The following is a 113224-nucleotide window of genomic DNA, read 5'->3' as shown; positions in this document are numbered from 1 at the left end:
CAACCCCGGTCCGGACCCGGAGCCCCCACATCCGCATCCGGACCCGGCCTCGCCGCCCGCGCCGGGCCCTGGGCCGGAGCCGACCCCTCCGCCCCCGCCTCCGGGCCCCGGTCCGGAACCCACACCCCAGCCCCCGGGCCCCGGCCCGCAGCCGACGCCTGAGCCTCCGGGGCCTCCCGGGCCCTCGCCGTCACCGATCCCGCCGGGGCCCGAGCCCGTGCCCAACCCCGAGCCGGGGCCGCCGCTCACCTGAGCGAGGGGCGGCAGGGGCCGGGGAGGGCATGAGGCAAGGGGAAGGGGTTACGCGGTGACCTCCGACCGGTCCCCGCCCCACAGCGTGTGGAAGGCGCCGTCCCGGTCCGTCCTGCGGTACGTGTGCGCCCCGAAGAAGTCCCGCTGCCCCTGGGTGAGTGCGGCGGGCAGCCGCTCGGCGCGCAGGGCGTCGTAGTAGGCGAGGGCGGCGGAGAATCCCGGCGTCGGTACGCCCTGCCGGGTCGCGGCGACCAGGACCTCGCGCCAGTCGTCCTGCGCGGCGGCGATCTCCTGGGCGAAGGTCTCGTCCGACAGCAGACTCGGCAGGTCCGGCCGGGCGTCGTACGCCGCGCGGATCCGGTCCAGGAAGGCCGCCCGGATGATGCAGCCGCCGCGCCAGATCGCGGAGACCGCGCCCAGGTCGATGTCCCAGCCGTACTCCTCGCTGCCGGCGGCGATCTCGTGGAAGCCCTGCGTGTACGACACGATCTTCGAGGCGTACAGGGCCTGCTCGACGCGGTCGGCGAAGGCGGCCGCCTCCGACTCGCCGAGCGGCGACGCCTTCGGGCCCGCCAAGCCGCGCGAGGCCTCGCGCAGCGCCGCGTGACCGGACAGGGAGCGGGCGAAGACCGCCTCCGCGATGCCGGACACCGGCACTCCCAGGTCCAGGGCGATCTGTACGGTCCAGCGGCCCGTCCCCTTCTGCTCCGCCTGGTCGACGACCACGTCCACGAACGGCTTGCCCGTCGCCGCGTCCACGTGCGACAGCACCTCCGCCGTGATCTCGATCAGGTACGAGTCCAGGCGGCCGGTGTTCCAGGTGCGGAAGATCTCCGCGATCTGCGCGGGGGAGTATCCGGCGACGTCCCGCAGCAGTTGGTACGCCTCGCCGATCAGCTGCATGTCGGCGTACTCGATGCCGTTGTGCACCATCTTGACGAAGTGCCCGGCACCGTCGGGGCCGACGTGGGTCACGCAGGGGGCCTCGTCCGCGGCCTTCGCCGAGATCTTCTCCAGCATCGGGCCCAGCGACTCGTACGACTCCTTCGAGCCGCCCGGCATGATGCTCGGGCCGTGCAGCGCGCCCTCCTCGCCGCCGGAGATGCCGGTGCCCACGAAGTGGATGCCCTGCTCGCGCAGTTCCCGCTCCCGGCGCCGGGTGTCCGCGAAGTGCGCGTTGCCGCCGTCGATGATCATGTCCCCGGGTTCGAGGAGCGGGGCGAACTCCCGGATCACCGCGTCGGTCGGGTCACCGGCCTTCACCATGATCACCAGGCGTCGCGGGCGCTCGAGGGCCGCCACGAACTCCTTGGCGGTCTCGGTCGCGACGAAGTCGCCCTCGTTCCCGAACTCCTCCACCAGCGCGTGCGTGCGCGCCGCGGTGCGGTTGTGGACCGCGACCGTGTAACCGTTGCGGGCGAAGTTTCGGGCGAGGTTGCGGCCCATGACCGCGAGACCCGTGACGCCGATCTGCGCTGTACTGCTCATTGCGTTGGCTCCTAGTGACCTTGGTGTCTGTGGTGCCCGTGTCCGCCAGTATCGCCATTCTCGCCGCTCGACCATGCTGACGTGCCGGTACGCCGGCCGCACTTCGTGCTTCCAGGGGTCCAGTACGGCGGGGAGGGGCCCGGTTCCTCAGCGGGCGGACCCCTCAGCCGGTCAACGGCCGCCCGATCCCGGCCACTCGGGGTGACCAACCGGCCGGTTGCCGTCTTGTCATGGCCGGTTCGCGGCGCTTACTTTTGCCCCTCCTGACGCAATGTCGAGGGGGACCTCCATGGCCGTACGCGGCCGGCACCGCCGGTATCAGCCGAACAGGATCAACCGCGCCTCACTGACCGTCACCGCGGGGGGCGCGGGGCTGGCCCTCCCCCTCGTCGGCACCGGCACGGCCCACGCGGCCGACGTGGAGACCTGGGACAAGGTCGCCGCCTGCGAGTCCACCGACGACTGGGACATCAACACCGGAAACGGCTACTACGGCGGGTTGCAGTTCACCCAGTCCACCTGGGAGGCGTTCGGCGGCACCCGGTACGCCCCGCGCGCCGACCTGGCAACCAAGGAAGAGCAGATCGCCGTCGCCGAGAAGGTGCTCGACGTACAGGGCCCCGGCGCCTGGCCGGTGTGCTCGGAGCGGGCCGGGCTGACCCAGGGTGGTGACACGCCCGACTTCCGGCCGGCCGGGGGAGCGGCGTCGGCGAAGAAGTCGGGTTCGGTCAAGGACGTCCAGCCGCAGACCACCCCGCAGTCCCGCGCGGGCAAGGCCCGGATGTACACGGTGATCACGGGCGACACCCTCTCCGGCATCGCCGACACCCACGAGGTCCGGGGCGGCTGGCAGCGCCTCTACGAGGCCAACCGCGGCGCGATCGGTTCCGACCCCGATCTGATCCTGCCCGGCCAGCGGCTGTCACTGCGCGGCGAGGCAGCCGCCGCGGCATCCGGCACCGAGACGCGGAAACAGGACAAGCAGCGGACGCCGCAGCCGAAGCAGAAGCAGCAGCAGACGCCGCAGAAGAAGGAAGAGAAACGGGAGCCGAAGTCCGAGCCGAAGGAACAGAAGCGGCAGGAGCAGCAGAAGGCGCCGCAGAAGTCCTCCTCCGACAGCGGCAAGGCCAAGACCGGCAAGGCCACCACCCACCGGGCCGTCGTGGCCCCCGTCGACGCCGCCACCGGCACGCCCTACCACCAGGCGGGTTCCTCCTGGTCCAAGGGCTACCACACCGGCGTCGACTTCCCCGTCCCCACCGGGACCTCCGTCAAGTCGGTGGCGGCGGGCCGGGTGGTCAGCGCCGGGTGGGGCGGTTCGTACGGCTACCAGGTGGTGGTCCGGCACGCGGACGGCCGCTACTCCCAGTACGCGCACCTGTCGGCGATCTCCGTGAAGAACGGCCAGTCGGTGGGCGTCGGCCAGCGTCTGGGACGCTCCGGGTCCACGGGCAACGTCACGGGCCCGCATCTGCACTTCGAGGTGCGGACCGGGCCCGGCTTCGGTTCGGACGTCGACCCGGTGGCGTACCTGCGGGCCGGCGGCGTCAGGATCTGATCCGGACCCGTCGGCGGCCGAGCATGGGCGGCGGGACGAACGGACCGCCGTAGAAGGGGCCGTAGGAAAACGTCCCGTCGTCGCTCTCCACGGGCGTCCGGACCTCGTACGCCTCCTCGGCGGGGGCGGTGTCGGGGACCGGCGGCGCCACCGGGGACGGCACGACGAGCTTGTCGGAGAGCCGGGCCGCCGGAGCGACCGCAGCCATTCGGTCCACCGGCGCTTCCCGCTCCACCGGCGCCGCCCGCTCAGCCGGAGCCGCCGCGATCGCCGCGGCCACCGGCTCCCGGACCGGGGCCCGCTCGACCGCCGCGGCCGTCGCGGCCACCGGCAGCGGCCCGAGCGCCACGGCCGCCCCGGCTCCTGCCGCCACGAGCCCTGCCGCCTCCGCCCCGGCCCTTGCCGCCACGAGCCCTGCCGCCTCCGCCTCCGGAAGCGCCACGGCGTCCTCGGCCCGGGCCGAGACCTCACCGGAACCGGTGTCGGTGTCGGTGCCGGAACCGGCGCCCTCCCGCGCGATCCGCTCCGTCGTCAGCATGATCAGGCCACCGGCCGCCACCACACCGCAGCTCAGCGCGAGCACGGTCCCGGTCGTGCCGTACCGGAACGTCTCGCCGAACATCGTGATGCCGACGACGGCGGCCACCACCGGGTTCACGACGGTCAGCGTGGCCAGCGGGGCCGCGAGGCCGGCGCCCCGGTAGGACGCCTGGGACAGCACCATGCCCGCCGTGGCCAGTACGCCGATCACGGCCAGCGACGGCAGGTCGCCGGCGGACACCCCGCCCGTCCAGTCGACCGCGACGGTCTTGGTGAAGACCGAGGACATCCCGAAGGCTATGCCGGACGCCGTCGCCAGCAGGATGCTGCGGACCGCCGGGTGCCGGTGCGCGGCCCGGCCGGCGATCATCAGCGCCACGACCGCACCGCCGGTGACCAGGGCCGCCCCGATCCGCTGCGCCGTGTCCAGCGACTGCGCGTCGGAGGCGCCGACCAGGGACAGCAGACCGGCGAGACCGACCGTGGCCATCAGCGCGCCGCGCCAGGCCGTCGCACCGGCCCTGCGACCCACGAAGAGCGCCGCCATGGGCAGCGCGAACACGATGGTGAGCGCTCCCAGCGGCTGCACCAGGCTCAGCGGACCCAGCGCCAGGGCGACCACGTGCAGCAGACCGCCCAGACCGTTGAGCGACACGGCACCCCACCAGGCGGGCCGGCGCAGCGGGGCGTACTGGGCATCGGGGGACGACGCCGCGACCTGCTCTTGCACGATCGCTCCGCCCGCGTAGGCCACGGCGGAGACGAGCGACAGCAGCACGGACAACGCGAGGGCGCTCATCGGCTGCTCCTCTGCGTGAGGCGGGGGCGCTGGGCCCGGCGCGGCGAACGGTCGTCATCCATGGACAACACGATGCCGTCTCAGGGTCTTCCCGTCGTCGTCCCTGAGCATTCTTTGGGTCCTACTACCGATGGAGTACGACGGCGGCGCCGTCCTCCCCAGGGTGGGCGACTTGGGTCCCCCACCCCTGGCCCAGCCCCTTAGGGGCCCTGATACTACTGCTCTCCGTGGACCTCGACCCCGCCCTCCGCGCCCTCCGCCCGCTCGGCGGCTTCTTCGCCCTGCACGCCTCGCGCCCGGTGCCGTCGGGGCGAGCCGCCGACGTCGCGCCCCTCGTGCAGGCCTACGCACCCGGATACGGGAACGCGGCGGCGGACGTTCAAGTTCCGGGGCGGCGCGCCGATCCGCTGGGCCGCCGGGTCCGCACGGTCGCCGCCGCGCTCGGCGCCCCCGAGACCCGGGTCGCCGCCTCCGTGGCCCAGCAGGGGCTCGCGGCCCGCCTGTGGTCGGTGGCCCTGGCCTGCGCCGCCCGGTACGGCCACGTCCCGGACCTCGATCCGCGCCTGCTGCACTGGGATCCCGAGGCCGGCGCCCCCGACGACCTGTGGCTCACCGAGGTGCACGCCCTGCCCGCGGACGCCGGCACCGTCGCGGACGTCGTCCTGACCGCCCACCTGGCCCCCCTCACCGAGGCCGTGCACGCCCGCTACGGCGTCGCGAGGGGACTGCTGCGCGGCAACGCTGCCTCCGCCCTGGCCGGCGCCGGACGCGAACTGGACCGCTGGGCCCGCCGCCAGGGCCATGCGGACACCGCCGCCCGCGCCCGGTCCCTCACCGCAGGCCTGCTGGCCCACCCCCTGCTCGCCGGAACGGGGACGCTCACCGGTACCTCCTTCCGGCGCCGCAGCTGCTGCCTGTACTACCGGGTGCCGGGCGGCGGCGTCTGCGGCGACTGCTGCTTCCCGAGCCCGCCGGGACCCGCCCGCTCCCCGCGCGCATCCGGACCTGGCCGCCTCCCGCACCCTCCGCGCTCTTCCCCGGGCGCCCGCTCTGGGTGACCATGAGGGAACCAGTCGCCGAGACGGGAGGTTCCGGGTGCGCGTGGGACTGCTGACCCGTGAGTTCCCGCCGGACGTGTACGGCGGCGCCGGAGTCCACGTCGAGTTCCTCGCGCGGGAGCTCGCCCGCCTCGTCGACCTGGACGTGCACAGCTGGGGCGAGGGCCGCGGCGACGGCGTGCTGCGCCACCGCCCCTGGTCCGCGCTCGACGGCGCCAACGACGCGCTGCGCACCTTCTCGGTGGACCTCGCCATGACCGCCGCCCTCGAAGGGCGCGAACTGGTCCACTCCCACACCTGGTACGCCAACCTCGGCGGCCATCTCGCCAAGCTCCTGCACGGCGTCCCGCACGTGATGACCGCCCATTCCCTGGAGCCCCTGCGTCCCTGGAAGGCTGAGCAGCTCGGCGGCGGCTACACCCTGTCCGGCTGGGCCGAGCGCACCGCGATCGAGGCGGCCGACGCGGTGATCGCCGTCTCCGGCGCGATGCGCGCGGACATCCTCGGCTGCTACCCGGCGCTCGACCCCTCCCGGGTGCACGTCGTGCACAACGGCATCGACACCAGGCTCTACCGGCCCGACCACGGCACGGACGCGCTGGACCGGATCGGTCTGGACCGCTCCCGCCCCTACGTCCTGTTCGTCGGCCGCATCACCCGGCAGAAGGGCGTGCCCCATCTGCTGCGCGCGGTACGGGACATCGACCCGGCCGCACAGGTCGTACTGTGCGCGGGTGCCCCGGACACCCCCGAGATCGACCAGGAGTTCCGCGACCTCTTCGCCGAACTGAGCCGGGCCCGCGAAGGCGTGCACTGGATCCCGCGCATGCTGCCGCGCCCGGATGTGATCCAGCTCCTGACCCACGCCGCCGTCTTCGTCTGCCCCTCCGTGTACGAGCCCCTCGGCATCGTCAACCTGGAGGCGATGGCCTGCGCCACCCCGGTGGTGGCCTCCCGGGTGGGCGGCATTCCCGAGGTCGTGGCCGACGGCGAAACGGGGGTACTCGTCACCAAGGACGGTGACGGGGACGCGACGGCGGACGACGACTTCGAGGCCGGTCTCGCGCGCGCACTGGACTCCGTGCTCGGAGATCCGGACGCCGCCCGGCGGATGGGCGAGGCGGGCCGGGCGCGGGCGGTGGAGGAGTTCGGCTGGGACACGGTCGCGCGCCGCACGGTCCGGCTCTACGAGGAGATCCTCAAGCGGGCTTAGGCCGCCCCGCTCCGGGGCGGCCGAGGGTGAACGAGGGTGAGGGGAGCGGCCATGCGTCGTGGAGGTCCTTCGGTGCTCGGCATCGTGCTGGCGGGCGGAGAGGGCAAACGCCTGATGCCCCTGACCGCGGACCGCGCCAAACCCGCGGTCACCTTCGGCGGCACCTACCGCCTGGTCGACTTCGTGCTGTCCAACCTGGTCAACGGCGACATCCTGCGGATCTGCGTGCTCACGCAGTACAAGTCGCACTCGCTGGACCGGCACATCACCACCACCTGGCGGATGTCCAGCCTGCTCGGCAACTACGTCACCCCGGTCCCCGCCCAGCAGCGCCTCGGCCCGCGCTGGTTCCTCGGCAGCGCCGACGCCATCCTCCAGTCCCTGAACCTGGTCCACGACGAACAGCCGGAGTACGTCGCGGTGTTCGGCGCCGACCACGTGTACCGGATGGACCCGCGCCAGATGCTCGCCCAGCACATCGAGTCCGGCGCGGGCGTCACCGTGGCCGGGATACGCGTGCCGCGCGCCGAGTCGCCGTCCTTCGGCGTGATCACCCCGGGCTCCGACGGGCAGACCGTCACCGGGTTCCTGGAGAAGCCGGCCGACCCGCCCGGTCTCGCCGACGACCCCGGGTGCGTCTTCGCCTCGATGGGCAACTACGTCTTCACCACCAAGGCCCTCGTCGAGGCGCTGCACCGGGACGCCGAGGACGAGGACTCGGTGCACGACATGGGCGGTTCGATCCTGCCCCAGCTCACCGACCGGGGCGAGGCCGCGCTGTACGACTTCAGCGCCAACCACGTCCCCGGGGAGACCTCCCGGGACCAGGGCTACTGGCGGGACGTGGGCACGCTGGACGCCTACTACGACGCCCACATGGACCTGATCGCCGAGCGGCCCGCCTTCAACCTCTACAACCGGGACTGGCCGGTCTACACCCACTCGACGCAGCTGTCGCCCGCCCGCTTCAACGCCGGCGGCATCGCCGGCGAGTCGATCATCAGCGCCGGGTGCCTGATCCGGGGCCAGGTCACCCGGTCCGTGCTCTCCCCGGGCGTGGTGGTCGACCCGGGTGCGGTCGTGCAGGGCTCGGTGCTGCACGACAACGTGCACATCGGCCGCGGTGCGGTGGTGCGCGGGGCGGTCCTCGACAAGAACGTGGAGGTGCCGCCGGGCGCGACGATCGGCGTCAACCCGGAGCGGGACGGCGAGTTGTACACCGTCTCCAAGGGCGGCGTGATCGCGCTGGGCAAGGGGCAGCGGGTGCCGTGACGGACACCCGCCCGGACGGGCGAGGGGACGGACGACGGCTCCGGGCCGCGTGATACGCGCGTTGATCCCGGGGCCGTTGTCATGTCCCTGGACGTCAAGCGGAATCCGTGTTGTCATGCCTCTGCACCGCTGCTGTTACATCGATGTATGACATCGATGTCCTGAGCCATCAGCCACCACCCGTTCTCGAGGAGAGGGTCAGTGCGCACCAAACGACTCAGAGACAAACTCGCCCTGTTGCTGGCAGCCGCGCTCGGCGTCGCGGGACTCGCCGCCGTACCGGCGGCCAACGCGGCCGACGACGACGGCACCGCGGAGGTCCACGGCCTGAAGGGCGAGTACTACACCCAGTCCGCCCCCGGCGCCTTCGACTTCCATGAGCTGAAGGCCACCGGCTTCGACCAGCAGGTCGACTTCAACACCCTGGAGCCGCGACTCGCCTTCGCCACCGGGCAGTCGGACGACGTGAGCGTCCGCTGGACCGGCAAGCTCGTCCCGGAGAAGACCGGCGCCCACACCTTCTCGATCATCGGCGACAACGGCTTCCGCCTCTGGATCGGCGGACAGCTCGCCATCGACCACTGGGTCGACGACTGGGACCGCGAACAGACCGCCCAGCCCATCGAGCTGACGGCCGGCCAGTCCTACGACATCAAGCTGGAGTACTTCGAGCACTACGGCGGCTCCAACCTCCACCTGCGGTGGACCGAGCCCGGTGGCAGCAAGGAGGCGATCCCGCAGTCGGCGTTCCGGCTGCCCGACGGCTTTGACTACAACGGCGCGACGGCGACCACCGTCCAGTCCACCGGCCGCACCCTCAAGCTGGACTTCGCGAGCCCGCTGGCCGCGCCCCCGGCCGGTCTCACCGACCACCTCGAAGCGGTGATCGGCGGCGCCACGTGGCCGCTCGGCGAGACCAAGCTGGACCCCGCCGACCCCAGTGCCCTGCTCGTCGCCCTCGACCAGCCCGTCGTCGGCAACAAGAACGGCGACGCCCCCGGCACCGCCGACGTCCGCTACGACGGCGAAGGCGGCCTCACCGACACCGAAGGCAACGTTGTCAACGCCTTCTGGAGCAGCGGCGGCAACGAGTCCACCTACGAGCTGCGCACCGACTGGGCCGACGAGGTGGGGCCGGACAACGCCCTCCCGGAGTACCCGCGCCCGCAGCTGACCCGCGACGACTGGCAGAACCTCAACGGCCGCTGGCAGTTCGCCGCCGCCGAGGCGGGCGAGCAGCCTCCGGTCGGCAAGAACCTCAAGGAGCGCATTCTCGTCCCGTACCCGGTGGAGTCCCAGCTCTCCGGCGTCCAGCGGCACGAGGACCGCATGTGGTACCGCCGCACCTTCACCGTGCCCCGCGACTGGCACATCGGCTCCGCCCAGCGGCTGAAGCTGAACTTCGGCGCCGTCGACTGGCAGTCCGAGGTGTACATCAACGGCACCAAGGTCGCCGACCACAAGGGCGGTTACGACAAGTTCAGCGCCGACGTCACCGACGCCCTCAAGCCCGGTCGCACGCAGGAGCTGATCGTCGGCGTCTACGACCCGACCGACGCGGCGAACGGCGAGAACCCGCCGCTCGGCAAGCAGCGCCTGGACCCGAGCGGCATCTGGTACACGCCCAGCTCCGGCATCTGGCAGACCGTCTGGATGGAGCCGGTCGCCCGGGACCACGTGGACTCCCTGAAGCTCACCCCGAACGTCAGCACGAGCACCCTGACCGTCGAGCCGAAGGGCGTGCGCGACGGCGTGCGCGTCAAGGCCACGGCGTACGCCGGGCACCGCAAGGTCGCCACGGTCAGCGGCCGCACCGGCGAACCGCTGACCCTGAAGATCCGCGACCCGCGCCTGTGGTCGCCCGACGACCCGTTCCTCTACGACCTGAAGGTCACCGTCGGACGCGACCACGTCGAGAGCTACTTCGGCATGCGCTCCATCGCCGTCGAGAAGGTCGACGGCGTCCCGCGCACCATGCTCAACGGGAAGCCCACCTTCCTGATGGCCACCCTCGACCAGGGCTTCTGGCCGGACGGACTGCACACCGCGCCCACCGACGAGGCCCTCGCGTACGACCTCAAGCTGCACAAGCAGCTCGGCTTCAACTCGGTGCGCAAGCACATCAAGGTCGAGCCCGACCGGTGGTTCTACTGGGCCGACAAGCTCGGCCTGATGGTGTGGCAGGACATGCCCGCGATGACCGCCGGGAAGAACCCGTCCACCGCCGCCCGCGCCGAGTACGAGCGGGAGATGAAGGAGATGATCGACGAGCACATCAGCCACCCGTCGATCATCATGTGGGTCACCTTCAACGAGGGCTGGGGCCAGTACGACATCGGCCGCGTCGCCGCGCAGGCCAAGGCCTGGGACCCGACCCGGCTCGTCAACAACCAGTCGGGCCTGAACCTCGGGGCCGACGGCGGCGCCGGCGACATCATGGACGAGCACGGCTACCCGAGCCCCGCCCTGCCGCCGTCCCCGGACGGCGAACGCGCCCTGGTCACCGGCGAGTACGGCGGCCTCGGCCTCGCGGTGCCCGGCCACGCCTGGTCCGTGCAGCAGTCGTACGTCGACGTCGACCCGCAGACGTACACGGACGACTACCTCACCAAGCTCGACGAGGTGCGCGCCCTGGTCTGCCGGGGCAGCAACGGCGCCGTCTACACCCAGATCTCGGACGTCGAGGGCGAGCTGAACGGCCTGACGACGTACGACCGCAAGGTGCTCAAGCCGGACGTCGAGCGGGTGAAGGCCGCCCATGAGGCGCTCATCCACGACGCGTCCCAGCCCACCCCGGCGGGCTGCACCGCCTGATCACCGGCACTCGAGGAACCACCGCACGACGAGGAACAACCGCACGACACAGCAGACCTTCCGGAGGTCACCGCACATGAGAGGCACCCGGCGTCTGCGGCTGTGCGTGGCCGGGGTGGTGGCAGCGTCCGCGCTGCTCACCGCCCCGGCGGCGCAGGCCGCCCCGACGACCGACCAGAACCTGACCGACCTCGTGAACCCGTTCATCGGAACCGAGAACGAGGGCAACACCTACCCCGGCGCGGCCGTGCCCTTCGGCATGGTGCAGTTCTCGCCGGACACCGGCCACAACGTCGGCTACGACTACTCCAACGACCACATCCGGGGCTTCTCCCTCGTCCACCTCTCCGGCGTCGGCTGCGGACTCGGCGGCGACCTGCCGGTGCTGCCGACCACCGGTGACGTCACCGAGACGGACTACGCGAAGTACGCCGCCGGCTTCAGCCACGACGACGAGGAGGCGGGCCCCGGCTACTACCGCGTCGGCCTCGACTCCGGTATCGACGCGGAGCTGACCGCCACCGCACGCACCGGGGTGCAGCGCTACACCTTCCCGGCCACCGGCAAGGCCAACGTCCTGCTCAACGCCGGCCAGTCGCTGCACAAGAACATCAGCACCACGGTCGAGGTGCTCGACAGCCGCACCGTGCGCACCGCGATCACCGGCAGCGGCTTCTGCCAGGACACCAAGCCCTACACCGTCTACACCATCACCCGCTTCGACCGGCCCTTCACCTCCTACGGCACCTGGGACGACGGCAGCGTGACCGCGGGCGCGAAGACCGGCGGCGACGGCGCCTACGTCCGCTTCGACACCACGAAGGACCGCACCGTCGAGGCCACCACCGCCCTGTCCTACGTGGACGCCCGCGGTGCCGCGCTCAACCTGCGCGCCGAGGGCGGGCACTCCTTCGACGCCGTGCGCCGCGGTGCCGAGCGCACCTGGGAGAAGCGGCTGGACGACGTCAAGGTCCGGGGCGGCGACGACACCCTGCGCCGCACCTTCTACTCGTCCCTGTACCGGTCCTTCCTCGCGCCGAACATCGGCAGCGACGTCGACGGCCGCTACACCGGCTGGGACCAGGAGATCCACCGCGCCAAGGGCTTCACGTACTACCAGAACTGGTCGCTGTGGGACACCTACCGCACCCAGTCCCAGCTCCTCGCCCTGCTCGCGCCCCGCGAGGCCCGGGACATGGCGATCTCCGTCATCAAGATCGACGAGGAGAGCGGCTGGCTGCCCAAGTGGGGCTACGGCACCGTCGAGACCAACATCATGACGGGCGACCCGGTGACCCCCTTCCTCACCAACGCCTACCAGCAGGGCCTGCTGCACGGCTGGGAGGAGAAGGCCTACCGCGCGCTGCGGAAGAACGCCGACGGCGTCCCGCCCGCCGACTCGCCGGCCGTCGGCCGGGAGGCCAACCGCGAGTACCTCGCCGACGGCTTCGCGCCGTACGTCAAGGGCCGCCAGCACGCCAAGCCCGGCGACTCGGACTACGACCACGGCGCCTCCGCCACCCTGGAGTACGCCCTGTCCGACGCCATGCTCTCCCGCATGGCCCGCGACCTCGGCCACGACGCGGACGCGAAGCGGTACGCCGAGCGCGCCCAGAGCTACCGCCACGTCTTCGACCCCTCGACCGGCTTCTTCCGCGCCCGCGACGCCGAGGGCGCCTTCACCGGCCCTGCCGACCCGGCGCAGAGCGAGGGCTTCCACGAGGGCACGTCCTGGCAGTACCAGTGGCTGGTGCCGCAGGACCTGCCCGGCATGATCGACCTCATCGGCGGAACCGACGCGGCGAACGCGCGGCTCGACTCCTTCTTCGCCTACGACCAGCTCCTCGCCGACCCGGCGAAGACCGCCCGCGAGGTGTGGGTGAACGGGCCGTACGACTACTACAACGCCGACAAGTACAACCCGCAGAACGAGCCCGACCTGATCGCCCCGTACACCTACCTGTCGACCGGGCAGCCCTGGAAGACCACCGACGTGGTGCACGCGGCGCTCACCCTGTTCACGGACACGCCGACCGGCATGACCGGAAACGACGACCTCGGGACCATGTCCGCCTGGAACGTCCTGTCCTCGATCGGGATCTTCCCGATCCAGCCCGGATACGACACCTGGGGCCTGTCCACCCCGGTCTTCGACCGCGTCGACCTCACCCTCGACCGCCGCTACTACCCGCGCGGCGCCCTGACGATCACCGCGCCCGGGACCTCGGACACCGACCGGTACGTCCAGTCGGCCCGCACCGACGGCTCGGCCTACGCCCGCACCTGGATGACGACGGACGCCCTGCGCTCCGTGCGGTCGCTGGCGTTCACGGTCGGCCCGCAGCCGTCCGGGTGGGGAACCTCGGCCCAGGCGGTGCCGCCGCCCCTGACATGAGGTGACGTGAGCACAGACGCCCCATGAGTCACAGCAGTCCCGCCCCTACCGAAAGGGGCGGGACTTTAATCTGTTGTTAACTGTGCGTAGCTTGATCGTACTTGACCGTAATCGGCGGAGAGCGATTGACTGCTTGTCCACCCGTAGTCCATCCGCCGCTCCCGCGTCGTCCTTGCGAGGCAAGCCCTTGACTGCCGATCCGCTCGCTCCCCTCGACCTGGCGTTCTGGAACATCGAGTCCGCCGAGCACCCCATGCACCTGGGCGCACTCGGCGTCTTCGAGGCCGACTCGCCCACCGCGGGCGCCCACGCGGCGGACCTGCTCGCGGCCCGCGCCCCCGCGGTCCCCGGACTGCGGATGAGGATCCGGGACACCTGGCAGCCGCCCCTGGCCCTGCGCCGGCCGTTCGCCTTCGGCGGCGCGACGCGCGAGCCGGACCCCCGCTTCGACCCGCTCGACCACGTGCGCCTGCACGCCCCCACCACCGACTTCCACGCCCGGGCCGGACGTCTCATGGAGCGCCCCCTGGAGCGCGGGCGGCCGCCGTGGGAGGCGCACGTCCTGCCGGGCGCGGACGGCGGCTCCTTCGCCGTGCTGTTCAAGTTCCACCATGCCCTGGCCGACGGCCTGCGCGCCCTGACCCTCGCCGCCGGGGTCCTCGACCCGATGGACCTGCCGGCCCCCCGGCCCCGCCCCGAGCCGCCGTCGCGCGGGCTCCTGCCGGACGTGCGCGCCCTGCCGGACCGGCTGCGCGGCGCCCTGTCGGACGCCGGACGCGCCCTGGACATCGGCGCCGCCGCGGCTCTGTCCACCCTCGACGTGCGCTCCTCGCCCGCGCTCACCGCCGAGTCCTCCGGCACCCGCCGGATCGCGGGGGTGGCCGTGGACCTCGACGACGTGCACCACGTCCGCAAGACCACCGGCGGCACCGTCAACGACGTACTGATCGCGGTCGTCGCCGGCGCCCTGCGCCGCTGGCTGGACGAGCGCGGCGACGGCAGCGAGGGCGTCGCGCCCCGGGCCCTGATCCCCGTCTCCAAGCGCCGCCCGCGCACCGCACACCCCCAGGGCAACCGGCTCTCCGGGTACCTGATGCGGCTTCCGGTCGGCGACCCGGACCCCCTCTCCCGCCTCGGCACGGTCCGCGCCGCCATGGACCGCAACAAGGACGCCGGGCCCGGCCGGGGCGCCGGAGCCGTCGCCCTGCTCGCCGACCACGTCCCGGCGCTGGGCCACCGGCTCGGCGGGCCGCTGGTCTCCGGGGCCGCCCGGCTCTGGTTCGACCTGCTGGTCACCAGCGTGCCCCTGCCCAGCCTCGGGCTGCGGCTCGGCGGCCACCCGCTCACCGAGGTCTACCCGCTGGCGCCGCTGGCCCGCGGCCACTCCCTGGCGGTGGCCGTCTCGACGTACCGCGGACAGGTCCACTACGGCCTGGTCGCCGACGCGAAGGCGGTGCCGGACCTCGACCGGTTCGCGCTCGCGGTGGCCGAGGAGGTGGAGACCTTGCTCACGGCGTGCCGTCCCTGACCCCGGCGGGTTTGGATCCGCGCGCCGCGCTGAATAAAATCCGCTGTTCGACAGCGGTCGCCTCTCGGAGCGCCGCGACGGTGACCAGGGAACGGCAGCGGCGATGACGGTGACACAGGACGGTGCGGCGACCACGGACGAGGTGGTGGCCTCCGCGTACGGCCCCGGCATCGACCCCGAACGGCTCGCGGTCTGCCTCGACGTACTGAAGGAACTCGACGAGCTGGACGTCGACCACCCCGACGCGATCGCGGTCCGCCGGGCGACCTCGCACATCTACCGCATGGTCAAGCAGCGCCGCCGTCAGGAGCGCCGCGCCGCCAAGACCGCCCACGACAAGGCGGTCACCGAGGCCACCGCCACCGGGTCCGCCGAGCGCATCGACGACGAGACCGAGGGCCTGCTGCCCTCCTCGCGCACCGAGCAGGGCACCATCGCGGGGATACTCCAGCGCCCCCGCTCCTGCTACATCTGCAAGCAGCGCTACGTCGAGGTCGACTACTTCTACCACCAGCTCTGCCAGGACTGCGCCGCCGAGAACCGGACCCGCCGCGACGCCCGCGCCGACCTCACCGGCAAGCGCGCCCTGCTCACCGGCGGCCGGGCCAAGATCGGCATGTACATCGCGCTGCGCCTGCTGCGCGACGGCGCGCACACCACGATCACCACCCGCTTCCCGAAGGACGCCATCCGCCGCTTCAAGGCCATGGACGACTCCGGCGACTGGATCCACCGCCTGGAAGTCGTCGGCATCGACCTGCGCGACCCCGCCCAGGCCGTGGCCCTCGCCGAGCAGGTCACCGAGCAGGGCCCGCTCGACATCCTGATCAACAACGCCACCCAGACCGTGCGGCGGCTGCCCTCCGCGTACGCCGCGCTGGTCGAGGGCGAGAGCGCCCCGCTGCCCGCCGGGGAACTGCCCGCCCACCAGGTCATCGGCGCCTTCAACTCCGGTGCGGTGGACGGCCTGGCCGCGCTGCCGCTGGGCGCCTCCGGGCTCGACGCGCAGAAGGTGGCCGACCTCGCCCTGGTCGCCGGGAACGCCAGCGTGGTCCGGCACCGCGAGGGCACCGCCATCGACGCGGGCGGCCTGGTCCCGGACGTCGTCGACTCCAACACCTGGGTCCAGACCATCGAGCAGATCTCGCCGGTGGAACTGCTGGAGACCCAGCTGTGCAACTACACGTCGCCCTTCATCCTCATCAGCGCGCTGCGCGCGTCGATGGCCGAGGCCGCGCGCAAGGCGGCGTCGGGGCGCGCCTACGTCGTCAACGTCTCCGCGATGGAGGGCGTGTTCGCGCGCGGCTACAAGGGTGCCGGTCACCCCAACACCAACGCGGCCAAGGCCGCCATGAACATGGTGACCCGGACCAGCGCCCAGGAGATGTTCGACACCGACAAGATCCTGATGACCTCCGTCGACACCGGCTGGATCACCGACGAGCGTCCCCACTTCGACAAGCTGCGCCTGGCCGAGGAGGGCTTCCACGCCCCGCTCGACCTGATCGACGGCGCCGCCCGCGTCTACGACCCCGTCGTGCGCGGCGAGGCGGGCGAGGACCTGTACGGCGTCTTCCTCAAGGACTACGCGCCCGGCAAGTGGTGACCGGGCACTCCGGGCGGCCGGGCGCACCCGGTCCGCACCGGACGGTGCCTCAGTCGACCGCGCCGAGCCGCGAGTTCCGGGCCGCCGTCAGCTCCAGCACCGTGCGCCAATCCTCCAGCACCCCGGCGTCGAAGACGGCGGTGCGCGCCTCCTCGTCGGCCTGGCACAGACTGGCCAGGTCGTCGTCGTGGTCCCAGGCCTCGGGGTGGGCCTGACGGCGTACCAGGCGGGCGACCCGCGCGCCGAGCAGCGGCCGTACCGCGTCGGCGGTCCTGGCGGCCGGGCTGCCGGGCCACAGCAGCCGGCCCACCGGCGCCACCAGCCCCGCGACCTGGAGCTCCTTGTCGGCGGGCCGGCGCCGGCGCAGCAGCGCCGCGGTGCGCAACGCGTGCCCGTGCGGATCCCCGGGCCCACCGCCGGCCCCGGCGGCGGGCCGCTCGCCCCGGCAGGCGTACAGCAGGTCCATCAGCTCCTCGACGCTGCGCAGTTCCATGCCTCGGTCCTCCCACGAGACAGCCGTTGCCGACGAGCAGCAGACCATGGCGAGCTTGCGGCGCAGCCAACGGCAACTTAACTGCGCGACCCGACGCCGCCGACATTCGAAGGCGTGGACGTCGATGTAGGCCGAACGGGTGAGTTGCGCACGGTGCGAAAGCGGAGAAACAGGGGCAGACTCGGGTCAACTGCGTATGGGGCGAAGGGCAATGGTTCTCCCATCTTTTGAGCCCCATAGAGCGCACCCCCGCTCATTTGGTTAATCTGGTCCGGACGGGCGGCAGCACGGGGACCCACCCACACCCAAGGTCCGTCATGGGACAAGCCGGTTCACAGCGGTTTGCCTCCGCACGAGTTGCCGGCGCCACCGCGTCCGAACTGCATTCGACCCACACTCGAGCGGGCGCCGGGTGCCGGACACGAGACTGGCACCGACAGGGCCCCGAGGGTGACCCGACACATAAGGAGTGCGCGGTGACACCGGAAACGACGACGACCCCAGAGCAACGCACCGAGGAACGCACCGGACGAGCCGGCCGCCGGCCAGGAGAGATCGGCAGCCTCGACGTGTGGGCGCGCTCCGCGCCCATCCGCCTCGCGGGCTACGAGGAGGACCTCGCCGAGCCGCACATCCTGCCGAGCGTGGACTGACCCGCACGCCACCCACCGAGGTCGCCGGGCGCATGGGCGTGCCAGACTCACGCCCATGCCGATCAGGAAAGCCACGGCCGGCGACTGGCCGCACATCTGGCCCTTCTGGCACCGCATCGTCGCCGCCGGCGAGACCTACGCCTGGGACCCGGACACCTCCGAGGAGGACGCCCGGGCCCTGTGGATGAACCCCGCCAAACGCGTCTACGTCACCGAGGACGACACCGGTGCCGTCGTCGCCTCCGCCTACCTCACGCCGAACTACGGCGGCCCCGCCGCCCGCATCGCCAACGCCGGCTTCATGGTCGACCCCGACCGGGCGGGCCGCGGCACCGGCCGGGCCCTCGCCGAGTACGTCCTGGACGCCGCCAGAGCCCAGGGATACCGGGGCATGGTCTTCAACGCCGTCGTCGAGACCAACCCCGCCGTACGGCTGTGGACCTCCCTCGGCTTCACGATCCTCGGCACGGTGCCGGACGCCTTCGACCACCCGCGGCACGGGCGGGTGGGCCTGCACATCATGCACCGCGCCCTGTAGGTCCCGGCTCAGTCCAGCGGCGCCGTCCGCCGCCAGGGCCGCGACGCCTCGATCCGCTCCGCCAGCTCCAGCAGCGCCGCCTCCGACCCCGGGCGCCCCACCAGCTGCACGGCGCAGGGCGCACCCGACTCCAGCGTGCCGAACGGCACCGACATCGCGGGCCAGCCGGTCAGGTTCCACGGCGGCGTGAACGGCGAGTACGCGGAGTTCGCCACCATGTTGCGCAGCCAGCCCCGCTCGTGCCAGGGCCCCGCCGCGGGGGAGCGGCGGGCCAGCGCCGGGGTGAGCAGGACGTCGTACTCGGCGAAGAACGGCTCCAGGCGCCCGCGCAGCCGCTCCCGGCCCGCGCCGGACGCCACCCGGCCGGCGAAGCGCCGCCCGAGGGCCGTGTGCACCCTGGTGCGCCTGGTCAGCAGCCGCCGGTCCAGGTCCCGGGCGTCCACCGACGTACCGGCCGTCCAGTGGGTCAGCGCGGTCACGCCCAGCGATGCCGGATAGGGCGGGTCCGCCCGCCGCACCTGGTGCCCTGCCTTCGTCAGGACCCCGGCGGCCTCGCGAACGGCCCGCGCGTACGGCCGGGAGACGGGGACGCCGGCCAGGGGGCTGCGCAGGGAGGCGGCGACCCGGAGGGCGCCGGAGTCCTCGCGGTCCGGCAGGGGCCCGTCCGCGAGGACGTCGAGCATGAGGCGGGCGTCGGCGACCGTCGTGGCCAGCGGCCCGTTCTCGGACATGCCGAACCAGTCGCCCTCGCCGATGCCGGCCGGCACGACGCCACGGCCCGGTTTGAGGGTGACCAGGCCGCAGTTGGCCGCGGGTATGCGCAGCGAGCCCATCCCGTCGTTGCCGAGCGCGAGAGGCACCATCCCGGCGGCGACCGCGGCCGCGCTGCCGCCCGAGGAACCGCCCGCCGAGCGGGCCGGGTCCCACGGGTTGCGGGCCGTGCCGAGCACCCCCTCGGTGGTGCCGAACACGCACAGCTCCGGCACGTTCGTCAGCCCCACCACCACCGCGCCGGCCGCCCGCAGCCGGGCCACGGTGACATGGTCGGCGGCCGCGGGCGTGTGCGGCGTGGCGGCCGAGCCGACGCGGGTGGACTCCCCGCGCACCGCGAGATTGTCCTTGACCGCCACCGGCACCCCGGCCAGCGGCAGTTCGCCCAGGTCGCCCCGGGCTCCCACCTCCTCGGCCTCGGCGAGCGCGGCCTCGGCCCGCACCGCGCGGAAGGCGCCGACGCGGCCGTCCAGCCGCTCGACGCGGGCCAGGTGCTCTGCCACCACCTCGCGCGGGGTGGTCCGCTTCTCTCGTACGGCGGCGGCGATCTCGACGGCGGTCCGGCCGGCCCAGTCGGTCACGGAGGGCTCCTAGGGGTGGGGGAAGGGGAACGCGACCTTACCGGTGAGTACGCAGCACAGCACCCCGCCCGTACGGGCGCGTACCTCGAGAGCGCCGCCCGCCGTGACCGTCGTCCCACATGTAGCGCCGCCCGCCGTGACCGTCGTCCCACCGGTGATCGGCCGTCACCCGTGTCCGCGCCGCAGGGGCGTGCACGTGCCCGCGGCTCGGACCGGCCCCGCCCTTGGGCGACCGCAGGTCCGGCAGCCGCCCGTCGGGGCCGCTCGCCGGAGCCCGGGGCGCCCGGCCCCGGCCGTCAGACCGACGGCCGTGCCGCTCCCGTGCTGTCCCGCTCGATCAGCCGCGGCACCGGTACCCGCACCGTCCGGGCCGGGCCGCCGTCGAGCAGGGCGGTCAGCTCCGTCGCCGCCGTGCGGCCGAACTCCACGCTGTCCCGGGACAGGGCGGACAGCCACGGCTTGACCATGCGGCACAGCGCCGAGTCCTCCCAGGCCACCACGGACACGTCCGCCGGTACGGAGAAGCCGAGTTCGGCCGCGGCGGCGACCCCGGCGACGGCCATCACGTCGTTGTCGTAGATCAGGGCGGTCGGGGCGGCGGGCGCCTCGAGGACACGGCGGGTGACGGCTGCGCCCTCGGCGTCCGAGTAGTCGGTGGTCACCGACTCGACCTCGCCGAGACCGCGCCGCCCGGCCTCCGCGCGCAGGGCCCGGATGCGGCGCTCGGTGTGGGCGAGGTCCGGCAGCCCGGCGATGTGCACGATCCGGCGGTGCCCGAGCGCGTGCAGCCCGTCCACCAGCGCGGCCATCGCGCCCGCGTCGTCCGCCCACACCGTCGACAGCCCCGGATGCCGCTCGTCCGGCGCCCCGCCGATCACCACGGCGGGCAGGCCCAGTTCGTCGAGCAGGTCCGGACGCGGATCGTCGGTGCGCGGGTCCACCACGAGGACGCCGTCCACCCGGTGTTCGGCCCACCAGCGCCGGTACACCGCGCACTCGTCCTCGACGTCCTGGGCCACCTGGAACAGCAGCCCCAGGTGCCGCCCGGCCAGCACCTCCTGGATGCCCGACACCAGTTGCAGGAAGAAGGAGTCGACGCCGAGGGTGTGCGCGGGCCGCGCCAGCACGAAGCCGACCGTCGCCGCGCCCTCCCCGGACAGCGCGCGCGCCGCCGTACTGGGCCGCCAGCCGAGCTGCTCGGCCACCCGGCGCACCCGGTCACGGGTGACCTCGGAGACGCCCGGCCGGTCGTTCAGCGCGAACGACACCGCGCTCTCGGAGACTCCGGCCCGGCGCGCGATGTCCTTCATCGTCGGCCGGCGCGCGGCGGGCCGCTTGGCCGGCATGTGCGCTCCTTTCCTCGGTGCGAGCAGTGAGAGCTGTCTCAGCTAAAGCGCTTGAGTGCAAAGATCCTAAAGCGCATTAGTAGTTGCTGGCAAGTGCCCGCTCGCACCGCTCTGACCTGGACTAATGCTGTACCTTCTGCTTTAGTTGGCGTGAATCCATTGACTTTCCGCGGAATCGCCGTGCATGGTCGCTGGCATCCCACCGCCGACGTCCTTCAGGGAGACGTGTCACCGTGCCCACCTCGCGCAGAACATTCGCCGTCGCCGCCGTCGCCGCCCTCGTCCTGCCGCTCAGCGCCTGCGGCTCCGGGGGTGACGGCGGTGGCTCGACCGACGCCTCGGGCAAGGTCGAGGGCGACATCACCTTCCAGACCTGGAACCTGCGGGCCAACTTCAAGGACTACTTCGAGGGCCTGATCGCCGACTTCGAGAAGAAGTACCCCGGCACCCACGTCAAGTGGGTCGACCAGCCCGGCGAGGGCTACGCCGACAAGATCAGCGCCGACGCCGCCGGCGGCACCCTGCCCGACGTCGTCAACGTCTCCCCGGACCTGGTCGCCCCGCTCGCCAAGGCGGGCCTGGCGCTCGACCTCGACAAGGCCGCGGGCCAGTACGAGAAGGAGTACCTGGAAGGGGCCTGGGCCAGCCACCGGATACCGGGCATGGAGGGCACCTACGCCTTCCCCTGGTACCTCAACACCGGCCCGCTCTTCTACAACAAGTCGCTCTTCGAGAAGGCCGGACTCGACCCCGAGCAGCCGCCGAAGACGTACGACGAGGTCTTCGACGCCGCCCTGAAGATCTCCGACAAGACCGACGGCGAGGTCGCCACGCTCGCCAACGTGCCCACCATCGAGGACTTCGGCCGCTACGGCGCGTCGCTCATGAACAAGGAGGGCACCGCCTTCGCGTTCAACGACGCCAAGGGGGTCGAACTCCTCACCCGCTACAAGGAGCTGTACGACGCCAAGGCCCTCGACCCGCAGGCGCTGACGGCCACCCCGGAATCCACCGGGAAGAAGTTCCTCACCGGCGCCGTCGCCATGAACCCGGGCAGCGCGCTCGACCTCGCCAACTTCAAGAAGCAGGCGCCGAGCCTCTACAAGAACATCGGCATCACCGACCAGATCACCAGCACCGGCCACGTCAACATGTACGTGATGGGCCTGATGGTGAACTCGCAGACCGACCGCAAGCCCGCCGCGGTCGCCTTCGCGCACTACGTCACCGACGCCGCCCACCAGATGTCCTTCGCCAAGCAGGTCGCCATCTTCCCGAGCACCGCCGGTTCACTGGACGACCCGTACTTCACCAAGGAGGACGGCACCGACGAGACCCGGGTCCGGGTCGCCTCCGCCAAGTCGCTGAAGACGGCCGTCAACTACACGCCGGTGCTGTTCAGCGAGCAGATGAAGACCGAGCTGCGCAACGAGGTCGCCAAGGCGCTCCAGGGCAAGCAGAGCCCCGAGGAAGCCCTCGACAACGCTGTCAAGGCCTGCGACCGGCTCCTTCAGCAGCAGGGCTGAGACATCATGGCGAGTCCGACCCTCACCACCGGCACACCGGACGCCCGCAAGAGCGGCGTCCGGCGCGTGCGGCGCCAACTGCCCACCAGTCCCTGGCTGTTCGCCGCGCCGGGTCTGCTGATCACCGGCGCCTTCATCCTGTACCCGTTCGTCTCGACCCTAGTCAACTCCTTCACCGACCGCCGCACGCTGGTGCCGGGCGAGTTCGTGGGCCTCGCCAACTTCCGCGAGCTGCTCCACGACGACATGTTCTGGATCGGCCTGCGCAACAGCTCCCTGTACGTCCTCGGGGTCGTCCCCGCGCTGGTCCTGCTGCCGCTGCTGCTCGCGCTGCTGGTGCAGAAGAACATCCCCGGCATCACCTTCTTCCGCTCGGCCTTCTACACCCCGGTCGTCGCCTCGATCGTCGTCGTCGGGCTGATCTGGGTCTGGCTCCTCGACGAGCGCGGCCTGGTCAACTCCCTGCTGGAGACGCTCGGCGCCAGTCCGGTCGGCTTCCTCAGCGACCAGTGGCTGATCCTGCTCAGCGCTATGGGCGTCACGGTCTGGAAGGGCCTCGGCTACTACATGATCATCTACTTGGCGGCGCTCGCCAACGTGCCGCGCGAGCTGCACGAGGCCGCCGCCGTGGACGGCGCGGGCGCGGTCCGCCGCTTCCTCACCGTCACGGTGCCCGCGGTCCGCTCCACCATGGTCCTGGTCGCGGCGCTCTCCTCGGTCGCCGCCTTCAAGGTCTTCTCCGAGGTCTACCTGATGGCGGGCCCGAACGGCGGTCCGGCCGGCGAGGACACCACCCTCGTGATGCTGGTCCAGCGCACCGGCACCGGCCTCACCGGCCGGGTCGGCTACGCCTCCGCCATCTCCGTCGTCGTCTTCGTCGTCACCGTCGTCCTGATGCTGCTCGTCCTGCGCGCGGACCGGAAGGAGGAGTCGTGAGCCTCGCCGAGAAGACCCGGCCCGCCGACAAGCCCCGGGCCACCTCCAGGACCCGGGACCGCGAACCCCGGATCACCGACGAGCACGGCCGCCGGGTACGCGGCTGGGAACTGGCCCTGCGCTACCTGCTGCTGCTCGGCGTCCTCGCCCTGACCATCGGTCCGTTCCTGTGGCAGCTGTCGACCTCGCTCAAGGGCCCCACCGAGGACATCTTCAGCTCCCCGCCGAAGTTCCTGCCCTCCGACCCCACCCTGCACAACTACGAGCGGGTCGCCGACACCATCCCGGTGTGGGACTACGCCCTGAACTCGCTGAAGGTCGCCGCGGCCAACGTCGTCACCAACTGCGTCGGCGCCGCCCTCGCCGGATACGCCCTGGCCCGGCTGCGCTACCGGGGCCGGCGCGTCGCCACCCTGGTGTTCATCCTGGCCATGCTCGTGCCGGTGGAGGGCATCATCATCGCCCAGTTCACCACCATGCGGGAGCTGGGCCTCAACAACACCCTGGTCGGTGTGGTGCTGCCGGGCTGCGTCAGCGCCCTGAACGTGCTGCTGATGCGCAACGCCTTCCTCAACCTCCCCTACGAGATCGAGGAGGCCGCCTTCGTCGACGGCGCCAACGTCTGGCAGCGGTTCTACCGGATCGCGCTCCCCGCGGTGAAGGGCACCCTCGCCGTCGTCGCGATCTTCGCCTTCATGGGCGCCTGGGACGACTTCCTGTGGCCCCTGATCGTGCTGAGCGACCCGTCCAAGTTCACCCTGACCATCGGCCTGAACTACCTGCACGGCACCTTCGCCAACGACGAACGCCTCGTCGCCGCCGGCACGATCATCGCCGTGGCGCCGCTCATCATCCTCTTCGCCTGCCTCCAGCGGTACTTCTTCCGCGGCGTGGGCGAGGGCGCCGTCAAGGGCTGAACCACCCGCTTCCCCCTCTCAAGGACACCGCATGCCTTCTGCCGTGCGCTTCGGCGTCAACTACACCCCGAGCGTCGGGTGGTTCCACCACTGGCTCGACTTCGACCTCGACTCCGTACGCGCCGACCTGGACTCCATCGCCGCGCTGGACGTGGACCACGTCCGCGTCTTCCCTCTGTGGCCCTACTTCCAGCCCAACCGCACCCTGATCCGCGAGCGCGCGGTCGAGCACCTGGTGGCGCTGGTCGACGCGGCCGGTGAACGCGGCCTCGACGTCAACGTGGACGGCCTCCAGGGCCATCTGAGCAGCTTCGACTACGTGCCGGCCTGGACCCGCACCTGGCACCGGCGCAACCTGTTCACCGACCCTGACGTCGTCGAGGGCCAGGCCGCCTACCTGCGCACCCTCGCCGCCGCCCTGGCCGGACGGTCCAACTTCCTCGGCATGACCCTCGGCAACGAGGTCAACCAGTTCTCCGCCGGACCCCACCCGGACCCGGACCGCGCCACCAGCGACCAGATCGACGCCTGGCTGGAGCGGATGCTGGCCGCCTGCGAGGAGGGCGCCCCGGGCCGCATGCACCTGCACGCCGAGTACGACGCCACCTGGTACCAGGACGACCAGCCCTTCACCCCCGCCCAGGCCGCCCGGCAGGGTGCCGTCACGGCGGTGCACTCCTGGGTCTTCAACGGCACCGCCCAGCGCCACGGCCGCACCTCCGTGCCCAGCGAGCACCACGCCGCCTACCTGATCGAGCTGAGCAAGGCCTGGGCCGACGACCCGCACCGCCCGGTCTGGCTCCAGGAGGTCGGCGCCCCCGCACCCCTGGTGCCCGCCGAGCACGCCGCCGCCTTCACCGAGGCGACCGTCGAGAACGCCCTGGACTGCCCGGACCTGTGGGGCGTCACCTGGTGGTGCTCCCACGACGTGTCCCGGGAACTGGCCGACTTCCCGGAGCTGGAGTACGGGCTCGGACTGCTGACCAACGACCGCCGCCCCAAGGACACGGCACGGGTCCTGGCGAGCGCGGCCCGCGCGGCCCGCGGGGGAGCCCGGCCCGTGCCCGCCCCGCGCACCACGGCCCTCGCCGTTCCCGCCGACCCCGCCGCGCGCTCGGCCTGCGCCCCCGGCGGCGCCGTCTTCGACGCCTTCTTCCGGCTGGTCGCCGACGGCGCCCGTCCCACCACCGTCCTCGACACCCGCGCCGCCGACACCGGACACCTCGCGGCCCGCGGCATCACCGAGGTCGTCGTCCCCGACCGGGTGACCGCCCCGTGACCCCCGCCCCGCCCGGTACGACGAGCGCGCCGCACGATTCGAAGTGCGTGCCGCTGGGGAGCTGTACCTGACGTCGGCCCCCGCCACCGCGACCCATCCCTGGCAACCACCCGCCCCCACGACCCCGGAGCACCCGCATGCATGACGACCGCAACCTGGTCGAAGCCCGCCTCAAGCGCGTCCTCGACGAGCGTGTCCGCCCCGCCCTCTACCCCGAGTCCGTACCGCTGGACGTGGCGGTCTGGAACGCGCCCGGCGAGCCCGTCCCGGTCGAGGAGGGGCTCGCGGCCGAACCGCGGCCCATCGAGGTCGGCGCCCGCTGGGGCGCTCCCTGGGGCACCAGCTGGTTCCGCGTCACCGGCACCGTGCCGAAGGAGTGGGCCGGGAAGACCGTCGAGGCGATCCTCGACCTCGGCTTCGACGAGAACATGCCCGGCTTCCAGTGCGAGGGCCTGGTCTACCGCCCCGACGGCACCCCGGTGAAGGGCCTCAACCCGCGCAACCAGTGGGTGCGGATCGGCGCCCCCGTCGCGGGCGGCGAGGAGGTGCGCCTGCACGTCGAGGCGGCCTCCAACCCCGTCATCCTCGACTACCACCCCTTCGTGCCGACCCGGCTCGGCGACAAGGACACCGCGGGCAGCGAACCGCAGTACACCCTCGCCCGCATGGACCTCGCCGTCCTCGACGAGACGGTGTGGAACCTGGTGCTCGACCTGGAGGTCCTCGGCGAGCTGATGGCCGAGCTGCCGGTGGACTCGCCGCGCCGCTGGGAGATCCTGCGCGCGGTCGACAAGGCACTGGACGCCATCGACCTCCAGGACGTCAACGGCACGGCCGAGCAGGCCCGTTCCCGCCTCACCGAAGTGCTGGCCGCCCCCGCCGTCCCCTCCGCGCACCGGATCAGCGCCGTCGGGCACGCGCACATCGACTCGGCCTGGCTGTGGCCGCTGCGCGAGACCGTGCGCAAGGTGGCCCGCACCACCTCCAACATGACCGCCCTCCTGGAGGACGAGCCGGACTTCGTCTTCGCCATGTCCCAGGCCCAGCAGTGGGCGTGGGTGCGCGACCACCGGCCCGAGGTGTGGGCACGGGTCAAGAAGGCGGTCGCGGACGGCCGATTCGTGCCGGCCGGCGGCATGTGGGTGGAGTCGGACACCAACATGCCCGGCTCGGAGGCGATGGCCCGCCAGTTCGTGCATGGCAAGAGGTTCTTCCTCGACGAGTTCGGTGTCGAGAACGACGAGGCGTGGCTGCCGGACACCTTCGGCTTCGCGGCGGGTCTGCCGCAGATCATCAAGGCGGCGGGGGCCAAGTACCTGCTGACGCAGAAGATCTCCTGGTCGCAGACGAACAAGTTCCCGCACCACACCTTCCGCTGGGAGGGCATCGACGGCACCCGGATCTTCACCCACTTCCCGCCCGTCGACACCTACAACTGCTCGATGAAGGGCAGCGAGATCGCCCACGCGGCGAAGAACTTCAAGGACAAGGGTGTCGCCCGGCACTCGCTGGCCCCCACCGGCTGGGGCGACGGGGGCGGCGGCACCACCCGCGAGATGGTCGCCAAGGCGGCCCGGCTGCGGAACCTCGAAGGCTCGGCGACGGTCGAGTGGGAGACCCCGCACGCCTTTTTCGAGAAGGCCGAGGCCGAGAACCCCGCGCCGCCCGTCTGGGTCGGCGAGCTGTACCTCGAACTGCACCGCGCCACCCTCACCAGCCAGGCCAAGACCAAGCAGGGCAACCGCCGCAGCGAACACCTGCTGCGCGAGGCCGAGCTGTGGGCGGCCACGGCCGCCGTGCGCGCCGGGTTCCCCTACCCGTACGACGACCTGGACCGGATCTGGAAGACGGTCCTGCTGCACCAGTTCCACGACATCCTGCCCGGCTCCTCCATCGCCTGGGTGCACCGCGAGGCCCGCGCCACCTACGACAAGGTCGCCGCCGAGCTGAACGCCATCATCGACGCCGCCCAGCGCGCCCTGGCCGGCGAGGGCGACACCCCGCTGGTCTTCAACTCCGCCCCGCACGCCCGGGCCGGGGTCCCGGCGGGCGCCGCCACGTCCCCGGCCACCGACGGCCGCACCGGCCTCGCTCCCCGTCCCGGCGGCGGACACGTCCTGGACAACGGCCTGCTGCGCGTCGAGATCGACGACCGGGGCCTGGTGGTGTCGGCGTACGACCTCGCCGCCGACCGCGAGACGATCGCGCCGGGCGGGGCGGGCAACCTGCTCCAGCTCCACCCCGACTTCCCCAACATGTGGGACGCCTGGGACGTCGACGAGTTCTACCGCAACACGGTCACCGACCTCACCCACGCCGACGAGGTCGCCCCCGGCGACGACGGCGCCTCGGTGCGGATCGTCCGCTCCTTCGGCTCCTCCCGCGTCACCCAGGTGCTGACGCTGGCACCGGGGGAGCGGCGTCTCGACGTGGACACCGAGGTCGACTGGCACGAGACGGAGAAGTTCCTCAAGCTCGCCTTCCCGCTCGACGTGCACGCCGAACGGTACGCCTCGGAGACCCAGTTCGGGCACTTCCACCGGCCCACCCACACCAACACCAGCTGGGAGGCCGCCAAGTTCGAGGCCTGCAACCACCGCTTCGTCCACCTGGCGGAGCCCGGCTGGGGCGTCGCCGTCGTCAACGACTCGACGTACGGCCACGACGTCACCCGCGCCGTCCGCACCGACGGCGACGCCGGTACGACCACCACCGTGCGGGTCTCCCTCCTGCGCGCCCCGCGTTTCCCCGACCCCGAGACCGACCAGGGCGTGCACCGCTTCCGGCACGCGCTGGTGCCCGGCGCGGACATCGGCGACGCGGTGCGCGAGGGCTGGCGGATCAACCTGCCCGAGCGGCACGTCACCGGCGGCGCCGCCGAGGTCGCGCCGCTCGTCACGGTGGACCGGGACGCGGTCGTCGTCACGGCCGTCAAGCTCGCCGACGACGGCAGCGGCGACGTCGTGGTCCGCTTCCACGAGGCCCACGGCGGCCGGGCCCGCGCCACCCTCACCACCGGGTTCGCGGTCACGGACGTGCAGGTCACCGACCTGCTCGAGCGCCCGCTCGCGGACGCGGAGGCCCCCCGGGCGGACGGCGACCGGATCGCCGTACGCCTGCGTCCGTTCCAGCTGATGACCCTGCGGCTGAAGCGGGCCTAGCGCGGGAGCCCTCGTCGGGCCCGGCTCACCGGGGAGCGGTGAGCCGGGTCGGCGGCAGGTACTCCCGTACGTACGTCCGCTCCCAGCACGCGCCCGTCTCCCGCAGTTCGCGCCAGGTCGTGTACCGGTACCGGAACAGCCGGGCGCGCACGAAGCGCGGCGGCGCGTCGGGCGGGAACGGGGAAGCGCGCAGCAGCCGCAGCGTGGCGCGGTCGTTCTCCAGCAGCCGTTCCACCAGGGTGCCGAACCACGGTCCGGCGTAGGAGGGCGACAGCGCGGCGAACCACATCAGCCAGTCCAGGCGCAGGTGGTACGGCGCGAACTGGCGCGGCCAGCGGCGCGGATCACCGGGTTTGCCCTTGAACTCGTACTCCCGCCAGTCGCCGTCCTTCCTGGCCACTTCGTCGGCGGTCCCCTCGATCACCACCTCGTAGCGGACCCGGCTGACGGAGCCGAAGGCGCCGTAGGTGTTGACCAGGTGGAGCGAGTCGAAGGAGCGGTTCATCACCTGGCGGCGGGAGATCATGTTGCGCACCGGCCGGTGGCTCAGGAACACCAGCAGCGCCGCCACCGCCAGGACCACCACCTCGTACCAGAGCGGCGCGGCGGCCACGGACGGGGCGTCGGCCGGGAAGCGGATCACCGACAGGGCCAGCACGACGGTGATCCAGTTCAGCCAGGAGAAGTTGCCCGAGAGCACCAGCCACAGCTGGGTCGCGATCATCAGCGCGGCGGCGGCCGTCGACACGGGGTGCGGGGCGAACAGCAGGAAGGGCACCACCAGCTGCGTGACGTGGTTCGCGGCGACCTCGACCCGGTGCAGGGGCCCGGGGAGATGGTGGAAGAACCAGCTCAGCGGGCCGGGCATCGGCTGGGTCTCGTGGTGGTGGTGCAGGCAGGTCAGCTTCCGCCAGCACGCGTCGCCGCGCATCTTGATCAGACCCGCCCCGAACTCCACCCGGAACAGCAGCCAGCGCAGCAGGAACAGCACCACGACCGGCGGAGCCACGTCCTCGTTGCCCAGGAACACGGCGACGAAGCCGGTCTCCAGGAGCAGCGACTCCCAGCCGAACGCGTACCAGGTCTGTCCGACGTTGACGATCGAGAGGTACAGCGCCCACGGCACCAGCCACAGCAGCATCGCGCCCCACAGCGGCAGCAGCGCGTCCACCCCGGCCGCCAGCGCCGCCGACACCGCGCAGCCCGCCCAGGCGCAGCCCGCGAAGAGCCGGTCCGAGTAGCGCCACTGGAACAGGCTGGGCGCCCGCCGGAACGGCACCCGCTCGACGAACCGGGGCACGGGCGTCAGACCGCGCTCGCCGAACAGCGCCCGGAACTGCACGGCGGCCGTCAGGAACGCGACCAGGTACACGGCGGCCAGGGCCCGCTGGAAGACCAGCCGGGCGAGCCAGTAGTCGGGTGCGGTGAACCACTCCACGGCCGGGCTCCTCTCGTACCCGCTCCGTGTACCCCGCCCGGCCTCCGGCCCCCCTCCGGCCCGGCCCGGTGGACCAGGAGTCGAAGATTCCGACAAATCCTGGCAAGGTGGGGTTCATGTCTGATCGGGGAGCGAGCGCCCCGTCACTCCCGGACGACTGGCCCGCCCACCCGGACCCGATCCTGGCGCTCAACCGCATGGGCAGCTTCGACTGGGACCTGGACGCCGGCCTGTTCCACATGGACGCCCAGGCCCACGAGGTGTTCGACCTGCGCCCGGAGGAGTACGACGGGCGCCCCGAGTCGCTGTCGGTGCGCGTCCCGTCGGCCGAGGGCGGCCGCCTGGACGCCCTGGTGGCCCAGGCCATGAAGGACGGCAGCGAGAACTACGGCACCTACTTCCGGCTGCGCCGCCGCGACGGCACGCTGCGCTGGACCCACACCCAGGCCTACATCCGCCGGGACGAGACCGGCCGCCCGCGGCGGATCATCGGCATCGTCCGCGACGCCACCCAGGAGATGGCCGACAGCGCGGCCAACCGGGAGCAGGCCGCACAGGACGAGGCGCGCCGCCGGCTGACCAACGTCGTCCAGCTCGCCACGGCCGCCCTCGCCCACGCCCGCACCGTGGACGACGTCATCGACGTGCTCCGCGACACCCATGGACTCACCCGGCTGGGCGCCACCAGCCTGGTGATGGGCCTGGTCGAGGCCGGCCGCATCCGGCTGGTCGCCGACGGCCCCGAGAACAGCTTCATCCCCGGCACCCGGATCACCCGGATCGACGAGCCGTACCCGATGAGCGAGGCCGTACGGACGCTCAGTCCCCGCTTCATCGAGTCGCCCGAGGAGTTCGCCGAGCGCTACCCCGGACTGTGGCAGGACATCACCCACCTCGACATCACCGCCGCCGCCTACCTGCCGCTGATCGCCCAGGCCCGGCCCATCGGCGCCATCGGGCTGCTCTACAGCGACCGGCACGGCTTCTCCCCGGAGGACCGCAACGTCCTGGTCGCGCTCGGCAGCGGCATCGCCCAGAGCCTCCAGCGGGCCATGCTCTACGAACAGGAGATGGACCTCGCCGAGGGCCTCCAGCAGGCCATGCTGCCGCGCACCATCCCGAGCGTCCCCGGCTGCGACGTCGCCGTCCGCTACCGCGCGGCCTCCATCGGCGGCGCGCTCGGCCGGGACATCGGCGGCGACTGGTACGACCTGATCCCGCTGCCCGGCGGCCGGGTCGGCGCCGTCATCGGCGACGTCCAGGGCCACGACACACACGCCGCCGCCGTCATGGGCCAGCTGCGCATCGTGCTACGCGCCTACGCCGCCGAGGGCCACCCGCCGGCCACGGTGATGGCGCGGGCCTCCGTCTTCCTGCACGAGCTGGACACCGACCGCTTCGCGACCTGCCTGTACGCGGAGGCCGACCTGGGCACCGGAGTGGTCCAGGTGGTCCGCGCCGGACACATCGACCCGCTGCTGCGCTTCGGCGACGGCACCTGCCGACTGGTGCGCGTCGAGGGCGGGCTGCCGCTCGGCCTGTCCGCCGAGTTCGGGCGCCTCGCCTACCCCGTCGCCACCCTGGAGCTGGACCCGGGCAACACCCTGCTGCTGTGCACCGACGGCCTGGTCGAGCAGCCGGGCGCCGACCTCGACGAGGGCATGCAGGTCCTCACGGCGCTGATCACCTCGGGTCCCCAGGACGTGCGGGACCTGGCCGACCGGCTGATCGACGTGGCCGACGAGCGCCGCGGCGACGACGACGTCGCGCTGCTGGTGCTGCGCCGCCACGGCCTGGGCGCCCCCCGGACCTTCGGCCGGGTCCAGCAGCACGTCTCGCCGGGCGACCCGGAGGGCCTCACCGAGGCCCGGCACATGATCCGCGCCGCCGTCCGGTCCTGGGGCGCCAAGGCGCAGAGCGACGAGATCGAACTGGTCGCCGACGAGCTGACGACCAACGCCCTCATGCACACCGAGGGCTCCGCGATCGTCACCCTCCGGCTGCTCACCGGAACCGACCGGCGGCTGCGGGTCGAGGTCGAGGACTCCTCCAGCGCCCTGCCGCGCCGCCGCGAGGCCGGGGACGACGGGGTCTCCGGGCGGGGGCTGCTCCTGGTCGACGCGCTCGCCGACGCGTGGGGCGTGGAGGCACGCGGCGGCGGCAAGGTCGTGTGGGCGGAGTTCGTGGTGGCGCCCGGCGCGGGCTGACCCCGCTGACAGCCCCGGTGACCGGTGGCACTCTGGACACATGCCAGAACTGCCCGAGGTCGAGGCGCTCCGCGACTTCCTCACCGAGCACCTCACCGGCCGCGAGATCGTCCGGGTCCTGCCCGTGGCGATCAGCGTCCTGAAGACGTACGACCCGCCGCTCACGGCGCTCGAGGGCCACCGCGTGGCGGCCGTGCACCGGCACGGCAAGTTCCTCGACGTCGAGACCGACGGCGGCCCGCACCTGGTGACCCACCTGGCCCGGGCCGGCTGGCTGCACTGGAAGGACAGCCTCCCCAGTGGCATGCCCAAGCCGGGCAAGGGCCCGCTCGCGCTGCGGGTCGCCCTGGAGACCGGCGCGGGCTTCGACCTGACGGAGGCGGGCACGCAGAAGCGGCTCGCGGTGTACGTCGTGGCCGACCCGCGGCAGGTGCCGGGCGTGGCCCGGCTCGGCCCCGATCCGCTCGCCGACGACTTCGACGAGGCCCGCTTCGCCGCCCTCCTCGACGGGGAGCGGCGGCAGCTCAAGGGCGCCCTGCGCGACCAGAGCCTGATCGCGGGCGTGGGCAACGCGTACAGCGACGAGATCCTGCACGCCGCGAAGATGTCCCCGTTCAAACTGGCCGCCTCCCTGACCGACGAGGAGACCGCCCGGCTGTACGCGGCGCTGCGCGGCACGCTCACCGAGGCCGTGGAACGCTCCCGGGGCATCGCCGCCGGCCGTCTGAAGGCCGAGAAGAAGAGCGGGCTGCGGGTCCACGGCCGCACCGGAGAACCCTGTCCGGTGTGCGGCGACACCATCCGCGAGGTCTCCTTCAGCGACTCCTCGCTCCAGTACTGCCCGACCTGCCAGACCGGCGGCAAACCGCTGGCGGACCGCAGGCTGTCCCGGCTGCTGAAGTGACGGCGGTGCCGCGGTGCCGCGGTGACGCCGGGCCGCCGTGATGGCGGTGCCACGGTGACGGCGGTGCCCGGGGCGGTGGTGCCCCGGGGCGGTGGTCATCCGGTCGGCAGCGTCACCAGACGCTCGCCGTCCGCCGTGCGCACCTCGTAGCGCTCGATCTGACCGGGGTGCAGGGCGGCGCCCCCGCGCATGGTGTGCGGCCGGGCTTCGTGTTCGGGGACCATCCAGCTGGTGACCGTCTGTTCGGACCCGTCGTCGCCGACGGCGACGAGCCGGCACGAACGGGGGCCGGCCCCGTCCTTGACCTCCAGTCGCACGTCCGTGCCCCAGGCCTCGTCCTCGGCGGTGATCCGCGCCCACACCCCGGTCCGGGCGTCGGTCGCGGTGACCGGCGCCGCCGGGTGGCCCTGGTGTGCGTAGAGCACCGCGCCGGGCCCGGCCACGGCGCACACGACGGCTGCGGCCACGGCGTACATCACTCGCCTGCGGCCGGCCCGCCGCCGCGTGGCCACCGCGGTCAGCAACCCGTCGAGCAGTCGCGGTCCCGGCCGGGACAGCGGGTGGACGATACGGGGTGTGGCCTGCCGGTACAGCATCAACTGGCGGGTGGCGGGACCGAATTCGGTCACCTGGGCCGCGCACCGGGGGCATTCCATGAGGTGGTCCTCGAAGCGGAAGGCCTCCGCCTCGTCCAGCACGCCGAGCGCGTAGGCGCCGACGTCACGATGCCTTTCCAGGGACCTCATGCCGATTCCTCGTACCGTTGGGTGCGGGTGGGGTTACTCCTTGCTCCCACCCGTACGCACCGGACCGCCGAATCACTCAAGCCACCGCGCAATCGCGACCAAGGTGTTCGGAGCGGCCCCGGGCGCGGATTGGTCCCTCCCGCCGGAACGTTCGCGAGGCGGCCCGGGGAGGCTAGAACAGATGGATGGCGAGGTGCCCCAGCGGCAGCCCGAGCTGCCAGGCGGGCGTCCACACCGTCGGTCCCTCGTCCTCCCCGGTCACCGGGGCTCCGCCGGGCACCGCGTTCAGGTCGGGGGCGAGCAGTTCGGTGTCCTGGAGCCAGCGCCAGGCGGCCCGGGCCAGCTCGAGGTCCGGCGAGTGGCGTCCGGCGGCCACCGCGTCGGCCGTGACCTCGGCCAGCCGCCCGTGCACCCACTCGTGCCAGGGCTGGTCGTACGCGGTCAGGGACAGCCAGGTCTCCAGGTGGGTGACGACCCGGATGCCGCTCAGCTCGTTCTCCGTGTCGGACAGGAAGACGGTGAGCGCCAGCGCGTCGCGACCGGCGCGGAACTCGAAGGACGTCGGCGGCATCAGGTCGCCGGTCCGCAGCAGCTCGTCGGCGATGTACTCGGCGTACAACCACGCCATGGGAACGCTCAGTTCGCCCCCGCCGGTGCCGTCCGTGCTCTCTTGACCTCTGTGCAGCATCCCTTCCTGCCTTCCTCCGGTGCGTGCGCGTCGCCCGACCCGGGTCATGGGCCCCCGTCCGGAACACGGATGAGGACAGCCGACTGCTCAACCGGGGTCCTGGGCAAGGCGCTTTACGGAGGCTTGACCAAAAGGTCGGTTTCACCGCAGGTCGGCGGCGTATCCCGGTAGCACCCTGCGCATGGCGCGCAGCGCGTAGTACGCACGGGACTTCACGGTACCGGGTGGGATGCCGAGGGCGGCCGCGGCTTCGGCCACACTCGCCCCCTGGAAGTACACCAGCACCAGGACTTCACGGTGCTCGGGAGTGAGTGTCTTCACAGCCTCGCGCACATCGAGGGCGGCGGCGGCCCGTTCGGCGTGATCCGCGCAGACGCGTGCGTTCTCCAGCACGGCGTCGCCGACCTCCGCGGGACGCGCCTGACGGGCGCGGCGCGCGTCGATCGCGAGCCGCCGGGCCACGGTGAGCAGCCACGGCCGTACGGAGTCGAAGTCGTCGGCGCGCAGTGCCTCGGGATGCTGCCAGGCGCGGACCAGGGTCTCCTGCACGAGGTCCTCGGCACGCTGCCGGTCGCCGTCGCTGAGCCGCAGCAGCAGCGCGAAGAGCGGCCGGCCGTGCTCGCGTTGCAGTGCGGCGAGCTCGTGCTCGGCGGTCGTCCCGTTCGCTGTGTCCGTCAGGGTGATTCCGGCCGTCATGGCCGTATGGCACCGCAGGGGGCCGCGCGGGGACAGGGCGCGCGCACGGGTGTGCGGCGGACGGTCGATCGCGTCGACGAACGGTTCGACGAACGGTCGGTGCGCGGTCGGCGGGGGTCCCCGCGCCCCGTTCGCGCCCGCCGGACGGGCTAATGGGCGTGTCGGAGCCGCCCGTGACGGGACGTGACTCTTTACCTATTCATACGTAAATGTGACTTTTCATCGGTGTGTGCGACCCAGCGGAGTGAACGGATGATCACACGCAGTCGGCAGGTGGCCCTGGCCCTGACCGCCCTCCTCACCGCGGGCGCGGCCTGCCAGGCCCGCGACCACGAACCGCCGAAACCGCCGGCCCCGGCCCCGCCCGCCGCCGTCGAGGGGGCTTTCACCCTGGTCGCCTCCGGCGACGTGCTCCCGCACGACTCGATCATCGAACGGGCCCGCTTCGACGCGGGCGGCAGCGGCTACGACTTCCGCCCCATGCTCGCCGGCGCCCGGCCCGTCGTCGCACCGGCCGACCTCGCCCTGTGCCACATGGAGACCGTCTACGGGGCGAACGGCGACTACAGCGGCTACCCGCTCTTCAAGTCCCCGCCCGAGGTGGCGAAGGCGCTGGCCGCCACCGGCTACGACGGCTGCTCCACCGCCTCCAACCACAGCGTCGACGACGGCGCGGACGGCATCCGCCGCACCCTGGACGCCCTCGACCGCGCGGGCGTACGGCACGCCGGGACGGCGCGCACCGAGGCCGAGGCGGACATCGCGACGGTGCTGCGCGCGGGCCGGGCCCAGGTGGCCCACCTCGCCTACACCCTGCACACCAACGGCCGCCCGGTGCCCGCGGACCAGCCCTGGGCGGTCGGCCTGATCGACGAGGCGCGCGTCGTCGAGGACGCCCGGGCCGCCCGGAAGGCCGGCGCCGACGTCGTCGTCGTGTCGCTGCACTGGGGCACCGAGTGGCAGGACGAGCCCGACGGCGACCAGCTGGCCCTGGCCCGCGGTCTGACCGCCTCCCGCACCGGCGACCGTCCCGACATCGACCTGATCCTCGGCACCCACGCCCACGTCCCGCAGGCCTACGAGAAGGTCAACGGCACCTGGGTGGTCTACGGCATGGGCGACCAGATCGCGGGCGAGATGGTCAACGACGAGGGGGTCCGCGATCCGCGCGGCAACCAGTCGACCATCGGCCGCTTCACCTTCGCCCCGCCCGAACGGGCCGGCGATCGCTGGAAGGTGACGAAGGCCGAGTTCGTGCCGCAGCTGTTCGACGTGGACGCCGGCCGGGTGGTGAACCTCAACCGCGCGATCGACGAGGGCGCCGACGTACGCGCCGTGCGCGACCGCATCCGCGACGTGGTGCTCGGCCGGGGTGCCGCCGGGGACGGACTGGTGATGGGCAGGTAGCTCAGGCGTCCGCCACGTGGTCGAGGGCCGTCAGCATGGCCCCCAGGACCCGCAGACAGGTGGTGACGTCGGCGTCCGTCAGGCCCGGGCCGACCTCGCGCAGCAGCCGGTGCTCCCGGTCGAGGACCTCGTCGATCGTGTCCCGGCCCCGGTCGGTCAGCCGGATCAGCGAGGACCGGCGGTGCGCCGGGTTCGGGATGCTCTCCACCAGGTCCAGCGCCCCGGCGTCGTTGACCATCCGCTGGACGAACTGGCGGCTGATCGCCTGGGCCCGGCCCATCTGCGGCACGGTCATCGGCCCGCCGCGCCGCAGCATCGTCAGCACGGCGCGGACGCCCACGGACAGGCCGTCGGCGGCCAGGCCCTGCTCGACGCCGCGCTGTGCGCGCCGGTAGAGCGGCCCGACCAGGTCGTACACCTCGGTCAGCCGCCGGGCGAGCGCGTCCGGGGGGAGGGGGGCGTCGATGTCGTTCACCCCGCCATCATGACACCTCGGTTGCCAAACAAGGGGTGACATGACACCTTGGTTGTCATGACTGCTGCTTCGGATCTCCGCTTCTTCACCTCCTCGGACGGGGACCTCGCCTACCGCGACACCGGATCCGGGGACCTCGTGGTGCTGCTCCACCCGGGGTTCGTCGACCACCGCGTGTACGACGCCCAGATCCCGGCGCTGGCCGCCCACCACCGCGTGATCGCTCCCGACGTACGCGGCCACGGCTTCTCGGCCAACGCCACGGAGAGCTTTCGCTGGGCGGACGACCTGGCCGGGCTGCTGCGCCACCTGGACGCCGGTCCCGCCGTGCTCGTCGGTCTGTCCATGGGCGGCGGGATCGCCACCGACACCGTCCTGGAATACCCGGAGCTGGTCCGGGCGGTGGTCGCCTGTGGCGCCGCGACCAGCGACTTCGAGTACACCGACCCCTGGTACCGGGAGATCCGGGCGGAGTACGCCCGCACCCTGGCGGCGGGCGACCTCGACGGCTGGCTCGCCGCGTTCCTGCGCGTGGTCCCCGGGCCGGCCCGGACGGCGGACGACATCGACCCCGGCATCCTGCGCCGGCTGGGCGAGATGGCTCTCCACACGATGTCCAAGCACAGCCCCGGCGAACCCAACCTGCACACGCCGATGACCGACACGTGGGCCCGGGTGCCGGACATCGAGGTCCCGGTCCTCGCCGTCAACGGCTCGCTCGAACCCGATGACCTCACCGGCGCGGCCGAGCGGCTGGTCCGCACGGTCCGCGACGGCCGGTCCGTGACCGTCGACGGCGTGGGCCACTACACGAACCTGGAGCGGCCGGAGGAGTTCAACAAGATCCTGCTGGACTTCCTGCGCACCCTCTAACGCCGCGCCAGCTCCGACTTCCGGTACGAGTACGCGAAGTAGATCACCAGACCGACCAGGAACCACACGGCGAACCGCACCCAGGTCTGCCACTGGAGGAACGTGATCAGCCAGATCGAGAAGACGATGCCCAGCGCCGGCACGAACGGCATCCACGGGGTACGGAAGGTGCGCGGCAGGTCCGGCTGCCGGTAGCGCAGCACGATCACCGCCGCGCACACCACCACGAACGCCAGCAGGATGCCGATGTTGGTCAGCTCCGCCGCCTCGCCGATCGGCAGGAAGCCGGCGATCACGGCCGACGCGACCCCGACGATCCAGGTGACCCGCGTCGGCACGTGCCGCGTCGGGTGCGTCTTGGCGAACCACTTGGGCAGCAGCCCGTCGCGCGACATCGAGAACCACACGCGGGTCACGCCCAGCATGAAGGTGAACATCACCGTGAGGATGCCGATGATGGCCCCCACCGCGATGATGTCGGCCAGCGAGCTGAGCCCCACCGACTTGAACGCCGTCGAGAAGCCGCTCTCCGGGTCGATCTCCTTGTAGTTCTGCATGCCGGTCAGCACCAGACAGGCCGCCACGTACAGCACCATCGAGATGATCAGCGAGTAGATGATCGCCTTCGGCATGTGCCGCTGGGCGTCCTTCGACTCCTCGGCCGCCGTCGACATGGCGTCGTAGCCGAAGACCGCGAAGAACACCGTCGCCGCACCGGTGAACGCACCGCCGACCCCGAACGGGAAGAACGGGTGGTAGTTCGAGCTGTTGATGTGGAAGACGCCGACGCCGATCACCAGCAGCACCACCAGCACCTTCAGCACGACCACGACCATCTCGAAGCGGGCCGCGTTGCGGATGCCCAGCGTCAGCAGGTACGCGATCAGCAGGCACAGCACGGCCGCGAACAGGTCGACCTTGTGCCCGTCCCCGGTGCCGGGCGCCCCCAGCATCCAGTTCGGCAGGTCGGCGCCCATCTCGCCGACCAGGAAGCTGAAGTAGCCCGAGATGCCGATCGCGACCACGGCCACGATCGCCGTGTACTCCAGGAGCAGGTCCCACCCGATGAACCAGCCCACCAGCTCGCCCAGGACCGCGTACCCGTAGGTGTAGGCGGAGCCCGCCTTCGGGATCAGCCCGGCGAACTCGGCGTAGGACAGGGCGGCCGCGGCGCTCGCCACACCGGCGATGAGGAAGGAGATCAGGACCGCGGGACCCGCCGTGCCGTTGGCGACCGTGCCGGCCAGCGTGAAGATCCCGGCCCCGATGATGCCGCCGACGCCGATCGCGGTCAGCTGCCACAGCCCCAGCGAGCGCACCAGGCCCCCGCCGCTCTCCGTATCGTCGATGTGTTCGATGGGTTTGCGGCGGAGAACACCCTCGCCCATGCGGAACCGGGCCATGCGCCTCACCTCTTCGTGAACGGCAAACGGCTGACGGTGGATCATGATGACGCACGCACGTCCGTGACGGAAGTCACGACGCACGAAGGTCCCACGACGCACACACCGGCCCCGACCGGTGCTAGGGCACCACCGTCACGGGCCAGCGCCCCGCCTTCACCAGCCGCACCGCGACCGAGCCGACGAAGCGGTGGCCCGCCTGCTCGGAGGCGCCCACCACCACCGCGTCCGCCTTCAGTTCGTCGGCCGTCTGCACCAGACCGCTGTACGGGTCGCCGCGGAACGTGTGGAACTCCCAGCGGACGTCGAATATCCCCTTCGCCCGCTCCGTCGCCTCCCGGATGTGGGCGACCAGCTCCTCGGCGATCTCGTCGGTCGTCTCGGCCACCGACGCGCCGAGCGCCGCACCCCCCGCCAGCACCGGCTGGACGTAGACCACGGCGAGCAGGGCGCCCTGTCGCCTGGCCAGCCCGCCGGCGTAGGCCGCGGCCCGCAGGGAGGAGTCGGAGCCGTCCACACCGACGACGATGACCTTGGGCCCGTCCGTGCCGCGTTCGAACTGATGGGAGTGCTGTTCCGTCACGCGGCGAGGTTATCGGAGACCTGGGTGATCTTGAGCCGGGCGGGTGGTTTCCTGCCGCCGCCCCGGTGTTGCTCAGGTGCGGCGCACCGCGACCGGGCGACTGATGAGTCATGAAGAAGGACCAGTTGCTCACCCGCCGCACCCTGCTCACCGGCGCCGCGGCCCTGGGCGCGGCCGGCGCCGGCGGCGCCCTTGCGGCGGGCCTGGGACACGGACCGTCCCGGCCGCCCGCACCCGCCCCCGGGCCCCCGCAGCGCAGCCCGCTCAAGCCCTCCGCCTACCGCCTCCAGCCGCTGACCGGATACGGCGCACCCCGGGCCGCGCCCGGCCGGCCCCCGGTGCGCAGCGAGCCGATCCTGCGCATGACGGGCCGGGGCCGCACCATGATGCTCACCTTCGACGACGGGCCCCACCCCGAGTACACCCCGCGGATCCTGGACACCCTCGCGAAGTACGAGGTGCGCGCGACGTTCTTCGTGTGCGGGGAGATGGCGGACTACAACCGGGACCTGCTGACCCGGATGGCCGACGAGGGGCACGTGGTCGGCAACCACACCTGGTCCCACCCGCTGCTGACCAAGCTCTCCCGGCGCCGCATCCGCTCCGAGATGGAGCGCACCAGCGAGGTCGTCGAGCGGGCCTGCGGCGAGGCGCCCCGCTGGTTCCGGGCCCCCTACGGCGCGTGGAACCGCGCCGCCTTCCAGCTCGGCGCGGAACTCGGCATGGAGCCGCTCGCCTGGACCGTGGACACCCTCGACTGGACGACACCCGGCACCGGCACCATCGTCGACCGGGTCGAGGAAGGCGCCGCCCCCGGCGTCGTGGTGCTCTCGCACGACGCCGGGGGCGACCGCTCGCAGAGTGTCCGCGCCCTGCGCCGCTACCTGCCCGAACTGCTCGACTCCGGCTACCACCTCACCGTTCCCCGGCGGCGCCTGATCTGACGCGGCCGCCGCGCCCGCCGGGCCGGGGCACGCTCAGCGGACCTCGACCAGGCGGGCGAAGGTGACGACGTTCCCGTCGTAGCCGTTCTGCTTGGTGAAACCGCCGCCGCAGGTGATGACCCGCAGCTCCGCGCCGCCCTTGGAGCCGTAGACCCGGTCGCCGGGGAAGTTGTTCTTCTCGAAGACCTCGATGCCGTAGATCTCGAAGACCGCCGTCTTTCCGTCCTGGCGGTGCACGTCCACCTTGTTTCCCTTTTTCAGGGCGCCGAGTCCGTAGAAGACGGCGGGGCCCTGCTCGTTGTCGACGTGGCCGACCACGACCGCGGTGCCCTTCTCTCCCGGGGCGACCGCGCCGGTGAACCAGCCGGCCAGGTTCGGGTCCTCGGGCGGCGGCGCGTCGACCCAGCCGTCGGCGTCGAGACCGACGCCCATGACCGGGGCGTCGACCTGGATGGCCGGGATGGAGACCCGGTCCGGCACCGAGTACGGAAGCGGCGTGACACCGGCGGCGGCGCCGTCGCCGGCGGCGGCCCGGGTGTCCGAGGCGGCGGCGGAGGCCGGCTGCGGGGGGCCCACGTCGAATTCCCCGGAGCCGTTGCGGATGAGCGCGAGACCGGTCAGCAGAACAAGCGCTATCACGCCCCAGGGAGCGCGCTTCCGCCGCCGCTCCTCCTCTTCGGCCAACTCGGAGTCGTACATTCTCCATCCCCTCTCGACCCGGCCGTCGCCGGATCATCCGCGCATACGAGCACGCTAAGCGCCGTGCGGGGGACCGGCGACGGGGCGGCGGCGAACGGGTGGTGCGGGCGTCCGTGCGTGCGCCATCCGGGAGGTGACCGGCGGAGATTTTCTGACGGTGCGTGACCTGCGGCGATATCCACTCGCGCGGTGTCGGCCCGGCAACCCCCTCACCAGGACGGACCATTCCCGAAATGCGGCTGCGGGCAGGGCAACTGAGGGTCTTTCTGGGAGGCGCTTTCTCGCCGATCGACCGGGGACGGGACCCGGGGCGTCTTCCGCGGAGGATCACATGCGCACCACTCGTGCCCTCGCGGCAGCCGGCGCCGCCGTCGCTGTCCTCGGACTGGCCGCCCCCGCGGCCACCGCAGGCGGCGACCACAACCAGCCGAGCAACATCGTCGCGCTGCCCAGCGTGATCGCCCGCGGCGGCCAGATGACCGTCACGGTCGACGGCTGCCCCCAGGGCGGCACGATGACCTCGGACGCCTTCCGGACCACGCACCTGACGCCGGTGAGGGGAGCCAACGAGACGTCCAAGGGCACCGCCACCATCAAGCAGGACGCCAGGCCCGGCTCGTACGACATCACCGTCAACTGCTCGGGCCGGCGGCTGACCCGGCCGGCCGCCTTCACCGTCATCGGCGGTGTCCGGGGCGGCCTCGGCGGCAGCAGCTCCAGCGGGGCGACCGCGACCGACATCGCGATCGGCGGCGGGCTCGTCGCCGCGGCCGTCGCCGGTGGTGGCCTGTTCTGGATGCGCCGCCGGTCCGAGCGGCGCATCTGAGCGCCCGCCACCGCAGCACGACCGCGGCACTCCGCCCCGGACCCTCGTCGGATCCGGGGCGGAGTGCCGCGCTCGGCGGCAGGGTCAGGCGCCGTCCTCGCCGGTACGGCGGCGGCGCGAGAGCTGGTACGCCGTGCCCACCGCCGCCGCGACGAGCGCCGCGCCGAGCCCGAGCTGCTTCAGGTCGAACCCCGCGACGCTGCCGCCCTGACCGGCGTGCACGCCCTTGTCGCGCCAGGGCTCGTCCGACGGGTGGTGCGAGCCGCCGCCCGCGATGGTCAGGTCCACCGTGCCGGTCTTGTCCCGGCACGCGAACGTCACCCGGTACACCGCACCGCGCCGGGCGTCCCGGTCGATCCGCGCCGTCGCCGACGACTCGTCCCGGGGGATGGTGACCGTGTCGAACACCGGCGAGGTCACCGTGACCCGCCCCCGGCAGCCCGCGGCGGTACGGCCCACTCCCAGCGTGACCTCGCCGCCGGGCGCCACGGTGGCGGGACTGACGGTGAAGCCGTACGTGTTCGAGCCCACGGCCCCGGCCGGAACACAGGCGGAGAGGGCGGCGCCGCCCAGCAGTGCGACCGAGGCGACGGGTATCGCGCGCATGGTGAACCTCCGGGTCCCCGAGGAGCGGCGGCGGACCTGTTCCGCTCGCGCCAGGAATGCACCTCGATGCCCGAAACGCTAGGAAGCCGGGCCCGCCACCGCGATCGCAGTCGCGCGAATGGGGCAAGAGTGTGGGCCGCACAGGGGACGGTGACGGCGTGTCGGCCGTCGCCGTCCCCCGCGTCGTGCCAGTGCCGGGCGGTCAGTCCCCGGCGCCGGGGAACAGGCTCAGGAACGGGTCGGTCGACGCCGCCACGCCCCGGCTGAAGGGCGCGTCGAAGTCCCAGATCAGGAAGAGCAGGAAGGCGATCAGGGCCGAGAACAGACCCGCGAGGACCAGTTCGCGGGTCGTGCGCCGGATCTGCAGGGCGAAGACCATCCCGATGGTGATGACGGCCCCGGCGATCAGCCCGAACCACACCACCCCCGGCATGGTCGCCCCGGTCGACTGCGCCCTGGCGTTGCGGGCCTGGTCCGCGACGGCCACCTGGTCGACGAGGGGCTGGTACGCCTGCGCCTCGAAGTCCGACCTCGGCTCGTAGTCGGTGACGTCCGCGCGGACCCGGTCGAGCAGCTCGGTGCCGCGCTCGGTCACCTCGCCGTGGTCGGCCATGGCCTTCCACTCGGTGGTCACGACGTGTCCGACATAGGCGTTGACATCCGCCCGGATGCGGTCACGGACGTCGGGCGGGTAGACCCGGGCCCGTTCCGAGACCTCGTGCAGCGCGACGGCCTCCGTCTGCACGTCGGCCTCGGCGGCGCTGCGCGCCTCCCAGACACCCGCGATGGCCAGGCCCAGGACGATGGCGTACACCACGCCGATCCACATCGTCATGTACTCGATGACGTCCGGGGTCTCGGTGATGTCCTCGTCGTCGGACGCGGCCCGGTGCCGCAGGAGGGTGATGATGACCACCACGACGCAGGCGGCCAGCATCGCGAGGGTGAGAACAAGCCATTCCGGCAAGAGAGGCCTCCAGGATCAGCGCGCACGGAGCGCGGCGACCGCGACCACCGCGGGCACCGTGATGAGCAGGACGAAGACGAGCGGCGACGTGGCCCCGCGCGAGGACCGCTGAGGCGGCCGCGCGGTGCGGTGGCGCGGATAGTGCACCGGGCTGAGCGACGGACGGGGCGTGGGCTCGGGCGCGACCGAGGGAGCGGGCGCGGGCGCCGCGGGGCGGACCGGCGGCACGGTGGGAGCGGGCGTCGGTGTCGGGCTCGGGTCGGGGGCGGGCCGCGGCGGTGTCGGACGCGGGGCGGGCGGAGGCGGCGGTTCCGGCTCCGGCGCCGGTGGCTTCGGCGGGGGCGGTTTCGGCGCGGGCGGGGGAGTGGGCTCGGGCGGGGGAGGAGGCGGGGGTGTGGGCGTCGGCGTGGGGGTGGGCGTCGGGGTGGGCGTCGGGGTGGGCCTCGGGCAGGGCGGGAAGGTGGGCCAGGTGGAAGCGCTCCCGGCGACCGCCACCGCGTCGGTGCCGTCCGGTCCGGTCGACGCGTACGCGCAGGCGTCGGCCTGCGCGGGGCCGACCGGTATGCCGACGAGGGTGAACGTCAGCGTCACCAGGGCCAACACCCGTCCGGCGGCGGCGGATCGGGTCGGTTCGGGTCCATGCACGACGCAGATCATGAAGCCTGGCGCACCGCCCCACACCCGAGTGCCCGGTGATTGCCCCGAAGGAGGGACACGGCCCCACCAGGGGTTTGACGGCGGCGAACCCGCCGGCCCGGCGGTCCGGAAACCTGTACGAGGCATCGCGCGCCGGTGGCGGACGGGAAGAAAACCCGCGACCGGTTGAACACAACGGGCTCCGCCGTGCGTACTCAGTGTCGTGCGGCGGCCCAGCAGGGCGCCCCAACACCTTCGTGACGATCGGGGATTGACGATGAAGACCTCCTGGCGGAGCGCCTCACTCGTGGCGGGCGCCGCGGCGCTGCTGGCGCTGACGACGGCGTGCGGCCAGGACGGTGGCGGCGGTGCCACCGGCAGTCAGAACGTGGGCGCGACGGCCGCGCCCGGCGACGTCGGCGACCTCGGCACCGGGGCCGGCGACGGACTCGGTACCGGCGCGGGCGCCGGGCAGGCCGCGGCGAACGCTCCGGAGCCCGCGGGCAAGCTGTCCGTCACGGCCAACGCCGAGATCGGCGACCTGGTGACCGACGGAGCGGGCCGTACGCTCTACCGCTTCGACGCCGACACCGCCGAGCCGCCCAAGACGACCTGCGAGAACGACTGCGCCACCACGTGGCCGCCGGTGGCCGCGGACGACGCCCTCGCCGGCGAGGGGATCGACAAGGACCTGCTCGGCGAGGTCACCCGGCCCGACGGCAGCAAGCAGCTGACGATCGGCGGCTGGCCCGCGTACCGCTACGCCAAGGACACCGCCGCCGGAGACGTCAAGGGCCAGGGCGTCGGCAAGAAGTGGTTCGCGCTGGCCGCGGACGGCAAGAAGGCCCAGGCCGAACCGGCCGCCGGACTGTCCACCCGCGAGGACCCGAAGCTCGGCGAGATCGTCGTCGACAAGAACGGGATGACCGTCTACCGCTTCATGAAGGACGAGGCCTGGCCGAAGCCGGTCTCGGCCTGCACCGGCGCGTGCCTGGAGAAGTGGCCGGTCGTGGCGCCCGTCGAGGCCAACGACACCAAGGGGGTCGAGAAGAAGGGACTGATGAGCTTCACCCGGCCCGACGGCGCCGCCCAGCAGACGATCGACTGCTGGCCGATCTACACCTTCGCCGGCGACAAGAAGGCCGGGGACACCAACGGTCAGGGCGTGGGCGGCACCTGGTACGCCGTCAAGCCCGACGGAAAGCCGGTCGGCGCGCCGAAGAAGTAGCGACCTCCCGCCTGCCAACCTTCAGCGCGCGACCGCGGGCCGTCCCCTCCGTACCCAGACGGAGGGGACGGCCTGGTTCGTGCGCTTTGGCATGCCTTCGCCCAGGGCACGTGCCGCGGGCAGTGACCGGGAACGGACGGTCAATTTCCGTTTGGGCTCGCCCCTTTGGCGGGCGATCAGTAGCCTCAGCTCGAACACCGGATCGCCTATGCCTTGGAGAGCTAGATGGAGCGTCCCGCCTGGGCCCCTCGCAGCATCGACATCACGGTGCCCAGCGTGTCCCGGATCTACGACTTCTACCTGGGCGGTTCGCACAACTTCGAGGTCGACCGGGAAGCGGCCCGCCGGGCCATGGAGTTCATGCCGGGACTTCCCAAGATCATGCAGGCGAACCGGGCGTTCATGCGCCGGGCCGTGCGCTTCGCGGCCGACGAGGGCATCGACCAGTTCCTCGACATCGGCTCCGGCATCCCGACCTTCGGCAACGTCCACGAGGTGGCCGGCCGCAGCCGCCCCGGCGCCCGCGTGGTGTACGTCGACCACGACCCGGTGGCGGTCGCGCACAGCGAGGCCGTCCTGGCGGGCCGCGACGACGCGGACGTCGTGGCCGGCGACCTGCTCAAGCCGCGGGAGATCCTGGCCAGCCCCCAGGTGGAGCGGCTGATCGACCTGAATCGACCGGTCGCCCTGCTGCTGGTTGCCATACTGCACTTCGTGGAAGACGAGGACGACCCGTACGCGGCGGTGGCCGAGTTGAGCGCCGCGCTCGCGCCCGGCAGTCTGCTGGCCCTCACGCACGCCTCGTACGAGAACATCCCGCTGCCCGCCGAGCGGGCCGGGGGCGCGGTGGACGTGTACAGGGACATTCGCAATCCGCTGATCATGCGTTCGCGCGAGGAAATCGCGCGGTTCTTCAAGGGGTACGACATGGTGGAACCCGGACTGGTTCCGATGCCGCGCTGGAGGCCGGAGGGGGAGCCGGAGGAAGAGGACCCGTACGCGTTCTCCGGGTTCGCCGGCGTGGGGCGTACGGCGTGAGCGCGGAGCCGGACGGGCCGGAGGACAGACTGCGCCGGTTCGCGACGATCTGGAGCCGGGCGGTGTTCCCGCTGACCTCGACATCGTCGACCCGGCCGGAGTTCGAGGCCGAACTGCTGCCGCTGGCCCGCCGGCTGAGCGAGGTGCTGCGTGCCCGGAGCTTCGACGCCGAGGAGGCCAGGGCGGTCGGCGCCGCGCTCGTCGACGCGCACTGCACCGACCCGGACGCGCTCTCCCGGACGCTGGACTGCGTCGACGCCTACCTGGTGCTCTACTGCGGCGAGGACGGCGACCCGGAGGACCTGCGGGCCCGCTCCGCACGGCTCCAGCACGCGATGGCGGCCGGGTTCGCCGGGGCACTGCGCGCCCGGACCCTCGCCGAGCAGGAGGCCATCGCCCAGGCCGCCCTGAAGGCGCAGGGCGTGGTCGCCCAGGCCCTGCACGCCAGCGAGGCCCGCTTCCGCGCGGTCTTCGAGGGCGCCGCCATAGGCATCGGCATCGCCGACCTGGACGGCAACGTCCTCCAGGTCAACGAGGCGTTGATGCGGATGTTCGGCATCGCCGACCCCCTGCTCGGCGGCCGCCGGGCGACCGAGTGGACGCACCCCGACGACGCGCCGCAGACCTGGCGGCTCTACGAGGAGCTGGTGCGCGGCGAGCGCGAGCACTACCACGTGGAGAAGGCCTTCTACCGGCCCGACGGGACGGTCCTGTGGACCAACCTCACCGTCTCCCTGCTCCGCGACGCCGACGGTACCCCGCAGTACCAGCTCGCCCTGATGGAGGACACCACCGAGCGCCGGCTGCTCAACCTGCGGCTGCGCTACGAGGCCACGCACGACGCGCTCACCGGTCTGCCCAACCGCAGCTTCTTCTTCGAACGCCTGGAGAAGGCCCTGAACGCGGGCCCGGGCCAGCGCTTCGGCCTGTGCTACCTCGACCTCGACGGCTTCAAGGCCGTCAACGACAGCCTCGGCCACGCGGCCGGCGACCGGCTGCTCGTGGAGGTCGCCGACCGCCTCCAGGCCTGCGCCACCGCACCCGGCGAGATGGTCGCCCGGCTCGGCGGCGACGAGTTCGTGGCGCTGACCACGGGACCCGACACCCGCCGCGAGGTCGACGAGCTGGCCGGGCGCATCATGAACGCGCTGCTCGCCCCGGTCAGCGTCGACGGCCGGGAGCTGACCGTGCGCGGCAGCATCGGCATCGTCGAGGGCCCGGCCGGCGAGCGCAGCCCGGCCGAGGTGCTGCGCAGCGCCGACATCACCATGTACCGGGCCAAGTCGGCGGGCGGCAACCGCTTCGAACTGGCCGACCCGGAGGCCGACGCCCGCGTCATCACCCGGCACGGGCTGACCACCGCGCTGCCCGCCGCCCTGGAGCGGGGCGAGTTCTTCATCGAGTACCAGCCCCTGGTCCACCTCGGCGACGGCAGTGTGCGCGGCGCCGAGGCGCTGGTGCGCTGGCTGCACCCGCAGCACGGAGTGCTCGGCCCCGACCGGTTCATCCCGCTCGCGGAACACACCGGACTGATCGTGCCGCTGGGCCGCTGGGTCCTGGAGCAGTCCGTGCGGCAGGCCCGCGTCTGGCGGGAGCGGTACGGCGAGAGCGGCGCCGCGGGACCGCTGCGCATCAACGTCAACCTCTCGCCCTGCCAGCTCACCCACCCGGGCTTGGTCCAGGACACCGTGGAGATCCTGGAGCGGACCGGCGTCACGCCGGACGCGCTGTGCCTGGAGGTGACCGAGTCGGCGCTGATCGGAGCCGACGACGACCTGCTGAAACCGCTGCGCCGGCTGGCCGAGATGGGCGTCGACATCGCCCTGGACGACTTCGGCACCGGCTACTCCAACCTCGCCAACCTGCGCCGGCTGCCGGTGAGCGTCCTCAAGCTGGACCGCTCGTTCACGCAGAGCATGCAGCAGTTCCCGGCGGACCCCGTCGACCTGAAGATCGTCGAGGGGATCGTCGCCCTGGCCCACAGCCTGGACCTCGCGGTCACCGTGGAGGGAGTGGAGACCGGCGCCCAGGCCGAGCAGCTGCGCATACTCGGCTGCGACACGGCCCAGGGCTGGTACTACGCCCGCCCGGGCCCGCCCGAGCACCTGCACGAACTGGCCCTGGTGGACGCGACGGGCTGAGCGAGTCCACCGCCCGGCTCACGACCTGTGCCGTCCCGGCTCGAACGACGGGGGTCGGGCGAGCCGCCGTCCGGCTCACGCCCCGTTGCGGACCGCTTCGGCGATCTCCGTGGCCACGCGGACCAGGGCCGCGGTCGCCGTCGAGCGCGACCGCCGGGGCCAGGCGAGGGACAGGACGACCGGCGGGGCGTCCAGGACCGGGCGGTAGGCGACGCCCGGGCGCGGGTAGCGGGAGGTCACCGAGGCGGGCAGCAGCGTGACGACCTTCCCCAGGGCGACGGCCGTGAGCACCTGGGCGAGGTCGTCGTGGCCGCGCCGGGCCGCGTCGATGTGCCGCTCCACGCTGCCCGCGTCGAGGCCGAGGTCGGCCAGCTCCAGCCGGTCGCGGGCGGCGAGCGGGTGGTTCGCGGCCAGGACGGCGACGCGCGGTTCGGCGGCCAGTGTCTCGGTGTCGAGGCCGGTCCCGTCGAACGGCGCGTGGACCAGGGCGGCGTCCGCCTCGCCGGCACGCAGCAGCCGCGGCTGCTCCTGCCACCCGCACAGCCGCACGGCGACCGGCACGGACCCGGGCTCCGACGCGTAGCGGGCGAGGATCGGCTCCAGCAGGCCCGCGTCCCCGTCGGCCTTCACGGCCAGCACCAGCTTCGGTCCCTCGGCCGCACGCCGGGCCCGCCGCCCGGCGGCGTCCAGCGCGTCCAGCGCGACGCGCGCCTCGGCGAGCAGCACGTCCCCCGCCCGGGTCCGGGTCACGCTGTGGGTGGTCCGCTCGAACAGCGTGACACCCAGCTCGGCCTCCAGCCGGCGGATCGCCCTGGACAGCGGCGGCGGGGAGATGCCCAGCCGCTCGGCGGCCCGCGCGAAGTTCAGCTCCTCGGCGACCGCCACGAAGTAGCGCAGGGAACGCGACTCCATGTCCCGCCTCCCTCCGGCGCCGTCCGGTATTGCCCTCAGGGTAACAAGCGGGACCCGATCGATCCTTCAGTTCCGGCCGCCCGGCGAACAGGATGGGAGAGCGCCGGTGAGCGAACGGCAGCAGGCCTCCCGCCCGGCGCGCACCCCTCTCTTCCTCCCTGAACCGGAGTCGTGCTCGTGATCGTCATCACCACCCCGACCGGCGGAATCGGCCGCCAGGTCCTCGACCACGTCCTGGACGCCCTCGAGGCCCGGGACGACGGGGCCGCCCCGCGCGTCATCGCCCGCGACCCCGCCCGGCTCACTCCCCGCGCCCGCGAGCGGGCCGAGGTGTTCCAGGGCTCGCACGCCGACCCCGAGGTCCTGGGCGCGGCCTGCGAGGGCGCCGACCAGGTGTTCTGGCTGGTGCCGCCGGCACCCGGCGCCGACAGCGTCGAGGGCCACTTCCGGGACTTCACGCTGCCGCTGTGCGAGGTAATCGCGCAGCAGGGCGTCGCCCGGGTCGTCGCCGTCTCCAGCCTCGGCCGCGGCGTGGCGAAGGACGCTGGACCGATCTCCGCCTCGCTCGCCATGGACGACCGCATCGCCGCCACCGGCGTGCACTACCGGGCGCTGTGCCCGCCCTTCCTGATGGAGAACCTGCTCGGGCAGGCGGCCGCGCTGCGTGACACGGGCGAGTTCCGCATGGCGTACGCCGCCGACCGCGTCCTGCGCACCTGTGCCACCGCCGACATCGCCGCCACGGCCGCCCGGCTGCTCCTCGACGACTCCTGGACCGGCCGCGCCGACGTCCCGCTCGTCGGCCCCGACGACCTCACCCCGGAGGGCATGGCCGGGGTGCTGTCCGACGTACTGGGCCGTCCGGTACAGGTACGGGAGACCACCCCGGAGGCGTACAAGGCGTCCGCCCTGCGGTTCGGGGCGAGCGAGAGCGGCGCGCAGGGCCTGGCCGACATGGCCTCGGCGATGGAGGCCCAGGGCTTCTACGGCGCGGCCGAGCCCAGCACCCCGGACACCGCGCCCACGAGCTTCCGCCGCTGGTGCGAGGAGGTCCTGCGGCCGGCCACGCTCGCCTGAGAACACCCCTGGCCCGCCGAGCGCGGCCCGTCCGGGACACGTCTGCGGCCCCTCACCGCTCCAGCAGCATCCGCTGTAGCTCCCGCGCCGCCCGCGGCGGAGCCACGTCGCTGCGGTGGGCCAGGGCGATGGTCCGGTGCAGACCCGGCCGGGCCAGCGGGGTCACCCGCAGTCCGCGCCCGGAGCGGGCGGCCACCATCCGCGGGACGACCGCCATGCCGAGCCCGGCCCGCACGAAGCCCAGGACCGCGTCCATCTCGCCGCCCTCCACGGCGAAGTCCGGCTCGAACCCGGCCGAGCGGCACGCGGCGACGGTCAGCTCCCGCAGGTCGTAGCCGTGCCGGAACATCACCAGACGCTCGCCCTCCAGGTCGGTGATGCGCACGGCACGGCGCCCGCCGCCCGGCCGGGGCGACTCCGGGGACGACACCACCACCAGGTCCTCCCGCAGCAGCTCCACCGTGGTCAGCGCCGGTGAGGCGGTGGGCAGCGGCAGCACGACCAGGGCGAGGTCGAGCGCGCCGCGCGCCAGCTCCCGCACCAGGTCGTGCGAGCCGCCCTCCTCGATCAGCAGCTGGATGCCGGGGTAGCGGTCGTGGAAGGCACGCAGCACGTCGGGGAGCAGGCCGGTGCACAGGCTCGGGGTGGCACCCAGCCGGACCCGGCCGCGGCGCAGCTGGGCCAGCTCCAGCACCTCGTGCCGGGCGGTGTCCGCGTCCGCCAGGATGCGCCGGGCCAGCGGCAGCAGCGCCTCCCCGGCGTCGGTGAGGGTGATGTTCCCGCGCGCCCGCAGGAACAGGTCGGCGCCCAGCTCCCGCTCCAGCGCCTTGATCTGCTGCGACAGCGAGGGCTGCGCCACGTGGACCACCTCGGCGGCCCGGGTGAAGTGCCGGGTCTCGGCGACCGCCACGAAGTACTGGAGCTGTTGGAACTGCATCCGGCCAGAATAGCTGTTCGATAGGTAACGGCTATCGAAACCACGCGATCCATCTCTTGGACCGATTGATTGATGGCTCGTATCGTCCTGTGACATGGATCTGGCAACGCGGACGGAGCGACAACCGTCCAGGGCGCGCACGATGTGGGACTCGTCCCTCGGCAAGAAGGCGGTCATGGCCGTCAGCGGTCTGGTCATGCTCCTCTACCTGATCGCCCACATGATCGGGAACCTGAAGATCTACTTCGGGGCCGGGGAGTTCGACGAGTACTCGCACTGGCTGCGGGTCGTCGGCGACCCCGTGCTGCATTACGGGTGGGCGCTGTGGATCCTGCGGGTGGTGATGCTCACCGCGGTGGTGGCGCATGCCGTCTCCGCGTACCAGCTCAGCCGGCGTGACATCAAGGCCCGCCCGGTCAAGTACGTGAACAAGAAGGCCGGGACCAGCTACGCCACGCGCACCATGCGCTGGGGCGGGATCATCCTTGGTCTGTTCATCGTCTGGCACCTGTTGGACCTGACCACGGGCACCGTCCACTCGGGCGGCTACGAGCAGGGCGCCGTCTACGACAACGTCGTCGACACCTTCTCCACGTGGTACGGCAACGTCATCTACATCACCGCGATGCTCGCGCTCGGCCTGCACATCCGGCACGGTTTCTGGAGCGCGGCACAGACACTCGGCGTGAGCACCCGCAGGCGCGAGCGCTACCTGAAGTCCCTGTCGAACGTGACCGCGCTGTTCCTCACGCTGGGTTTCATCGCCGTCCCCGTGAGCGTCATGACCGGAGTGGTGAGCTGACATGAGTACCTACGCCGACTTCACGACGGGCGAGCCGATCGTCGACGAAAAGGCCCCCGACGGCCCGATCAAGGACCGCTGGCACCGCCGCCGCTTCGAGGCGAAGCTGGTCAACCCCGCCAACCGGCGCAAGCAGACCATCATCGTCGTCGGGACGGGCCTGGCGGGTGGCTCGGCCGGCGCCACGCTCGCCGAGCAGGGCTACCACGTCATCCAGTTCTGCTTCCAGGACTCCCCGCGCCGCGCGCACTCCATCGCCGCGCAGGGCGGCATCAACGCCGCGAAGAACTACCGCAACGACGGCGACTCCGTCCACCGACTGTTCTACGACACGGTCAAGGGCGGCGACTTCCGCGCCCGCGAGTCCAACGTGCACCGGCTGGCCGAGGTCTCCGTCGAGATCATCGACCAGGCCGTCGCCCAGGGCGTGCCCTTCGCCCGTGAGTACGGCGGCCTGCTCGACACCCGCTCCTTCGGCGGCGTCCAGGTCTCCCGCACCTTCTACGCCCGCGGACAGACGGGCCAGCAGCTCCTCCTCGGTGCCTACCAGGCGCTGTCGCGCCAGATCGCGGCAGGCAATGTCGAGATGCACGCGCGCACCGAGATGCTGGACCTGATCGTCGTCGACGGCCGGGCCCGCGGCATCGTCGCCCGCGACCTGATCACCGGAAGGATCGACACGTACTTCGCGGACGCGGTCGTCCTGGCCACGGGTGGCTACGGCAACGTCTTCTACCTGTCGACCAATGCGATGAACTCCAACGCGACCGCGATCTGGCGGGCCCACCGGCGCGGGGCCTATTTCGCCAACCCGTGCTTCACGCAGATCCACCCCACCTGCATCCCGCGCACCGGCGACCACCAGTCCAAGCTGACGCTGATGAGCGAGTCGCTGCGCAACGACGGCCGGATCTGGGTGCCCAAGGCCCAGGGCGACGACCGCCCGCCGAACAAGATCCCCGAGGACGAGCGCGACTACTACCTGGAGCGCATCTACCCGTCCTTCGGCAACCTGGTCCCCCGCGACATCGCCTCCCGCGCCGCGAAGAACGTCTGCGACGAGGGCAGGGGAGTGGGCCCCGGCGGCCAGGGCGTTTATCTGGACTTCGCCGACGCCATCAAGCGCATGGGACGCAAGGCGGTCGAGGCCAAGTACGGCAACCTCTTCGACATGTACCACCGGATCACCGACGAGGACCCGTACCGGGTGCCGATGCGGATCTACCCGGCCGTGCACTACACGATGGGCGGCCTGTGGGTCGACTACGACCTCCAGACCACGATCCCCGGCCTCTTCGCCGTCGGCGAGGCCAACTTCTCCGACCACGGAGCCAACCGTCTCGGCGCCTCGGCGCTGATGCAGGGCCTGGCCGACGGCTACTTCGTCCTGCCCTCGACGATCAACGACTACCTCGCGCGCAATCCTCACAAGCACGAGGTGGACGACGACCACCCCGCCGTCAAGGAAGCCGTCACCGAGACCAAGGACCGCATCGCCCGGCTCCTGTCGGTCAACGGCGACCGTACCCCGGACTCCTTCCACCGCGAGATCGGTGAACTCATGTGGGAGTACTGCGGCATGGCCCGCAACGAGACGGGTCTGCGCAAGGCCCTCGAACGGATCCCGCAGATCCGCGAGGAGTTCTGGCGCAGCATCAAGGTCCCGGGCAGCGGCGAGGAGTTCAACCAGTCGCTGGAGCGGGCCAACCGCGTCGTCGACTACCTGGAACTGGCCGAGCTGATGTGCCTCGACGCCCTGAACCGGTCCGAGTCCGCCGGCGGCCACTTCCGCGAGGAGTCCCAGACCCCCGACGGCGAGGCGGCCCGCAAGGACGAGGAGTTCTCCTACGTCGCGGCCTGGGAGTTCGCAGCCACCGGCGAGGCCCCGACCCTCCACAAGGAGGACCTCGTCTTCGAATACGTACACCCCACTCAGCGGAGCTACGCATGAAGCTCAACCTGCGTGTCTGGCGGCAGAAGAACGCCGACACGGACGGTGCCATGTCCACCTACGAGGTGGACGGCATATCGCCGGACATGTCTTTCCTCGAAATGCTCGACAACCTCAACGAGGAACTCACCCTCAAGGGCGAGGACCCGGTCGCCTTCGACCACGACTGCCGCGAGGGCATCTGCGGCGCCTGCTCGCTGGTGATCAACGGTGATGCCCACGGTCCGGAGCGCACCACTGCCTGCCAGTTGCACATGCGGTCCTTCAAGGACGGCGACACCATCGACGTCGAGCCCTGGCGCGCCGCGGCTTTCCCGGTGGTCAAGGACCTCGTCGTGGACCGCTCGGCGTTCGACCGGATCATCCAGGCCGGCGGCTACATCAGCGCCCCCACGGGAGCTGCCCCGGACGCCCACGCCACCCATGTGCCGAAGCCGCACGCCGAGACAGCCTTCGAGAACGCCGAGTGCATCGGCTGCGGCGCATGCGTCGCGGCCTGCCCCAACGGCTCGGCGATGCTCTTCACCTCGGCGAAGATCAACCACCTCAACGTCCTGCCTCAGGGAGCGCCCGAGCGCGAGACGCGGGTGGTCGACATGGTGGCGCAAATGGACACGGAGGGCTTCGGCGGCTGCACGCTCACCGGCGAGTGCGCGACGGCGTGCCCGAAGGGCATTCCGCTGATCTCCATCACCAACATGAACAAGGAGTGGCTGCGGGCCTCGCGCCACCCTCACGCGACGAAGAGCTGACCCTTACGACGTTCGCCGACGGCGGACGGACGGGGCCGGGAGAGGTGTTCCTCCCGGCCCCGTCTCTCTTTGCGCCCAGGGCATTCAATCGCTCCACACCCACTCTCCCGGCCGAGGTCATGTTCCGGCCACCCGGGGGCGGAAGAACTGGTGCGGCGGACCGCGCACCGTCGGTCTGCCGTCGCCGCCCCGGCCTGTGACCTGGAGAGTGCCATGACCGGCGTACTGACCGCTGACCGCCCCCCGAAGCCCGCCGCCCCCCGCCGCTACACCGTCGCCCTCGCCCGCGACGAGGACGACGTGCGGGCCGCGCAGCGGCTGCGGCACGACGTGTTCGCCGGGGAGATGGGCGCGCTGCTGGCGACTCCGCAGCCCGGGTACGACGTCGACGCGTTCGACGCGTACTGCGACCACCTGCTGGTGCGCGAGGAGACGACCGGGCAGGTCGTCGGGACCTACCGGCTGCTGCCGCCGGAGCGCGCCGCGGTCGCCGGACGGCTGTACGCGGAGAGCGAGTTCGACCTCGCCGCGCTGAACCCGATCCGGTCCTCGCTGGTCGAGGTCGGCCGCTCCTGTGTGCACCCCGACCACCGCGACGGCGCCGTCATCGGACTCGTCTGGGCCGGCATAGCCCGCTACATGACCGAGCGCGGCCACGCCTGGCTGGCGGGTTGCTGCTCACTGCCGCTCGCCGACGGCGGGGCCCTCGCCGCCGGTGCCTGGGACCGGGTGCGGACCAGGCACCTGGCGCCCGAGGAGTACCGGGTACGGCCGCTGCTGCCGTGGGTCCCGCGCCCGGCGGCGCCCGCCGCCCGCACCGAGCTGCCGGCGCTGCTGCGCGGCTACCTCCGGCTCGGTGCCTGGGTCTGCGGGGAGCCCGCGCACGACGTGGACTTCGGTGTCGCGGACCTGTACGTGCTGCTGCCGATGAACCGGGTGGACCCGCGCTACCTGCGGCACTTCCTCTCGCTGGCCCCGGCCTGATGAGCGGCTGGCTGCCCCTCGCACCCTGCACACCCGCCGCGTGCCTGGAGCCGACCCCGGCCGTGGCCACCGCACCCCGCGCCGTGCTGCGGCTCACCGCGGTCGCCGTGCTGCTCCTCGCCGGCATCGCCGTCGTGCTGGCGCCGTCCGGCCTGCGGCGCCGGCTGCCCGCCGCCCTGGTACGGCGCTGGTGCCGGTGGATCGTGCGGGCCGCGGGGATCCGGGTCCGCGTCACGGGGGCCGCCGTTCCCACGGGCGGGCTGCTGCTGGTGGCCAACCACGTCTCCTGGCTCGACATCCCGCTGCTGGCCGCCGTACGCCCCGCGAGGATGCTGGCCAAGAGCGAGATCCGGCGCTGGCCGGTGGCGGGCGGGCCCACGGCGCGCGCCGGGGTGCTGTTCATCGAACGGGACCGGCCGCGCGCCCTGCCGGGCACGGTCGACGCGATCGCCGGGGCCCTCGGCGCGGGCGCCGCGGTGGCCGCCTTCCCCGAGGGCAGCACCTGGTGCGGACGCGCCCACGGACCCTTCCGCCGTGCCGTGTTCCAGGCCGCCCTGGACGCCGGGGTGCCGGTCCAGCCGGTCCGGATCCGCTACCTGGCCGGGGAACGGGCGGTGAGCACGGCGCCCGCGTTCGTCGGCGTGGACACGCTGCTCGCCTCCCTGTGGCGGGTGGCGTCGGCACACGGTCTGACCGCCGAGGTGACGGTGCGCCCGGTCGTGCCGCCGGGCCGCCACCGCGACCGCCGTTCCCTGGCCCGGGCCGCCGAGGACGCGGTCCACGGTGACCGGGGGAAAGCACCTTCGAAAAGTATGTGTGCTTTGTGAGGTTTGTGCCGTTTCCTTACCGCTGGATGCGGACAACCGGAAGGCAGGCACTCGAAAGGAGGGTGATGGCAGATGATCACCCGTGAAGAGATCGCCAACGTCCTGGACCAACCGGTCTACGACGGGGACGGCAACAAGATCGGCGACGCGAAGCATGTCTTCTTCGACGACATGACCGGGCGCCCCGAGTGGGTGAGCGTCAAGACGGGCATGTTCGGCTCCACCGAGTCCTTCGTGCCCATCCGGGACGCCGCGCTGGTGCAGGACCACCTCGAGGTTCCCTACGGCAAGGACCAGGTCAAGGGCGCGCCCTCCGTCGACGTCGACGCGGGCGGCCATCTGTCGGAGACCGAGGAGCACCGGCTCTACGACTACTACGGCATCAACTGGGACAGCGTGCTGTCCGAGGCCGAGCGCACCGACGACGACCGCTGGGCCGCGGGACCGGGCACGGCGGGCGCGGCCGGAGCCGCCGGAGCGGCGGGTGCGGCGGGCATGGCCGGCCGGACCGGCGAGACCGGCGGCGAGGACACGCGCGCAGCCTCCGCTACCGGCGGCATGGCCGGCCGCCAGGACGCCATGGATCGCGAGGCCATGCGCGGCGACCAGGCCATGACCCGCTCCGAGGAGCAGATGCACGTCGGTGTCGAACGGCACGAGTCGGGCCGGGCCAGGCTGCGCAAGTACGTGGTCACCGAAGAGGTCCAGCAGACCGTTCCGGTCACCCACGAGGAAGTGCGCGTGGTGCGCGAGCCCATCACGGACGCCAACCGTGACGAGGCCCTGGCCGGGCCGGAGATCAGCGAGGCCGAGCACGAGGTCACGCTGCACGCGGAACGCCCCGTCGTGGAGACGGAGACGGTGCCGGTGGAGCGGGTCCGGATGACCACGGAGGAGCTCACGGAGAACGAGACGGTGCGCGGCCAGGTCCGCAAGGAGCGCATCGAGGCCGAGACCGAGTCCTTCACGGAGGACGAGACCGGTCGGGGCGGCAAGCGGCGGGGTCGCGAGTGACCGACTCCCGACCTCAACGCGGGACCGTGCGCCGGTGAACGGACTTCACCGGCGCTTCCCGCCGTCCAGGACCCGGGCCAAGTAGGGCGCGGTGGCGCTTGCTTCGACGCCCGCCACCTCGGCGGGCGTCCCGGCGGCCACGATCCGGCCGCCCGCGTCGCCGCCGCCCGGCCCCAGGTCGATCACATGGTCGGCGCCCGCCACCACACTCATGTCGTGCTCGACCACCACCACCGTGTGCCCGGCGTCCACCAGACCGCCCAGCTGACGCATCAGCACCTCGACGTCGGCCGGGTGCAGACCGGTCGTCGGCTCGTCGAGCAGGTACAGGGTGTGTCCGCGACGCCCCCGCTGGAGCTCGCTCGCCAGCTTGATGCGCTGCGCCTCGCCGCCCGACAGCTCCGTCGCGGGCTGGCCGAGCCGCAGGTATCCGAGGCCGACGTCCAGCAGCGCGGCCAGGCTGCGGGCCGCCGCCGGGGTGTCCGCGAAGAACTCCGCCGCGCCCTCCACCGTCAGGTCCAGCACCTCGGCGATGTTCCTTCCCCGGTACGCCACTTCGAGCGTCTCGGGGTTGTAGCGCGCCCCGCCGCAGTCCGGGCACGGCGCGTACGTGCTCGGCAGGAACAGCAGCTCGACGCTGACGAAACCCTCGCCCTGGCAGGTCTCGCAGCGCCCGCCCGGCACGTTGAAGGAGAACCGGCCCACGCCGTAACCGCGCTCCCGCGCCTGCCCGGTGGCGGCGAAGACCTTGCGCACCACGTCGAACAGACCCGTGTACGTGGCCAGGTTGGAGCGCGGGGTGCGGCCGATCGGCCGCTGGTCCACGGCGACCAGCCGGTCCACCCCCGGCAGGTCCTCGGTGATCTCGCCGACCAGGGTGGACTTCCCGGAGCCGGACACGCCGGTCACCGCGGTGAGCACGCCGAGCGGGAACCGCGCGGTCACCCCGCGCAGGTTGTGCCGGGTCACCGGTCCGACCGTCACCGTGCCGCGCGGGGCACGCACCTGGCGGGCGGGCGCGGGGGAGCGGTGGAAGAGGTGCCGGGCGGTGGCGGACTCCGCGACCTCGGCCAGCCCGTCGACCGGGCCGCTGTACAGCACCCGCCCGCCGTGCTCGCCGGCGCGCGGACCGACGTCCACGATCCAGTCGGCGCCGCGCATCACCTCCAGGTGGTGCTCCACCACGAACACCGAGTTTCCGGCCGCCTTGAGCCGCTCGAGGACCGTCAGGAGCGCCTCCGTGTCCGCCGGGTGCAGACCCGCCGAGGGCTCGTCGAGGACGTACACGACACCGAACAGCCCGGACCGCAGCTGGGTCGCCAGCCGCAGCCGCTGCAACTCGCCCGCCGACAGGGTGGGGGTGGGCCGGTCCAGGCTCAGATAGCCGAGCCCCAGCTCGACGACCGGCGCGATCCGGGAGGTGAGGTCCTCGGTCAGCACCCTCGCCGTCACACCCTCGGTCGGCAGCAGCCCGGCCAGCTCGGTGAGCGGCAACGCGGCCAGCTCGGCGACGGTGCGGCCGCCGACGGTCACCGCGAGCGACTCGGCCCGCAGCCGGGCGCCGCCGCACACCGGGCAGGGGGCACTGGTCAGGAACCGCTCCGCCTTCGCCCGCAGCGTGGCACTCTTCGAGTCGGCGAACGTCTTCATCACATACCGCCGGGCGCTCATGTACGTGCCCTGGTACGGCCGCTGGATGCGGCCCGCGTCCCGCACCGGGTGCACCGTGACCACCGGCTGCTCGTCGGTGAACAGGATCCACTCCCGCGCTTCGGCGGGCAGCTCGCGCCAGGGCAGGTCCACGTCGTATCCGAGGGCGTCCAGGACGTCCCGCAGGTTCTTGCCCTGCCAGGCGCCCGGCCACGCGGCGATCGCACCGTCCCGGACGGACAGCGAGGGGTCCGGGACCAGCAGCTCCTCGGTCGTGCGGTGCACCCGGCCGAGCCCGTGGCACTGCGGGCAGGCCCCGGCCGCGGTGTTCGGCGAGAACGCGTCGGAGTCCAGCCGCTCGGCGCCCGGCGGATAGTCGCCGGCGCGGGAGAAGAGCATCCGCAGCGAGTTGGAGAGGTTGGTGACCGTCCCCACCGACGAGCGGGACGTCGGGGCGGCCCGCCGCTGCTGGAGCGACACGGCGGGCGGCAGCCCGGTGACCTCGCCCACCTTCGGGGCGCCCACCTGGTGGATCAGGCGGCGGGCGTAGGGCGCGACCGACTCGAAGTACCGCCGCTGCGCCTCCGCGTAGACCGTCCCGAAGGCCAGCGAGGACTTCCCCGAGCCGGAGACGCCGGTGAACACCGCCACCACGTCCCTGGGGACGTCCACGTCCACGCCCTTGAGGTTGTGCTCGCGGGCGTCGCGCACCCGGACGTACGGGTCGTGGGGGCTGTGCATCGCTGTGGGCTCCGTACGGTGGGCGGGACAAACCCCGCGATTCTACGCCGGGGCGCCGAGCGGCCCCGTACCGGTGACACGGGCGAGCCGCCGGTAGGAGTCCAGCAGCGCGGCACGGTCGTACGTGCTGGTGGTGACCAGGACCTCCTGGGCGCCCGTCTCCTTCACGAGCGTCTCCAGCTCGTCGGCGACCTGCTCCTGCGTACCGGCGATGTGGCCGTCGAGGCCGCCCTCGTACAGGTCCCGCTCCTTCGCGGTCATCGTCCGGGCCTCGACCTCCTCGGCCGGCGGCAGGGGCGGGAAGGAGCCGCGCGTGCGGGCGTGGGCCATGGACCACGCCTCCGGCACCAGGAGCCGCCGGGCCTCCTCGGGCGTGCCGGCCACCGCGACCGTGCCGGAGACGACGACGTACGGCTCCGTGCTCCACTCCGAGGGGCGGAACCCGGCGCGGTAGCGGTCGATGCCGCGGCGCATCCGGTCCCGGTCGCGCAGGTCTCCGACGACCATCGGCAGGCCCGCACGGGCGGCGACGGCCGCGCCCTCGCCCATGGCCAGCACGAACGGCGGCACGGTCAGCCCCTCCGAGGGGCGCGCGTGCACACCCGTGGGCGAGGTGCCCCGGAACCAGCCGAGCAGCTCCGCCAGTTGCGCGTCGAAGTCCTCGGCGTCGTCCTTCTCCCGGCCCAGCGCCCGGCGGACGCCGTCGGTGAAGCCCACCGAGCGGCCGAGCCCCATGTCGATGCGGCCGGGGAAGAGCGACTCCAGCACGCCGAACTGCTCGGCGACGACCAGCGGCCGGTGGTTGGGCAGCATCACACCGCCGGTGCCGACGCGGATGCGGCGGGTGGCCCCGGCCACGGCGGCTGCCAGCACGGTCGGCGCCGACCCAGCCACCCCGGGCACCCCGTGGTGCTCCGCCACCCAGAACCGGTGGTAGCCGAGCCGCTCCGCCTCCCGGGCCAGGTCAACGGTGTCGCGCAGCGCCTCCCCGGCGGTGCGGCCCGCCCGGATGCGGGAGCGGTCGAGGACGGAGAAGCGGGTGGCGCCGAGTGCGGAGGTCACATGGTGTTCAACGTCCCCGCGCCGCACAGATTCCCGGCGGCGCCCTAGGGTGGGCGGGTGAGCGACAGCAGCAAGCCCCCGGTGGCCGTGTTCGACCTGGACAACACCCTCGCCGACACCGCGCACCGGCAGCGGTTCCTGGAGCGCAGGCCCCGCGACTGGGACGCGTTCTTCGCCGCCGCGCCGCACGATCCGGCCCTCGCCGAGGGCCTCGCGCTGGTGCGGGAGAGCGCCAAGGAGTGCGAGATCGTCTACCTGACCGGCCGGCCCGAGCGCTGCCGGCGCGACACACTCGACTGGCTGGCCGCACACGGCCTGCCGGACGGGGCGGTGCACATGCGCGGCAACGCCGACCGCAGGCCCGCCCGGCGCACCAAGCTGGAGATCCTGCGGCGGCTCGCGCGCACCCGCGAGGTCCGGATCCTGGTGGACGACGACGAGTTGGTCTGCGACGACGCCGAACGGGCCGGATTCCCCGTGCTCCGGGCGCGCTGGGCGGCCCGGTCGGCCGAGCTGCGCCTGGCGCAGGAGCGCGAGGGCCGCACCTGAGGGACGTGAGCGTCCGAGGGGGCTCCGGGACCTGGGCGTCCGAGGGGGCTCCGGGGGGCGTCAGTCCGACTCCTCCAGGCGGAAGCCCAGCTTGAGGCCGACCTGCCAGTGCGCGACCTGCCCGTCCTCGATCTGGCCGCGCACCTGCGTCACCTCGAACCAGTCCAGCTTGCGCAGGGTCTGCGAGGCGCGCGTGATGGCGTTGCGTACGGCCTGGTCGACGCCGTCGGGCGAGGTGCCGACGACCTCGGTGACCCGGTAGGTGTGGTTCGACATGCGGGTGCTCCCTTCCGCGGGGCAGTGGTGTGCCCTGCGTCACTCCACCGTGCCCCAAGTCGGGACGGAGCGCGAGGCAGTGCCGTTCCGGGTGGAAACCTTCCCGTACCTCCCCCTCGCCCCTTGACCTTTGTAATGGTCCATACCAAAATCCCAGACACCCGTTCGAGCCTCGGGCTCGTCCCCCACGTCGGGTCTCCTTTCGCGTGCGCAGGACACACCTGCCCGCACCCTCTGTTCGTCAGTCAGAAGGACCCTTCGTGAGACGTCGCCTCCTCGCCCTTGTCTGTGTGTCCGCCTCCGTGCTCAGCGGCTGCGGCCTGATCTCGCAGGACGGCGGGGACGAGCGGCGCACCGTCACCGTGTGGCTGATGAAGGACAGCGCCTCGCAGGACTTCCTGAAGCGGTTCACCGAGGGCTTCGAGGCCGACCACCCCGGCCTCGACCTGGACATCCGCATCCAGGAGTGGACCGGGATCGGCGACAAGGTGCAGGCCGCGCTGAAGGCCGACGGCACGGACGGACCCGACGTCGTCGAGGTCGGCAACACCCAGGTCCCGCAGTACGCGGAGGGTGGCAGGCTTCAGGACCTGACCCTGGAGTCGATGCGCGACTGGGGCATCCGCGACTGGCTGCCGGGTCTCGCCGAACCGGGGCAGTGGATGTCCCAGCAGTTCGGCATCCCCTGGTACGCCGCCAACCGCGTCGTCATCTACCGCAAGGACCTCTTCGAGCAGGCCGGCGTCAACGAGCCGCCCCGCACCCGCGAGGAGTGGCTCACCGCCTCGGAGAAGCTCGACAAGAACGGCGACCAGGGCATCTACCTGGCCGGCCAGGACTGGTACACGCTCTCCGGCTTCATCTGGGACGAGGGCGGCGAACTGGCCACCCAGGACGGCGATGGCGGCACCTGGACGGGCGCGCTGGACTCCGCGGCGGCCCTGCGCGGCATGGACTTCTACCGCGAACTCCAGGCCCTGGGCGACGGGCCGGTCGACGCCGACGAGGAACACCCGCCGCAGTCCGGGGTCTTCGCCAAGGGGCAGGTCGCGCAGATCGTCGCGGTGCCGGGCCTCGCCCAGTCGATCGTGCGCGAGAACCCCGATCTCAAGGGCAAGATCGGCTTCTTCCCGGTGCCCGGCAAGAGCGCCGGCAAGCCCGGCGCCGTCTTCACCGGCGGCTCCGACCTCGTGGTGCCGAAGAACACCGACCAGCAGGAAGGCGCCCTCGCCGTGATCGAGGCGCTCGCGGGCGAGAAGTGGAACACCGACCTCGCCCGCACCATGAACTACGTCCCGAACAAGAAGTCGCTCGCCGAGGAGGTCTCCGGCGAGGAGGGGATCGAGGCCATGGCGGCCGGTGCCGCACAGGGCCGGGCGACCCCCGGTACGCCCCAGTGGGGCGCCGTCGAGGCGGACAACCCGATCAAGGCGTACATGACGAAGGTGCTCACCGGGGCGGACGCGAAGTCGGAGGCCCGAAAGGCCTCCGACCGCGTCACCGCACTGCTGGACGCCAACGCACGCTGACCGGTGCGCGGCGGGGCGCCGGCCGGTGCCCCGGCCCGGCGCCCCGGGATCAGCGCGCCACGCTCAGCGACAGGGCGAAACGCCCCTCGCCGTCCGTCCACCAGTGGGCCAGGTCGAGCCCGGCCGCCGCCAGCTCGGCCCGCACCCCCTCCCGCCGGAACTTCGCGGACACCTCGGTGCGCAACTCCTCCCCGTCCGCGAAGTCCACGGCCAGGTCGAGCGCCTGGATCTTCACGGTCTGCGCGGTCCGCGAACGCAGCCGCATCTCGATCCACTCCCGTTCGGCGTTCCAGAGCGCCACGTGGGTGAAGCCCGCGGTCGCGAAGTCGGCCTCCAGCTCACGGTTGACCACCGACAGCACGTTCTTGTTGAACTCGGCCGTCACCCCGGCCGCGTCGTCGTACGCGCGGACCAGCACCCCCTCGTCCTTGACCAGGTCCGTGCCCAGCAACAGGCTGTCGCCCGGCTCCAGCAGGGCGCGGACGGAGGACAGGAACACGGCGCGCTCCTCGGGCAGCAGGTTGCCGACGGTGCCGCCGAGGAACGCCACCAGCCGGGGCCCCGGCGTCTCGGGCAGCGTCAGCCCGGCCGTGAAGTCGGCGATCAGTGCGTGCACCTGGAGGCCGGGACGCTCGGCGACCAGCGCCTGCCCGGCCTGGACGAGGGCGCTCTCGCTCACGTCGACCGGCACGTAGCCGCGCAGCCCGTTGCGCTCGGTCAGCGCGTCGAGCAGCACCCGCGTCTTCTCCGAGGAACCGGAGCCCAGCTCCACCAGGGTGCGCGCGCCGGTCGCCGCCGCGATCTCGCCGGCCCGGTCGACGAGGATCTCCCGCTCGGCCCGGGTCGGGTAGTACTCGGGCAGCGTGGTGATCGCCTCGAAGAGCTCACTGCCCCGCGCGTCGTAGAACCACTTCGGCGGCAGCCACTTGGGCGTGCTCGTCAGGCCCGCCAGGACATCGGCGCGCAGGGCGGCGTCCGTGGCGTCCTCGGGCAGCGTCCGGGTCAGACGGAACTGGCTCACGTGCGGGGCTCCTTCGCAGGGACGAAAGCGTCGGTCGGGCCGAGGACCGGGGCGGCGGCCCCGCCCGGCTCCTTGAGCGGGGTGAGCCGCACGTCCGTGCCGCTCGCCGCGAGCAGGGTGCGGTCGGGGACCTCCTGCCAGTGCGGGTCGTCGTCGTAGGGCTCCGAGGCGACGACCGTGCCGCCACCGGGACGGGACCGGTACCACAGGGTGTCGCCCCAGGTGGTGGCGGTGACGGTGGAGCCGTTGGTGAGCAGCAGGTTGAGCCGGGAGGCGGGGGCCGCCGCGGCGACCTCCAGCACCGTCTCGGCCATCGCCCGGCCCTCGTCGTCCCCGGCGCGCAACCGGGACAGGACCAGCGCCCACACGAGCGCCGAGTCGTTGCGTGCCTCCAGCGACAGCAGTTCTCCCGGCGGGAGCGTCGCGGCCACCGGAGCCAGCGACCCCGGCCAGCCCGCCACGGCACCGTTGTGGCTGAACAGCCAGGTCCCCGCGGCGAACGGCGCGGCGGCCGCCTCCGCGTCGGCACCGGCCAGCGTCGCGTCCCGGACCGCCGCGAGCAGCGCGCCGCTTCGCACCACTCGCGCGAGGTCGGCGAAGGACTGGTCCGCCCAGATCGGCCCGGCCCGGCGGTACCGGGCCGGCACCGGATCGCCCTCGGCGTACCAGCCGACGCCGAACCCGTCGGCGTTGACCGTGCCGTACCGCTGGTGCCGCGGCGCCCAGGACTGGCGGTACAGACCGTGCGGCGGCGTCACGAGGAGTTCGCCGAGCGGCTCCGCGGGGCCCACATAAGCCAGGTGACGGCACATCAGGCGGCCTCCGCCGACCGGACGGTGCGGAACCCGGAGAAGATCTGCCGCCGGATCGGATAGTCCCAGTTGCGGAACGTGCCCCGGCAGGCCACCGCGTCCACGGCGAACGAACCGCCGCGCAGCACCTTGTACTCGGGGCCGAAGAAGACCTCCGAGTACTCCTTGTACGGGAACGCCCTGAAGCCCGGGTACGGGGTGAAGTCGCTCGACGTCCACTCCCAGACGTCGCCGATCAACTGCCGCACCCCGAGCGGCGACTCACCGGCCGGGTAACTGCCCGCGGGCGCCGGACGCAGGTGCCGCTGCCCGAGGTTGGCGTGCTCCGGGCCCGGGTCGGCGTCGCCCCACGGATAGCGCATGGCGCGCTCACCGGCCGGGTCGTACCGGGCGGCCTTCTCCCACTCCGCCTCGGTGGGCAGCCGGCGCCCGGCCCAGCGGGCGTACGCGTCGGCCTCGTACCAGGACACGTGCAGCACCGGCTCGTCGGCCGGCACCACCTCGGTCACCCCGAAGCGGCGCCGCAGCCACTGCCCGCCGTCCCGGCGCCAGAACAGCGGGGCGGTGACGGCGTGCCGGCGGATGTGGTCCCAGCCCTCGGGGGTCCACCAGCGCGGGTCGTCGTAGCCGCCGTCGTCGATGAACGCCCGGTAGGCGCCGTTGGTCACCGGGACGGTGTCGATGAAGTACGGCGCCACCTCGCGCCGGTGCGCGGGCCGTTCGTTGTCCAGGGCCCACGGCTCGGTCGACGTGCCCATGGTGAACGGACCGCCCGGCACCAGGACCTCGGCCGGTCCGGTGAACAGCCCCGCCGGCTCGGGGTCGGGCGCGGTGAGCGCCTGCGGTCCCTTGCGCAGCTGGTGCGTGATCAGCATGGTCTCGTCGTGCTGCTGCTCGTGCTGGGCGATCATCCCGAAGGCGAAGCCCGCCTCCGTCAGCCGCGTCCCGTCGAACGCGGTGGCCTCCAGCACGTCCAGGGCCCGGCCGCGCACGTCGGCCGCGTACCGGCGGGCCTCGACGGGCGACAGCAGCGGCAGGCTCGGCCGCTCGGAGCGGGGATGCTCGAAGGCGTCGTACAGACTGTCGATCTCCGGGCGTATCGCCTCCTGCCCGGCGACCGCGCGCAGCAGCCACTGCTCCTCCTGGTTGCCGATGTGCGCCAGGTCCCACACCAGCGGGGACATCAGCGGCGACACCTGGGCGGTCAGGTCGGGGCCCTCCACGCAACTGGTCAGCAGCGTGGTGCGCTCGCGGGCGGTGACCAGCGTGGTCAGGGCCCGCTCACGCAGCCGCTCGGCGTCCACGGCCCCTTCGCCGGAGGGGACGGTGGCGGTGTTGTCGGTGGGGTCGGTCATGAGCGGGTCTCCCTCCCGTGCGGGCCACGGTCCGCGCCGCCCGGCATGTCCAGCAGATCGTCGGCGGGGCAGCGGCCCCTGAGCACGTAGCGCTCCAGGTACCCGGCGACGGCGTCCGTCACCTCGGTGCCCGCGCCGAGCCGGGGCAGCGCGGCGAGCGCCGCCCTGAAGCAGGCGACGGCCGCCTCGCGCAGCTCGGGATCGGTCAGCGCGGCACGGGCCGCGTCCTCGTACAGCGGGTTGTGCGGCGCGGGCAGCCCGAGCGTGCGCTCGGCCAGGGGCTTGACGGCCCGGTAGGCGGTCTCGGTGGCCTCCGGGTCGTCGAACAGCGCGGCGGTCACCGCCAGCGGCACGATCCAGCCGTCGTCCCCGGGCTGCGCGTCGATCATGCGCAGCTCCAGATGGCCGCGTGGCCGTACCGGCGGGAAGAGCGTGGTCAGGTGGTAGTCCAAGTCCTCCCGGGTCGGCGGCCTCGGCACCAGCTCGCGGGTCCACTCCCGCAGGGTCAGCCCCTGAGGCACGTCCCACGGCCCGCCGTCGCGGCGTACGCACATCACCGGGGCGTCCAGCACGTGCCGCGTCCAGGCACCGCGCGGGTCGGTGTTCAGCGGGGGGCCGCCCGCCCGGCCGGCACCGATCTGCGTCCACCGCAGCTGCCGGGTGGACCGCCAGCCGGTGGGCCGGCCGCCGGACAGCGGGGAGTTGGCGAACGCGGCCAGCAGGACGGCGCCCAGGTGATGGGCCAGCCACCACCGGCGCACGTGACCCATCGGCCCGGGCTCCTCGTGCCCGGCGTCCACGCACACCTGCACGGAGGCGGAGGCGCACATCATGAAGCGGCCACCGGGGCCGGTGCGGTCGAGACAGGCCTCCATGGCGTCGTAGCGCGGCTGCCGCAGATAGCGGCGCGGCGCCTGCCAGGGATCGTGGCCGAGGCCGACCAGGGCGAGACCGTCCTCGCGCAGTACGGCGCGGACGGCGTCGAGGTCGGCGGCGACGGAGCGGACGCACTCCGTCAGCGAGGCGGCGGGGAGCGAACTCAGCTCCAGCTGGCCGCCGGGTTCGACGGTCAGCGCCGACCTCAGGGGCACGGCCCGCAGCGCGGTGTACACCGCCTGGAGCCGTTCGGGTGACACGGGGAGCCGCGGCGCGCGCAGCTCGTGGACGAGCCATTCCACCTCGACACCGAGGAGCCGGGGCGGACCGGTCTTGAAGCAGATGCCGCGGACCAGCGCCTCGACCTCGGCCTCACTGACGGCGGTACGTGGCCGGATACAGCCACCAACCGAATCGGACATGTCGGGATCCTCCTGAGATTCCACCATGCCGCCGGCCCCTCTGCGGTGGGCCGGGCCGGCACACTCGTCCCACCCAAGACCCTCGTGCCGCTCCGCACAAGGACGCATTTCGGGACGTTCCCGCTCGGTAATCTCCGCGATCCGCCCGTTTCCAGGGGATTTCCACGTCGTTCGCCGGTCGGGAAACTCCGTTGCACCGCACCCTCAGCATCACCCAGGATTCCCGCATGAGCACGACGGGGGAGACCGCGCCGCGCGCGGTCACGGCGTCCACGGGGGTGGCGCCGTGAGCGCGCGCCTGCGGGGCATCGCACAGCAGACGGAGCAGATCGTCGCGGCCGGGTCCTACCGCACGTCCGACGGCCGCGAGGTGTCCGTCGCGGCGGCGGTCGGGGCGGCCCGGGACGGTACGCGGACGTACGGGCCGGGGCCCGTCGAGGTGTCCGTGCCGGCCGGGGCGCGCACGGTCTTCGAGGTCACCGGCGAGAGCAGCCTGGAGGCCGCCCGGCGGCTCGGCGGCGACGTCGCCGTGCTCAACTTCGCCTCCGCGCGCAACCCCGGCGGTGGTTACCTCAACGGCGCCCAGGCCCAGGAGGAGGCCCTGTGCCGGGCTTCCGCCCTGTACACCTGCCTGCTGCGGGCACGCGAGTTCTACGACCACCACCGCGCCCACCGCGACCCGTTCTACACGGACCGCGTCGTGCACTCGCCCGGCGTACCCGTCTTCCGCGACGACCGCGGCCGTCTGCTGGACGAGCCGTTCACGGCCGGATTCCTCACCTCCGCCGCGCCCAACGCGGGCGTGGTGCTGCGCACGGCCCCGGAGCGCGCCGCCGACCTGCCCGCCGCCCTCACCGTGCGCGCCGAGCGGGTCCTGGAGACGGCCGCGGCCCACGGGTACCTGCGGGTGGTCCTCGGCGCCTGGGGCTGCGGCGTGTTCCGCAACGACCCCGCCCAGGTGGCGGGCGCGTTCCGGACACTGCTCGGCCCCGGCGGGCGCTTCGCCGGTGCCTTCGAACGGGTGGCGTTCGGCATCCTGGACCGCACCCCGGGCGCCACCGTCCGGGCGGCCTTCGAACACGCCTTCCCGGAGGGGGCCGGCCGCCCCGGTCAGCTCCAGCCGTAGCGCTCCCGCAGCCGCTGCCGTACGAGGTTGAAGCGCATCCGGTCCAGGGCGCACGCCTCGCGGCGCATCCCGGCGTCGTGCAGCCGCAGCACCCGGTCCACGTCGACCCAGGAGTCCCGCCCGGAGCGGTCCCACGGCCCGCTGCCGATCGGCACCCACTCCCGGTCCCCGTCGTGCCGCTTGCTGGACAGCTGCACCGCCAGCACCGTCCCGGCCGCCTCCCGGGCCACCACGAGCACGGGCCGGTCCTTGCCACGGCCGTCCGCCTCCTCATAGGGCACCCAGGTCCAGACGATCTCGCCGGGATCGGGATCGCCGTCGTGCGCGGGGGAGTACTCGGTGCGCACCCGGCCCACCTCCCGCGGATCGGCCTCGGTGGTGGCGGCGGGTCCGTAACGTCCCGGGGCGGTCTCGCCGTTGCTGTCGATGTCGTCGGTGAAGGCGTTCACGGCCGTACCGTACGGGACGGGTCCGCGCGGACGCGCGGGGACCCGCGTCCGGTGGCAGGCTGGCCCCCGGACCGGGCTCGCGGGAGCCCGGCCACCGGCGACACGAGTCAGTACGAGTCAGAAGGCGATGTCATGACCGACCAGCTCACCGTGAGCGTCCTGGGCACCGGCATCATGGGTGCCGCGATGGCCCGCAACCTCGCCCGCGCCGGACACGCCGTCCGCGTGTGGAACCGCAGCCGGGACAAGGCCGAGCCGCTGGCCGCCGACGGCGCGCACGTCGCCGGCACCCCGGACGAGGCCGTGACCGGCGCCGACGTCGTCCTCACGATGCTTTACGACGGCCCGGCCGCCCTCGACGTGATGCGGCGGGCCGCGCCCGGCCTGCGGCCCGGCACCGTGTGGGCGCAGTCCACCACCGCGGGCGTCGACGCGGTCGCCGACCTGGCCGCCTTCGCCCACGAGCACGGCCTCGTCTTCTTCGACGCCCCCGTCCTCGGCACCAGACAGCCCGCCGAGGCCGGCCAGCTGCTGGTACTGGCGGCCGGTCCCGGCACGGCGCGGGACACCGTCGCACCCGTGTTCGACGCCGTCGGCTCACGCACCGTGTGGACCGGCGAGGACGGCGCGGCCGGCAGCGCCACCCGGCTGAAGCTGGTGGCCAACAGCTGGGTCCTCGCCGCCACCAACGCGGTCGGCGAGGTCCTGGCGCTCGCCAAGGCGCTCGGCGTGGACCCGGACGCCTTCTTCGACGCCATCGCCGGCGGCCCGCTCGACATGGGCTACCTGCGGGCCAAGGCCGGCCTGATCCGCGACGGCGCGCTGACCCCGGCCCAGTTCGCCGTCGGCACCGCCGAGAAGGACGCCCGCCTGATCGTCGAGGCCGGCGAGGCGAACGGCGTCCGGCTGGACCTCGCCGCGGCCGGTGCGCAGCGGTTCGCCCGCGCCGCCGCCCAGGGACACGGCGACGAGGACATGGCGGCGGCCTACTTCGCCAGTTTCGAGGAGAAGACGACCGACTGAGCCCACCCGGGGTACCGGGTGCCTGAGACCACCCCGGCACGGGCGACCCGGCCCGGCGCCGGACCGCACCGAATCGCGAGGAGTTCGCATGTCCAAGCCGCCGCTGCCGCCCGAGGCCGTCGATCTGCTGCGCCGCCCCAACCCGTGTGTGATGGCCACCCTCCGCTCGGACGGCTCACCCGTCTCCACGCCCACCTGGTACCTGTGGGAGGACGACGGCCGGGTGCTGGTCAACCTCGACGCGGGCCGCGTGCGCCTGGGACACCTGCGCCGCGACCCGCGCGTCACCCTCACCGTCCTCGCGGGCGACGACTGGTACACCCACGTCACCCTCATCGGCCGCGTCGCGGAGATGCGCGACGACGAGGACCTCTCCGGCATCGACCGCCTCTCCCGGCACTACACGGGCAACCCCTACCCAGACCGGGAGCGCCCCCGGGTCAGCGCCTGGATCGAGGTGGAGCGCTGGCACGGGTGGGGGGCGATGAAGGACAGTTCCCAGTCCGGCTGACGGTCGCCGTCCCCTCCCGGCCGGGCGCCGGAACAGCGCGCCCGGCCACCAGAACCGGCGGCCCAGGCCGAGCGCGAGAGCGGGCACCAGCACCGTACGCACCAGGAAGGTGTCCAGCGGGACCCCGATCCCCACCAGGACGCGCCGCACCGCGGCGCTCAGATGTGTCGGCCTGCCGCGGTGCAGGGGACGGGTGTGTGTCTCGGTTGCGACATCGATGTGCTGTCGGTCGGGTGTGTTCCGCCGTGGTACGGCCGGGAGTGCCGGGAGTGCCGGGAGTTGCCGCTCCCGGCCGTGTCCGTGCGGCGGCGCCTGCCGGCGGCGGCTACTCGATCTCGCGCATCATCTTCTCCATCGAGCCGACCGCGAGCCGGGTCTGGGTCAGCTCGTCGAGGGTCTGCCGCTGCTCCTCCGCCGTGCGGCGCTGCAACTCCACGCTGTCCTCCAGGAGTCGGGCGTACCGCGTGGCGAGTTCCTTGTACTGCTCCTCGCGCGCCGCCAGCATCCGGGCCCGCCAGGTGGCGGCGACCTGCCAGACGATCACGATCATCAGGCCGAAGAACCCGGCCGCGCCCACGGCGCCGACCAGGACCCCCAGCTCCTCTCCTCCTGCGGCGAGACTCACCACGTCCTCGTTCACTTCGCTTCCTCTTTCGCACTCCGGCCGGCGGTCCGGCCGGTCTCGGTGGTGTCGGTGATCGTCGCGGCCGCCCGCGCGACGACCCGCGGGGTGAGTTCGTAGAAGAACGGTGTGACGTCGTAGTACTTCACCGTCTTGCCGTCCTCCGCGACCTCGAGCGTGCCGGCGACCAGTCCCGCGGCCTCCAGCCGTTGCAGGTGCATGTGCAGCAGCGGACGGCCCATGCCGATCAGCCGGGCCAGCGCGCTGACGTAGTTCCGGCTCTCCATGAGCGCCGCGACGATCCGCATGCGGTGCGGGTTGCCGAGCGCGGAGAGCACCTTGAGCAACTCGTCACCGGTCGGTGCCGAAGGTGGGGCCTCGGGCATCGCACCCCTTTCCGTGGTACCTGTCAGGAAACGCTGACAGGGGTCGTCGCCACCTGTCAAAGATTCCTGACACATATCAGGGACACGTCAGGGACGCATCAGGGACGCGTCGGGGACCCATGGGGGACCCCTCGGGGGCGGAAAACCCTCGGGGGCGGAAAAGGGGTGGGCCCGGGACGGGTCCGGGACGTAGGATCTCCGCGCGGCATCGCGTGTCGGTCACCGTCCGGGTGAGGCATGGAGGCGCCGCGGAGATGCCCGTGGAGGCATTGACCCGTGTCAGTCGAGTTCAACCACACCATCGTTCTCTCCCGCGACCGGGAGAAGTCCGCCCGTTTCCTCGCCGGAATCCTCGGTCTCGAGGTCGGCGAACCGGCCGGGATGTTCCTGCCCGTGACGACCGCCAACGGCGTCACCCTCGATTTCGCCACCGTCGACATCGAGATCCCCGTGCAGCACTACGCGTTCCTCGTCTCCGAGGAAGAGTTCGACGCCGTCCTCGCCCGCCTCGTCGAGGGCGGGATCCCCCTCCAGGCCGACCCGCACGGCCGGTACCCGCGCCGGATCAACCGCAACGACGGCGGCCGGGGCGTGTACTTCACCGACCCCGCCGGGCACGGCATGGAGGCCTTCACCCGCCCCTACGGCAGTGACCCGTCCTCGCCGCTGAACGGCGTCACCGAGGACGTACCCGGGGCCCGCTGACCCGACGCCGCCGACACCGTCACGCGTCCGCTGAAGCTCCTGTAGATCGTCAAGCTGGTCCGCTGTCGTGGCTGGGTCGTACTGTGCCCGGGTGCGCTACTTGGTGGAGCCCCTCATCATCGGGGCCTTGAGGCGGGGCCGTTCGGTTGAGCAGTTCCTCGGACCGGTCGGCTCGCCCGAGCGCCCCGGTGTGAGGTATGCCGAGGTCCGGGCGGCGAAGACGTCGTACGAGGTCTACGTCCATGCCGTCGAGGATGTCGGACACGAGAATTTTCTGGACCTGGACGTCTTCCCGCCGTTCGATCAGGACGCTGAGGAAGAGGACTTCGGCCAGCTCCTGGGCACGGCTGAGGACCCGTACGACGCGCTGGTTCTTGCCGAGGAGCGCACGGGGGCTGTTCGTGGGCGATGGGTCAATCAGGGTGTGGTGCAGGACGAGTACCGCGACTTCGTCTGCGCCGGCCGCCCGTCCGGCATATCTCCGGACGGGCTTCCCTGGCGTGCCCTGCGCACCGGCTCGTGATGATCTGGGCGCCTCGTTCAGGTGGTCGGCGGACCAGGACGATGGTGCAGAGCGCGCTGTTGGCGTGCCGGTCTCCGCCGCGGTTGATGCGGTGGCGGTTGGTGCGGCCTGAGGAAGCGGGGATCGGGGCGGCCGCGCACAGGTGCGCGAAGGCTGCTTCGGACCGGAGCCGGTCGGGGTAGTCTCCGGCGGTGATCAGAAGCTGTCCGGCCGTCTCGATGCCGACTCCGGGCAGGGCGACGAGGCTCGGGGCCGCCCGGGTCACGAAGGGGGGCGAGGTCGGCGTCGGCCTCCTTCCCGGGCAGACGGACGAGACAGTGAAGAGGCCCGACGACCAAGCTCCTATGAGGTCACGGACGCCCGCGAGCACACGCAGTGGCGTCACCCGGGGGCCGACGATTCAACGCACAGGCAGCCGAAGCGCAAGTCAGACCCAGAGTCAGACCCCCAGCGATGCCGCGTACACCCTCACTGTCAGACCCCCTTTGCATACTGGTGGCCTCGAAGTGCCGGATGCGAGGGGGGACTGGCCGTGCGGATGCGGACGGTGTACAGAGGTGAACTTCCAGTGGCCCACGGGCGGTTCCACGTGGACAGCCGCCGGGAGCCGCGGGGGCCGGCGCCGTCGGAGGCCTGCGCCGGACAGACCAACGGTCTGTGCGGCGCGGCCGTCCCGGGCTGCCTCTTCCTGTGCACGGGCCTCAGCAGCGGAAGAGCCGCGCTGACCGTCGAGGTGCACGGCGCCGCGCCGCCCCTCGAGGACCGCTGGGAGGACGTGGTGGAGGCGTCCTTCCGGCCGCTGACCGCCTCGACCGCCGTCCTGCCCTGCGGCCAGGGCGCGCTGTGCGAGGTGGCCCTGCCTCCCGCCCACCACCGGGTGCGCTACTGCGGGCGCGGCACGGACGGCGGTGCGGGGGCCGCGTCCGCCACGGCCCCGGGCGCGGCGCCGGTCGGCCAGTACCTGCTGCAATTCTGGCCGGCCCCGCCCAGCGCGGACCGGGTCGTCCGGCAGACCTCACGCAGCGCCGCACGCCGGCACCACTGCGCACGTGCCCTGGAGCCGTCCGTCCCGGGGGAGCGGAGCGAGCGGGAGCTCGCCGAGATCCGGTCCTGGGGCGGACGGCTGCCCAGCCGGCGCGTACGGGAGGCCGGCGCCGACGCACGCGGGCTCGTCCCGCTGGACCGGGACCTGCTCGACGCCGTCGACGCGGTGTGCCCGGCCACCCAGCGCGGCCTGGCCCGCTGGGCCGCCCGCCGCGCCTTCACCGCCGCCGGACTGGACGGCGTCGACTGGATCGCGGCCGCGCTGACCGCCTTGGAGCGCGGGGAGCCGCTGCCGGCCCCCTTCGACGACCCCCGGCGGACCTGGGACCGCTTCTTCACCGACGACCGCACCGCCCTCACCGCGCCGGACCCGCCCGGCGCGGTGAGCCACGGTGCCCCGCTGTGCCGGGCCCTGGCCCTGCCCGCCCTGCGCGCCGCCGCCGACCCGGACCCGCTGCGTGCCGCGCTCGGCGCCCTCTTCGCCGCCGCGGTCGCCCACGGCACCGCCTACCCGGCCCTGTTCGCGGAGGCTCGCCGACGCTTCCCCGACCTGGGCCCGGAGACACCGCCGCGGGCTTGAGGGGCGGGCGGCCGAGGGGCTGTTGCGTCCGGCGGGGCGGGACCAGGACCGGAGCGGGAGGGTGTCCTGCTGGGGTGTGCGTGGCGGTTGGGCCTCAGCTGTCGGTGACCGACGGGGCCGGGTCGGGGGTCGGCGGGGCCGGGGCGGCGGTTGGTGTGCCGGTGCGTCGTGGCAGTAGCAGCGGGGTTGCCAGGAGCAGCGCGCCCGCGAGCGCGACCGCCGTACGCGTCCCGGTCAGGCCGGCCAGCAGGCCCCACACCGCGGTCAGGGCCGCGGTCGTCAGCTTGCCGCTGACCGTCCAGGCCGACAGGGTGCGCGCCACCCGGTCCGCGGGCGTCAACTCCAGTCGGCGGGTGGCGTACACCGGGTTGTACACGCCCACGGACGTGATCAGCCCGAACTCGACGACCATCACCAGGACGAGCCCCCCGGTCCCCGGACCCACGAAGGTCAGCCCGACAGGCCAGCACACGCGCAGCACGCCACTGGTGACCAGCACCCGGTGCTCCCCGAAGCGCGCCACGAGCGGCCCGGCCAGCCGCGAGCCCACCAGCCCGCCGACGCACGGCACGGCGAAGGCGAGCGAGTACTGCCAGGGCGCGAAACCGAGATCGCCCAGCATGAGCACGGCCAGCAGCGGTGCCGTCGCCATGATCAGCCCGTTGACCAGCACCGTGTTGAGGAACAGCGGACGCAGGGCCGGTGAGGCGAGCACGTACCGCCAGCCGTCCAGCAGGTCACCGGCGCGCAACCGGCTCGCTTCCGTGCGCGGAGGGCGTGGCGGGCCCGGCGGGCGTGGCTCCCCGCCCCCGATCGCGCGGATGCCCAGCGCCGAGAGGAGATAGCTGACGGCGTCCGCGGCCACCGTCACCACCGGCCCGAAGAGCCCGACCGCGGCCCCGCCGACCGGGGGCCCGAGCATCGCCGCGGTCCAGGTCGTCGACTCGAACCGGCCGTTGGCCCGCAGCAGGTCCGGCGGTCGCACCAGCGCCTTGAGACAGGAACCCGCGGCAGTCCTGAAGGTGATGTCGGCCGCGGCGACCACGACCGAGACGACCAGCAGCTGGGTGAAGCCGAGCCGGCCGAAGGCGTACGCGAGCGGCACGCTCAGCAGCACCGCGCACCGGACCAGGTCCATCGCGACCATCACCGGCCGCTTGCGCCGGAACTCCACCCACGGCCCGAGCGGCACGGCCACCACCGCGCCCACCGCGAGACCGGCCGCCGCGAGTGCCGCCACCCGCGCCGGCCCGGCGTCCAGCACCATGACCGCGATCAACGGAAAGGCGTCGAAGGCGAGCCGCGTGCCGAACGTGCTGACCGCGTACGCCGCCCACAACCATGCGAACCGCCGCCCCAACGACCTGCCCCGCACCACGTCCGACTCGACCACACCCGACTCCGTCACGCCGGACATCCAAGCGAGCCGGGCCGGACGGATCAAACAACCGGCCGGGCGGCAGGTACAACCGATCGTTGTGCGGGCATGCGCCGATGTGGCCTACCGGGCCAGCAGCCCGCGCAGCGCCCCGGCGACCTCACCCGGCGCCTCCTCCGCCATGAAGTGGCCGCAGCCGACGGTCTCGTGGCGCAGGTCCGGGGCCCACGCCCGCCACAGCTCGGCGGCGTCGTAGCCGAGGGCGGCGCCCCAGTCCTGTTGGAGCACGGTCACCGGCATCCGCAGCCGGTTGCCGAGCTCCCGGTCCGCCCGGTCGTGGTCGACGTCGATACCGGCCGAGGCCCGGTAGTCGGCCACGATGGAGGGCACCGCCTCGCGGGACGCCTTCAGGTAGGCGGCGCGGACATCGGCGGGCAGGGCGTCCGGGTCCCGGGTCCAGACGTCGAGGAAGTGACCGAAGAACGCGTCCGGCGCGGCGCCGATCAGCTGCTCCGGCAGCCCCGGCGGCTGCGCCATCAGATACAGGTGGAAGCCCACCGCCGCCGTCGTGCCGTGCAGGACGTCCCACATGTCCAGCGTCGGCAGCACGTCGAGAGCCGCCAGGTGCGTCACCGCCTCGGGGTGGTCGAGCCCGGCGCGCACCGCGACCAGCGCGCCCCGGTCGTGGCCGGCCAGCGCGAAGCGATCGTGCCCCAGCTCCCGGGCCAGGGCGACCACGTCGGCGGCCATGGCCCGTTTGGCGTACGCGGTGCCGTCCGGGTCGGCGGGCTTGTCGCTGGCGCCGTAGCCGCGCAGGTCGGGGCAGATGACCGTGTGGTCGGCCGCCAGGTCGGCGGCGACGTGCCGCCACATCAGATGGGTCTGGGGAAAGCCGTGCAGCAGCACGACCGGGCTGCCCATGCCGCCGACGGCCACGTGCAGGCCGATGCCGTCGGCGACCGTCACACGGTCGTAGGTGAAGCCGGGGATGGCCGGTTCGGTCGTGGTGGCCGTGGTGGCCGTGGTGGCCGTGGTGGCCGTGGTGGCCGTGGTGGTCGTGGGGGTCTTGGCGGTCGTGCGGGTCGTGCTGGTCATGGTGGTCGGTGGCCCTTTCTGTTCCTGCTTGTTCCTGCTCGCGTCACGCGTCCCGGTGACGCCTTCGAGGCTGCCGCCCGCGAATCAGCAACCGATCAGCAAGCGGTCGAGGACCGCCCCGCACGCGTACCGTGGTGACCGCACGAGCGGTGGCGGATCGGGAGCGGACGGGACACGGACCATGGAAGCGGCCACGTTCGGCGTACTCGGAGCGGTCACGGCCGCGCGCGGCCCGCAGGTGCTCGCCCTCAAGGGCCCCCGGCACCGGGCCGTGCTCGCCCGGCTCATCCTGGCGCGGCGGCGGATCGTCCCGGTCGCCCGCCTGGTCGAGGACCTCTGGGACACACCGCCGCCCCGGGCCGTGGGAGCGGTGCGCACCTTCGTCGGGGACCTGCGCCGCGCCCTGGAACCCGACCGCCCGCCGCGCGCCCCCGCCCGGCTGCTCGTCACCGAGGGCCCGGGATACGCCCTGCGCACGGCGCCGGACACGGTGGACGCGTGGCGCTTCGAGGCCGCCGTCGCCGAGGCGGACCGACTGCCGGCCGCGCAGGCTCCCGACCGGCTGCGGGCGGCCCTGGGGGAGTGGCGAGGACCCGCCTACGCCGAGTTCGGCACGGAGGACTGGGCCCGCGGGGAACGCTCCCGGCTCACCGAGCTGCGGCTGCGCGCCGTCGAACGCCGCGCGGAGCTGCTCGTGGAACTCGGCCGTGCCGCCGAGGCGGTCCCCGACCTGGACGCGCACCTCACCGAGCACCCCTGGCGCGAGGAGTCCTGGCGCCTGCTCGCGCTCGCCCTGTACCGGACCGGACGGCAGGCGGACGCCCTCGCCGTGCTGCGCCGGGCCCGCGCCCTGCTGGCCGGACGGCTGGGCATCGACCCCGGCCCGCGGCTGCGGCGCCTGGAGGCCGGCATCCTCGCCCAGGACCCGGACCTGGACCCGCCCGGCGAACCGGCGGACCCGGCGGCCCGGCTGTGGGCCCGGGCGACCGAGGCGTACGACCGCACGGTCGCCGCGGGCTCCCGGGCCCGCCTGGAATCCACCGTGGGCCTGCTGCGGAGCCTCGCGGTCACCGGCGGCGGTGGCCTGGAGGCCGCCCGGGAGCACCGGATGACAGCGATCCGGGCGGCGGAGGAGACGGGCGACGCCGAACTGACGGCCCGGGTGATCGGCGCCTACGACGTCCCCGCCAACTGGACCCGCAGCGACGACCCCGACCTGGCCCGGAGCATCGTCACCGCGGCCGAACGCACCCTGCGCGCCCTGCCGGAGGACCCCGCCACCGACACGGCACGCTGCCGCCTGCTGGCCACCGTCGCTCTGGAGTCGCGGGGGGTGCGGACCCCGCGAGGCCCGCTGGCGGCCGCCGAGGCCGAGCGGATCGCCCGCCGCCTGGACGACCCCGCGCAGCTCGCGTTCGCCCTCAACGGCGTCTTCATGCAGTCCTGCACCCGCGCCGGCCTGGCGCCCCGCCGCGACGCGATCGGCGCCGAACTCGTCGCGCTCGGTACCCGGCACGGCCTGGTCAACTACGAGATCCTCGGCCACCTGGTCCGGCTCCAGGCCCGCTCGGCCCTCGCCGACCTCCCCGCCGCCGACGCACACGCCGCGGCCGTGGACCGCCTCGCCGAACGCCACGAACGGCCCCTCGTGGCCGTCTTCACCGCCTGGTACCTGGCCCTGCGGCAGGCCGCCTCGGCCGACTCCGCCACCGGCTCCCACGACCGTGCCGAGGCCGCCTACCGGTCGGCCGCCGGACGCCTCGACGGCGCGGGGATGCCGGGCCTGGAACGCGGGCTGCTGCCGCTCGCGCTGCTCGGCCTGCGCCTGGCCCACGGCAGACCCGCGGAGGTGGACCCGAGCGCGGACTGGGGGCCGTACCGACCCTGGGCCGAGCCCTTCGCGCTGCTGGCCGAGGGCCGCGACACCGAGGCCGGGAACGCCCTGCGGGCCCTGCCCGAACCGCCGCCCGACCTCCTGTACGAGGCCCTGTGCTGCGCCGAGGCCGCGCTCGCCCTCCGCCTCGGCGACCGCCCGGCCCTGCGGCGGACGTACGACAGGCTGCTGCCCGCGTCCGGTGAACTCGCGGGCGCCGGCAGCGGACTGCTCACCTTCGGACCGGTCGACGGCTGGCTCGACGCGATCCGCCGCGCACGGGAGACGTGACGGCGAGGAGGAGCCGTGACGGCGAGGTGCGACGTGACGGCGACGCGGCGGTGCGGCGGTGCGGTGGTACGGCGACGCGGCGGTGCGGCGGGACGGCGGTGCGGCGGGACCGTCGTCGTCACGGGCGGGCGGTGCCGGCCTCGGCCGGGGCGCCGATCGCCGGGCGTACGCCGGCCGGCGCAACCCCCTGCGTACGCCGCCCGGGGTTGCCCCGGCCCCTGCCGGGTACCCGGCAGGCCATGAAGTGGCAGCAGGTCCAGGGCGGTCCCTCCGCGGTGTACGTGGCGGTGCTCGACCCGGGCGAGGACGCGGTCGCCGAGCTGACCGCCTTCGCCCGTGACCGGTCGCTGGGTGCCTCCCAGGTGACCGCGGTCGGCGCCTTCTCCGAGGCGGTCGTCGGCTGGTTCGACCGGCAGGCCAAGGACTACCGGCGCATCCCGGTCCCGGAGCAGTGCGAGGTGCTGTCCCTCATCGGGGACATCGCCGTCGCCGACGACGGCCCCACCCCGCACCTGCACGCCGTACTGGGCCTGTCCGACGGCTCCACCCGCGGCGGCCACCTGCTGTCCGGCCGGGTCTGGCCGACGCTGGAGGTCGTCGTCCGGGACAGCCCGGTGGAGCTGGCCAGGACCCACCGTCCCGACATCGGCCTGGCCCTGATCGACCTGGGCTGAGCCGGTCGCCGCGACCCGGTTTACCGGCCCCGGTGCGGGCTACGCGGGCCGCGGACGATCCCGTACCGACACCCAGGGAGGCGCGACATGACACGGCGCATCCGAGACGTGATGTCACCGGCGGCGGTGGCCGTCGAACCCATGACGACGGTGGCGCGGGCGGCCCGGCTCATGCGCGAGGAGGACGTCGGCGACGTCCTGGTGACCTACGACTGCGACCTGTTCGGTGTCCTCACCGACCGTGACATCGTGCTCCGCGGCGTCGCCGCGGGCCGGGACCCCGACGCCACCACGGTCGGCGCGGTGTGCACACCCCCGCCCGTCGTCACCCTCGAACCCGACGACACCACCGACCACGCCGCCGAGCTGATGCGCCACCACGCGGTGCGCCGGCTCCCGGTCGTCGAGCACGGCGGCGTCCCGGTCGGCGTGGTCACCCTCGGCGACCTCGCCGTCGGCGACGACCCGCACTCCGCGCTCGCGGACATCAGCCGGGCCGCACCCGGCCACTGACACCCCACCACCGGGGAGGAACGGCATGAGCGAACCGCTCCACGCGCGGAGCGCGCTGCGGCTGAGGCTGCTGCTGTCGGCGCTCTTCGTGCCGCTGTTCCTCGCCGGGACCGTGTTCTTCGGCGTGTGGGCCGCCGACACCGGCGCCGGCGACAGCCCGGGCCGCGGCACCCTCGTGGTCATCGCCGTCGTGTGCGGGGCGTTGGCCCTGCTGGCGGCGGCCGACCTGCTGGTGGTGATCCGCCGGCTGAGAAGCGCACGCGGGACCAGGACCCGGTGATCCGGAAGGGGACGGAGGAGACGACATGGCGCCCACGGCACGCACACCCGCGGCACGCACCCCGCAGGACCGCCGCGCCACCACCCGCACCGCACGGCTGCGCAGCCGGATCCCGGAACCCGACGAGGAACCCGATCTGCTCGGCCAGTACCTGACCCAGATCGGCGCCACGCCCCTGCTGACCGCCGAGGACGAAGTGCGGCTCGCCACCCGCATCGAGGCGGGGGTACGGGCCAGGGAGGAACTGGAGGCGGCCGACACCGGCGAGCCCGCGCCCACGCCCGCGCGGCGCCGCACGCTGGAGGAGGCCGTCCACGACGGGCAGGAGGCCAAGGACCACATGGTGCGGGCCAACCTGCGGCTGGTGGTGTCGATGGCCAAGCGCCACGCCCACCGCGGGCTGCCCCTCCTCGACGTCATCCAGGAGGGCAACCTCGGACTGATCCGGGCCGTGGAGAAGTTCGACCACACCAAGGGCTTCAAGTTCTCCACGTACGCCACCTGGTGGATCCGCCAGGCCATCGAACGGGGCCTGGCCACTCACGCCCGCACGGTACGGCTGCCGGTCCACGTCGTGGAGCAGTTGCAGAAGCTCGCCAAGGTGGAACGCAAGCTACGCGCGGGCCTCGACCGCGAGCCGACCACCGAGGAGGTCGCCGCCGAGAGCGGCATCGACGTGGACAAGGTCGTCTGGCTGCGCCGCGTCGGACGGGACGCGGTCAGCCTGGACACCCCCGTGGACGAGACCGGCGACACCGTCGTCGGCGACCTCATCCCCGACACGGAGGTGCTGCGCGCCCCGGAGGTCGCCGAGTTCCAGGCGCTCGCGGCGGAACTGCGGGAGGCCGTCGGCACCCTCGCACCCCGCGAGTCCCTGATCCTCAGCCTGCGCTACGGCCTGCACGACGGCCGCCCGCGCACCCTGCAACAGGTCGCCCAGCACGTGGGCCTCACCCGCGAACGCGTCCGCCAGCTGGAGAAGGAGTCCCTCGCCCACCTGCGCGCCCCCGAGCACCGGGAGCGCCTCCTCGACTGGGCGAGCTGACCCGGACCTATTGCGGCTGCGTCCGCAGCCTCGCCCCCTGCCGGAGCAGTTCGCGCTGGACCAGCCGGTAGGGCAGACCACGCGGTCCGCGCCCGTGCCGGACGGTCAGCGCCGCGCACACCCCGGCCGCGTGCCCGGTCGCCATGGCGATGGGCATCACCCGGTACGACGAGTGCGCCACATGCGTCCCGGAGATGCAACGGCCCGCCACCAGCAGCCGGTCGGTGCCCCGGGGCAGCAGACAGCGCAGCGGGATGTCGTAGAAGCTGCCCCGCGGCACCCGCTTGAGGACGGTGCCGGAACCGCGCGGATTGTGGATGTCGACCGGATAGGCACCGTGCGCGATCACGTCCGGGAAGGCGCGCGCCGCCAGGATGTCGTGACCGGTCAGCTGGTAGTCGCCGAGCACCCGCCGGCTCTCCCGCACCCCGATGTGGGTGCCGCTCTGCACCACGTATGACTCCTCGAAACCGGGCACGCGGGTGCGCAGGAAGCGGTCGATCTGGGCCAGCTGGTGCCGGGCCGTGTACTCGGCGCGGGTGAGGTCCCAGACGCTGGTGCCGAGGACCCGGTTGACCCGGGTGCTGTTCACGGCGACCTCGCGCGGGTGCGGGGTCGCGAAGAAGAGGATGTCCTCGCGCGGCAGCCGCAGTTCACCGCCCGCCCGGGCCTCCTCGATCAGGTCCCACAGCCCGTGCACGCCCCGCCACTGGTCGGGGTGCTCGCGCACGTACGCGGCGAAGTCCGGCCGGGCGAAGTCGGCGACCCGGAACATCAGCGTCATCGGCTGCACCAGACCGTCCTCAGGCCGCCCGATCTCGTACGGCGCCCCGCAGGCCGACGCCACGTCGCCGTCGCCCGTGCCGTCCACGACCACCCCCGCGTCGATCACCACCGGCCCCGACTTGGTCTCGAACACCACCCGCCAGCCCGCACCGTCGTCCAGCGGCAGCGCCCCGGAGGCGAAGGAGTGGAACAGCATCCGCACCCCCGACTCGTCCATCATCTCCAGCAGGGAGAGCTTGAACAGCTCCGGATCGAAGGGGACCGTGTACCCGGTCTTCGGAGAGGGCGGCAGACAGCCGCCGCGTCCCGTCAGCCGGTCGAGCAACTGCCACAGGACGCCCGCGACCACCGGCTCGCCCTCGCCGTGGTCGGTGGGCAGCAGCCGCGAGGTGTCCCCGGCCTCGGTGAACGCGGCCTGCTTGTGCTCGTTGTGGAACGACATCAGCGGCATCACCAGCGCCACGGTCGCGTTGCCGCCGAGGAAGCCGTACCGCTCCACCAGGACGGTGTCGGCGCCGGCGTCGGCCGCGCCGACCGCGGCCGCGAACCCGGCGGGGCCGCCGCCCACCACCAGGACGTCGCAGCGGCCCCCGTGCCGGGCGGGCCGGGGCGGCAGAGTGACGGTGCGGGACTCGCGGGGCTCTTCCAGGATCGGCATCGCTCACCTCCGGGTCAGGCGTTCAGCGGCCGAGGCTCGGTGAGGTACGGCCCGTCACCGCCGGGCCGGTGGCCGGTGGGCCCGTCATCGGCGTGCCCGTCACCGGTGGGCCGCTCGTCGGCCGGCTCCGGTCCCGCCGCGGGGGCGTCTCCCGGTCCCGCCGCGGGGGCGTCGCCCGATCCGCGGGCGGCACCGACCTCGTCGAGCAGGGACCCGCACCGCTCGCAGGTCTCCCGCGCCGACGCGGACAGCTCGCCCATCCGGGCCCGCAGGTCGTCCCGGCGCTGCGGATACTCGTCCCAGAGCCGGTCGACCTCCGCCAGCAGCAGCCCCGCCTGCTCCCGCGCCACCCCCACCAGCGCTGGGGCGCCCAGCCGCCGCGCGAAGTCGAAGACCTTGCCGGAGTACGGCAGCGGCAGCACCGGTACGCCGGTGAGCGCGGCGAAGATCACGAAGTGCAGGCGCATGCCCACGGCCACATCCAGGTGGCGCATGAAGCCGAGGACCTGCCCCGGGCTGTAGTCGCCGTGCAGGATGCGGCCCTGGTCCGGGGCCGTCATGTGGGACAGCACGGCGTGCGCGTGCCGTACGTCGTGCCGTTCCATCGGCAGAAACACCACGCGCGCGTCCAGCCGGCGGACCAGGAAGTCCGCGACGTCGGCGAGCAGCGCGTGGTAGTCGCCCTCGTCGAGCTTCTCGGCGGCCCGGCCCGGCTCGCGCACCGACATCCCCACCAGCCGGGCCCCGGACGGGATGCCCTCGTCGCGCATCATCGCCTCGGTGAACGGCTCCGGCGCCAGCAGCAGCGCCGGGTCGGCGGTCACCGCGACCTCCCGCTCCAGGCCGACCTCCTCCAGCACCAGCCGCGACTCCTCGTCCCGCACCACGACGTCGTCCATCTCGGCCAGCACCGTGCGCACCGCGTCCCGGTCCTCGGCGTCCGTCAGCGGCCCGGCGCCGACGGCGTAGGCGAAGGTGGGCACGTGCCGGGTCTGCGCGGCGCGCACCAGCCGCAGATAGCGCCGCGCCTCGCCGTCGTAGAGGATGCCGCCGCCGCCCAGCACCAGGAGGTCCAGGCCGGGCAGCACGTCGAGGACGTGATTGCGGCTGACGCCCTCCCACGGCACCACCTCGTCGGCGTCGGGGTGGTGGGCGCGGGTGTGCTCCGCGTTCCGGCTCAGGACGACGAGGTGCGCGTCCGGCCGCCGGGCGCGCAGACAGCTCAGGACGCAGGTCAGGATCGCCTCGTCGCCGATGTTGAAGCCGCCGTAGGAGCCCAGCACGCCGATGCGCGGGCCCCGGCTGGCGGGGTGCGGATGCGAGGGCCGAAGGTTCATCCGGGGCTCCCGTGACGTCGGAATCGGCCGGTGCGCGCCGGTCTCGGTGCGTGGGGCCGCGCACGGTGCCGGGTTGCCTGCGCCGCATCCCGGAAACACCCTGACCGAAGAACATGCTGACCAAGAGCCCTGACCAAGAGCCCTGACCAAGAGCCCTGACCAAGAGCCCTGACCAAGAGCCCTGGCCGAGAGCCGTGACCAAGGGCCACGACCGAGAGCCCCGACCACGAACCACCCGTACCCGACCCGACCAGGAGCACCGGTGAACGTCTCTCTCAGCGTCTGGCTGCTGACCGTCGCGGGTCTGTGCGTCCTCGTCGCCGCCGATTTCTTCATCGGGCGCAAACCGCACGACGTGTCCATCCGGGAGGCCGGTATCTGGACGGCCGTCTGGGTGGCCCTGGCCTGTCTGTTCGGCGTGGGGCTGCTCGTGTTCGGCGGCGGCGGACCCGGCGGCGAGTTCTTCGCGGGGTACCTCACCGAGAAGTCCCTCAGCGTGGACAACCTCTTCGTCTTCGTCCTGATCATGGCGAAGTTCGCGGTGCCCTCGCAGTACCAGCAGCGGGTGCTGATGGTCGGCGTGCTGGTGGCCCTGGTGCTGCGCGCGGCGTTCATCGCGGCGGGCGCGGCGATCATCTCCGCCTTCTCCTGGGTGTTCTACCTCTTCGGCGCCTTCCTGATCTGGACCGCCTGGAAGCTCATCCAGGACGCCCGCAAGGACGAGCACGAGCAGGAGTACGAGGAGAACAAGCTGCTGAGGTCGATCGAGCGCCGCTTCGGCGTCGCCGACCGGTACCACGGCACCCGGCTGTGGGTGGAGGAGAACGGCAGGCGGGTGATGACCCCGATGCTGGTCGTGATGCTCGCCATCGGGTTCACCGACATCCTGTTCGCCCTGGACTCCATCCCCGCCATCTACGGACTGACCCAGGACCCGTACATCGTCTTCACGGCCAACGCGTTCGCCCTGATGGGCCTGCGCCAGCTGTACTTCCTCATCGGCGGCCTGCTGAAGAGGCTGGTGCACCTGTCCTACGGCCTGTCCGTCATCCTCGGTTTCATCGGCGTCAAGCTGGTGCTGCACGCCCTGCACGAGTCCGGCGTCCACGTGCCCGAGATCGGCATCCCGTTCTCGCTCGGGTTCATCGTGCTGGTCCTCGCGGTCACCACGGCGAGCAGCCTGTGGGTCACGAGGCGGCAGGAGCGGGCCTGACGCCCACGGTGTGGGCTACTCCACCAGCTCCTGGGTGCCCAGGACCGTGAGCAGGGCCAGCCGCTCCGCGTCCGCGGTGCCCGGCTCGGCCGTGTAGACCATGATCCGCAGATCGCTGCCCGCCACACCGAGCACGTCGCAGTCCAGGGTGAGGGCCCCCACCCGCGGATGGTCGACGATCTTGCGGGCCGCCTCGTGCCGGCCTACCGCGTCCGCCCGCCACAGCTCGGCGAACCGCTCGCTGCGGGCGCGCAGTTCCGCGACCAGCCGGGCGAGCGGGCGGTCGGCGGGATAGCGGGCGGTGGTGGCGCGCAGGTCCGCGACGAGGGCCGCCTCGAAGGCCCGGCGCTCCTCGGGCGTGTACCGGGCCCGGCTGCCCGGCCCGACGAAGTTGCGCCACACCCCGTTGCGCTCCGCGCCCCGCCACCGGGACGGGTCGCCCATCAGCGCCGCGTAGGGCGGATTGGCGAGCAGCAGCGTCCACGCCGCGTCGTACACGGCGACCGGGGTGCCGGCCAGCCGGTCGAGCAGCCGGTGAACGCTCGGCGGGATGTACGCCGGAACCGTCTCGGGACCCGGCGGCACCAGCCCGGCCAGCCGGAACAGGTGCGCGCGCTCCTCGGGCGGCAGCCGCAGCGCCCGTACGAGGGCCTCGACGACCTGGGCCGAGGGGTTGGCCGCCCGGCCCTGTTCGAGGCGGGTGACGTAGTCGACGGAGACACCGGCCAGCAGGGCCAGCTCCTCGCGCCGCAGCCCCGCCGCCCGCCGGTGCCCGCCCGCGGGCAGCCCCGCCGACTCGGGCGAGACCCGGTCCCTGCGCAGCCGCAACGCCCGCCCGAACTCCGTAGCCGTCATGGTCCCCAGTGAACACCGCGGTCGCCGGGTCTTCCTGGTACCCGTGGTCCCAGGAAGACGGGACGCCTGGCTGCCCGCACCGGTGCGCCGCAGGCTGGAGCCCATGACCACCACACTGATCACCGGAGCCAACAAGGGCCTCGGCTTCGAGACGGCCCGCCGCCTCGTCGCCGCGGGCCACACCGTCTACGTCGCCGCCCGCGACCCCGAGCGCGGCCGCCGCGCCGCCGCGGAACTGGGCGCCCGCCCGCTCGTCCTGGACGTCACCGACGACGCGTCCGTCGCCGCCGCCGTGCGGACCGTCGAGGCCGACGGCGGCCTCGACGTCCTGGTCAACAACGCCGGCATCGAGCAGCGCGGCGAGGACAACTCCGTGACCGGGGCCGACGGCACGACCGCGGACCTGCTGCGCACCGTCTTCGAGACCAACGTCTTCGGGCTGGTGCGCGTGACCCACGCCTTCCTGCCCCTGCTGCGCCGCTCCACCGCGCCCGTCGTGGTCAACGTGAGCAGCGGGCTGGCCTCGCTGACCGGACTGACCTCACCGGACAGCCCCGGGTACGGCTACCCGGGCCTCGCCTATCCGGCGTCGAAGACCGCGGTCAACGCGCTGACCGTGCAGTACGCGAAGGCGTTGCCCGGGATGCGGATCAACGCGGTCGAACCCGGCTTCACCGCGACCGACCTGAACGGCAACACCGGCACGCAGACCGTGGCCGAGGGAGCCGAGGTCATCGTCCGGATGGCGCGGCTGGGCCCGGACGGACCCACCGGGGGCTACTTCGACGCGGCGGGTCCGCTGCCCTGGTAGCGCCGGGGGCGGCCGTCCGCCGCGCAGGTAGCGGGGCTCTAACAGCCGGCCGGTGTGGGCCTGCCGCGCGAGACCACCCGGGTGCCGTGCTCGTCGACGACGCGGGCCTGGAGCGAACCGCAGGCGCACCGGGTCCACAGGGTGCCGCCCGCCCCGGTGGGGTGGGCGGACAGCACCTGGAAGGGCTCGGCACCGTCGGGCCACCCGCAGTGCGGGCAGACGACACCGGTCGTGCTGGGCATGGCGACTCCTCGTGCGTCAGTGGTACGTCGGGATGCTCGTGTGGGCTCTTGGTCCCACCGTGGCGCCACTGACAGGGTGCGGCCACGGATCCGTTCACGTCCAGGTTGACTTTACGGACTCCACCGTGAAGCGTGCACTTCATGATTGATCTGCGCAGGCTGCACGTGCTGCGGGCGGTCGCCCACTACGGCACCGTCACCGCGGCGGCCCGTGCTCTGCACTTCACCCCCTCGGCCGCCTCGCAGCAGATCCGGCAGCTCGCCCGGGACCTGGACGTCGACCTGCTGGAGCCGCAGGGGCGCGGGGTACGGCTCACCGCGGCCGCGGAGAGCCTGCTGGAACACGCGGACGCGATCGAGGCCCGCTGGGACGAGGCCGAACTGGATCTGCGCGCGGGGGAGGGGACCCCCGCCGGGCCGCTGCGGGTGACGGGGTTCCCGGTGGCCGTCTCCGTCCTGCTGGCGCCGATGGCGGCGCGGCTGCGGGAGCGGCACCCCCGGCTGTCGGTGCGGATCCGGGAGGTCGAGGTGGCGGAGAGCTTCGACCTGCTCTTCGAGGGGGAGAGCGATCTGGCGGTGGTGGAGGCGACGCCCTCCAACCCGCCGGCCGCCGACGCCCGCTTCGACCAGCGGCCGCTGCTGGACGACCCCTTCGACCTGGTTGTCCCCGAGGACCATGCGCTGGCCGGACGGGACGGGGCCGACCTCGCCGACGTGGCGCACGAGCCCTGGATCGCGCCGGTGCCGCAGAGCCCCTGCCGGCCGCACGTGATGTCGGCGTGCGGTGCCGCCGGCTTCACCCCCGACGTGGTCCACCACGCGCTGGACTGGAACGTCACCGCCCACCTGGTCGCCCACGGGCTCGGCGTCGCCCTGGTGCCCCGGCTCGCCCAGCTGACGCCCGAGCTGCCGATCGTCCGGGTGCCCTGCGTCAACCGGCCGCACCGCAAGCTGCTGACCTGCACCCGCAGCGGCGGCCACCGCCGTGCGGCGGTCGCGGCCGCGCTGGAGGAACTGCGCACGCTGGCCGCGGCGGCGGTGGCCTGACATGCGCCGGTGACCCGACATGCGGCGGTGGCGTGCAATGCGGCGGTGACCCGACACGCGGCGGTAATCCGACACGCCCGACACACGGTGGGACCGGGGCTCGACCGAGCCCCGGTCCCACCGCGAAATGCGTTCTCTCGCGCCGGTCAGGCGGCGAGGGCGTCGTCCGCGTGGCCGTGCAGCTGGGCGACGACCTCGGTCAGCTGGGCGGCGACCTCGGCGTCGTCGGCCGGGTGGGTCTCGGCGAAGCGGGTCACCGAGCCGGGGATGGCCAGCTTGATGTCCTCGATCACCTTGCCGCCGGCGATGCCCACGGCCTTGCGGGCCTCGTCCTGCGCCCACACGCCGCCGTACTGGCCGAAGGCGGTGCCGACCACGGCGACGGGCTTGCCGGTGAAGGCGCCGGCGCCGTAGGGGCGGGACAGCCAGTCGATGGCGTTCTTCAGGACGGCCGGAATGGTGCCGTTGTACTCGGGGGAGAAGAGCAGGAACGCCTGCGCGCCCTGGGCGGCCTCGCGCAGCTTCGCGGCGGCGGCCGGGACGCTGCCCTCGACGTCGATGTCCTCGTTGTAGAAGGGGACGTCGGCGAGCCCCTCGAACAGCTGCACCTCGGCGCCCTCCGGCGCGTACTTGACGGCCGCCTCGGCGAGCTGACGGTTGTGCGAACCGGCGCGAAGGCTGCCGACGAGCGCAAGGATGCGGACAGACATGAGTACTCCCACTGCTGAACAGGTGATGACGGGCGGGCCGAAACACTGCGGTAACGATCCGGACCGAGGTCCGTTTAATTTCTAACATCTCAAGCGGACCGCGGTCCAGTTTTCTTCCCGATGCTTTACGCTGGCTTCATGTCCGCCGCTCCGCCGCCCTTCCCGCAGCCCCAGGAGAACGCCGGTCCGCCCGAGCTGCTGCAACTCGGCACCGGGACCGACGAGGACGAGCCGTGCCTGCGCGCCGACGCCGCGCGCAACCGCGCCCGGCTCCTGGAGGCCGCCGAACGGCTGGTCGCCGAGCACGGCGCGGGCGCCCTCACCATGGAGGCGGTGGCCGCCGCCGCGCGCGTGGGCAAGGGCACCGTCTTCCGCCGCTTCGGCGACCGCACCGGGCTGCTCGCGGCGCTGCTCGACCACTCCGAGCGGAAGTTCCAGGCCGCGCTGCTGAGCGGCCCGCCGCCCCTGGGCCCCGGCGCACCCCCCGTCGAGCGGCTGCGGGCCTTCGGCTGCGCGCTGCTGCGCCGCTCCATCGACGAACTCGACCTGCTCCTGGCCGGGGAACCCAGCGCCGAACGCCGCCACACCTTCCCGCCGCGCCGTTTCCTGCGCCATCACGTGGCGCTGCTGATGCGGGAGGCCGTGCCGGACGCCGACAGCGAACTCCTCTCGCACACCCTGATGGCCTACCTCGACGCCGCCCTGATCCACCACCTCACCCAGCAGTGCGGGCTGCCCGCCGAACGGGTGCGGGCGGGCTGGCTCGACCTGGTCGCGCGGCTCACCCGCACCGACCCCCCGGCTCCCGAGGCCGACCCTCCGGCTCCCGAGGCCGACACGCCGGTCCCCGCGCGCGCCACGCCGGTCCTCGCGGGCGACACGCCGAGTCTCGGGGCCGACACGCCGAACCCCACGGACGACACCCCGGCCGCCGCTCCGTCGGCCTGAACTCCGTTCGCCCCGGACCACGTTGCCCCGCCCGCCGTGCCGCGTCCGGCTTCTGCCAGGATGCCGTACGTCATGGTGCAGATACCGAATCCGCCGCCCCCCGAGCCCTCCGCAGCGCGCTCCGTGCCCACGAGCGCCGACGTGGCCCGCCTGGCCGGCGTCTCGCGCGCGACCGTCTCCTACGTCCTCAACAACACCGGCGCCGTACGGATCAGCGAACCCACCCGCCGCCGCGTCCGCGAGGCGGCCCGGGAACTCGGCTACGTCCCGCACGCCGCCGCCCGCTCCCTGCGGGCCGGGCACAGCCGCATGGTCCTGATGCCGGCTCCGTCCTTCCCCGCAGGCCCGCTCTACAGCCGCTTCCTCAGCGGACTCCAGTGGGCGCTCGGCCGCCTCGACTACACCGTCGTGCAGTACGGCACCGTCGGCGTCCACGGCGACGAGGCCGCCCGGGCCTGGGCCGAGCTGCGCCCGGTCGCCGTCCTCGCTCCCGGTTCCGACCTGGGCCCGCGGGGTGTGGAGATCCTCAAGCGCTCCGGCGCCCGGGCGGTCGTCACCCTCGGCCCGGAGGCCGTCGAGGGAGCACACGCCCTGCTCACCGACCAGGAGGGCGTCGGCCGCGGCGCCACCCGCCACCTGTACGACCGCGGACGGCGCAGGATCGGCGTCGTCGTGCCCGCGGAACACGGCCTGGACGTCTTCTCGGCCCCGCGCCTCGACGGCGCCCGGCAGGCGGTGGCCGGCACCGACGCCACCGTCACCGAGCTGCCCCTGCGCTACGAGGAACGGGACGCCGCCCGCCTCGCGGCGCGCTGGCGTCCCCTGGGGCTCGACGCGGTGTTCGCGTACAACGACGAGTACGCGATGCTGCTGATGCGGGCCCTTCAGGACGAGGGCCTCGACATCCCCGGCGACGCCGCCCTGATCGGCGCCGACGACCTGATGCTGGGGCGGCTGCTGCGGCCCAGGCTGAGCACCGTCCACCTGGAGCTGCCGGCCGGCCGCGACCTGGCCGCACTCGTCGACCGGGCGGTGCACGACCCCGGCGCCGCGCCCGAGCGGCACAAGGTGCTGGGCGCGACGGTGGTGCACCGGGAGTCGAGCTGACCGGCGCCCGGACCGGGTGCTACTGGCCCTCCTGGCCGTTCTGCCCAGCCTGCGCCTGCTGCTCGGCGACCGCCTTGCGGACCTCGTCCATGTCCAGCTTCCGGGCCTGACCGATCACGTCGGTGAGGGCCGCCTCCGGCAGCGCGCCCGGCTGTGCGAACACGGCCACCTGCTCCCGCACGATCATCAGGGTCGGGATCGAACTGATGCCGAAGGCCTGCGCCAGCTCGGGCTGCGCCTCGGTGTCCACCTTGCCGAACACCAGGTCCGGGTTGGCCTCCGCCGCCTTCTCGTAGACCGGCCCGAACTGCTTGCACGGACCGCACCACTCCGCCCAGAAGTCGATCAACACGAACTCGTTCTCCGTGACCGTCTGGTCGAAGTTCTCCTTGGTGAGTTCCACGGTGCTGGTCATGAGGTATCCCTCTTCCTGGTTTCGGGGGAGAAGCCGTCGGCACAACACTGCCGACCTGGTGGGTATTCCGCGCACGTACCCATGTGGCCACGCCGCACACCACCCACCAGACTGACCCCATGACGCAATCGGATTCCCTCACGTACGACGTCGTGGTGATCGGCGCGGGCCCCGTCGGTGAGAACGTCGCCGACCGCACCCGCGCGGCCGGGCTGTCCACCGCGATCGTGGAGAGCGAACTGGTCGGCGGCGAATGCTCCTACTGGGCGTGCATGCCCAGCAAGGCCCTGCTGCGCCCGGTCCTCGCCCGCGCGGACGCCCGCCGCCTGCCCGGCCTCGCCCAGGCCGTCCAGGACCCCCTCGACGCGCAGGCCGTCCTCTCCCGCCGCGACGAGTTCACCTCGCACTGGAAGGACGACGGCCAGGTCCAGTGGGTCGAGGGCATCGGCGCCGACCTGTACCGGGGCCAGGGACGGCTCGCTGGACCGCGCACGGTCGAGGTGGCCGGCCCCGACGGCACCCGCAAGACCCTGACCGCCCGGCACGCGGTCGCCGTCTGCACCGGCAGCGCCGCCGCCCTGCCCCCGCTGCCCGGACTGGCCGAGGTACGCCCCTGGACCAGCCGCGAGGCCACCAGCGCCAAGGGCGCGCCCGGTCGCCTCCTCGTGGTCGGCGGCGGAGTCGTCGCCGTCGAGATGGCCACCGCCTGGCAGGCTCTCGGCTCCCGGGTCACGATGCTGGTGCGCGGACACGGCGGCCTGCTTCCCCGGATGGAGCCGTTCGTCGGGGAACTGCTCGCCGAGGCGCTCACCGAGGCCGGCGTGGACCTCCGCACCGGCGTCTCCGTCGAGTCCGTCACCCGCGAGAACGGCACCGTCGTCGCCGTCACCGACTCCGGTGACCGTCTGGAGGCCGACGAGATCCTCTTCGCCACCGGCCGGACGCCCCGCACCGGCGACATCGGCCTGGAGACCGTCGGACTGGAACCGGGCTCCTGGCTGGAGGTCGACGACAGCCTCCGGGTCGCGGGCCACGACTGGCTCTACGCGGTCGGCGACGTCAACCACCGTGCCCTCCTCACCCACCAGGGCAAGTACCAGGCACGCATCGCGGGCGCCGCCATCGCCGCCCGCGCCTCCGGAGTGCCGAGCCTGGAGTCCGACCCGTGGGGCGCGCACACCGCGACCGCCGACCACGAGGCCGTTCCCCAGGTGGTCTTTACCGACCCCGAGGCGGCGTCCGTCGGCCTGAGCCTGGCCGAGGCCGAGCAGGCGGGCCACCGCGTCCGCGCCGTCGACGTCGACATCGCGGTGGCGGGCTCCAGCCTGTACGGCGACGGCTACAAGGGCCGCGCCCGCATGGTGGTCGACCTGGAGGACGAGATCGTCCGCGGTGTCACCTTCGTCGGCCCCGGCGTCGGCGAGATGATCCACTCCGCGACCGTCGCCGTCGCCGGGCAGGTGCCGATCAGCCGCCTGTGGCACGCGGTCCCGTCGTACCCGACGATCAGCGAGGTGTGGCTGAGGCTGCTGGAGGCCTACCGGGACAACTGACACTTCCCGTCACACCGACCGGGCCCGGAGGCCTCCGGGCCCGGTCGCCGGCCCCGGAGGCCGGCGCCGACGGTCGGTCTCGGAGGCCGGCGCGACGGTCGGTCGCGGAGATGGGCGTTGGTCGGTGGTCGGCCCGGGAAGTCGGGGCCGGTGGCTGATCAGAGCGCCGGCCGGGCAGTTCGCCACTCTGCGCCGACGGCGCTCGCGGCCGGTGTCGGTGTCGGTGTCGGTGTCGGCCCGTACGGTCGGTGCCGAGGGGTGGCGCCGGGCCGGTGGCTGGTCAGGCCGCCGGGCCGGGCAGGTCGAAGCCCAGTGCCGACGCCGCCCGCTCCGGCGTCGGCTGGGACCAGAGGTCAGCCATCGCGGCGTTCGAGGCCAGCGAGCGCAGTTCGGCCCGGTCCAGGTACAGCGTGCCGTCGAGGTGATCCGTCTCGTGCTGCACGATCCGGGCCGGCCAGCCCGCGAACACCTCGTCCACCGCCCGCCCGTGCTCGTCCCGCGCCCGCAGCCGCACCTCGGCGTGGCGCGCCACCACCGCCTGCCAGCCCGGCACGCTCAGACAGCCCTCGAAGAACGCGGCCCGCCCGCCGCCGACCGGTTCGTACGACGGGTTCACCAGCACCCGGAAGGGCTGCGGCACCCGCCCACGCGCCACTCGCACCTCGTCCGGCACCGGCGCCGGATCCTCGATCACCGCGATCCTCAGCCCCACCCCGACCTGCGGTGCGGCCAGGCCGACGCCGGGCGCCGCGTGCATGGTCAGCCGCAGTGCCTCGACGAACCGCTCGAAGAGCGCGGGCGCCAACTGCCCGTCGTACGGCTCGGCCGCGCGCCGCAGCACCGGACCCCCGGCCGCGACGATCGGCAACGGGCCGTCGACGGCAAGCAGTTCCTCGACCCGCTCGGCAAGCGGGGCACGATCACTCGGAGTTCCCATCGCGGTTCCCATCGGGCCAGGATGCCACGCTCCGAGTGACCGTTCAGGCCTCGGCGAAGTCGCCCGCGAGGGCCGACGCGATCCGCAGCTGGGCGTCGGCCTCCTCCTGCCGCCCCTGCCGTTCCAGGGTGCGGCCCAGCATCAGCCGGGCGTACTGCTCGACGGGGTCGCGCTCGACGAGGAGCCGCAGCTCGGCCTCCGCGCGCCGCAGTTGCGCCGAGTGGTAGTAGGAACGCGCCAGCAGCAGCCGCGGGCCGGTCTGCTCGGGCACCTCCGCGACCAGTCCGTCCAGGACGCGTGCCGCGGCGGCGTAGTCCTTGGCGTCGAAGAACATCCGCGCGCGCTCCCAGCGCTCCGCCGGCGTTCCGTGGTCGTAGTACGTCGTGTTCACTCGAGACCTCCTTCGACCCCTGCAACCACACCACACCGTTGAACATTCCACTACTGATGGGGTGCGTGCGCGGCCCTGTAGCCCGCGACGGTGACGGCCCGCCGTCCGTCTGACGCGGAGGGCCGGCCGGGGCTAGGTTGGTCGGTATGAGCAACCTTGATCGCGAGGCCGTTCCCAGCCTGTGCGGCGGCCGCGGCTTCGTGGTGACGGACCCCGTACGGGAGCTTCTCAGCCCTCGCAACGTCAAGCTCGGCGAGTCCACCGAGGTCCGCCGACTGCTGCCCAACCTGGGCCGGCGCATGGTCGGCGCCTGGTGCTTCGTCGACCACTACGGCCCCGACGACATCGCCGACGAGCCCGGTATGCAGGTGCCGCCGCACCCGCACATGGGCCTTCAGACGGTGAGCTGGCTGCACGAGGGCGAGGTGCTCCACCGCGACTCCACCGGCAGCCTGCAAACCATCCGCCCACGTCAGCTGGGCCTGATGACCTCGGGCCGCGCGATCAGCCACTCGGAGGAGAGCCCGCGCCCGCACGCCCGCCTGCTGCACGGCGCCCAGCTGTGGGTGGCCCTCCCGGACGCTCACCGCCACACCGACCCGCACTTCGAGTTCCACGCCGAGCTGCCCAGGGTCACGGCCCCGGGCCTGGCGGCCACCGTGCTCCTCGGCACCCTGGACACCGCCACCTCACCCGGCACCACGTACACCCCGCTCGTCGGCGCCGACCTGGCCCTCACCGGCGGCACGGACGTACGCCTGCCGCTGGAACGGGACTTCGAGTACGCCGTACTGGCCATGAGCGGCGAGGCCCACGTCGACGGCGTGCCCCTGGTGCCGGGCTCGATGCTCTACCTCGGCTGCGGACGCGACGAGTTGCCCCTGCGCGCCGACTCGGACGCGGGGCTGATGCTCCTGGGCGGTGAGCCGTTCGAAGAGGAGTTGATCATGTTCTGGAACTGGATCGGACGGTCGCAGGAGGAGATCGTACAGGCCCGCCGGGACTGGATGGAAGGGACACGGTTCGGTGAGGTCAAGGGGTATGACGGCGTCCCGCTGCCTGCCCCTGCGCTGCCGACGGTGCCACTGAAGCCGCGCGGAAGGGAACGCTGACCTGCGGGAATGGCCGATGAGCTGGTGCCGGCCAGTCGGCCGGCCGTCCTCCGTCGTCCCTCATGGGTACCTTGCGGGCGAGGGACGGCAGGGCGTGCTGTTAGCTCGATGTGTTGCGCCATGCCTGTCGAGGGTGTGGCCATCTGCGGGTGGCTGTGGCAGGACACTTGCTAACCCTTTGCTCACTCTACTGACGCGTCATCATGTTCCGGTGGCCTTCGTGGCTGACCTCTGGGCGCGGTGGCGTCGTCAGCGTGGCTGGATGACCACCGCGTGGATAGCGAGCCTGTGGGTGACCGGCACACGCTCGGCCGCACGGACTCGCTGCTTGGCCCATCGTATTGTGGGGGTTCTACAAGCGGCGTCAATGGCTGTGACGGTGAGGCTTGTGGTGCTGCCTTCTTGGAGGAGAGCCATATCGGAGCGCTCGTAGCAGGCTTCTCGGCGGCTGGTCGTACCGCGTACATGAGCCTCTGAGAATCCGTGAATCACGGCCCTGTCGTGGCCTGGGGAGCCGGGTCCAGGATGGAGCGGATCCGGCGCAGTCCTTCGTGGTTGACGGAGAACCAGGCCCAAGTACCGCGCCGTTCGCGGTCCAGGAGCCCTGCCTCAGTCATGATCTTCAAGTGGTGACTGACTGTGGACTGGCGCAGCCCCAGGCTGTCGGCCAGATCGCACACGCAGGCCTCGCCATCGGGGGTCCGTTCCAGGAGTCGGAACAATTGCAGGCGGGTGGGGTCGGCGATGGATCTCAGTATCGTGGACAGCTGTTCGGCTTCTGATCGCTCCAGGGGCTGGCAGTTCAGCCCGGGCCCGCATGAGCCGCCTTCGAAGAACCCGTCATCCGACATCTGCAGATCTATGACAGTCACCCGTCAACCATAGACGCAGTGTGATCACCTTGACACGATCGAATATGGCCGGACTGCGAGTTCACCTGATGTTGGGCAGCTGCTAGGGCAGGCCCCTCCGTTTCGGTCCTTGGTGGCTATGGCTTTGTGGCAGCCGTAGTTGGTGCCGTGTACCAGGCGATGAGCGCAGCGGCGGACGAGGTCAACGCGAGAACGGCGAACAGGTGGGGGTAGCCGCCGAGAGGGGCGGCCAGGGCGGTGCCGGCGAACGGAGCGAGTGCGGAGGCGGTCGTCGTGGGGGCGGCGAGGATGCCGGAGAGGCGGCCGTAGCGATTGGCGCCCCATCGGTCTGTGATGGCGGTGGCCTGCAGCAGGGTCAGGTTGCCGCGGACGGTGCCGGCGATTACGGCCAGCGCCGCAAGAACCCCGTAAGGGCCGGGAATGAGCGCGAAGGCCGCGGTGGTCAGTCCTCCCATGCCGATCAGCACTGCTGCGCGTAGAGCGGGGGAGCTGCGGCGGGCCAGTGAGGCGTAGAGGGTGCGGCCGAGGGTCTGGCCGGCTCCGCCCAGCCCCAGGGCCCAGGCGGCTTCGGCAGCGGTGTAGCCGCGGTCGAGCAGCAGGGGGACGAGGGTGATGACGACGGCGTACGTTGCGAACGCCGACAGGGTCAGAGCCGTTGCCAGAAGAAGGAAGGGACGGCTACGCGTGATGACGACTGTAGATGCGGTCTCACCTGTTGTGCTCGGGGATGGGGCGGGGGGCCATGGGCCGCGCAGGGCATAGGCGTGTAGGGGCACCGTCACTGTGGCCAGGACGAGAGCCAGAAGCAGGTAGGTGTGCCGCCAACTGAAGTGGTTGGCCAACTGGGCGGTGAGTGGTGCGAAGACGGTCGATGCCAGGCCGCCGGCAAGAGTGACGATCGTCAGCGCACGTACGTGGTTGGGGGCCCACCAGCGGGTAAGCGCCGCGAACGCGGGTTGGTAGAAGGTGGAGGCCATGGCGAAACCGGCCAGTAGCCATCCGGCGGTGAACAGGGTCAGGTTGGGGGCGCTGGCGATGATGACCAAGCTGACTGTGCCGACCACCGATCCGACGGTCATGACGGTGCGAGGGCCTCGGGCATCGAGGATACGGCCGATGCTGATGCCCGCAACAGCCGACATCAGCAGGGCAGCGGAGAACGCGGCCGTGGTTGCGGTGGCGCTCCAGCCGGTGGCCATGGTGATCTGTGGGTTGAGGACCGGAAAGGCGTAGTAGACGATGCCCCAGCTGGTGATCTGGGTCAGGCACAGGGCGGGGAGAGCCGCCCCCGGCCGCGCCGGCCGGTCGAGGGCGGTGGTTGCGGGGGAGCGGTAGCTCATGCGCCGGTCAGCAACAACTGGCTGTGGTGGTCTGCGGCCCGGTCTGGACGGCATCGGTGGACGCGCAACAGGTGCTGCTGGGTTGCTTGGCCAGGGTGTCGGCGTCCGCCTTCACGACGTACACCTCCCACGCCTCCTGGCCGGGGCCGTGTACCCACACCTTGTCCTGCAGGGCGTAGCAGCAGGTGGTGTCGTTCTCTTCGCGGGTGCTCAGCCCGGCCTGGTTCAGCCGGGCGGTGGCTGCCGCAACGTCCTCGGTGGATGCCACCTCGACACCGAGGTGGTCCAGGCGAGTGTCCGCGCCTCCTTCTCCCTCGATCAGAACGAGCTTGAGTGGCGGCTCGGTGACCGCGAAGTTCGCATAGCCATCACGGAGCTTGGCCGGCTCGGTGTCGAACAGCTTGCTGTAGAAGGCGACGGCTGCCTGCACGTCGGGTACTCGCAGGGCGAGTTGTATCCGGGACATGGGGACATTCCTCCTGCCGGTTCAGTGGTACGCGTTTCCCGCGGCCGCAACGGCTGCGGGTGGGGACGATCAGGCGTTGCTGCTGCTGCCGGGTGTGGTGGCAGGTCCGGGGGAGATGGTGGACAACTGGACCAACTGGGGAGCCGAGGGAGAGCAGCAGCCTTCCGTGGCGGGCTCGGCGGCGTCGTCCGTGTCGAAGAGTCCCGAGCCTCCGCAGACGCCCGTTTCCGGCAGGACCAGCTCGACGCGGTCGGCCGCTTCGGTTTCGCCCGCCAGGGCGGCCGCGATGGAGCGGACCTGCTCGTAGCCGGTCATCGCCAGGAACGTGGGAGCCCGTCCGTAGCTCTTCATGCCGACCAGGTAGACACCGGAGTCCGGGTGGGACAGTTCCCGATGGCCGTGCGGGTAGACGGTGCCGCACGAGTGCTGGTTGGGGTCGATCAGCGGAGCGAGCTCGACCGGTGCCTCCAGGCGTTCGTCCAGGCGCAGGCGGACCTCGGAGAGGAAGGACAGGTCGGGGCGGAAACCGGTCAGGACGATGACCTCGTCCACTGCCTGGAGCCGCCGACCGTCCTCCGCGACGAGGATCAGCCGGCCCTCGGCACCGCGTTCCACGGCCTCGGTGCGAAAGCCCGTGACCGCCTCCGCGTGGCCCTCATCGACGGCGGCCTTCGCTGCCAGACCGAGGGCACCGCGTGCGGGCAGCTGGTCCGCTTCGCCGCCGCCGTAGGTGGAGCCCGAGAGGCCGCGGCGCAGTACCCATACCGTCTTTGTCGTCGCGCTGTTGTGGGATCGCGCGAGTTCGGCCAGTGAGGCGAGCGCGGTGAATGCCGAGGCGCCCGAGCCGATGACCGCGGTGCGCTTTCCCGCGTAGCGTGCGCGCACCGCCGGGTCCGTGAGATCGGGGACGCGGTAGGTGACATGGTCGGAGGCCATGTGCTCGCCGAGGGCGGGCAGACCGGTGCTGCCGGCGGGGGAGGGCAGGGACCAGGTGCCGGAGGCATCGATCACTGCGGAGGCGGTGATCCTCTCTTCCCGGCCGTCCGCGTGCTTCACCTGGACGACGTACGGCTGTGCGTCGCGGTCGGCGTCCACGACGCGGTCCCGGCCGGCCTTCGAGACGCCGGTGACTCGGGCTCCGTAGCGGACCCGGTCGCCGAGGGTGTCGGCAAGCGGCTGCAGATAGTGCTGCACCCAATCGCCGCCGCTGGGGTAGGTGCTGCTGTCGGGCCTGCTCCACCCGGTGCGGGAGAGGAGCTTTTCGGCGGTGGGGTCCACGACCTCGCCCCATGTGGAGAACAGGCGGACGTGGGCCCACTCGCTGACGGCGCTGCCGACGGTGGGGCCTGCTTCCAGTACGAGCGGAGGGAGCCCTTGTTCCAGCAGATGAGCTGCGGCAGCCAGCCCGATGGGTCCGGCGCCGATGACGACTACGGGTGTGGTGGGAACGGCGGGCGCATTCACGACGGCTCCTCGGCTTCGATGTTTGTCGATGCCGCCAGGATGCATCCGAGATCGACGTTCGTCAACATAGAAGTTCATCTAAGCTGTGCCCGTTCGGGCGCAGAGGGGTTCCGCTTGCCGCTTGGCAAATGATTAGATGCCTGTCAACATAGAGGTATGTCGAATCTGGCTCTGGACTCCACCAACGTGAACGCCACCGCGTCCTGGTGCTGCCAGCCGCTGGGCAGGGAAGAGCTGTCCGCTGCGGACTCGGAAAAGATCGCCGTGATGTTCAAGGCGCTGTCCGATCCCGTCCGGCTGCGGCTGTTCTCGAAGATCGCCGCTCGGCCGGGTGGAGAGGCCTGTGTCTGTGACATTCAGGATGTCGGAGTCTCTCAGCCCACGGTCAGCCACCACCTGCGCAAGCTGCGAGAGGCCGGACTTCTCGAGTCGGAGCGTCGCGCCAGCTGGGTGTATTACCGGGTTGCGCCCGGCGTTCTGTCGGCCATGGCGGGACTGCTGTCGCAGACCACCTGAACCGGTGGGCTCCGCCCGTCCGCAGGTGCACGCTCGGACCGTATGCTGCGGTCCCCTGGGTGCCAGGACATGCCCACCGGTAACGGATCCCAGAAGGGACGCTGGGAGGGAGATGTCATGTGTCAGAAGGGGGCGGGCTCCGCTTGTGACGGGACGTGTCTGGAGCTGAGCGCGGCCGACATGGTCTGGTGGTCCAATGTCTTCAAGACCCTGGGAGACCCCGTTCGTCTGCAGTTGCTGATGAAGCTCGCGGAGCGGTCAGGAGGTGAAGCCGCGGTACATGAACTGGCGGACGTCGGCGTGTCCGCTGCCACGGTCAGCCATCACTTGAAACGACTGCGCTGCATAGGTCTGATCGAGAGCAGACGTGAGGGTCGCCTCGTCTACTACAAGCTGGGTGCCGGTGTGCGCGCTGCGCTGATGCAGATCCTGCATCAGCGCAGCCAGGTCGGTGCGTAGGCATCGTCGGTCGGGACCGACGCTCCGCCCCTACCGTTGCGGTCAGGTGCTGACGGTACGACACGAGGCTCGAGTCGAGGACATGTGGGGGCGGCGGTCGGACCTTCACTCCCATACTGACGATCAGGCCACGGCGGCAGCCGTCGATGCCGTCGCGGGTTGGTCCAGGTGGACGGTCGTATCGCACAGGCGCTCCACCTGCGCCGGGTCGTGGGAGACCAGGAGGACGGCACGGCTTCCGCGCAGCGCCGCAATGGACTGTTCGACCTTGTCCCTGCTGCGTTCGTCGAGTGCGCTGGTGGGCTCGTCGAGCAGCAGTGCGGCCGGCTCCAGAGCAAGGGCCCGGGCAAGGCAGAGTCGTTGGCGCTGCCCCGCGGACAGGTTCTGCGCGGGTGAGTCGAGCCGGTCGGCGACCTCCTTCCACAGTCCGGCTTCCTCCAGCGCCTTCTCCGCGCGCTCGCGCAGGACTTCCTGAGAGGCCCGGAGAAGATGACGGAGCCCGAACAGGGCGTTGTCGAGGATGCTGCCCCCGAAGACGACAGGCGTCTGAGGAACAAGGACGATCTTCGCCCTCAGGTCGGCGTCTCCCTTGCCAGGTGCGATCGTGCGGTCCAGCACCTGGAGTTCCCCGTCGCGGGTCAGCCCGTTCGGGAGCAGTTCCACCAGGGCGCGCAGAACCGTGGATTTGCCGACCCCGGACGGTCCGCACAGGCCCGTGGTCGACCCGTGCTGGAGACTGAAGGAGACAGGGCCGACCAGAGTTTTGTCCTTGCTGCGTACGCGGAGCTGGCGCACGGTGATCACGTTGTCCATCGTTCCCCCTCGGACCGGTTGCGCAGCGCCACCGCCGCGCTGAGAAGTACGGCTGTGATGACGACCAGCACCATGGCGCTTCCCCATGCCTGGGTGACGGCCTGTGGGTCGCCCGAGTCCTGGGAGAGCGTGAAGATGTGGGTCGGTAGTGCCTGCACCGGTGCTTCCACGATGCCGCTCGGTAGGGCGGGTGCGCCGAAGAAGACCGTCGCGGTAAAGATCAGCGGGGCGGTCTCGCCGGCCGCGCGGGCCAGTCCGAGCAGCAGTCCGGTGATCGTTGCGGGCCAGGTGTACGGAACGACGACGGAGCGGACGAACTGTGCGCGCGTCAGGCCGAGGGACATGGCGCTTTCCTTGAGCTCTGGAGGGATGCTTCTGACGCGGGCGGAGGTCGTCAGGGCTATCACCGGCACCACGACGGGGACGAGTACGATCGCGCCGGCCAGCCACGACCGGCCCCAGCCCATGGTGGTGGAGAGGATCACGAATCCGGCCAGGCCCAGCAGGATGGTCGGAGCCCCTCCGAGGACGACCGTGAAGGTCTGCAGCACTCGCGCCGTGCGCTGGGATGCGTGGACACCGATCAGGATTCCCGCCCCGAATCCGAGGGGCAGGGCCAGGATGCCGGTGGCGGTGACAAGGAGCACGGTACCGACGATTTGGTCGCGGACTCCGCCTCCCGCAGCGCCCGTCGCTGAGGAGAACCAGAAGGACGGGTTGAAGGCCGAACTCCCGCGTGTCACCAGTAGAGCGAGCATGCCGAGGAGGAGTGCACTGGGCAGGAGCAGGGCGCCCATCCGGAGCGTCATGACCAGCCGGTCCCGCTGCAACCGCATCCGCGGTGTCCCCCGGAAGCGCGGAGTGCGGTCCGCCGTGTTCTTGCTGGTGCGGCTTCGTGTGCCCCAGATGGTTGCGGCGGCCACCAGCGCCAGGAGGATGAGGCCCAGTGCGCAGAGCGCGGCGAAGTAGGGGCCAGAGGTCCCGGCGAGGACGGGTTCCGGTCCGGCGAGTTTCGTCGTCAGTGTCTGGCCGGGGTGGGTCAGTGAGTCGAGGAACCCCCCGAAGCTGGTGGGCAGTCGTCCGTCTGCCCGGCCGACGACCAGGAAGACGGCGATGGCTTCGCCCAGCGCTCGGGCCAGTCCGAGCAGTACGGCCGCTCGCATGCCGGATCGGGCCAGTGGCAGGACTGCCGAGCGGACCACTTCCCGGCGGGTCAGGCCGAGGGAGTACGCGGACTCGCGGACGCGGTCCGGCACAGCGGCGAGTGCGTCGACACTGACCGCCACGATCGTCGGAGTGATCATGACGGCGAGGACGATGCCGGCGGCGGCGAGACTGTCGCCACCCGGTACGTCGCCGATCTGCGCGATGACCGGGCGGACGACCATGATGCCGATGAGGCCGTAGACGATGGACGGTACGGCTGCGAGCAACTCCACGCACATGCGCAGCGGCCGGGACAGGCGGGGCGGGAGGTACTCCGACAGTGCGACGGCCGCGGCCCAGCTGATCGGCACGGCGATGACCAGCGCGAGGGCGGACACCACGGCGGTTCCGTAGATCATTGCCAGGCCGCCGTACACGGAGCTCGTCGGGGCCCATGCCTTTTCGGTCAGCAGTTCAAGCCAGTCGACGCGCCCGCTGGCCAGTCCCGCGCCGAGGTATCCGATGACGGTCAGGAGCAGGGCCGCCACGGCGAAGGCCCCGCCGTACAGCCAACTCCAGATCCATGTGGAGGGGCGGGGGCGGCTGCCGATGTCGGGTGCGTCGGGAGGCCGTGTCAGGGTCTTGGTGGTCATCGACTACTTCCCGATTTCCTTGAGGGTCAGGTAGTCGTGCTTGGTCATCAAGGCCTGACCCTTGGCGGAGAGTACGTAGTCGATGAACTTCTTGGCGGTTCCCTCCGGCTTGCCGTTGGTGATCAAGTAGAGGGGACGGGACATGGGGTACTTGCCCGTGGCGATGTTCTCGGGGGATGCCTCTATGCCGTCCAGCGTGACCGCGGCCAGGCGGTCGCGTCCTTCGACGAAGCTGGTGGACAGCGGTGCCACGGCCCCAGGCGTGGACTCCAGCTTGTTGCGGGTCTCCAGGTTGCCGCCGACGATGGCGAAGTTGCCGGACTCCGGCGGCGGCGGGGCCTTCTCGTCCCCGTAGATGTACTTGTCGAGGACCTCTCGCGTGCCTCGCCCCGGTTCCTTGTCGTAGACGAAGACGTCGAGATCCGGGCCGCCGACTTCGGACCAGTTCTTGATCTTGCCCTCGAACAGGTCACGCACCTGGTCGGCGGTGAGGTTCTTGACTCCGGCGTCGGCGACCTGCTTGGTGACGATGATGCCGACGGCGTCGGCGCCGATCTGTGTGGAGACGAAGTCGGTGTTGGGGTTGGCGGCCTTGTCCTCGTCGGACAGGGGCTTCGAGCTCAGGGCGACGGTGATCTGCCCGGAGGCGAGCTGCGAGATGCCGCCGGCTGAGCCGCCCTGGGTGGCGACGGTGATGTCGAGTCCGTCGGCCTTGAGTGCTTCGGCCGCGTCGGCGGCGACCGGAGCCACCGTGGTGGATCCGCTGACCTGCAGGGCGCCACTCTTTCCGGCTCCGCCGTCGGCGCAACCGGCCAGGGATACGACCGCCAGTGCCGAAGTTACGAGGCATGCGAGGCGGCGCTTTTTGCTGAACATTTCTGAGGCCCTTCCTTTGCGCGTGACCGTGGTACCTGGGGTGTAGGGGGACGGGGCGCGATGCGACGCCCTCTTGACGGTCACCGGTGTGACAGACGAGGAAGGACTGGGCTGGTAGGTGGGGCGTAGACGAACGCTGAGTGTGTGCAGGCGTGCATGTCAGATCCTTCGGGGTTGGCGGTGCCCTGAAAGAGAACGCGAGGAATCTCCCGTGGGAGGCCGCTCGCGCAGGCTGCGGGGGGATCTGGTGGCGCGGCCCTCGCTATGTGGTGGTGAGCCAGACGGTGTCGGACGCGGCCAGGTGGAGGTGCAGACCGTCGGCTGCGTCGCTGGTGTGCATGGAGCCGCTGAGGAAGTGCCAGTTGCAGTCGGTGTGCTCGGGCAGCAGGGTGCGGAGATTGACGCGGCTCTCCGTCGCGGACGGGTTGTGCAGGCCCAGCACCGCTCGCGAGCGGTCGGCGGGCTCGTGCAGTACTGCCTCGACGCCGTCGGCCTCCAACTCGCGGACGAGAGCGTCCTCGGCGAAGGCGGCAGCGATGTGAGGCAGCGTCATGCAGTCGGACAGAGCGGGAGTTCGATGCCACAGGGCGTGGCCGGGTGTGGGGGTGAGTGGACTCACAGCAGGGGCCTTCCTGTCATGGCGGGTCCGGGTTTGTGTCCTAGCAGGTGCAGGACGGTGGGGGCCACGTCGGCCAACGTGGCCGTGGCCGGCAGCGTGGGTGCCGGCGTGTGGGTCTGGTTGGGGACGATCACCAGCGGGACCGGGTTAGTCGTGTGGCCGCCGTAGGGCCGCACGCTTCGGTCCGGAGCCTGCTTGGTCATGCGCTCTGCATTGCCGTGGTCTCCCACGGCCACTACCCACCGGCCGCTGTTCCGGGCCGCCTGCAGAATCCGGTCCACGGCGGCGTCGGTCGCCTCGCAGGCCGCGACGGTGGCGGCGAGATTGCCCGTGTGCCCGACCACGTCGATGTTGGCCAGATTGGCGATGACGAGGTCGACATCGATGCGGCCGGCTGCTTCGACCACCGCCTTCGTGACGCGGTCGAGGTTCATGTGAGGACGGGCGACGTAGTCGGCCTTGCCCTCACCCGTGATCAGCACATGCTCCTCGCCGTCGCGGACGGTCGCGTCCCGGCCGTTGATGTAGTACGTGACGTGCTCGAACTTCTCGGTCTCCGCGATGCGGACACTGCGCAACCCGGCTTCCTGGAGCTCATCGGCCAGACCGCCGGAGGCGTCCGCACGCTCCACGAGTGCGGGAATCGCGGTGCGGGTGTCGTACTGGGCCAGGCTCACCATGTTCACCGTGCGGCCGGTGGCTGCGAGGTGCTCATGGAGCCTGTCGGCGAACTGCTGGATGCGGTCGCTGCGGAAGTTGAACCACAGCACCGCGTCGCCGTCGGCGACCCTCGCGTCACCCGCCTTCGTGAGCACGGAGGCGGGGACCCATTCGTCGCCGCGTTCGCTCGAGTGGACCGCCGAGCGGGCACTGCCAGCCGGGGAGCCGCGCCCGTCCGCGACCAGGGCGACCGCGTGCTCGGTCAGGTCGAGATCACCGGCCTTGTCCATCGCGTAGCCGCGGCCGACGACTGTGGCGATCTGCCCGGTCCCGGCCGCGGCGGCCAACTCGGCCACCCGCGTCAGATACGTCTCGCCCGTGTGGTCGGCGACATCCCGGCCGTCAGTGATCGCATGGATGAAGACGCGCTCCACCTGGTGCGCGGCCGCGGCGGCCAGCAGCTCGCTCAGGTGCTCGACGTGGGCGTGGATCTGCCCGTCCGAACACAGACCGATCAGATGCAGCGCGCCTGCGGTGTCGGCGATTTCGTTCAGCAGGGCGTCCAGCCGCGGATGGCTGCGCAGGGCGCCGCTGTCGATGGCCTGCTGGACCAGGAGGCTGTCGTAGGGAAGAGGCCTTCCGGCTCCGATGACCATGTGGCCGATCTCGGAGTTGCCGACCGTTCCGGGGAGCAGCCCGACCGCTTCGCCGGAAGCCTCGGCCAGCGTGCTCGGATGCTGGGCCAAGAGGTCGGCCAGCATCGGGGTGCGGGCGAGGCTCAGGGCGTTGTCGTCGGCTGCGTCGGCGGAGCCCCAGCCGTCGAGGATCAGGAGAATTCCCGGGCCGGCGAGCACCGGGTCGGGTGTACTCACTTGGTGCTCTCCAGGTCCGGGTGCAGGGTGTCGAGGGTCTGCCAGAAGGCAGGGAAGGACTTGGCGACGCATCCCGGGTCCTTGATGACCACGCCCTCGGTGCGCAGACCGGCGATGGCGAAGGTCATGGCGATGCGGTGGTCGTCGTAGGTGTCGATGACCGCGCCGTGCGGTGTACCGCCGGTGATGTACATCGCGTCGGCGTGTTCCTCGACGTCGATGCCCATCTTGCGCAGCTCGGTGGTGACGGCGGCGATGCGGTCGCACTCCTTGACGCGCAGGGAGGCGATGTTGGTGATCCGGGTGGTGCCCTCGGCGTACGCGGCGGCGATGGCCAGGGAGGGCACGACGTCGGGCATGGCCTCCATGTCGATGTCGATGCCGCGCAGGGGACCGCCGGTGACCGTGATGGAGTCGTCGCCGACCTCGGTGCGACAGCCCATCCGCTCCAGGGCCTGGACGAGGTGGACGTCTCCCTGGTGGGAGCCGGCGCCGATGCCCGGGATGACGACACGCGACTGGAGGACGGCGGCGGCCGCCAGGAAGTAGGACATGCCGGAGGCGTCCGGCTCGACGGTGACCTGCCCGCCGCGGGCCTGCTGACCGGACGGGACGGTGAAGCGCCGGTAGCCGTCCCGGTCGACGCTCACGCCCATCTCCGCCAGTGCGGCGAGCGTCATCTCCACGTAGGGCTTGGAGACCAGGTCGTCGCTGATGGTGATCTCGGTGTCGGTCTGGGCGCGCAGCGCGTTGATGATCAGGCTGGAGGTGAACTGGCTGGACACGGCTCCGCTGATGGAGGTGGAGCCGCCCTTGAAGGAGCCGCCGACGACGCGGATGGGCGGGCTGCCGTTGCCGCGTACCGCGGTGGCGTCCACACCGAGTGCCGGCAATGCCTTGAGCAGGTCGCCCATGGGGCGCTCCTGCATGCGAGAGTTGCCGGTGATGATCGTCGTGCCTTCAGCGTGACCGGCCATGGAGATCAGGAACCGTAGGGGCGTGCCCGCGCCGCCGACGAAGATGTCCTCGCTCGGGGCGCGCATTGGCTTGCCCGTGGGGGTGACGCGTATGCGGGCGGTGGCGTGGTCGATGTCGCAGGTGACGTGGCCGAAGGTTTCGATGGCGCGGGAGAAGTAGACGGTGTCGTCGGACAACAGGGCGTTGTCGATGACCGTTTCCTGCCCGGACAGCGAGGCGATGGCGAGGTATCGGTTGGTGTAGCTCTTGGAGCCCAGGACGCGGACGGTCTCGTCGAAAGCGGTGAGGGTCCGGATCGTGAGGGTCTCGGCCTTGAGCCGTGGGTCGGGCGTTGCGGACATGCGTTACCTCCTGCGGTGGGGACGGGTGAGGTGATGTCTGTGCTCGGTGATGAGTTCAGGCTTTGACGACCCGGCACGCGAAGCACTTGAAGGCCTGCTGGCCGGACAGGTTGTCGTAGAAGCGGTCGTCGGGCAGGGTGTTGGCCGCCTCGTAGCGGGGGTCGTCGAAGAGGTCACCCTGCTTTTGGGCCGGCCCGAAGGTGTTGGGGACGAACACGGTGTCCGCTCTGATCCCCTCCCAGAGGAGTGCGGTACCGGTGACCGATCCGCGAGGGCTCTCGACGGTCACCTTGTCGCCGTCGGCGATGCCGGAACGGCGTGCCGTGTCGGGGTGGATCTGGATGAAGCGGATGCCGTTGAGCTGCTTGCCGGTGGGTGTCCAGTGGGTCACCTCGGCGAAGTGGACGACGCTGGGCCTCCCCGTCATGCCCATGAGCGGGAAGTCACGGTGCACCGCGTCGCTTCCGGGGACGCCCAGGCGTACGGGATGGGTGACTGCCTGGGGATTGATGGGGTTGGTGACGAACTTGCGGCTGTAGGACAGGGTGGGGTTCTTGCCGGTGACCTCGGGGTGTGTGTAGAAGATCGGCAGGGCGCTGTGCCCGGTGACGGTCAGTTTCTTCTCCAGGGCCGGTGTCGAGATCTCGACTTTGCCGCTGGGGGTGAGGAAGCGTTTGCCGCGGTTGGCCGGGTCGAGTGACTCGGCCGCCTGGTACCAGCTGGGGTGGTCCAGGTAGAGGGTGCTCACGCCGGGGTGGTCCTCGGTGGGGCACGGCCAGCGCAGCGGCTCGGTGCGCTGTCGCATCCTTGCGCGGGTCATTCCGCCCACGCCGGGGGTGTGGGTGACGAAGTCGTCCCACAGTTCCCGGTAGTTCATCCACCGCTCGGGAAACGCCGTACGCCACTCGGCGGCCGGCCGACGGCTGTCGAGTTCGGCCAGCGCGTGCGCGAGCCCGACCCAGATCTCCCAGTCCGGCCGGGACTCGCCCACCCGCTCGACGGCCTGGTCCTGCCAGCGAATGGCCCGGTCGTCGCGGCGCATGTAGACGCCTTCCATCTCCAAACCACTGCAGACCGGCAGGATGATGTCGGCGTAGTACGCGGCCTCTTCCATGAACAGGCCGGTGTAGACGTAGAAGTCGAGTTGTTCGAAGGCCTTCTTGACCTTGGTCGTGTTGGCTGAGGACACCAGCGGATTGCCCTGGGTCACCACCGCGCGCAGTCGGTAGGGGTTGTCCGTGAGGATGGACTCGGCGAAGTAGTCCGGGCCGACTGGCAGCGCCTCGCGCCGCTCGGGTACGTCGGCGTCCAGGGGCGGCAGGTGCAGGTCGCCGGGCCACGTGTTGTGCATGAAGTTGCAGCCGCCGCCCGGCTGCCCGATGTTGCCCGTCACCGCAGCCAGGAACGTGGCCACCCGGTAGGTGTCGAAGGCCCCGAGCTGGTGGGAGATACCCGCATTGCAGAAGATCGCCGCCGGTTTCGCCGTCGCGTACTCCACCGCCATCTTGGTGATGACGTCGGCCTTGACTCCGGTTACCTTTGCCGCCCACTCGGGCGTGAATCGGTGCTTCGCGAGATGCTCGCGCAGCTCGTCAAAACCTGCTACCCATCGTTTGACGAACGTCTTGTCGTACAGCTTCTCCTGCACGATGTGGTGGAGCATGGCGAGCAGGAGCGCGAGGTCTGTGTGCGGCTTCGGCGCCACCCAGCGGTCGGCCGCGGCTCCGGTGGGCGTCAGGCGCGGGTCCACGACTGTCAGGGTCGCGTTGTTCTCCTTGCGGCCGCGCAGGAGGTAGTCGAAGGTGACCGGGTGGGTCTCGGCCTGGTTGGTGCCCAGGAACAGGTAGTGGCGCGCCGAGCCGAGGTCGTCCTTGCCGGTCGCGCCGTCGGTCCCGTACCCGTTGGTGAAGTTGCCGAGCCCGAAGGTCGTCGCAAGGGCGTTGCCGCCGGCGTCGTTGCAGACCGGGCCGACGTCCGTGTTGTTGGGGCTGCCCAGCATGGCGAACATGCGGGCCACGAGAGATCCGGTGCCTCGGGGCATCCGGCCGGTGGTGCGGTTGGCGATGGTGTGGGCCTGGCCGGCGTCCCGCAGCGCCAGGAACTTCCTGGCGATGGTGTTCAGTGCCTCCTCCCAGCTCACCTCCTCGAACTTGGAGTGCGGGGAGCCCTTCGCACCGGAGACGCGGCGAAGTGGACGGGTCAGCCGCTCGGTGTTGTAGACGAGCTGCGGCATCAGCTCGGCTTTGACACACACCTGCCCCTGCTGGACCGGGTCACCGTCCTCGCCTCGCACGGCCAGTACGCGGCCTGCTTTGAGATCGACGTTGAGCCGGCAGTTGGAATTGCAGAACTGGCAGGCGGTGGCGACTGTCCTGTCAGGGGTCAAGGCGGCGGACCGGTCGGTGAAATCCGCGCCGGACCGGCTGCCCGTACCGGAAGGTTCTCCCGGGGAGCCCGAGGCATCGGCCGCTTGTGCAGAGACCACTGGAAGCAGGACGGGCGTTCCAAGGCCTGCACCGCCGACGACGGTCCCGCGGACGAAGCCGCGCCGGGACAGGCCGTGCTGATCGCGCTTCATGAAGACGTGGGGATCCTTCCGCCTGGTGTGGGGTACGAGGCGGGCATGGCGGTGCCCGGGCCGTGCGGGTACGCCGCACGGCCTTGTCCGATGCGGACGTGCCGTGGTGATCAGGGTGTGGGCGTCGGCAGGGCGTCGGCCTTCGCCCGTACGGCGGCCAGGAACGCCTTGAGGATCTTGTGTTCGCTGCCCGGAGCCGACGAGAGCTCGGGCTGGAAGAGGCTGCCCAGGAAGAAGGGGTGCCCGGTGATCTCCAGGGCCCGGGGTGCACCGTCGCTGTCCCAGGCGCTCAGCCTCAGTGAGCCCTGGTTGGCCGCGTTCATGAACGCGTCGGTCAGCCCGTAGTCGCAGTGGAAGATCTCCTCGACCTCGGTCGTGCCGTAGATGCCCGCGAGCCGGGAGTTCTCCATGACCGTCAACGGAGCCTTCTCTCCGCGGAAGGAGCACTTCAGCGGGGTGACGAGAGGCATCAGCTTCTCGGGGTCCTCGTCGACGCCGGCCGCCTCCGGGAGGTGGAGCACGTTCTGGGCGTGTTCGATCAGGGCGCTGAAGAATCCGCCGCAGGTGCCCAGGAAGGGCAGGCCGTTCTCACGGGCGTGGCGCACGGCGACGTGCACGCCCTTCTGGTTGAAGTAAGGGGCTCCCGGCACGACCCATATGCCGTCGAAGCCATCGACAACCGAGGCGTCGTGTATGTCGGTGGTCGGTATCCACTCGGTGGTCAGATCCCACTGCTCACGCATCGCGTCGATCCTGGGGTGGGACGGCTCGTCGTGATTGCCGCGGTCTCCCACCAGGGCAAGGCGTGGCTGTGCAGAGACTGACATCGTTTTCCCCTTCAACGGTTCAGGAGGGCGAATCCGTCTCGCCAGTGACGGTTCCAGCCCAAGGGGCGCGGCAGAACGCGTGCCGTGCGTTCTGCTGCGCGGGTGTGGTCGTGCCTGAGGTGATGTCAGGACCGTGCCGCCACGCACGGGTCCCGTGAGGAAGGAAGGTGGGGAACTACCGCCGTGTGGACGGCTGGGCTGCGAGGTGTTGCCTACCGGATGTACGCATGTCTGCCAGCCCCCTGGTATGCCCCGTGTGGGAGCCCTTCGCAGGCCCCCCGTGCTGCTTCTCGCTCAATTTATCGATGGCGGTCAAAGTATTCGAGGGTTTCCGGGTCGGCCTGGAAACGATCACGCCATCTCTGTCGTTCGACGGCACTGCCGCTGCGCCGGCTGTCCAGGGGCGGCAAGGAGGTGCTCTGACCAGCCGTGTCGGTGGTACGCCGGTGCCTGTGGATCGGAGGGGTGGGGGAGTCCCGCTCGACGGCGATCCGTCACCGTGAGTACTGCCGTGCACGCCAGTGCGGTGAACGGAACCCGCGTGACGGATCGCGGGAGGCCGTATGAGTTGGCCGGATCCGGCGCACAAACCAGGCCGTTATTAACAGTGATGACTGTTGATAGCGATGAATGCTGTTTAGTTTGGGCTTGGCTGATGGCCGGCCTGCTCGTCATTCCCCCGTGCGACGGCCGGCCACAGCCGCTCCCCGGGACTCCAACCTGTTG

The 113224-nt window shown here is 72.3% G+C and carries 103 protein-coding genes and 2 pseudogenes; 53 read left to right on the top strand and 52 right to left on the bottom strand.

What is annotated here, in order from left to right; genetic code table 11:
- Positions 1-300 precede the first annotated feature (300 nt).
- Positions 301-1740 (bottom strand): NADP-dependent phosphogluconate dehydrogenase, encoded by a 1440-nt coding sequence (gene gndA / locus B9W62_RS04130; protein WP_087805297.1) that lies wholly within the window; start codon positions 1738-1740, stop codon positions 301-303.
- 289 nt (positions 1741-2029) lie between these two features.
- On the opposite strand from gndA, the gene B9W62_RS04125 reads away from it, so the two are divergent.
- A complete protein-coding gene (locus tag B9W62_RS04125; RefSeq protein ID WP_087805295.1) occupies positions 2030-3298 on the top strand; it encodes a transglycosylase family protein in 1269 nt (422 codons plus the stop codon).
- Here B9W62_RS04125 and B9W62_RS04120 read toward each other — a convergent pair.
- Entirely contained in the window at positions 3288-4637 is a 1350-nt protein-coding gene (locus B9W62_RS04120) for a DMT family transporter (protein WP_087805293.1), read from the bottom strand. The genes B9W62_RS04125 and B9W62_RS04120 overlap by 11 nt on opposite strands.
- 227 nt (positions 4638-4864) lie before the next feature.
- Between B9W62_RS04120 and B9W62_RS04110 the strand changes: the two genes are divergently transcribed.
- The 7 genes from B9W62_RS04110 to B9W62_RS04080 all read left to right on the top strand — a co-directional run bounded on the left by B9W62_RS04110 (position 4865) and on the right by B9W62_RS04080 (position 16523).
- Positions 4865-5695, top strand: a complete 831-nt coding sequence (locus B9W62_RS04110) for a (2Fe-2S)-binding protein (protein WP_087805291.1) — start codon at positions 4865-4867, stop codon at positions 5693-5695.
- Positions 5696-5732: 37 nt separating this feature from the next.
- Entirely contained in the window at positions 5733-6908 is a 1176-nt protein-coding gene (gene glgA / locus B9W62_RS04105; protein ID WP_087805289.1) for a glycogen synthase, read from the top strand.
- Positions 6909-6959: 51 nt separating this feature from the next.
- The gene (glgC, locus tag B9W62_RS04100) at positions 6960-8180 is read left to right on the top strand and encodes a glucose-1-phosphate adenylyltransferase (protein ID WP_087805287.1); all 1221 of its coding nucleotides are present in this window, start codon (positions 6960-6962) and stop codon (positions 8178-8180) included.
- 201 nt (positions 8181-8381) lie between these two features.
- Entirely contained in the window at positions 8382-10994 is a 2613-nt protein-coding gene (locus B9W62_RS04095) for a PA14 domain-containing protein (RefSeq protein WP_087805285.1), read from the top strand.
- 76 nt (positions 10995-11070) lie between these two features.
- Positions 11071-13389 carry a GH92 family glycosyl hydrolase gene (locus B9W62_RS04090; protein ID WP_087805284.1) on the top strand — a complete coding sequence of 773 codons (2319 nt, stop codon included), beginning with the start codon at positions 11071-11073 and terminating at the stop codon, positions 13387-13389.
- Positions 13390-13576: 187 nt separating this feature from the next.
- A complete protein-coding gene (locus tag B9W62_RS04085) occupies positions 13577-14917 on the top strand; it encodes a WS/DGAT/MGAT family O-acyltransferase (RefSeq protein WP_087805282.1) in 1341 nt (446 codons plus the stop codon).
- 103 nt (positions 14918-15020) lie between these two features.
- Positions 15021-16523 (top strand): SDR family NAD(P)-dependent oxidoreductase, encoded by a 1503-nt coding sequence (locus tag B9W62_RS04080; RefSeq protein ID WP_087805280.1) that lies wholly within the window; start codon positions 15021-15023, stop codon positions 16521-16523.
- 49 nt (positions 16524-16572) lie between these two features.
- Here B9W62_RS04080 and B9W62_RS04075 read toward each other — a convergent pair whose 3' ends face one another.
- The gene (locus tag B9W62_RS04075) at positions 16573-17016 is read right to left on the bottom strand and encodes a hypothetical protein (protein WP_087805278.1); all 444 of its coding nucleotides are present in this window, start codon (positions 17014-17016) and stop codon (positions 16573-16575) included.
- Positions 17017-17492: 476 nt separating this feature from the next.
- Between B9W62_RS04075 and B9W62_RS04070 the strand changes: the two genes are divergently transcribed.
- Together B9W62_RS04070 and B9W62_RS04065 are read left to right on the top strand one after the other, a co-directional pair.
- Positions 17493-17669 carry a hypothetical protein gene (locus B9W62_RS04070; RefSeq protein WP_087805276.1) on the top strand — a complete coding sequence of 59 codons (177 nt, stop codon included), beginning with the start codon at positions 17493-17495 and terminating at the stop codon, positions 17667-17669.
- 55 nt (positions 17670-17724) lie between these two features.
- Positions 17725-18207, top strand: coding sequence for a GNAT family N-acetyltransferase (locus B9W62_RS04065; protein WP_087805274.1), 483 nt, complete (start codon positions 17725-17727; stop codon positions 18205-18207).
- Between the two features lie 8 nt (positions 18208-18215).
- Here the strand turns inward: B9W62_RS04065 and B9W62_RS04060 are convergent, their stop codons facing one another.
- Both B9W62_RS04060 and B9W62_RS04055 read right to left on the bottom strand, forming a co-directional pair.
- On the bottom strand, positions 18216-19559 hold the full coding sequence (locus B9W62_RS04060; RefSeq protein ID WP_087805272.1) for an amidase: 1344 nt from the start codon (positions 19557-19559) through the stop codon (positions 18216-18218).
- Between the two features lie 296 nt (positions 19560-19855).
- Positions 19856-20905, bottom strand: a complete 1050-nt coding sequence (locus tag B9W62_RS04055; RefSeq protein WP_087805270.1) for a LacI family DNA-binding transcriptional regulator — start codon at positions 20903-20905, stop codon at positions 19856-19858.
- A 233-nt stretch (positions 20906-21138) separates the two neighbouring features.
- On the opposite strand from B9W62_RS04055, the gene B9W62_RS04050 reads away from it, so the two are divergent.
- The 5 genes from B9W62_RS04050 (at position 21139) to B9W62_RS04030 (ending at position 28724) form a co-directional block, all read left to right on the top strand.
- Positions 21139-22431 (top strand): ABC transporter substrate-binding protein, encoded by a 1293-nt coding sequence (locus B9W62_RS04050; protein ID WP_087805268.1) that lies wholly within the window; start codon positions 21139-21141, stop codon positions 22429-22431.
- 6 nt (positions 22432-22437) lie between these two features.
- On the top strand, positions 22438-23367 hold the full coding sequence (locus B9W62_RS04045) for a carbohydrate ABC transporter permease (RefSeq protein WP_087805266.1): 930 nt from the start codon (positions 22438-22440) through the stop codon (positions 23365-23367).
- The gene (locus B9W62_RS04040; RefSeq protein ID WP_087805264.1) at positions 23364-24284 is read left to right on the top strand and encodes a carbohydrate ABC transporter permease; all 921 of its coding nucleotides are present in this window, start codon (positions 23364-23366) and stop codon (positions 24282-24284) included. The genes B9W62_RS04045 and B9W62_RS04040 overlap by 4 nt, the downstream gene beginning before the upstream one ends.
- 31 nt (positions 24285-24315) lie before the next feature.
- The gene (locus B9W62_RS04035; RefSeq protein ID WP_087805262.1) at positions 24316-25563 is read left to right on the top strand and encodes a glycoside hydrolase 5 family protein; all 1248 of its coding nucleotides are present in this window, start codon (positions 24316-24318) and stop codon (positions 25561-25563) included.
- A 137-nt stretch (positions 25564-25700) separates the two neighbouring features.
- Positions 25701-28724 (top strand): alpha-mannosidase, encoded by a 3024-nt coding sequence (locus B9W62_RS04030; protein WP_087805260.1) that lies wholly within the window; start codon positions 25701-25703, stop codon positions 28722-28724.
- Positions 28725-28749: 25 nt separating this feature from the next.
- Here the strand turns inward: B9W62_RS04030 and B9W62_RS04025 are convergent, their stop codons facing one another.
- Positions 28750-30162, bottom strand: coding sequence for a lipase maturation factor family protein (locus B9W62_RS04025; protein WP_087805258.1), 1413 nt, complete (start codon positions 30160-30162; stop codon positions 28750-28752).
- Positions 30163-30278: 116 nt separating this feature from the next.
- Between B9W62_RS04025 and B9W62_RS04020 the strand changes: the two genes are divergently transcribed.
- Both B9W62_RS04020 and B9W62_RS04015 read left to right on the top strand, forming a co-directional pair.
- Positions 30279-32369: a SpoIIE family protein phosphatase gene (locus tag B9W62_RS04020; RefSeq protein WP_087805256.1), complete on the top strand. Its 2091-nt coding sequence runs from the start codon at positions 30279-30281 to the stop codon at positions 32367-32369.
- Positions 32370-32409: 40 nt separating this feature from the next.
- A complete protein-coding gene (locus B9W62_RS04015) occupies positions 32410-33273 on the top strand; it encodes an Fpg/Nei family DNA glycosylase (RefSeq protein WP_087805254.1) in 864 nt (287 codons plus the stop codon).
- Between the two features lie 95 nt (positions 33274-33368).
- On the opposite strand, the gene B9W62_RS04010 is transcribed toward B9W62_RS04015, so the two are convergent.
- The 3 genes from B9W62_RS04010 to B9W62_RS04000 form a co-directional block, all read right to left on the bottom strand.
- The gene (locus B9W62_RS04010) at positions 33369-34019 is read right to left on the bottom strand and encodes a zf-HC2 domain-containing protein (RefSeq protein WP_087805252.1); all 651 of its coding nucleotides are present in this window, start codon (positions 34017-34019) and stop codon (positions 33369-33371) included.
- Positions 34020-34191: 172 nt separating this feature from the next.
- Positions 34192-34707 (bottom strand): hypothetical protein, encoded by a 516-nt coding sequence (locus B9W62_RS04005; RefSeq protein ID WP_087805251.1) that lies wholly within the window; start codon positions 34705-34707, stop codon positions 34192-34194.
- 141 nt (positions 34708-34848) lie between these two features.
- Complete coding sequence (locus B9W62_RS04000) at positions 34849-35403, bottom strand: sigma-70 family RNA polymerase sigma factor (protein WP_087805250.1); 555 nt, start codon at positions 35401-35403, stop codon at positions 34849-34851.
- Positions 35404-35655: 252 nt separating this feature from the next.
- Between B9W62_RS04000 and B9W62_RS03995 the strand changes: the two genes are divergently transcribed.
- Complete coding sequence (locus B9W62_RS03995) at positions 35656-36810, top strand: CapA family protein (RefSeq protein ID WP_087805248.1); 1155 nt, start codon at positions 35656-35658, stop codon at positions 36808-36810.
- A 1-nt stretch (position 36811) separates the two neighbouring features.
- Here B9W62_RS03995 and B9W62_RS03990 read toward each other — a convergent pair whose 3' ends face one another.
- Positions 36812-37285 carry a MarR family winged helix-turn-helix transcriptional regulator gene (locus B9W62_RS03990; protein ID WP_087805245.1) on the bottom strand — a complete coding sequence of 158 codons (474 nt, stop codon included), beginning with the start codon at positions 37283-37285 and terminating at the stop codon, positions 36812-36814.
- A 57-nt stretch (positions 37286-37342) separates the two neighbouring features.
- Here B9W62_RS03990 and B9W62_RS03985 point away from each other — a divergent pair, with 57 nt between their 5' ends.
- Entirely contained in the window at positions 37343-38158 is an 816-nt protein-coding gene (locus B9W62_RS03985) for an alpha/beta fold hydrolase (RefSeq protein ID WP_087805243.1), read from the top strand.
- Here B9W62_RS03985 and B9W62_RS03980 read toward each other — a convergent pair.
- Together B9W62_RS03980 and B9W62_RS03975 are read right to left on the bottom strand one after the other, a co-directional pair.
- Positions 38155-39561: an amino acid permease gene (locus B9W62_RS03980; RefSeq protein WP_087805241.1), complete on the bottom strand. Its 1407-nt coding sequence runs from the start codon at positions 39559-39561 to the stop codon at positions 38155-38157. The genes B9W62_RS03985 and B9W62_RS03980 overlap by 4 nt on opposite strands.
- Before the next feature lie 121 nt (positions 39562-39682).
- Positions 39683-40144 (bottom strand): universal stress protein, encoded by a 462-nt coding sequence (locus tag B9W62_RS03975; RefSeq protein ID WP_087805239.1) that lies wholly within the window; start codon positions 40142-40144, stop codon positions 39683-39685.
- Positions 40145-40254: 110 nt separating this feature from the next.
- Here B9W62_RS03975 and B9W62_RS03970 point away from each other — a divergent pair, with 110 nt between their 5' ends.
- A complete protein-coding gene (locus B9W62_RS03970; RefSeq protein ID WP_107424185.1) occupies positions 40255-41088 on the top strand; it encodes a polysaccharide deacetylase family protein in 834 nt (277 codons plus the stop codon).
- A gap of 33 nt (positions 41089-41121) precedes the next feature.
- Here B9W62_RS03970 and B9W62_RS03965 read toward each other — a convergent pair whose 3' ends face one another.
- Entirely contained in the window at positions 41122-41787 is a 666-nt protein-coding gene (locus tag B9W62_RS03965) for a class F sortase (RefSeq protein ID WP_087805237.1), read from the bottom strand.
- A gap of 331 nt (positions 41788-42118) precedes the next feature.
- On the opposite strand from B9W62_RS03965, the gene B9W62_RS03960 reads away from it, so the two are divergent.
- Complete coding sequence (locus B9W62_RS03960; protein WP_161380629.1) at positions 42119-42613, top strand: hypothetical protein; 495 nt, start codon at positions 42119-42121, stop codon at positions 42611-42613.
- Between the two features lie 84 nt (positions 42614-42697).
- Here the strand turns inward: B9W62_RS03960 and B9W62_RS03955 are convergent, their stop codons facing one another.
- The 3 genes from B9W62_RS03955 to B9W62_RS03945 all read right to left on the bottom strand — a co-directional run bounded on the left by B9W62_RS03955 (position 42698) and on the right by B9W62_RS03945 (position 44831).
- The gene (locus tag B9W62_RS03955; RefSeq protein ID WP_087805235.1) at positions 42698-43219 is read right to left on the bottom strand and encodes a hypothetical protein; all 522 of its coding nucleotides are present in this window, start codon (positions 43217-43219) and stop codon (positions 42698-42700) included.
- 202 nt (positions 43220-43421) lie between these two features.
- A complete protein-coding gene (locus tag B9W62_RS03950) occupies positions 43422-44186 on the bottom strand; it encodes a bestrophin-like domain (protein ID WP_087805233.1) in 765 nt (254 codons plus the stop codon).
- Between the two features lie 15 nt (positions 44187-44201).
- Positions 44202-44831, bottom strand: coding sequence for a hypothetical protein (locus B9W62_RS03945; protein WP_087811724.1), 630 nt, complete (start codon positions 44829-44831; stop codon positions 44202-44204).
- Positions 44832-45099: 268 nt separating this feature from the next.
- Here B9W62_RS03945 and B9W62_RS03940 point away from each other — a divergent pair, with 268 nt between their 5' ends.
- From B9W62_RS03940 to rmdA, 3 genes are all read left to right on the top strand, one after another.
- Positions 45100-46050: an SCO0930 family lipoprotein gene (locus B9W62_RS03940; RefSeq protein ID WP_087805231.1), complete on the top strand. Its 951-nt coding sequence runs from the start codon at positions 45100-45102 to the stop codon at positions 46048-46050.
- A 225-nt stretch (positions 46051-46275) separates the two neighbouring features.
- Positions 46276-47088 (top strand): SAM-dependent methyltransferase, encoded by an 813-nt coding sequence (locus tag B9W62_RS03935; protein ID WP_087805229.1) that lies wholly within the window; start codon positions 46276-46278, stop codon positions 47086-47088.
- Positions 47085-49229: a cyclic Di-GMP phosphodiesterase RmdA gene (rmdA, locus tag B9W62_RS03930; RefSeq protein ID WP_087805228.1), complete on the top strand. Its 2145-nt coding sequence runs from the start codon at positions 47085-47087 to the stop codon at positions 49227-49229. The genes B9W62_RS03935 and rmdA overlap by 4 nt, the downstream gene beginning before the upstream one ends.
- A gap of 75 nt (positions 49230-49304) precedes the next feature.
- Here the strand turns inward: rmdA and B9W62_RS03925 are convergent, their stop codons facing one another.
- Positions 49305-50141, bottom strand: coding sequence for a LysR family transcriptional regulator (locus B9W62_RS03925; protein WP_087805226.1), 837 nt, complete (start codon positions 50139-50141; stop codon positions 49305-49307).
- Positions 50142-50318: 177 nt separating this feature from the next.
- Here B9W62_RS03925 and B9W62_RS03920 point away from each other — a divergent pair, with 177 nt between their 5' ends.
- Complete coding sequence (locus B9W62_RS03920) at positions 50319-51218, top strand: NAD(P)H-binding protein (RefSeq protein WP_087811723.1); 900 nt, start codon at positions 50319-50321, stop codon at positions 51216-51218.
- A 52-nt stretch (positions 51219-51270) separates the two neighbouring features.
- Here B9W62_RS03920 and B9W62_RS03915 read toward each other — a convergent pair whose 3' ends face one another.
- Positions 51271-52155, bottom strand: a complete 885-nt coding sequence (locus B9W62_RS03915; RefSeq protein ID WP_087805224.1) for a LysR family transcriptional regulator — start codon at positions 52153-52155, stop codon at positions 51271-51273.
- Between the two features lie 94 nt (positions 52156-52249).
- Between B9W62_RS03915 and B9W62_RS03910 the strand changes: the two genes are divergently transcribed.
- The 6 genes from B9W62_RS03910 to B9W62_RS03885 all read left to right on the top strand — a co-directional run bounded on the left by B9W62_RS03910 (position 52250) and on the right by B9W62_RS03885 (position 58485).
- Positions 52250-52957, top strand: a complete 708-nt coding sequence (locus B9W62_RS03910; RefSeq protein WP_087805223.1) for a succinate dehydrogenase — start codon at positions 52250-52252, stop codon at positions 52955-52957.
- A gap of 1 nt (position 52958) precedes the next feature.
- A complete protein-coding gene (locus tag B9W62_RS03905) occupies positions 52959-54908 on the top strand; it encodes a fumarate reductase/succinate dehydrogenase flavoprotein subunit (RefSeq protein ID WP_087805221.1) in 1950 nt (649 codons plus the stop codon).
- Complete coding sequence (locus tag B9W62_RS03900; RefSeq protein ID WP_087805219.1) at positions 54905-55660, top strand: succinate dehydrogenase/fumarate reductase iron-sulfur subunit; 756 nt, start codon at positions 54905-54907, stop codon at positions 55658-55660. Before B9W62_RS03905 ends, B9W62_RS03900 begins: the two co-directional genes overlap by 4 nt.
- A gap of 213 nt (positions 55661-55873) precedes the next feature.
- Positions 55874-56644 (top strand): GNAT family N-acetyltransferase, encoded by a 771-nt coding sequence (locus B9W62_RS03895; protein ID WP_087805217.1) that lies wholly within the window; start codon positions 55874-55876, stop codon positions 56642-56644.
- Complete coding sequence (locus tag B9W62_RS03890; protein ID WP_087805215.1) at positions 56644-57471, top strand: lysophospholipid acyltransferase family protein; 828 nt, start codon at positions 56644-56646, stop codon at positions 57469-57471. Before B9W62_RS03895 ends, B9W62_RS03890 begins: the two co-directional genes overlap by 1 nt.
- Positions 57472-57543: 72 nt before the next feature.
- The gene (locus B9W62_RS03885) at positions 57544-58485 is read left to right on the top strand and encodes a DUF2382 domain-containing protein (protein WP_087805213.1); all 942 of its coding nucleotides are present in this window, start codon (positions 57544-57546) and stop codon (positions 58483-58485) included.
- A 45-nt stretch (positions 58486-58530) separates the two neighbouring features.
- On the opposite strand, the gene B9W62_RS03880 is transcribed toward B9W62_RS03885, so the two are convergent.
- Positions 58531-60876 (bottom strand): ATP-binding cassette domain-containing protein, encoded by a 2346-nt coding sequence (locus tag B9W62_RS03880; RefSeq protein ID WP_087805211.1) that lies wholly within the window; start codon positions 60874-60876, stop codon positions 58531-58533.
- A 42-nt stretch (positions 60877-60918) separates the two neighbouring features.
- Complete coding sequence (locus tag B9W62_RS03875; RefSeq protein ID WP_087805209.1) at positions 60919-61938, bottom strand: LLM class flavin-dependent oxidoreductase; 1020 nt, start codon at positions 61936-61938, stop codon at positions 60919-60921.
- Positions 61939-61995: 57 nt separating this feature from the next.
- On the opposite strand from B9W62_RS03875, the gene B9W62_RS03870 reads away from it, so the two are divergent.
- On the top strand, positions 61996-62487 hold the full coding sequence (locus B9W62_RS03870; protein ID WP_087805208.1) for a phosphatase domain-containing protein: 492 nt from the start codon (positions 61996-61998) through the stop codon (positions 62485-62487).
- A 60-nt stretch (positions 62488-62547) separates the two neighbouring features.
- On the opposite strand, the gene B9W62_RS03865 is transcribed toward B9W62_RS03870, so the two are convergent.
- Complete coding sequence (locus B9W62_RS03865) at positions 62548-62763, bottom strand: dodecin (RefSeq protein WP_030399431.1); 216 nt, start codon at positions 62761-62763, stop codon at positions 62548-62550.
- A gap of 260 nt (positions 62764-63023) precedes the next feature.
- On the opposite strand from B9W62_RS03865, the gene B9W62_RS03860 reads away from it, so the two are divergent.
- Entirely contained in the window at positions 63024-64292 is a 1269-nt protein-coding gene (locus B9W62_RS03860) for an extracellular solute-binding protein (RefSeq protein ID WP_087805206.1), read from the top strand.
- A 49-nt stretch (positions 64293-64341) separates the two neighbouring features.
- Here B9W62_RS03860 and egtD read toward each other — a convergent pair whose 3' ends face one another.
- Genes egtD through egtA form a run of 4 tightly spaced genes read right to left on the bottom strand, consistent with a single transcriptional unit; the run spans position 64342 to position 68778 of the window.
- A complete protein-coding gene (egtD, locus tag B9W62_RS03855; protein ID WP_087805204.1) occupies positions 64342-65313 on the bottom strand; it encodes an L-histidine N(alpha)-methyltransferase in 972 nt (323 codons plus the stop codon).
- On the bottom strand, positions 65310-66125 hold the full coding sequence (egtC, locus tag B9W62_RS03850) for an ergothioneine biosynthesis protein EgtC (RefSeq protein WP_087805202.1): 816 nt from the start codon (positions 66123-66125) through the stop codon (positions 65310-65312). The genes egtD and egtC overlap by 4 nt, the downstream gene beginning before the upstream one ends.
- Complete coding sequence (gene egtB / locus B9W62_RS03845; protein ID WP_087805201.1) at positions 66125-67480, bottom strand: ergothioneine biosynthesis protein EgtB; 1356 nt, start codon at positions 67478-67480, stop codon at positions 66125-66127. Before egtB ends, egtC begins: the two co-directional genes overlap by 1 nt.
- Positions 67477-68778, bottom strand: a complete 1302-nt coding sequence (gene egtA, locus B9W62_RS03840) for an ergothioneine biosynthesis glutamate--cysteine ligase EgtA (protein WP_087805199.1) — start codon at positions 68776-68778, stop codon at positions 67477-67479. The genes egtB and egtA overlap by 4 nt, the downstream gene beginning before the upstream one ends.
- A gap of 286 nt (positions 68779-69064) precedes the next feature.
- Here egtA and B9W62_RS03835 point away from each other — a divergent pair, with 286 nt between their 5' ends.
- Positions 69065-69904, top strand: coding sequence for a TIGR02452 family protein (locus B9W62_RS03835; protein WP_179235333.1), 840 nt, complete (start codon positions 69065-69067; stop codon positions 69902-69904).
- Here B9W62_RS03835 and B9W62_RS03830 read toward each other — a convergent pair.
- On the bottom strand, positions 69889-70353 hold the full coding sequence (locus tag B9W62_RS03830; protein WP_087805197.1) for a type II toxin-antitoxin system PemK/MazF family toxin: 465 nt from the start codon (positions 70351-70353) through the stop codon (positions 69889-69891). The genes B9W62_RS03835 and B9W62_RS03830 overlap by 16 nt on opposite strands.
- A gap of 132 nt (positions 70354-70485) precedes the next feature.
- Here B9W62_RS03830 and B9W62_RS03825 point away from each other — a divergent pair, with 132 nt between their 5' ends.
- Positions 70486-71376, top strand: a complete 891-nt coding sequence (locus B9W62_RS03825) for an NAD(P)-dependent oxidoreductase (RefSeq protein ID WP_087805196.1) — start codon at positions 70486-70488, stop codon at positions 71374-71376.
- 88 nt (positions 71377-71464) lie between these two features.
- Entirely contained in the window at positions 71465-71887 is a 423-nt protein-coding gene (locus tag B9W62_RS03820) for a PPOX class F420-dependent oxidoreductase (protein WP_179235332.1), read from the top strand.
- Here the strand turns inward: B9W62_RS03820 and B9W62_RS40555 are convergent.
- From B9W62_RS40555 to B9W62_RS03805, 3 genes and pseudogenes are all read right to left on the bottom strand, one after another.
- Positions 71882-72028 (bottom strand): annotated as a pseudogene (locus B9W62_RS40555) (MMPL family transporter); the annotation flags it as partial. The gene B9W62_RS03820 and the pseudogene B9W62_RS40555 overlap by 6 nt on opposite strands.
- Positions 72029-72212: 184 nt before the next feature.
- A complete protein-coding gene (locus B9W62_RS03810; RefSeq protein ID WP_179235331.1) occupies positions 72213-72527 on the bottom strand; it encodes a hypothetical protein in 315 nt (104 codons plus the stop codon).
- Positions 72524-72895, bottom strand: coding sequence for an ArsR/SmtB family transcription factor (locus B9W62_RS03805; RefSeq protein ID WP_087805194.1), 372 nt, complete (start codon positions 72893-72895; stop codon positions 72524-72526). Before B9W62_RS03805 ends, B9W62_RS03810 begins: the two co-directional genes overlap by 4 nt.
- A gap of 276 nt (positions 72896-73171) precedes the next feature.
- On the opposite strand from B9W62_RS03805, the gene B9W62_RS03800 reads away from it, so the two are divergent.
- Positions 73172-73600 (top strand): VOC family protein, encoded by a 429-nt coding sequence (locus B9W62_RS03800; protein ID WP_087805192.1) that lies wholly within the window; start codon positions 73172-73174, stop codon positions 73598-73600.
- 91 nt (positions 73601-73691) lie between these two features.
- The gene (locus B9W62_RS03795; RefSeq protein ID WP_256976173.1) at positions 73692-74123 is read left to right on the top strand and encodes a hypothetical protein; all 432 of its coding nucleotides are present in this window, start codon (positions 73692-73694) and stop codon (positions 74121-74123) included.
- Here B9W62_RS03795 and B9W62_RS41170 read toward each other — a convergent pair.
- Positions 74014-74388 carry a transposase gene (locus B9W62_RS41170; RefSeq protein WP_373433661.1) on the bottom strand — a complete coding sequence of 125 codons (375 nt, stop codon included), beginning with the start codon at positions 74386-74388 and terminating at the stop codon, positions 74014-74016. The two genes, B9W62_RS03795 and B9W62_RS41170, sit on opposite strands and share 110 nt — an antisense overlap.
- A gap of 303 nt (positions 74389-74691) precedes the next feature.
- Here B9W62_RS41170 and B9W62_RS03785 point away from each other — a divergent pair, with 303 nt between their 5' ends.
- Complete coding sequence (locus tag B9W62_RS03785; protein WP_256976172.1) at positions 74692-75747, top strand: hypothetical protein; 1056 nt, start codon at positions 74692-74694, stop codon at positions 75745-75747.
- 94 nt (positions 75748-75841) lie between these two features.
- Here the strand turns inward: B9W62_RS03785 and B9W62_RS03780 are convergent, their stop codons facing one another.
- On the bottom strand, positions 75842-77164 hold the full coding sequence (locus B9W62_RS03780) for an MFS transporter (protein WP_087805188.1): 1323 nt from the start codon (positions 77162-77164) through the stop codon (positions 75842-75844).
- Between the two features lie 84 nt (positions 77165-77248).
- The gene (locus tag B9W62_RS03775; protein WP_256976171.1) at positions 77249-78220 is read right to left on the bottom strand and encodes an alpha/beta fold hydrolase; all 972 of its coding nucleotides are present in this window, start codon (positions 78218-78220) and stop codon (positions 77249-77251) included.
- 181 nt (positions 78221-78401) lie between these two features.
- On the opposite strand from B9W62_RS03775, the gene B9W62_RS03770 reads away from it, so the two are divergent.
- The 5 genes from B9W62_RS03770 (at position 78402) to B9W62_RS03750 (ending at position 82896) form a co-directional block, all read left to right on the top strand.
- Complete coding sequence (locus tag B9W62_RS03770) at positions 78402-80384, top strand: AfsR/SARP family transcriptional regulator (protein ID WP_087805185.1); 1983 nt, start codon at positions 78402-78404, stop codon at positions 80382-80384.
- A gap of 239 nt (positions 80385-80623) precedes the next feature.
- The gene (locus tag B9W62_RS03765; protein ID WP_087805183.1) at positions 80624-81058 is read left to right on the top strand and encodes a PPC domain-containing DNA-binding protein; all 435 of its coding nucleotides are present in this window, start codon (positions 80624-80626) and stop codon (positions 81056-81058) included.
- 87 nt (positions 81059-81145) lie between these two features.
- Positions 81146-81571 (top strand): CBS domain-containing protein, encoded by a 426-nt coding sequence (locus tag B9W62_RS03760; protein WP_087805181.1) that lies wholly within the window; start codon positions 81146-81148, stop codon positions 81569-81571.
- A gap of 25 nt (positions 81572-81596) precedes the next feature.
- Positions 81597-81851 (top strand): DUF6343 family protein, encoded by a 255-nt coding sequence (locus tag B9W62_RS03755; protein ID WP_087805180.1) that lies wholly within the window; start codon positions 81597-81599, stop codon positions 81849-81851.
- A 25-nt stretch (positions 81852-81876) separates the two neighbouring features.
- On the top strand, positions 81877-82896 hold the full coding sequence (locus B9W62_RS03750) for a sigma-70 family RNA polymerase sigma factor (protein WP_087805178.1): 1020 nt from the start codon (positions 81877-81879) through the stop codon (positions 82894-82896).
- A gap of 7 nt (positions 82897-82903) precedes the next feature.
- On the opposite strand, the gene B9W62_RS03745 is transcribed toward B9W62_RS03750, so the two are convergent.
- Positions 82904-84340 carry an FAD-dependent oxidoreductase gene (locus B9W62_RS03745; protein ID WP_087805176.1) on the bottom strand — a complete coding sequence of 479 codons (1437 nt, stop codon included), beginning with the start codon at positions 84338-84340 and terminating at the stop codon, positions 82904-82906.
- 14 nt (positions 84341-84354) lie between these two features.
- Entirely contained in the window at positions 84355-85677 is a 1323-nt protein-coding gene (locus tag B9W62_RS03740; protein WP_087805174.1) for a polysaccharide pyruvyl transferase family protein, read from the bottom strand.
- Between the two features lie 262 nt (positions 85678-85939).
- Here B9W62_RS03740 and B9W62_RS03735 point away from each other — a divergent pair, with 262 nt between their 5' ends.
- On the top strand, positions 85940-86890 hold the full coding sequence (locus B9W62_RS03735; protein WP_087805172.1) for a TerC family protein: 951 nt from the start codon (positions 85940-85942) through the stop codon (positions 86888-86890).
- Between the two features lie 15 nt (positions 86891-86905).
- Here B9W62_RS03735 and B9W62_RS03730 read toward each other — a convergent pair whose 3' ends face one another.
- Positions 86906-87745 (bottom strand): helix-turn-helix transcriptional regulator, encoded by an 840-nt coding sequence (locus B9W62_RS03730; RefSeq protein ID WP_087805170.1) that lies wholly within the window; start codon positions 87743-87745, stop codon positions 86906-86908.
- Between the two features lie 103 nt (positions 87746-87848).
- Between B9W62_RS03730 and B9W62_RS03725 the strand changes: the two genes are divergently transcribed.
- The gene (locus tag B9W62_RS03725; RefSeq protein WP_087805168.1) at positions 87849-88556 is read left to right on the top strand and encodes an SDR family NAD(P)-dependent oxidoreductase; all 708 of its coding nucleotides are present in this window, start codon (positions 87849-87851) and stop codon (positions 88554-88556) included.
- A 38-nt stretch (positions 88557-88594) separates the two neighbouring features.
- Here the strand turns inward: B9W62_RS03725 and B9W62_RS03720 are convergent, their stop codons facing one another.
- The gene (locus tag B9W62_RS03720; protein WP_087805167.1) at positions 88595-88798 is read right to left on the bottom strand and encodes a hypothetical protein; all 204 of its coding nucleotides are present in this window, start codon (positions 88796-88798) and stop codon (positions 88595-88597) included.
- Positions 88799-88939: 141 nt separating this feature from the next.
- Between B9W62_RS03720 and B9W62_RS03715 the strand changes: the two genes are divergently transcribed.
- Positions 88940-89845 carry a LysR family transcriptional regulator gene (locus B9W62_RS03715; RefSeq protein WP_087811717.1) on the top strand — a complete coding sequence of 302 codons (906 nt, stop codon included), beginning with the start codon at positions 88940-88942 and terminating at the stop codon, positions 89843-89845.
- A gap of 146 nt (positions 89846-89991) precedes the next feature.
- On the opposite strand, the gene B9W62_RS03710 is transcribed toward B9W62_RS03715, so the two are convergent.
- Positions 89992-90555, bottom strand: coding sequence for an NAD(P)H-dependent oxidoreductase (locus B9W62_RS03710; protein WP_087805165.1), 564 nt, complete (start codon positions 90553-90555; stop codon positions 89992-89994).
- 138 nt (positions 90556-90693) lie between these two features.
- Here B9W62_RS03710 and B9W62_RS03705 point away from each other — a divergent pair.
- Positions 90694-91377, top strand: a pseudogene (locus tag B9W62_RS03705) (TetR/AcrR family transcriptional regulator); the annotation flags it as partial.
- A gap of 198 nt (positions 91378-91575) precedes the next feature.
- A complete protein-coding gene (locus B9W62_RS03700) occupies positions 91576-92610 on the top strand; it encodes a LacI family DNA-binding transcriptional regulator (RefSeq protein WP_087805163.1) in 1035 nt (344 codons plus the stop codon).
- A 19-nt stretch (positions 92611-92629) separates the two neighbouring features.
- Here B9W62_RS03700 and trxA read toward each other — a convergent pair whose 3' ends face one another.
- On the bottom strand, positions 92630-93025 hold the full coding sequence (gene trxA, locus B9W62_RS03695) for a thioredoxin (RefSeq protein ID WP_087805162.1): 396 nt from the start codon (positions 93023-93025) through the stop codon (positions 92630-92632).
- A gap of 119 nt (positions 93026-93144) precedes the next feature.
- Here trxA and B9W62_RS03690 point away from each other — a divergent pair, with 119 nt between their 5' ends.
- A complete protein-coding gene (locus tag B9W62_RS03690) occupies positions 93145-94578 on the top strand; it encodes a dihydrolipoyl dehydrogenase family protein (protein WP_087805160.1) in 1434 nt (477 codons plus the stop codon).
- A 280-nt stretch (positions 94579-94858) separates the two neighbouring features.
- Here B9W62_RS03690 and B9W62_RS03685 read toward each other — a convergent pair whose 3' ends face one another.
- The gene (locus B9W62_RS03685; protein WP_087805158.1) at positions 94859-95515 is read right to left on the bottom strand and encodes a peptide deformylase; all 657 of its coding nucleotides are present in this window, start codon (positions 95513-95515) and stop codon (positions 94859-94861) included.
- Between the two features lie 43 nt (positions 95516-95558).
- On the bottom strand, positions 95559-95906 hold the full coding sequence (locus tag B9W62_RS03680) for a tetratricopeptide repeat protein (RefSeq protein WP_087805156.1): 348 nt from the start codon (positions 95904-95906) through the stop codon (positions 95559-95561).
- A gap of 146 nt (positions 95907-96052) precedes the next feature.
- On the opposite strand from B9W62_RS03680, the gene B9W62_RS03675 reads away from it, so the two are divergent.
- On the top strand, positions 96053-97018 hold the full coding sequence (locus B9W62_RS03675) for a pirin family protein (protein ID WP_087805154.1): 966 nt from the start codon (positions 96053-96055) through the stop codon (positions 97016-97018).
- Positions 97019-97506: 488 nt separating this feature from the next.
- Here B9W62_RS03675 and B9W62_RS03670 read toward each other — a convergent pair whose 3' ends face one another.
- From B9W62_RS03670 to B9W62_RS03655, 4 genes are all read right to left on the bottom strand, one after another.
- Entirely contained in the window at positions 97507-97869 is a 363-nt protein-coding gene (locus B9W62_RS03670; protein ID WP_087811716.1) for an ArsR/SmtB family transcription factor, read from the bottom strand.
- A 137-nt stretch (positions 97870-98006) separates the two neighbouring features.
- Positions 98007-99230, bottom strand: coding sequence for an MFS transporter (locus B9W62_RS03665; RefSeq protein ID WP_087805152.1), 1224 nt, complete (start codon positions 99228-99230; stop codon positions 98007-98009).
- 7 nt (positions 99231-99237) lie between these two features.
- Entirely contained in the window at positions 99238-99696 is a 459-nt protein-coding gene (locus tag B9W62_RS03660) for an ArsI/CadI family heavy metal resistance metalloenzyme (RefSeq protein WP_087805150.1), read from the bottom strand.
- Between the two features lie 69 nt (positions 99697-99765).
- Complete coding sequence (locus tag B9W62_RS03655) at positions 99766-101160, bottom strand: NAD(P)-binding domain-containing protein (RefSeq protein ID WP_087805148.1); 1395 nt, start codon at positions 101158-101160, stop codon at positions 99766-99768.
- Between the two features lie 156 nt (positions 101161-101316).
- On the opposite strand from B9W62_RS03655, the gene B9W62_RS03650 reads away from it, so the two are divergent.
- Both B9W62_RS03650 and B9W62_RS03645 read left to right on the top strand, forming a co-directional pair.
- Complete coding sequence (locus B9W62_RS03650) at positions 101317-101676, top strand: ArsR/SmtB family transcription factor (RefSeq protein WP_087805146.1); 360 nt, start codon at positions 101317-101319, stop codon at positions 101674-101676.
- A 117-nt stretch (positions 101677-101793) separates the two neighbouring features.
- Positions 101794-102135 carry an ArsR/SmtB family transcription factor gene (locus tag B9W62_RS03645; protein WP_087805144.1) on the top strand — a complete coding sequence of 114 codons (342 nt, stop codon included), beginning with the start codon at positions 101794-101796 and terminating at the stop codon, positions 102133-102135.
- 123 nt (positions 102136-102258) lie between these two features.
- Here B9W62_RS03645 and B9W62_RS03640 read toward each other — a convergent pair whose 3' ends face one another.
- The 8 genes from B9W62_RS03640 to B9W62_RS03605 all read right to left on the bottom strand — a co-directional run bounded on the left by B9W62_RS03640 (position 102259) and on the right by B9W62_RS03605 (position 112498).
- A complete protein-coding gene (locus B9W62_RS03640; protein ID WP_179235329.1) occupies positions 102259-102948 on the bottom strand; it encodes an ATP-binding cassette domain-containing protein in 690 nt (229 codons plus the stop codon).
- Positions 102936-104747 (bottom strand): phosphate ABC transporter permease subunit PstC, encoded by a 1812-nt coding sequence (gene pstC, locus B9W62_RS03635; protein ID WP_087805143.1) that lies wholly within the window; start codon positions 104745-104747, stop codon positions 102936-102938. Before pstC ends, B9W62_RS03640 begins: the two co-directional genes overlap by 13 nt.
- Before the next feature lie 3 nt (positions 104748-104750).
- A complete protein-coding gene (locus B9W62_RS03630) occupies positions 104751-105623 on the bottom strand; it encodes a phosphate ABC transporter substrate-binding protein (RefSeq protein WP_087805141.1) in 873 nt (290 codons plus the stop codon).
- A 262-nt stretch (positions 105624-105885) separates the two neighbouring features.
- Complete coding sequence (locus tag B9W62_RS03625) at positions 105886-106176, bottom strand: hypothetical protein (RefSeq protein WP_256976170.1); 291 nt, start codon at positions 106174-106176, stop codon at positions 105886-105888.
- Between the two features lie 62 nt (positions 106177-106238).
- Positions 106239-107774, bottom strand: a complete 1536-nt coding sequence (gene gpmI / locus B9W62_RS03620; RefSeq protein WP_087805137.1) for a 2,3-bisphosphoglycerate-independent phosphoglycerate mutase — start codon at positions 107772-107774, stop codon at positions 106239-106241.
- Positions 107771-109093 (bottom strand): 3-phosphoshikimate 1-carboxyvinyltransferase, encoded by a 1323-nt coding sequence (gene aroA, locus B9W62_RS03615; RefSeq protein ID WP_087805135.1) that lies wholly within the window; start codon positions 109091-109093, stop codon positions 107771-107773. The genes gpmI and aroA overlap by 4 nt, the downstream gene beginning before the upstream one ends.
- A gap of 55 nt (positions 109094-109148) precedes the next feature.
- A complete protein-coding gene (locus B9W62_RS03610) occupies positions 109149-111671 on the bottom strand; it encodes a molybdopterin-containing oxidoreductase family protein (protein WP_179235328.1) in 2523 nt (840 codons plus the stop codon).
- Between the two features lie 110 nt (positions 111672-111781).
- Complete coding sequence (locus tag B9W62_RS03605; RefSeq protein WP_087805132.1) at positions 111782-112498, bottom strand: CTP synthase; 717 nt, start codon at positions 112496-112498, stop codon at positions 111782-111784.
- Between the last annotated feature and the right edge of the window lie 726 nt (positions 112499-113224).

It is taken from the genome of Streptomyces sp. CS113 (assembly GCF_002188365.1).
Lineage (GTDB): Bacteria > Actinomycetota > Actinomycetes > Streptomycetales > Streptomycetaceae > Streptomyces > Streptomyces tendae.
Note: the sequence above shows the minus strand (reverse complement) of the source record. Positions and strands in the feature narration are given on the sequence as shown.

What these genes read in the sequence shown, in the direction of transcription:
- gndA (WP_087805297.1), bottom strand. Translation starts at nt 1,740, where the DNA reads ATGAGCAGTACAGCGCAGATCGGCGTCACGGGTCTCGCGGTCATGGGC.
- B9W62_RS04125 (WP_087805295.1), top strand. Translation starts at nt 2,030, where the DNA reads ATGGCCGTACGCGGCCGGCACCGCCGGTATCAGCCGAACAGGATCAAC.
- B9W62_RS04120 (WP_087805293.1), bottom strand. Translation starts at nt 4,637, where the DNA reads ATGAGCGCCCTCGCGTTGTCCGTGCTGCTGTCGCTCGTCTCCGCCGTG.
- glgC (WP_087805287.1), top strand. Translation starts at nt 6,960, where the DNA reads ATGCGTCGTGGAGGTCCTTCGGTGCTCGGCATCGTGCTGGCGGGCGGA.
- B9W62_RS04090 (WP_087805284.1), top strand. Translation starts at nt 11,071, where the DNA reads ATGAGAGGCACCCGGCGTCTGCGGCTGTGCGTGGCCGGGGTGGTGGCA.
- B9W62_RS04080 (WP_087805280.1), top strand. Translation starts at nt 15,021, where the DNA reads ATGACGGTGACACAGGACGGTGCGGCGACCACGGACGAGGTGGTGGCC.
- B9W62_RS04075 (WP_087805278.1), bottom strand. Translation starts at nt 17,016, where the DNA reads ATGGAACTGCGCAGCGTCGAGGAGCTGATGGACCTGCTGTACGCCTGC.
- B9W62_RS04065 (WP_087805274.1), top strand. Translation starts at nt 17,725, where the DNA reads ATGCCGATCAGGAAAGCCACGGCCGGCGACTGGCCGCACATCTGGCCC.
- B9W62_RS04055 (WP_087805270.1), bottom strand. Translation starts at nt 20,905, where the DNA reads ATGCCGGCCAAGCGGCCCGCCGCGCGCCGGCCGACGATGAAGGACATC.
- B9W62_RS04045 (WP_087805266.1), top strand. Translation starts at nt 22,438, where the DNA reads ATGGCGAGTCCGACCCTCACCACCGGCACACCGGACGCCCGCAAGAGC.
- B9W62_RS04035 (WP_087805262.1), top strand. Translation starts at nt 24,316, where the DNA reads ATGCCTTCTGCCGTGCGCTTCGGCGTCAACTACACCCCGAGCGTCGGG.
- B9W62_RS04030 (WP_087805260.1), top strand. Translation starts at nt 25,701, where the DNA reads ATGCATGACGACCGCAACCTGGTCGAAGCCCGCCTCAAGCGCGTCCTC.
- B9W62_RS04020 (WP_087805256.1), top strand. Translation starts at nt 30,279, where the DNA reads ATGTCTGATCGGGGAGCGAGCGCCCCGTCACTCCCGGACGACTGGCCC.
- B9W62_RS04015 (WP_087805254.1), top strand. Translation starts at nt 32,410, where the DNA reads ATGCCAGAACTGCCCGAGGTCGAGGCGCTCCGCGACTTCCTCACCGAG.
- B9W62_RS04010 (WP_087805252.1), bottom strand. Translation starts at nt 34,019, where the DNA reads ATGAGGTCCCTGGAAAGGCATCGTGACGTCGGCGCCTACGCGCTCGGC.
- B9W62_RS04005 (WP_087805251.1), bottom strand. Translation starts at nt 34,707, where the DNA reads ATGCTGCACAGAGGTCAAGAGAGCACGGACGGCACCGGCGGGGGCGAA.
- B9W62_RS04000 (WP_087805250.1), bottom strand. Translation starts at nt 35,403, where the DNA reads ATGACGGCCGGAATCACCCTGACGGACACAGCGAACGGGACGACCGCC.
- B9W62_RS03995 (WP_087805248.1), top strand. Translation starts at nt 35,656, where the DNA reads ATGATCACACGCAGTCGGCAGGTGGCCCTGGCCCTGACCGCCCTCCTC.
- B9W62_RS03985 (WP_087805243.1), top strand. Translation starts at nt 37,343, where the DNA reads ATGACTGCTGCTTCGGATCTCCGCTTCTTCACCTCCTCGGACGGGGAC.
- B9W62_RS03980 (WP_087805241.1), bottom strand. Translation starts at nt 39,561, where the DNA reads ATGGCCCGGTTCCGCATGGGCGAGGGTGTTCTCCGCCGCAAACCCATC.
- B9W62_RS03970 (WP_107424185.1), top strand. Translation starts at nt 40,255, where the DNA reads ATGAAGAAGGACCAGTTGCTCACCCGCCGCACCCTGCTCACCGGCGCC.
- B9W62_RS03965 (WP_087805237.1), bottom strand. Translation starts at nt 41,787, where the DNA reads ATGTACGACTCCGAGTTGGCCGAAGAGGAGGAGCGGCGGCGGAAGCGC.
- B9W62_RS03960 (WP_161380629.1), top strand. Translation starts at nt 42,119, where the DNA reads ATGCGCACCACTCGTGCCCTCGCGGCAGCCGGCGCCGCCGTCGCTGTC.
- B9W62_RS03955 (WP_087805235.1), bottom strand. Translation starts at nt 43,219, where the DNA reads ATGCGCGCGATACCCGTCGCCTCGGTCGCACTGCTGGGCGGCGCCGCC.
- B9W62_RS03940 (WP_087805231.1), top strand. Translation starts at nt 45,100, where the DNA reads ATGAAGACCTCCTGGCGGAGCGCCTCACTCGTGGCGGGCGCCGCGGCG.
- B9W62_RS03935 (WP_087805229.1), top strand. Translation starts at nt 46,276, where the DNA reads ATGGAGCGTCCCGCCTGGGCCCCTCGCAGCATCGACATCACGGTGCCC.
- B9W62_RS03925 (WP_087805226.1), bottom strand. Translation starts at nt 50,141, where the DNA reads ATGGAGTCGCGTTCCCTGCGCTACTTCGTGGCGGTCGCCGAGGAGCTG.
- B9W62_RS03915 (WP_087805224.1), bottom strand. Translation starts at nt 52,155, where the DNA reads ATGCAGTTCCAACAGCTCCAGTACTTCGTGGCGGTCGCCGAGACCCGG.
- B9W62_RS03910 (WP_087805223.1), top strand. Translation starts at nt 52,250, where the DNA reads ATGGATCTGGCAACGCGGACGGAGCGACAACCGTCCAGGGCGCGCACG.
- B9W62_RS03905 (WP_087805221.1), top strand. Translation starts at nt 52,959, where the DNA reads ATGAGTACCTACGCCGACTTCACGACGGGCGAGCCGATCGTCGACGAA.
- B9W62_RS03900 (WP_087805219.1), top strand. Translation starts at nt 54,905, where the DNA reads ATGAAGCTCAACCTGCGTGTCTGGCGGCAGAAGAACGCCGACACGGAC.
- B9W62_RS03895 (WP_087805217.1), top strand. Translation starts at nt 55,874, where the DNA reads ATGACCGGCGTACTGACCGCTGACCGCCCCCCGAAGCCCGCCGCCCCC.
- B9W62_RS03890 (WP_087805215.1), top strand. Translation starts at nt 56,644, where the DNA reads ATGAGCGGCTGGCTGCCCCTCGCACCCTGCACACCCGCCGCGTGCCTG.
- B9W62_RS03885 (WP_087805213.1), top strand. Translation starts at nt 57,544, where the DNA reads ATGATCACCCGTGAAGAGATCGCCAACGTCCTGGACCAACCGGTCTAC.
- B9W62_RS03880 (WP_087805211.1), bottom strand. Translation starts at nt 60,876, where the DNA reads ATGCACAGCCCCCACGACCCGTACGTCCGGGTGCGCGACGCCCGCGAG.
- B9W62_RS03865 (WP_030399431.1), bottom strand. Translation starts at nt 62,763, where the DNA reads ATGTCGAACCACACCTACCGGGTCACCGAGGTCGTCGGCACCTCGCCC.
- egtC (WP_087805202.1), bottom strand. Translation starts at nt 66,125, where the DNA reads ATGTGCCGTCACCTGGCTTATGTGGGCCCCGCGGAGCCGCTCGGCGAA.
- egtB (WP_087805201.1), bottom strand. Translation starts at nt 67,480, where the DNA reads ATGACCGACCCCACCGACAACACCGCCACCGTCCCCTCCGGCGAAGGG.
- egtA (WP_087805199.1), bottom strand. Translation starts at nt 68,778, where the DNA reads ATGTCCGATTCGGTTGGTGGCTGTATCCGGCCACGTACCGCCGTCAGT.
- B9W62_RS03825 (WP_087805196.1), top strand. Translation starts at nt 70,486, where the DNA reads ATGACCGACCAGCTCACCGTGAGCGTCCTGGGCACCGGCATCATGGGT.
- B9W62_RS03820 (WP_179235332.1), top strand. Translation starts at nt 71,465, where the DNA reads ATGTCCAAGCCGCCGCTGCCGCCCGAGGCCGTCGATCTGCTGCGCCGC.
- B9W62_RS03805 (WP_087805194.1), bottom strand. Translation starts at nt 72,895, where the DNA reads ATGCCCGAGGCCCCACCTTCGGCACCGACCGGTGACGAGTTGCTCAAG.
- B9W62_RS03780 (WP_087805188.1), bottom strand. Translation starts at nt 77,164, where the DNA reads ATGTCCGGCGTGACGGAGTCGGGTGTGGTCGAGTCGGACGTGGTGCGG.
- B9W62_RS03775 (WP_256976171.1), bottom strand. Translation starts at nt 78,220, where the DNA reads ATGACCAGCACGACCCGCACGACCGCCAAGACCCCCACGACCACCACG.
- B9W62_RS03770 (WP_087805185.1), top strand. Translation starts at nt 78,402, where the DNA reads ATGGAAGCGGCCACGTTCGGCGTACTCGGAGCGGTCACGGCCGCGCGC.
- B9W62_RS03765 (WP_087805183.1), top strand. Translation starts at nt 80,624, where the DNA reads ATGAAGTGGCAGCAGGTCCAGGGCGGTCCCTCCGCGGTGTACGTGGCG.
- B9W62_RS03760 (WP_087805181.1), top strand. Translation starts at nt 81,146, where the DNA reads ATGACACGGCGCATCCGAGACGTGATGTCACCGGCGGCGGTGGCCGTC.
- B9W62_RS03755 (WP_087805180.1), top strand. Translation starts at nt 81,597, where the DNA reads ATGAGCGAACCGCTCCACGCGCGGAGCGCGCTGCGGCTGAGGCTGCTG.
- B9W62_RS03750 (WP_087805178.1), top strand. Translation starts at nt 81,877, where the DNA reads ATGGCGCCCACGGCACGCACACCCGCGGCACGCACCCCGCAGGACCGC.
- B9W62_RS03745 (WP_087805176.1), bottom strand. Translation starts at nt 84,340, where the DNA reads ATGCCGATCCTGGAAGAGCCCCGCGAGTCCCGCACCGTCACTCTGCCG.
- B9W62_RS03740 (WP_087805174.1), bottom strand. Translation starts at nt 85,677, where the DNA reads ATGAACCTTCGGCCCTCGCATCCGCACCCCGCCAGCCGGGGCCCGCGC.
- B9W62_RS03730 (WP_087805170.1), bottom strand. Translation starts at nt 87,745, where the DNA reads ATGACGGCTACGGAGTTCGGGCGGGCGTTGCGGCTGCGCAGGGACCGG.
- B9W62_RS03725 (WP_087805168.1), top strand. Translation starts at nt 87,849, where the DNA reads ATGACCACCACACTGATCACCGGAGCCAACAAGGGCCTCGGCTTCGAG.
- B9W62_RS03720 (WP_087805167.1), bottom strand. Translation starts at nt 88,798, where the DNA reads ATGCCCAGCACGACCGGTGTCGTCTGCCCGCACTGCGGGTGGCCCGAC.
- B9W62_RS03715 (WP_087811717.1), top strand. Translation starts at nt 88,940, where the DNA reads ATGATTGATCTGCGCAGGCTGCACGTGCTGCGGGCGGTCGCCCACTAC.
- B9W62_RS03710 (WP_087805165.1), bottom strand. Translation starts at nt 90,555, where the DNA reads ATGTCTGTCCGCATCCTTGCGCTCGTCGGCAGCCTTCGCGCCGGTTCG.
- B9W62_RS03700 (WP_087805163.1), top strand. Translation starts at nt 91,576, where the DNA reads ATGGTGCAGATACCGAATCCGCCGCCCCCCGAGCCCTCCGCAGCGCGC.
- trxA (WP_087805162.1), bottom strand. Translation starts at nt 93,025, where the DNA reads ATGACCAGCACCGTGGAACTCACCAAGGAGAACTTCGACCAGACGGTC.
- B9W62_RS03690 (WP_087805160.1), top strand. Translation starts at nt 93,145, where the DNA reads ATGACGCAATCGGATTCCCTCACGTACGACGTCGTGGTGATCGGCGCG.
- B9W62_RS03685 (WP_087805158.1), bottom strand. Translation starts at nt 95,515, where the DNA reads ATGGGAACTCCGAGTGATCGTGCCCCGCTTGCCGAGCGGGTCGAGGAA.
- B9W62_RS03675 (WP_087805154.1), top strand. Translation starts at nt 96,053, where the DNA reads ATGAGCAACCTTGATCGCGAGGCCGTTCCCAGCCTGTGCGGCGGCCGC.
- B9W62_RS03670 (WP_087811716.1), bottom strand. Translation starts at nt 97,869, where the DNA reads ATGTCGGATGACGGGTTCTTCGAAGGCGGCTCATGCGGGCCCGGGCTG.
- B9W62_RS03665 (WP_087805152.1), bottom strand. Translation starts at nt 99,230, where the DNA reads ATGAGCTACCGCTCCCCCGCAACCACCGCCCTCGACCGGCCGGCGCGG.
- B9W62_RS03660 (WP_087805150.1), bottom strand. Translation starts at nt 99,696, where the DNA reads ATGTCCCGGATACAACTCGCCCTGCGAGTACCCGACGTGCAGGCAGCC.
- B9W62_RS03650 (WP_087805146.1), top strand. Translation starts at nt 101,317, where the DNA reads ATGTCGAATCTGGCTCTGGACTCCACCAACGTGAACGCCACCGCGTCC.
- B9W62_RS03645 (WP_087805144.1), top strand. Translation starts at nt 101,794, where the DNA reads ATGTGTCAGAAGGGGGCGGGCTCCGCTTGTGACGGGACGTGTCTGGAG.
- B9W62_RS03640 (WP_179235329.1), bottom strand. Translation starts at nt 102,948, where the DNA reads ATGGACAACGTGATCACCGTGCGCCAGCTCCGCGTACGCAGCAAGGAC.
- pstC (WP_087805143.1), bottom strand. Translation starts at nt 104,747, where the DNA reads ATGACCACCAAGACCCTGACACGGCCTCCCGACGCACCCGACATCGGC.
- B9W62_RS03630 (WP_087805141.1), bottom strand. Translation starts at nt 105,623, where the DNA reads ATGTTCAGCAAAAAGCGCCGCCTCGCATGCCTCGTAACTTCGGCACTG.
- B9W62_RS03625 (WP_256976170.1), bottom strand. Translation starts at nt 106,176, where the DNA reads ATGACGCTGCCTCACATCGCTGCCGCCTTCGCCGAGGACGCTCTCGTC.
- aroA (WP_087805135.1), bottom strand. Translation starts at nt 109,093, where the DNA reads ATGTCCGCAACGCCCGACCCACGGCTCAAGGCCGAGACCCTCACGATC.
- B9W62_RS03610 (WP_179235328.1), bottom strand. Translation starts at nt 111,671, where the DNA reads ATGAAGCGCGATCAGCACGGCCTGTCCCGGCGCGGCTTCGTCCGCGGG.
- B9W62_RS03605 (WP_087805132.1), bottom strand. Translation starts at nt 112,498, where the DNA reads ATGTCAGTCTCTGCACAGCCACGCCTTGCCCTGGTGGGAGACCGCGGC.